Below are 106494 nucleotides of genomic sequence, written 5' to 3' on the forward strand. Positions count from 1 at the left end.
TCATTACGGTTTCCAGATCCTGTTTGCCTATCTGAATATCAACTGCTTCAAGACCAACCCGACCATTGATGCCAGTGTGAAGTTTCTGAAGAAGACCGATTGGGCGCGGGAGAAGGTGGAGGTGTTTTACCTGTACCGTTTCAAGAACCTGCCAAATCCGTCGTCCGAGCAGTTTAAACTGCCGCCGCGTGATCGCATCGTGCCGGCGCATCACCAACCGCGAGAGCCGCAGGTGTTGACCCTGGAAGAGGCCGCGGAAGAGCAGGAAAAACGCGAACGCAAGGCCGCGTCCCATAACAAACGTCCGGGTCAGGGCCGTGGTTTTGGTGATCGTCAGGGCAGTCGTAACAGCCGTGATGGCAATGGTTATGGTCGCAGCAGCAACCGGGATAACAACAGCAGCCGTGATGGCAACGGTTATGGCCGCAGCAGTACTAGCAACCGTGATGACAGCCGTTATGCGCGCTCTGATCGTAATGAGTCTGAAGGTGACAATGGCCGGGCTGCCAATGGCTGGCCAAGCAAGGCGCCTCGCAAGGAATCTTCCCGTGATTCGTCATCCCGTGGCGGAGATCGTAAACCCTGGGAATCACACGCTGAGCGTGAAGTGAAAAATCCGCAGTACACCGCGGATGGCAAGATTGATCCGTGGGCAGCAGCCCGCAAAAAATCGGATAGTCAGGACAGCTGATCAGGACATACTTTTGGCCCGCAGGGTCTGGGCCTCTTTCGGAGTAAAACGAGCGCACACCGCTTGCCCACGCCCCTGCTTTTTGGCCATGTAGAGCTGGTCGTCCACAAAGGCTTGCAGTTCTTCAACACTGTTCAGCTCGGATGGACGAACCTCGGCCAACCCCACGCTGATGGATATCTGCAAGGCATCCGGCGGTACTACGCCGGATACCCGGATACCACTGACCTTCTGCAACAGGTTTTGCACCATAATCTCGGCTTGCGCCAACGTCATACTGCCCCAGATCACTGCAAACTCATCGCCGCCAATCCGCGCGCACAAATCACCGGAACGACCGGTATAACTGCCAAGCAATCGGGCGACTTTCAACAAACTCTGATCACCGGCGATATGGCCAAAGTTGTCGTTAACCGGTTTGAAATGATCGATATCCACCAACATCAGGCACAAGGGGTCACCGGTACGCTGACAACGACGCCATTCCCGCTGCAGGAACTCATCAAAGGCGCGACGATTGCCAACCTGGGTCAGTGGGTCGATGGTGGCGAGTTTGAGCACTTCCTGTTCGGCCAGTTTACGCTGGGTAACATCACGATGAACGACCAGGAAAAAAGACTGGTTGGCCATTTCAAAGGCGGTTGCCCGCATGGTGAACCAGCGTTGCTGGTGAGGGTTGTGACAAGGGTAATCGATCTGGAATTCCGGAATAGTGCCGCGCAGCACATTCTGTATTCCCTGAATTACCTCATACGCCATGGGATCGCCGGACTGCACGGCTTTATCACACTCATCGAGATAATTAACCTTAGCCAGTTGGTTTCGGCACCATGATTGTCGCGGCCAAAGTTTTGCCAGCTACTGTTGACGTACAGGATGCGGCCATCGTTTTCGATGACAACAATCTGCTCAGGCAAGGCATCGAGAATCCGGTCAAGATATCCAACAATGGCATCCATGTCATCGTTACTTTGTTAAAACAGTATTGAAAAGATAATTACAAACTGACGTTCAACTTTACAAGCGCCAGAAGGCAGCTTTTTGTAACTTACGATTGATTAAAGAATGTTCAACATTGGAGTGAACTGGCTATTGCCCGTCAAAGCTTACAGACTTGCCAATCATCGTTACCAAGATCCCCAAATGACTCCAACAGGAACGTTTTATGCTCGACGAATACTGCGAACGACTTGGGCCCGGCCTGTGGGCCGAACCTGTTAACGCGCTTACCAATCTGGTGTTTATCCTCGCCGCCCTGCTGTTATGGCGTTTGCTGCAGCAACAGTATCCGCAGCGACGTCCGCTGTCGCTGCGGTGGCTGATTGTGCTGGTCGCCAGCATTGGTGTCGGCAGCGGCCTCTACCATACCTTCGCAACTCCGTGGGCAATGTGGATGGACGTGATTCCGATCCTGATCTTCCAGATCAGCCTGCTCTGGACCTATCTGCGCCGTCTGGCCGGTTTGGGGGCTCTGGTCAGTAGCGGTTTGATGATGCTGTTTATGGCCGCCAACTATGCTTCCGGGCTGGTACCCGACTGGTTAAACGGTTCCATGATGTATGCACCGGCCATTGCTTCCGTGCTGTTATTGGGGCTTGACCATGCCCGCCGCCAGAGTTGTGAACGCTGGTTGTTGCTGGGGGCGTTTGCCGTGTTCTGTGTGTCGTTGTTCTTCCGCACACTGGATAACCAGTGGTGTGAAATCTGGCCGCTGGGTACCCATTTTGTCTGGCATGTTCTGAATGGTCTGGTGTTGTATCTGGCCACCCGTGCGCTGATCACAGTCCGCGGTGCATTCCAGTAAGTGACCGGCTGCCATCAATGTTATGATGCGGCCCTCTTTTTCCAGGTGATATTTATGTCCAAGAGTTTCGAAGTCCAGGGAGAGATCCACTCCATTGGCCCAACCCAGACCTTTGGTCAGAACGGTTTTACCAAGCGTGAGTTTGTGATCAAGCTGACCGGTGAAGGCGAAAACCCGTCCTACCCGAATTACGTGGCACTGGAAGCCATCAAGGATAAATGCGCACTGATGGATCAGTACCGTCAGGGTGACGAAGTGGTGGTGTCATTCAACCTGAATGGCCGTCTGTGGAACTCTCCGGGCAAGCCGGAAAAATGTTTCACCAGTCTGCAGGCATGGCGCGTGGAACTTGCCGGTGCGGGCAACAAGGCTGGCGGTCAGGATGAATATGGCAACAGCCCGTTCTCCCAGATGATGCCGGACTACGATAACGACGTGCCGTTCTGATCGGGCGAACGTTGAGTCAACAACGCCACGGTTAACCTTGCGGTTACCGTGGCGTTTTTATTGGGCACAACTTCAAATCCCGTCTCTGCCCCCGTCACTAAAAACCCTGTTACCAAAAACCCCATCACCGAAAACACCGTCACTGATAGCCAGACATCACCCGTCTGATCAAAAACTTCAATCAGCCGTGACTGAACCAACGCCTCACCGATCTATCCTTTTCTATTCAGGCCCTGTGTGGGGCACTGCCATAACCGAGCAAAGGATGTTCCGACATGAGCCAGATTCCGATTGATCCGCAAGTGTATGAGCTGTACGACGAGTTCTGTCATTCCACCATGAGTCGCCGCGAGTTCCTGTCGCGCGCCAGCCGTCTGGTGGTGATTGGCGGATCAGCCCTCGTCATGGCACAGGCGTTGTTACCTCACTATGCCGAAGCGGCGGTGATTTCCTTCACCGATGAACGCATCCACGCCAATTACATCGAGTACGACTCGCCCGCTGGCAACTCTGGCCGTATGCGCGGTTATCTGGTCAAACCCAAAGGTGACGGGCCATTTCCGGCAGTGGTGGTGATTCACGAAAACCGTGGTCTGAACCCGTATATCGAAGACGTAGCGCGCCGTCTGGCCGTCGAAGGCTTTCTCGCCCTGGCACCGGACGGTCTGTTCCCGGCGGGCGGTTATCCTGGCAATGATGAAGACGGCAAGGTGCTGCAAGCCAGTCTGGATCAGAACAAGCTGTTTGCTGATCTCCTCAACAGCGCCCGTTATGTTAAACAACACCCGCTTTCCAACGGCAAACTCGGAGCTACCGGTTTCTGCTTTGGCGGCGGTGTGGTGAACCAGTTGGCGGTGGTTCTGGGCAAGGATTTACAGGCTGGAGTACCGTTTTATGGCAAGTCTGCGGAAACCGTCGATGTGCCGAATATTCAGGCACCGCTGCTGATTCAATACGCCGAGGACGACCCGCGCATCAACGCCATGAAAGACGAGTACGAAAAGGCCCTGACCGCCGCAGGCAAATCATTCGAGATGTTCCAGTATCCCGGCACCCAGCACGGGTTCCACAACAACTCGACTCCCCGTTATAACGAACAGCAGGCAGATCTCGCCTGGAGCCGAACCCTCGCTTTCTTCCGCCAGCATCTGGCCTGAACGTTCGTGGCGGCGCCTGTGCTACACTGCCGCCCATTTTCCACGGCCCGTATCCTGCGGGCCCCTGCCGTTCGTGGTTGTTTATGAAAGTTGATCAGGTCAAAAAACTGCACCAGAAAAAATACCGTTCCGAACTGGGTTATTGCCTGGTGGAAGGTGAACATCTGCTGCTGGAACTGGAAAAAACCACCATCGAAGGCTGTCAGCTGTTTGTGACGGAAAGCCATGCTGACTGGAACAGCCGTTTCCGCAAAACCGTGATTGGTGAGCGCCAGATGGCGCAGATTTCCGACACCAAATCGCCGCAGGGAATGGTGGCAATTGTGCCGATGGATGCCCTGCTGGCCAGTCGCGGAGGGCAGGAACGTTGTCTGTATCTGCACGAAGTACAGGACCCTGGCAACCTCGGCACTATCCTGCGTACCCTCGCCTGGTTTGGCGGTTGGCGCTGCCTGTTAAGTCCGGGCAGTGTTGATCCGTTTAATCCGAAAGTCATTCGCAGCAGTATGGGTGCGATTTTCCATGTGCCTATCGAGCTGGATGTAGAACTCGACAGCCTGTCACAGCGATTTGAACGCATCGCCACGCTGGATATGCAGGGAGCGCCATTAGCCAACGCGGGTCAGTCGTCGCACGACTGTTTTGTGTTTGGTAACGAAGCGCGCGGAGTACCACGGGAGGCTCTGGCAGCTATGCAAGCAACGCCTTATACCATCGCGGGCTGCGGTGCGATTGAGTCGCTGAATCTGGCATCGGCCGTCAATATGTGTGTGTACGAACTGGCACGCGGTTAATCCGCTCTCGCCACCGTAGCTCCCGGACCAGTCCTTTTTCTTACAAGTGATTCTTACAGCTGGTTCTTACAGATGATTCTTGCAACTGGCCCGCTCAGAACGAACGGGTCAGCTCGCCCAGACTGTCGGTCACCCGCTGTAACTGCTCATCCAGCTGTAATCCGCCCTGGGCCATTTCCAGTGCCTCGTTGAGTTTGCGCTGGATAATGGCGCTGATGGCCTGCTCCTGCTGTTCGGTGAGATCAAGCCGCACAAACTCTTCCTCTACTTCCAGACTCAGCTGATTCATCAGCAACATGCTGTCGGATTTGTATTGCTTCTGGAATGCCTGAATTCCGGCCAGTGCATTCTGGGAGTCACGCAGGGCATCCAGCACCAGACACACACGCTGTTCCGATACGGAAAGGTCATCGCGGATTTTCTGGATCAGATCGTTGGCGTTTTCCCCCAGAATCGTCAGGTAATCACACAACTCCCCCGCCCGTTTGGGGTTATCACTGGGGTGGTTTTTGATCAGCAGGGTCACAAAGTCATAATTGATGATCAGACGTTTGCCTTGGGCAAACAGGCGGCGGTCCATAAAGCGTGAGCGACGCAACACCTCGGCCTCCAGCGCTCCGACCTGACCATTGGTCGACGCATTCCAGAACTGATCCCCCGAACGTACCTGCGCCAACCCCGCCAGCCCATAGTCCGCCAATGTACGAGTGATCTTGTGTACCAGCAGGGCCTGACTGCCCAGCTTGATGCCTTCGCGCACAAAATTCAGAACAATGCCGATGTCTGCTGCACTGCCAAGTGCAGCCATCGCCATACTGGAGACTTCCTGCTTTTCGCTTTGCAGCTGCGCCAGCTCGCGAGCCTGCTGCAAACAGAAACGCACCCGTTTGCGCAGCAGGTCAGGTTCGATGGGTTTGGTAACATAGTCCTGCCCACCAGCATCGTAACCCTTGAGAATCTCTTCTGTTCGGGCATTTACAGAAACAAAAATTACTGGCAAACCGGGAACCAGACTCTGGATCCGAGCACAGAGCTCGTAACCATCCATCGGCTCCATCACCGCATCCAGCAACACCAGATCAGGCCGACTCTTTTGCAATAGCGCCATAGCCTGTTCCCCGGAGGTCGCCCCCAATACAGCAAACTCATCTCGCAACACTTCCATGAGAATGCGGATTTCATTAGGAGAATCATCAATAATCAATACTTTGGCACGGTCAGTCATGATTTGAGGCCTCACGTAGATTGGCCGTGATCTGCTCCAGCAAAGACTCGGCATCTTCAATACAGAACTGGTTCAGCAGCTGATGCAGCTGCGATAAACCATCAAGCAAACAAGGTGGCAGGGGTTGTAACAGCAATTGACCCAGGATCTCATCAACCTGCACCAGATCTTCGTGCAACCAGATTTGCATTCGCTCGCAATCTTGCCGCGCCCGATCGAAATCGGGAGGTTCAATCTCAGGACTTGTCAACAGCTCCTGACGACAGTCATATGAGACCCGAGCCCCTGGTGCCAATAACAGAGTGCCATCAGCACTCTGGATAGCTGCCATAAGCTCTTGCCAGGCGGGCTCCAGATGGCTGTTAATATCTTCCGGTGCCATAAAGGGAGTTGCCGCCAGGCGGTTCTCGAGTAACAGGGCACAACGGGCCAAAGCTGCAGCACCGATATTAGCCGCACTGCCCGCTAGCGAATGCAGTCGTACCATTGCTGAATGGCGATCTCCTCGTTCCAAAGCCACCACTATGCGACGGGAATCCTGCTCATGCTCACGCACAAAAGTGCCCAGCAACTCCGCAAATAACAGGCGATTACCGCCCAGACGAGCAAGAGCCCTCTCTTCGTCCATCACCAGATATGACGATACCAGTTCAGGCTCAGAGGCATTAACCAACGCAACTGGAACGTGAATAAACCGGGCGAGTGTAGCCTGAAGATGCTTCACAATTATGGGTTTGGTGAGATGTTCATTCATGCCATTTTCGATACTTTCCAGGCGGTGTTCTTCAGAGGCGTGAGCGGTCATGGCAATAATCGGGGTTGAAGCAACCTCCCCCTCCATGGCACGAATACGACGGGTTGCTTCAAGACCATCCATCACCGGCATTTGCAGGTCCATCAGAATACAGGCGAATGGACGCTCAACAACGGCAGCCAGGGCTTCTTCACCATTACGGGCACAGGTCACATTCAGATTCAGTTTTTCCAGCAAATGGCGGGCAATCAGCTGGTTAACCTCGTTATCTTCAACCAGTAATACCGCCTCACCGTCAAATCGGACATTCTCGGCTTCGATGGTACTGGCTTTCCGGGCCTGTTCGGCATCAACAATCCACAGAGGCAAACGCACCCGGAAACAGGAACCATGATCAGGATGGCTGGTAACGGTCAGCTCCCCTTTCATCAACAGGGTCAGACGCTGGGTAATGGTCAACCCCAGCCCGGTACCACCAAAACGCCGGGTGATAGAACTGTCGCCCTGATCAAAAGCACTAAAGATCTGCTCGCATTGCTGCGCTGACATGCCAATACCGGAATCCTCGACCTCCAGCTCCCAGAAGTGCCCATCACGCCGCAGGCGCACCAGCACCCGTCCGGATGGTGTGAACTTGATCGCGTTGGACAGCAAGTTAAGCAAAATCTGGCGCAACCGCAGAGCATCACCGCGAATCAACGATGGGAATTCAGGCTCAATCTGCAGCACCAGCTGCAAGCGCTTGTTGCGGGCAACCACCTGCAAACTGGTGATACCTTGTTGTAACAGGTCGGGCAAGTCGACAGGACTGTCATCCAGCTGCATTTTGCCGGATTCAATTTTACTGAAGTCAAGGATGTCGTTGATGATCCCCAGCAGATGATGACCTGACTCGGAGGCAGTGTTGACCAGCCGCTGCTGGGCATCACTCAGCGGTGTTCCGGCTAACATACTGAGGATCCCCAATACGCCATTCAGCGGCGTACGGATCTCATGGCTCATATTGGCAATAAAATCGGATTTGGCCCGCGCCGCTTGCAAGGCCTGGTCGCGAGTTTCAGCCAGAGCCCGAGTGCGCTCTTGTACTTGCAGTTCCAGCTCGCAGGTCAGACGCGACAACTCCTGATTACGCTCAAACAGCTCGGCACTTTTTTGCTCGAGTATTGCCTCAGCGTGCAGACGTGCGAGTTTTTCACGCTCATAACGGCGCAGCAGGCTTTGGTAATCCGCATCTTCTGAACTGTTCATAAACGTGATCACAACACCTGCACGACCGATATCGATGCAACCATGCTCATCAGACTCCAAACGAGGACTTGATTGAGTATAGAAGAGCTGTCGTTAACCGTTAGTTGAAGCAATCCTGCTCTACCCGACAGATAGGACTAAAATCTGTAGTGCTGGCGATAATGATCATTGCCGCAGCAGGCTTGCTGAGCGAAAATGCCGCCCCTTTATAAACGCTGAACCGTAATCCGCGCTGCTCAGCCGAATTCCCTCATCCAGGAGTCGCAACATGACCTCTCGTTCCGAACTGGCCAATGCCATCCGCGCACTGAGCATGGACGCCGTGCAGAAAGCCAAATCAGGCCACCCAGGTGCCCCAATGGGCATGGCAGACATTGCCGAAGTGCTCTGGAACGATTACCTGAAACACAATCCGACCAACCCGCTGTGGGCTGATCGTGACCGTTTCATCCTGTCTAACGGCCATGGCTCCATGCTGATCTACAGCCTGCTGCACCTGAGCGGTTACGAGCTGTCTATCGACGACCTGAAAAACTTCCGACAGCTGCACTCCAAAACTCCGGGACACCCTGAGTACGGTTATGCCCCTGGCATCGAAACCACCACTGGCCCACTGGGTCAGGGTATTGCCAACGGCGTGGGTATGGCGATTGCGGAAAAAGTACTGGCTGGCCAGTTCAACCGCGACGGTCACGACATCGTTGACCACTACACCTACGTATTCCTGGGTGACGGCTGCATGATGGAAGGTATTTCCCATGAAGCCTGCTCTCTGGCCGGTACTCTGGGTCTGGGCAAACTGATTGCCTTCTACGATGACAACGGCATCTCCATCGACGGCGAAGTGGAAGGCTGGTTCACCGATGACACCGTAAAACGTTTTGAATCTTACGGCTGGCAGGTAATTCCTCGCGTTAACGGTCACGATCCTGTGGAAATCAAACAGGCCATCGAAACCGCTCGCGCCAACAGCGAACAGCCAACCCTGATCTGCTGCAAAACCATCATCGGCTTCGGTTCTCCAAACAAACAGGGCAAGGAAGAGTGCCACGGCGCGCCACTGGGTGACGACGAAATCGCCCTGACCCGTCAGGCTCTGAACTGGAACCATGGCCCATTCGAAGTTCCTGCTGACGTCTACGCCGGTTGGGATGCCAAGACCAAAGGCGCTGCCGCTGAACAAGCCTGGGCTGACAAGTTTGCCGCCTACGCTGCGGCTTACCCGGAACTGGCGGTTGAATTCGAACGTCGCGTAAAAGGCGAACTGCCAGCTGACTTCAGCGAAAAAGCCGCTGCTTACATCGCCGAATGTCAGGCCAAGGGTGAAGTGGTTGCTTCCCGTAAAGCTTCCCAGAACAGCCTGAACGCTTTTGGCCCTCTGCTGCCAGAATTCCTCGGCGGTTCTGCTGACCTGGCAGGCTCCAACCTGACCCTGTGGAAAGGCTGCAAGGGTGTGAGCGAACACGATGCCACTGGTAACTACCTGTTCTACGGTGTGCGTGAGTTCGGTATGAGCGCCATCATGAACGGTATCGCCCTGCACAAAGGCTTTATCCCTTACGGCGCGACGTTCCTGATGTTCATGGAATACGCCCGTAACGCCGTACGTATGGCGGCCCTGATGAAACAGCGCTCCATCTTCGTTTACACCCACGACTCCATCGGTCTGGGCGAAGACGGCCCGACTCACCAACCAGTGGAACAGGTTGCCAACCTGCGCAACACTCCAAACCTGGAAACCTGGCGTCCATGTGACACCGTGGAATCCGCAACGGCCTGGAAGTCTGCGATTGAACGCACCAGCGGCCCAAGCGCACTGATCTTCTCCCGTCAAAACCTGAAGCATCAGGACCGCTCTGCCGAGCAGGTTGCTGCGATTGCCAAGGGTGGTTACGTGCTGAAAGACTGTGACGGCACCCCGGAAGCCATCATCATTGCCACCGGTTCTGAAGTAGAACTGGCAACTGCCGCTGCCGAACAGCTGGCAGGCAAGAAAGTGCGCGTGGTTTCCATGCCGTGTGCCGAGCTGTTCTGCAAGCAGGACGCCGCCTACATCGAGTCAGTACTGCCAGCCGCCGTATCAGCCCGTGTTGCGGTTGAAGCCCTGCACAAGGACTACTGGTACAAGTTTGTTGGCCTGAACGGCAAGATCATTGGTATGGACACATTCGGTGAATCCGCCCCAGCCGGCGCCCTGTTCAAGGAATTCGGCATCACTGTCGAAGCCGTGGTTGAAGCTGTAAACAGCCTGGTGTAATGCAGGCATGCCTGCGGGGCCCTTGTCTGTTCAGGCAAGGGCCCCGTTGCTTTTGCAGTCCGGTATTTGTTATACCCCCTTCCCCGCACGTCAATTCGCAGTAGTCACCATGCTCAAAAAACACCAGCTCGAACTGTTAAGCCCCGCCCGCGATGTCAGCATCGCCAAAGAGGCAATCCTCCACGGCGCTGACGCGGTTTATATCGGCGGTCCCAGCTTTGGCGCGCGTCATAACGCCGCCAACTCGGTCGCTGACATTGCCGGACTGGTTGAGTTTGCGCGTCTGTTTCATGCGAAGGTGTTTGTCACCCTCAACACCATCCTCCACGACGATGAAGTGGAACCGGCCCGTGCTCTGATTCACGAGCTGTACAACGCCGGTGTGGATGCCCTGATCGTGCAGGACATGGGCGTGCTGGAAATGGACATTCCCCCCATCGAATTACACGCCAGTACCCAGTGTGATATCCGCCGCCTCGACAAGGCCAAATTCCTGTCGCAGGCCGGTTTCTCCCAGATTGTGCTGGCGCGCGAACTGAATCTGCAGGAAATCCGTACCATCGCCGATAACGTGGATGCAGCGGTTGAGTTCTTTATTCACGGCGCTCTGTGTGTGGCCTTCTCGGGCCAGTGCAATATCTCCCACGCCCAGACCGGCCGCAGTGCCAACCGTGGAGATTGCTCCCAGGCCTGCCGTCTGCCGTACACCCTGAAAGACGACAAGGGTCGTGTGGTGGCCTACGACAAGCACCTGCTGTCGATGAAAGACAATAACCAGACCGATAACCTCCATGCGCTGGTCGATGCCGGTGTCCGCTCCTTCAAGATTGAAGGTCGCTACAAGGACGTCAGTTACGTCAAGAACATCACCGCCCACTATCGCAAGCTGCTGGACGAAATCCTCACCGAACGTCCGGAACTGGCACGTGCCTCCAGTGGTTACACAGAGCATTTCTTTGCCCCGAACCCGGAAAAAACCTTCCATCGCGGTAGCACCGACTACTTCGTGACCAACCGCCAGATCGACATCGGCGCGTTCGACTCTCCGAAGTTTGTAGGCTTGCCTGTGGGGGAACTGATTGGCGTCGGCAAACAGGATCTCACCGTCCAGACCGATACCCAGCTGACCAACGGTGATGGCCTCAACGTGCTGGTGAAACGCGAAGTGGTGGGCTTCCGCGTCAACAACGTCTACCCGCTGTGTGACTTTGACTACGACGGCAAACACGTCTGGCAATACCGCGTAGTGCCGAATGAAATGCCGGCCGACCTCAACAAATTGCGCCTGCCGCTGGTACTGAACCGTAACCTCGACCACAACTGGCAGCAGGCACTGCTGAAAACTTCGGCCGAACGTCGGGTGCTGGTGAACTGGCAGATCGACTCCCGTCAGGAGCAGCTGACGGCAACCGTTACCAGTGAAGATGGCAGCAGCGTCAGCGCCTCCCTGCCCGGCCCATTTGAAGCCGCCAAGAACACTGAAAAATCCCTGCAACAGTTGCAGGATACCTTTGCCCAGCTTGGTAACACCATTTACCACGCCGAGCAGGTCAATATTGCGGGTGACGCCTGGTTTGTTCCGGGTTCGCTGCTCAAGACCCTGCGTCGTGATCTGATCGAACAGTTAACAGCAGCCCGTATTGCGGCCTACCCACGTGGTTTCCGCAAAGCGGTCAGCGACCCGGCACCGGTTTACCCGGATACCCAGCTGTCGTTCCTCGATAACGTTTACAACGAAAAAGCGCGCGAGTTTTACAAGCGTTTTGGTGTGCAGCTGATCGAAGCAGCATTTGAAGCGCATGAAGAAACCGGTGATGTTCCGGTGATGATCACCAAACACTGCCTGCGTTTTTCGTTCAATCTGTGCCCGAAACAGGCCAAAGGTGTTACCGGTGTGATCACCAAGGTCAGCGATATGCAGCTGGTTCACGGTGATGAGGTGTTAACCCTGAAGTTCGACTGCAAACCCTGTGAAATGCACGTGGTCGGCAAGATCAAGCCGCATATTTTCAATGGCCCACAACCAGGCAGTGTTGAAAGTGGTGTTGGCTTCTTTGATCCGGCCAACCTGATCATGAGCAGCCGTGACTGATCCACTCGTCGACTGACAATCTGACTAATTGCATCCAACAAATAACCATTATTTACGACAAGGGCTCCTCTGAATAACCAGGAGCCGCTCTGGCTTATCAGGACAGAAGCCGGTTTGATGGCATAGCGGGCTGTGTCAAAAACCGGCGACACCGAGTCATCGCCATACCCCAAGCCCCGAAGGGCGCGGACTACAGCGCATTTGAGCAGTCAAAAGGACTCGGCCGGACAGACGCTGCTTCTTTCGCCTTGCTCACTCGTCCTGCAACGCTCGCACAGTGCTGTGAATCGTTATTCAGAGTGCCCTTGGTGAGCGGATGCTTATTGCTTGCCTCATGCTATATCTAAATATTTTCCTGTTTGGCACGTTTTGTCCTATTCAATGTTCCATCGACCAGATTCTCTCTTGGCAATTCCTGACACACGGCATTAACGTCTAATTGTAGGATGGGTTACCATGCCGTCTCCCAACAATGAGTCAGTTCTCATTAAGGCTGGCACATAGTGGGCGTTTACAGGAGCAACCGGCTGCTATTGACATTGCAGCACATTATCCCGGACGAAACATGGAAAACAGGACAGCCTTTACCGACATGCAGTCAATGGATGAAGCTCTGGAAACAGAGCTTGGCAATCAACAGAAACTGTCGTTTACCGCTGAAACCTCGAAGAAAGAATTTCACTTTGAAACCTTTCGTATTCGTGGTGCAACCCATCTGGAAACCGTTTTGACGATTTACCGCGATGGTCGTTGGACCTCCAGTAGCCGAATCAAAACGGGAAATTCACCGTTCAAACCGCAAATTTCCCTGTCACTGGAGTTCTTCCGCAAATCAACTGGTATGCAAGTACCGGTCGGTAGTACTGAACTTGACTGGAGCCCCAAAGTGCTCTGGAGCAGTACCTTCGGAAAAAATGATGAAAAGGTTATAGAGAAAAAAGGCAGCAGTGATTTTGTGCGCCAGTTTTTTGATGTGCTGCATTCTGACGCTGAAGGCAAATTAAAAATGCGCCTACAGCGTCGCGATAGCTGGATCAGCCGTCTATTCTAAAAGCCTTTAGGAGATATCTATTTAATCCTGCACAACTCTCGGCTCTGATTCCTGCTTCGCCATGCAGTCGTGCGCGAGTGTTGCCGGTTCTCAGAGCAGTGTGGAGAACGCAGTGAAATGATGAACCAACCGGGCCGGGTCCTTTTAAAGTCGGGCCGTGCAGGTTCTCTAACGCAGCGATGATCGGCGGCAACCCACGTCCTTCGGGGCTACTGGATGATTCCGACTCTGTGCCGCCAGTTTTTGACTTGACCCGTCAGGCCTGCAAACTGGCTGCGTGATTCGTAATCATCCGGAAGCCCAGAGCGGGCACCGGATTAAATAGATGCCCCCTTTACTCTTGCCAGTCGTCAGACTCCATCGCATCAAAACGATTGGTCTGACGCTGGCGTTCTCGTAACAGCCGCTGCAACCAGGGTTCGGGTTCTCCCTCTAATTGCTGCTGTAATGCGGTGGTTAATTCTTCGATCTCGGGTCCTTCGCTGACCTGTCTTGGCGTCACTCCCAGAGATAACAACTGTCGAGTTGCTGAACCACCAATAGAGCCACAATACAGCAGATCAGCACCACGGAGCCAGGCAAGGCGCGGTTTGAGCTTGTCTTCGTTACCATCCTTCTTGCCATACTCAAACTGCTGTACCGCCACCAGTTCGGCATGCCCAACGCTGACAAGATACAGATAGAAAGCCTGAGCAGAACCAAAATGCTGATCAACAATGTCCCCTTCCTGTGAGGCAAAGGCAACCTTCAATGCCAATGGCGACGCTGCCAACTCAGCAACCGATTCAATTGATAAACAGGTATTCATGGCTAACTCCTGAAGCAGCATGGGAATATCCTTTGGATTCTGCAAGCAGCAGACCATACCTGTATCCGGGAGACCGAATTATTTTCATTTAGAATCAAGCACCTGGGTACCCAATATCATCTTTGACAGCCACTGACTGGCGTTCTTACGACAAACAGGATGAGGTTTGTCGTAAAAACTACACGACTCACAGCAGTGAGCAGGGGATGGGATATGAAATACTGACCTCTGGCCAGATGAGTGAGCAACCTCGAACGCCACCAGCGTTATCTGACAGGGCTGTATATCGGCGGCTTATTAACGGCCGGAGCCTTCGCCTTTGTACCGGGAAGGCTCTTGCACAGCTGGTTGTTCGGCTGACTTCAGGTAGCCGGACGCTGATAGGGTTGGACGGAATGGAACATGGCTTCCAGCGCCTGCAAATCCGGCAACGGCACCAGCTCCATTTTGGCAAATTGCTCCGGGGTAAACGGCGCAAAATCCCCTTCAGCGGCGGCCATCAGATCACCGTTGAGGTTGCGCATTTCGGCATGCAGCATCAGCTGGCGTTTGCTTTTTTCTTCCCCTACCCACGAAAACACTTCCAGCTGGTCGCCGATAAACACCGGTTTGCTGAAGCGTACCCGGATTTCACGGGTCAGCGGAAACTGCTCACGGAAGTAGATACAGGCCCAGGCCATGGCCTCGTCCAGAATCGTGGTGGTGACACCACCATGCGACAGACGACTCCAGCCTCGTACATGTTCCGGAATCTGCACCCGGGCACGAATACGTTCACCGTCGGTGGCAAAGGTCATTTTCAGACCTTCGTGGTTATGCGGGCCGCAAGCAAAACAGTCCGGCGAGACGTTCTTCAGTGGCATCCATTCAGACATCAGCATTGGCCTCTTCCAGCTCACCATGTTTCAGCACAATACGATAACGCGGGCTGCCGTTACGCAGATGCGCCAGCGCCTTGTTGACGTCTTTCATGGCAAACAGCTCGATCTGGGGCCGAATGTTATGGCGCACCGCAAAATCGAGCATGGTAGCAATGGTCGACGGGCTGCCGACCGGCGACGACGAAATCGAACGCTGAGCCGCCATCAGGCTGAAAATATTCACCTGCACCGGCTCCATCAAGGCACCCACAAAATGCAGGCGGCCACGTGGTTTCAGGCAGTTGATATAACGGTTCCATTCCAGACCGACGTTAACGGTCGACAGGATCAGGTCAAAACTGCCGGTGGCAGCCTTGAGGGCATCCTTGCTGCGTGAATCGAGGGTGGCATGCGCCCCCAGCGCCAACAGCTCATCGTGTTTGTCCGGTGAGGAGGTAAACGCGGTGACATGACAGCCCCAGGCACGCAGGAATTGCAGTGCCAGATGACCGAGACCACCAATACCGATCACCGCCACCCGCGAGGTCGGTGACAGGTTGTATTGCAGAATCGGGTTAAAGACCGTCACACCGCCACAAAACAGCGGCCCGGCAACGTCCATGGGCAGATCATCCGGCAGCTTCACCACGCTGGTAGCCTGGGCGCGGACGTGATCGGCAAACCCACCATGACGGCCAACAATGGTGCCTTCGGCATCACTGCAGAGGTTGTGATCGCCGGTCATACAGCAGGCACACTGGTTGCAGTAACCGGAGTTCCAGCCAAGGCCAACGCGGTCACCCACCTTGAAGGCGGTGACATGGCTGCCCACCTCCGAAATGCGCCCCGCCACCTCATGGCCCGGCACAAACGGGTAAGCGGTCATCCCCCACTGGTTATCCAGCATGCTCAGATCACTGTGACAGACGCCGCAATACTCAACGGCAATCTCGACCTGATCATGTCCCAGCTCGCCGGGGTTATATTCAAACGAGCGCAGCTCCGCCCCGGGCGCCAGTGCGGCATAAGCCTTGATCATGACAACTCCTGAAAAATCGAATTCCACTACACAGAGTACGCTGGCCAGAACGACCCTGCCAGTATCAGAACCTGATCAGGGCGTTCCGGCTATTGGACATTCGCCACAGACGTTATCGCTCGGAGTGTAGAAGTCCAACGTCAGGCGTCTGCTGTAACGGTCTCGAACTCTTCCACCAGCTGTTCAACCCAGCGCGCCAGACGGTCATCGGTGAGTTCAAACTGCTGGTCATCATCAATCGCCAGCCCACAGAATTGCGATTTATCGGCATTGGCGGCACGCGAAGCGGTGAAGTCATATCCCTCGGTCGACCAGGCACCAATCACCTGAGCCCCGGTGGCCAGAATGCGCTCGTTGAGCCAGCCCAAAGCATCGACAAAATAGTCACCGTAACCAAACTGATCGCCCAGGCCGTACATGGCCACCACAGTGTCACTGAGATTGGCTTGGCGCAGGGATTCGTCAAAATCCTCCCAGTCGCACTGGATGCCACCAAAATCCCAGGTCGGAATCCCCAGAATCAGCAGATCAAACGACTCCAACGCCGCCACGGTGGCATCAGTCACGTTAAATACATCCGCCACCACACCACGCTGTTCAAACAGGGTTGCAAGCCGATTGGCCATTTCCTCTGTATTGCCGGTATCAGTACCAAACACGATGCCAACCCGAGCAGAAGTGAAATCTGTCATAACAATCCGGTATCCCTGTAATCGATGGTTGAAGAAATTATTCTCAAATGATAATAATTATCACATACATTTCAACCCTGAAATTTGTCAGGAACATTCCGGATCAGGAGGCTGGTGATGTCGTCGGAAACTGCATTTGACCGATTTATGGAATTGCTGGAACTGCGTCAGAACGTGCGATACGGCCACCAGCCGCTCGCCAAACACCAGCTGCAGCGCTGGAGCCAACTCGAACAAAGCGGCTTTGCCAACCTCTGCAATTGCCAGAAGCGCAAAGTCTACCATCAGCAGTTTCGCCTCCTGATTGACACCATTGGCGACGAACTCGTGAATATCGAATGGCGAAGACTGTGCGTTCGTCAGATTTTGTATACCCTGCAAGGGCTGCAAAGCATCAGCCACTCTGCCCCCCATAAAGAGCGACTACTGACACTGGAAGACGAGCTCTACCAGATTTGTCAGTACGCATTGCCCACTATTGGCCAACAGGCGGACCCGGTATGAACACCCTTGGCACCACAAACCCTCGCTGCTTGCCCGGCAGCTGGCTGCAACGCGGCCAGCGCCTGCAACAAGGCGGCTGTTACGATCAGGCGATTTATTGTTACCAGCAAGGTCTGAACGACCTGTTCCAGCGTCCTGATGCCGATGCCGTGCGTCCGCATCTGGTGTTATTGCTGGGCCTTGCCGATTGTTATCTGGCCCTCAAACGTCCGGAAATGGCACTGGTAAAACTCGACCGCTGCTGCCGTTATCTGGCCGAATGCCAGACCAACTGCCCTGGCCAAACCCTGCAATCAGCGATCAAGCACCTGCTTGGTGTCTGGCCGGATTACCAGTACCGCATTGGCGCCCAACGTCCACAACTGGGCGAATGGATGGCACAGTTCAGTGGTGCCGACCGTTACCTGCCCAACGTGGCAGCCGCGGCAACACCTGCGATATCCACAACACCCCGGGTTTTACACTGAGGTGTCAGCGCTCAAGACGGTAAAAAGCGCCGGCAAAACGCGCTAGAATGTTGGACTGGCGCTGGTTTGACACCAGCCCCGGCAGTCCTGCTACGGACTGCACCCTGTCCACGTTTTGCCGGAACCCCGAATGAGCCATCATCCGCTGTTTAACGACACCGTGATTCCGTTGTCCGTTACCCTCGCCGCCACCATTGGCCTCGAGGACGCCCTGCTGCTGACCGTGATTCACGACGCCGCACGGGTGCAAGGACAATCACGGGTTTTCCTGCGCAGGGAATTCCTGCGCCAGCAGCTGGCCTTCTGGGATGACGTCAGTATTCGCCGTATTCTCGCCAGTCTGATCGACAAGGGTCTGCTGGCGTTGTACAGCCCCATGTATCCGGAAAGCCAGGAACTGGTGGTGGATCTCGATGTGCAGCAAAGCATGCCGCAGCCTCGGGTTGAAAATCCGCAGCCAGCCAATAGCCACCAGCGTTACCAACCAGCTCCGGCACGGGATTATTACTCGCCAGCGGCGGCAGCCATTACCCAGCCGCAAGCCGCTCATCCGGCCGGTAATCGGCATGCGCCCATTTCCAGCCAGTGGCAACCCTCACAGGACTGCCTGACGCGGCTGCAGCAGCACGGTATTCCGCTGAGTTTTATCTGGGCCCAGCTCGACGAGTTTCAGCTCAAGGGGCAAGAACAGGGTGCCAACCGCAACGACTGGAACACCCGTTTTTTCCGCTTTGTGAAAGCCCAGTGGACCTACGCCCAGAATGACGCCGGCCGTCAGCAGCGCCAGCTGGATGAAGAAAAAGAACGCACCGCGTTCCGGATTGCCGCTGACGAAGCGACGCCAATCAGCAGCGACTGGCGTCCGAGCGACGATGCCATCAGCATCCTGCAACGCTCCGGTATCGAAACCCTGTTTATCGAAGACGCCATTCCCGAGTTTGTACTCTACTGGGCCGAACGAGGTGATGCCGTCAAAACCTGGAATACCAAGTTTATCCAGCATATTCGCCAGCAATGGGCCCGTTACAGCTCAAGCCTGGAACACTCCAGCCTGCCACTGCCCATCACCAATAACTGGCAGCCATCGCAGGACTGTTACGACATTCTGGCACTGGCACACATTGATACCGAATTTGCCCGCCGCAAGGTGGCCGAATTTGTGTTGTACTGGCGGGATTCCGGTCAGGCCCACAACAGCTGGAACAGCCGCTTCCTGCAATATGTGAAGCAGGAATGGGCCAAACAACTGAACCGACCGATTGCCTCAGGAGGAAAGGATGGACAAGCAATTACTCGAGCGGGTGACACAACCGCTGGGGCATCCCTCGACCAGCTCCTCGACAACGACTGGTGATACCCCGGGCGTTAACGAACCGCGCCGCGACTATGAAACCGGTACGGGCCCGAGCCCACAGCAACGCGATGCCATCAACCAGATCTTTGCGTTGCTGCGCTACAACTATCACAACCAGTTCACCAAGGCCTTCCCCGATCTTGAAGCGGTCAAGACCGGCAAACGCCTGTGGCTGAATCTGCTGGCAGAATACCCAGCCGACGTGTTGTTAAAAGCCGCCGAACGGGCGGTCAAAGAATGCACCTGGTTACCCAACGTTCATGAAATCATTGTGCGTTGTGATCTCGCATCAAGCCTGGGTGTGCCAGACAGCTGGAATGCCTATCTGGAAGCCTGCCGTGCACCAACCCCCAAACGCGAGCAGCGCTGGAGCCATCCGATTGTGTATCTGGCCGGTAAAGCCAGTGACTGGTTTTTCCTCGCCAACAATATCGAGGAAGTGGCCTACCCGGTGTACGAACGCAACTACGCCATCCTGCTGCGCCGCCTGCTGGCAGGTGAAGCACTCGACCTGCCGATGGAAAAAGGTCTGCCCGACCATGTTGAGCATCCGTTGCCACGTCAGGAACAACAGCAGCGCCTGCGTGACCTGATCGCCGATTTCGACCATCCCGGACGTTCCTGATCTGCCACTGCCCGCCAGCCGGGCAGTTATCCTCAACCGCTGGCCGCCGCCAGAGTCGCCAGCTGCTGCTTCAGACCTTGTGCCGCCAGCGCATAACCCCCCTTGTCACCATCCAGAAAGTGCACATGGTTGTTCACATAATCCGTGACCAGACAGGTCATCAGCGCCGCGTCACTGACATGCACACCGTAGACCAGACGACCGGCACTGTGTTGCTGCTGTAACCATTCGAGTAAACGCACGCGCTGCTCGCGGTCGACCGCAATCACCATCCGTAACTGATCATCACACTTCTGGAAATCGCTGTTGGCCAGCAAACGTTGCCGATACCCGCGCCAGCCATTTTCCGACTGGTCGGTTTTCATCAGATAACGCCCAGCCAATAACAACAGGAAAACCTGCCAGCGATAACACCAGCGTTGCCAGGTGCTGCTGTCGGGCAGCCGGATACGCGCCTCGGTTTCAATGTCTCGTGGGGTTGATACCAGTTTGAGCTGGCGTTCCTGCAGTGGGTGGTAATCGGCCTCACTGCCACAAATGGACTCCAGCACCTCCAGCACCTGGCGGTACAAAGCGCCCCGTGCCTGAGGTTCTGAACTGAGCGGCTGCACCAGCAAACTCAGGGTTTCATCACGATGACTGGGCACTGTTTGCCAGCGGCATTCGTAACCGCTGAAATCCGCTAACGGCTGATAGGCAAGCTCACTGATCCGGTAGATAGCAGGTAAATCCGGCTGTTTCAGCCATTGCTCGGCCAGCGCCAGACCACCGCCCTGAAACATAGCCTGGGCAAAATGTGGCGATGGCTGATAACGTGCCACGGTAACATCCGCTCCCTGCACCCGCACCGCCAGCACTGGAATCAGGGCAATCCGCAATTCCAGCCCGAAATCACGGCGGGCCAGTTCCTGCACCGCCAGCAAGGCATTCCCCACCGCCTGCTGACATTCCGGCGGACAGGCCACACTGATGCCATCACCACCAAAAGCATACGGAACTTCGCACGGCCGACAGGCATTCAGCACCGCCACCATAGCGGCAGCACTCACCGAGTTTACGTCCCGATAACGGCCATCGTTAATGGCCCTGGTCGATGCACGAATATCGGCAAGCACCAGCCACCAGTCATCTGGCAGCGGCTGGTACCAATCGCTGCGGGTCAGTTCGGCAAAATCGGTAAATACCGGCAAACGCTGATAAAACTGCATGGAAGAATGATAACTCATGACTTCCCTCTCTCAGCAAACTCACTGTTCAGTGTAAGCAGCACTGCTCGCCAATGACCAACCGCTTGCTGCACAATCGGAGAAAATAATCATGTCATGAGACAAGTGGCGGGAATTCTTTTGTTATTCACCACTCTCATGTCGCTGGTTTGCTTTTAACACCGTGACGTCCTGGAGGGACCATGAACAATCGAATGCTGAAATCTACCCTGGGCAAAATCGCCTGTCTGACCCTGGCCACTGCCGTGATTCCGGCCGCCTGGGCCTTCAAGGATGCTGATGAAGCCATCGAATACCGTCAGTCCGCGTTTGTACTGATCGGTGAGCAGGTCAGCCAGATGGGCGCCATGATCCGTAACGAAAAGCCGTTTGACGCCGCCGAATTCAAATACCGCGCTGACAGCGTCGCCGCCCTGTCACTGATGCCGCTGGAAGGCTTTATGTACCCAGGCTCCGACAAGGGTGAAACCAAGGCCAAACCGGAAATCTGGGAAAACACTGAAGACTTCAGCAAGCGTCTGAAAACCTTTCAGGACCAGGCCGCAGCACTGTCCAAAGCTGCCGCCGGTGGTGATCTGGCAGCCGCCAAACCGGCCTTTATGGACGTCATGAAAAACTGCAAAAGCTGCCACACCGATTACAAGAATCGCTGACAGCCAGGCCGGAAGCAGAGCTTCCGGCCTGCCCTAGCCTGATCGTCGATTGCCGAATTTGCCCAGCGCAGCTGGCTGCATCATGCCCATCTGGGCGAGCCGGTTTGAATCGCAACGGCCGACCCGGCCGGGGCATGGATGCCCCGCAAGGCCAGGTGGCACAGGGATGTGCCGTCTGGCCGGGGTCGATAAGCCGTTGTCGGTGAAAACCGGAAAAACGAGCCCAGTCGGGCAAAAGCAGGGGGAGGCCCGCCCGGCCGGGGGACAAGGTCCCCAAAGAGGGCATACGGTTGTGCCAATTAACAAGCTGTGCAGATCTTGCCCATCGGATGGGGAACGAAGCGTAAGCGCTTGATTGGTCGACATTCGCGCCTCAGGCGCTGCTCTCACCCTAACCTGATCAGCCGATCCAATAGTGCAGCCCGGCCGACGTCACACCAAACACCAGCCATGCAGGCCACACCGAACGCAGTTGTGGAGCCACCAGCCCCTGCAGATCCGGGCGTTTGCCGGTCACCATGGCAGGCACCAGACGTTCACCACGACGGGCATGAATCACCACCGCCAGCACATGTAATACCACCAGACCAAGCAGGATATTGAAGTTCAGATGGTGGTACTGACTCAGTAACTCTACGGTTTCATCCGACACATGCGCCACCAGCGGCCCTTCGGTAAAAATCTCGTCACTGCTGAACAGGCCAGATACAAACTGCAGACCAATGACCAGCAACAGCGCCAACACCATCAAGGCCCCCAGCGGGTTATGACCCACCGAATGGCCACTCTTGCCGGTTAACATGCCACGGGCAAACGCGGTAACCGCCGCCGGGCCTTTGACAAACGAGCAGAAACGCGCGGTTTCTGAACCAGCCACGCCCCAGAACAGACGACTCAGCCACAAGGCTCCCAGCACCGCCGCCAGACGCAGGTGCCATTCCATCTCACCCACCTCGGCGCTCCACCAGAGGCCACCCAACAATCCCACCTGCAACCAGTGGTATACCCGTATGTAACTGTCCCAGACTTTCATTCGTTCTCTCCGTTTGTCATCCCGACACAGACCCCGGGCAGGATCAGAAGTTGCCCGATGCCCACAGAGCAGACCTTACCCCTGACGGGCGGCTTTGTGAATCAGATGGGGATCTCGCAGAGTATCGGACGTAGAGTCCGATCTTGTGGGCATAAATTCCCACACTACAACAATCACCAACACCGCTTTCACCCAGCGCAGCTGGCTGCTAAATGCCCATCTGGGCGAGCCGGGATTCACCGCAACGGCCGACCCGGCCGGGGCATGGATGCCCCGCCAGACCCGTTGGCACAGGGATGTGCCATCGGGTCGGGGTCGAACTGCCGTTGTCGGGGAATATCGGAAAAACGAGCCCAGTCGGGCAAAAGCAGGGGGAGGCCCGCCCGGCCGGGGGACAAGGTCCCCCAAGAGGGCAAACAGCCGGGCCAATTAACAAACCGAGTCGCCGCAAAGCGCCAGACGCCAGATCCGATCGCGGCCCGGCCAGACGTCGATCAAGTACAAACCGCAGCATTCCCACGCGGAGCATGGGAACGAGAATAAATCATCACCGAGCTAACCCACCGAAGGTGGCTACCCAATGCCCATCTGGGCGAGCCGGGATTCACCGCAACGGCCGACCCGGCCGGGGCATGGATGCCCCGCCAGACCCGTTGGCACAGGGACGTGCCATCGGGCCGGGGTCGAACAGCCGTTGTCGGGGAATATCGGAAAAACGAGCCCAGTCGGGCAAAAGCAGGGGGAGGCCCGCCCGGCCGGGGGACAAGGTCCCCCAAGAGGGCAAACGGCCAAGCCAATTAGCCACAAAGCGCCAGACGTCAAATCCGATCGCGGCCCGGCCAGACACCAGACACCAGACACCAGACACCAGACACCAGACACCAGACGTCGGAGGTAAATCTAGCGCCGGAACCTCAGCACCATCTCATGCAGATTATCCGCCGTACGATCCAGCTCCCGAATACTGTCCGTCGCAGCTGCGGCCTTATCGAGGCTTTTCACCGCCAACTCATTCACCGCCATAATCTTGTGACGAATATCGTCCGACACATGCGCCTGCTCTTCCACCGCAGCCGCCATCTGGATCGACATCGAGGCAATACTGCCCACCGCATCACTGATGCCGTTGAGCATATCCTCGGTTTCGCGCACCCGTTTCACGCCCTCTTCGGCTCCGGCCTTGCCACTGTCGGCAACCGCGACCGATTGCTGCGCCTTGGTGGTGAGGCCACTGATAATCGAATGAATTTCTCGGGTCGATTCCTGGGTGCGTAGCGCCAGCTGGCGAACTTCATCGGCCACAACCGCAAAACCCCGTCCCTGTTCACCGGCGCGGGCGGCTTCAATGGCGGCGTTTAATGCCAGCAGGTTGGTCTGGTCGGCGATCTGCTCGATCATCTGGGCGGCACGGGCGATGTGCTGGGTTTGCCCCGACAGTTCCAGTACCGAGCTGCTGATGTTATCAACGGTGTCGCGTAACTGTTCGATGCTGGAACGTGCAGTTTCAGCCATATCACGGCCCGACAACGCCATCTTGCGGGCATCTTCGGCACGCTGGGCGGTGTTATGCACATGGCTGGACACTTCGGAAATGGCCGATGACATTTCCTGTACCGCCTGCGCCATGGGTTCAATCTGGCGTTGTTGCTGGTGCATGCCATCACTGCAGGCTTCAGCCTGAATCAGACCGGCATGAGCCGCACCGGAGGCTTTGGCGGCGGAGTCTTCGATACGGGTCATGATGGTATCGAGGTGTGAATGCATCCCCATAATGGCGACCTTGAGGCGCCCCTGATCGGGTTTGTCATCGGTATAGGCCATCACCGCCAGATCATCACCAACACCGTCTCCGAGCAACTCATTCAGCATTTGGGTCTGGCGCTTGCTGCGCAGTTTGCTGGCAATCATATGGCCGGCATAACCACCGGCCAGCAGCAGTCCGGCGAGTTCATGATGACCCGCCAGATACACACCACTGCCCCCCAGCCAGGCACCAACGGCCAGCAGGGTTTCTACCGATGGCCATTGCACCGTGCTGGCCTTGCCGGATTGGTTGATGCGTTGATACAGGCGTTCGGCGCGTTCTTTCTGGACGGCGGTCGGGCAAGAACGTACCGACTCGTACCCCACAATCTGGCCCTTGTCGGAGATGGGGGTAACGTAGGCATTCACCCAGTAATAGTCGCCGTTCTTGCAGCGGTTTTTCACCAGTCCCATCCAGGGTTCACCTTTTTTGAGGTGATCCCACATGTTGGCAAACGCGGCCACCGGCATCTCCGGATGACGAATCAGGTTGTGTGGCTGACCAATCAGTTCGTCGCGGGTAAAACCACTGATCTGCACAAAGTCATCATTGCAGTAGGTAATCCGGCCCTTGAGATCGGTGCCTGATATCAGTTTTTGCTGAGGTGTAAACGTCCGTTCGGTACGGGTAACCGGCTGGTTCTGGCGCATGGCGAATCAATCCTGAAGAAGATCCTTCGGTAAAGACTAGTTCAGCCCATCAGACCTGCCAGCCACCTTTGCCAGTCCAGTCACAGAATCCGACATTCAGCGCCAGTACCGCGCCAGCCAGTAATCCAGGCTGGTAAAACGGCCACCGCCGGTAAAAAACAGGCTCAGCAACATCACAAAATAGGTGGCAGCAAACTCAATGCCATTGTTCAGAATCACGATGGAACCACGACCGGTTAACCAGTCGTAATGACCGTGGGTCTGCAAAATCTCGCGGGCTTTCTGCAAACGATCCGCAGCTTCAAACACCCGTTCGTTGGCCAGCCAGCTGCTGCTGTCAGCAACCGCCAGCCAGCCATTGGGCCAGTGTACGGCGAATATGGCCACCAGCATGGTGATCATCAACGGCACACTGATCCAGCGCACCAGCAATCCCAGCACCAGCAGTCCCCCTCCCACCAGCTCGGCACTGGTGGCCAGTGTTGCCATCAAGGTTGGCAGGGGTAACCCCAGCCCCCAGTCAGCATTGCCAAACCATTCCACCGTGCTGTCAAAGTGCTGCCACTTGTTCCAGCCCGCTTGCAGCAGCACCGGAGCCAGATACAAACGCAGCAGCAAAGGAGCCAGACCGTCGGCAATACGGGTCCGGTCGAGCAAGGCCTGACAGTCGGCCGCCCGTTGATGAAGTATGTTCATGATGAAATTCCTGAACGCAGCTCTGACGCGATTGGCGCAGCGCAGCGTTAAAAGAAAGACGGGATGAGTAGAAGGATGATCAGGGCGGTGTGAACCGGTTACACACCGCGCCGGGGATCAGTCAGTGCTTATTTGTCGCTGCCACACTTGCCTTCGCCGCATTTGCCTTCGGCTTTTTTGTCGGCAGCGGCGGCCTGGTTGGTGCCCATATCGGAACCACAGGACCCATCGGCTTTTTTATCAGAACCACAAGAGCCATCGGCTTTTTTATCGGTGCTCATATCGGAACCACAGGAGCCATCACCTTTCTTGTCGGCGCCACAGCTGCCTTCGGCGGTTTTGCCGGCCTGGTTGTCGGCCAGTTGCTGATAACCACCTGCCAGCTCCTGCGATACAAACGGATTGCCAGCAGCCATGGCGGAAGCGCCCAGGCTCAGCAGCAGTGCAGTGGACAGGGTAGCGGCAACCGGTTTGATGGTGTTTTTCATGGAAAGTCTCTCTGACATTAAGCGGGTAGCCCCTTGCTACCCGTTACAGTCTATCAGTCGTTGGCCAGCGCGTTTTATTACAGCGGCGGGCAAATTATTTTTCCACGCCCGACGAACGGTCATCCGGCTTGCCAGAATCCACCGTGTCATCTTCATGGGCGTACATGCGCATCAGGTCACGCAGGCTGTCCATCTGACCATCAAAGTTACGGCAACCACTGCACATCCACAGATGTACCTTGAGGCTGGCTTTTTCCATCAGGTTGAGGCGGCGGTCACGGGCTTCCGACATCAGGCGGGTGGCTTCGCGGCAATTCATCATCGGCTTTTCCCCTGAGGTTCAGCGAACCAGTGATTTTCCAGACATTCACGCAACTGCAAACGGGCGCGATACAGCAGCACATTAAGGTTGCTGGTGGAAACTTCCGCCGCCGCACAAATCTCGGCGCTTTCCAGCTCCAGAAACTCTCGCATCATAAAGACCCGTGCCTGCGCTGCGGGCAGACGGTTGAGGCAGGCATCAAACACCGCCCAGAACTGGCGGTTATGCACCAGACTCTGCGGAGTACTCCAGTGCTGCGGGCGCTCGTCGGCTTGCCAGTGGCCACGCTCGTCAAACAGTTGGTCGTCGCCATCCTCGCCAATATTACAAGCCGAGTCATCAAAGACAGCCGCTTGCCGATATTGGCCACGCAGGCTGTCGGCTATCTTGTGTTTGAGAATGGCAAATACCCAGGTGCGCAAGGCAGAACGGCGGGCAAAGGCCTCGGCATTACGCAGGGCTCCGGCGAGGGCTTCCTGCACCACGTCTTCGGCCTGATGTTCGTCCTTTAACTGCAAACGGGCGAACTTCAGCATCTGATTGCGCAAATCCTGCAGAAACGCGGAATCATTCAAGGGAGATGAAGGCTGATCGGTCACGATGGTTTCCATCCGGGTTATGAGCCCAGCCTTCAACAGAAAGAAAGCCGGTAACGGCGCTCACCATACCAACAGTGTGGCACAGGCCGCAAAGCCAGTGCGGTGGTTATGGAAGCCAGTTACCAGCCATGACGCTCGCGTCCGCCGCCGGACCAGCGTTCAGATCAGCAGATTCGGGGCAGCTGCTCGCCATTAAGCCAATCGACCATACGACGGCCACCAAAGCGGGTGGTCATCTGCACGAAATGATGCGGGTCTTCGATGATCTCGCCGACAATGGCGGCATCACGACCTTTGGGATGTTCACGCAGCAGCGCCAGCAGGGTATCGGCTTCTTCCGGGGCGCAGATGGCAATCAGCTTGCCCTCGTTGGCCACGTACAGAGGGTCGAGCCCGAGAAACTCACAGGCCGACGCCACCACTGGTTTGACCGGAATTGCGGCCTCCTGCAGATGCACCCCTACCCCGGACTGCTGGGCGATTTCATTGAGGGTATTGGCCAGACCACCACGGGTCGGGTCGCGCAGGCAACGCAGGCCCGGCACCCGTCCAACAAAACTCAGTACCAGCTCCTGTAATGACTGGGTGTCGGACTGCAATTCCGATTCAAAGCCGAGGCTTTCCCGTAACGACAGAATCGTCACACCGTGATCACCCATTGAGCCGGAAACCAGCACCTTGTCGCCAGGACGGGCGTTAGCCCCGGATAACTCCACACCTTCCGAAACCGCACCAATGGCGGTGGTGGTGATAAACACACCGTCACCCTTGCCACGTTCCACCACCTTGGTGTCACCGGTGACAATTGGCACCCCGGCTTCACGCGCGGCCTGTGCCATCGACTGCACAATCCGTTTGAGGTCGGCCAGCGGGAAACCCTCTTCCAACACAAACGCCGCCGCCAGATACAAGGGCGCGGCACCATTCATGGCAACGTCGTTCAATGTGCCGTGTACACTCAGGCAACCAATATCACCGCCGGGGAAAAACAGCGGCGCAATCACATGGGCATCGGTGGCCATCACCAAACGGGCACCATCCGGTGAGCAGGGCAAATGCAGCGGCAGAATGGCGCCGTCGTTACCCTGATCGAGAAATTCGTTTTTGAATTCGGAGGCAAACAGCTCACGAATCAGCTGCTGCATGGCGCGACCACCGCTGCCATGCACCATTTCGACCTTGCCGTTTTGCCAATCAATACGGGCCATAACAGTTCTCCTGGCTCAGGCTTCGGTAACGGTGGGAGCAACCGTGACGGCAGGAATACGATCCTTTACCCGGCCGTACTGGTAATACGCAGCACAGGCACCTTCCGACGACACCATACAGGAACCGAGCGGATTGTCCGGGGTGCAAGGGTTATCAAAGAGTTTGCAGTCGCGCGGGTTCTTGAGGCCACGCAACACCTGCGGACACTCACAGGCCTTGTTGTCCTGCGGCAGACGGCTGAGCTGATCGGCATGTTGCTGCAACAGCCCGGCAAAGCGGTATTCGGCATCCAGCGCCCGGTACTGCTCACGAATCTGCAGGGCACTGTTGGGCATAAAACCGAGGCCACGCCATTCAAAGGTATCGCGCAGTTCGAACACCTGCTCTACCACTGCTTTGGCCTTGTGATTACCGCTGTGGGTAACCGCACGGGTGAATTCGTTTTCGACTTCGCAACGACCGTCGTTGAGCTGACGCACCAGCATCAGCACCGCCTGTAATACATCCAGCGGTTCAAATCCGGCAATCACCACCGGGGTGCCGTACTGCGCCGGGAACGGCTCATACGGGTCGGAGCCAATCACGGTACTGACGTAGGCCGGGCCAATAAAACCGTCAATCCGCACGGCTTCGCCGGAACTGCGAGTATCCAGAATGCCGTGCATGGCAGCCGGGGTCAGAACATGGTTGCAGAACACCGACAGGTTCGGCAGCTGCAATCTGGACGCCTGTTCGATCACCACCGCTGTGGGTGGTGTGGTGGTTTCAAAACCGATGGCAAAAAACACCACCTGCTTGTCCGGGTTCTGCTGAGCGATGCGGATACAGTCGGCCGGTGAATACACCATACGCACGTCGTTACCTTCGGCGCGGATTTTCAGCAGACTGGTACGGCCGGAACCCGGCACCCGCAACATATCGCCATAGGTGCAGAGAATCACATCCGGATGTTTGGCTAATGCCATCGCCATATCCAGACGGGCAATTGGCAATACACACACCGGGCAACCGGCGCCATGAATCAGACGAATGTTGGCAGGCAGCAAGTCCGGCAGGCCATAACGGAAAATGGCGTGGGTGTGGCCACCACAAAACTCCATCAGGTGATAGGTACGGCCCGGCTGTACTTCGGCCGCAATCGTGGCGGCCAGCAGACGAGCCAGTTCACCATCGCGGAATTCATCAACGTATTTCATGACACCACCTCACCAGTACCGGGCAGCTCGGCATCGGAGGCCAGTTCCGCTGGCACATCAATGCCCATTTCGGCAAACAGGGCGAGGGTTCGCAGCGCCTCTTCCTCATCCAGTTTTTTCAGGGCAAACCCGACGTGGAGAATGACGTAATCGCCGACTTGCAGGTCATCGACCAGTGCGATGTTGATTTCTTTTTTCAGGCCACCAATGTTGGCGATGGCACTGAACTCGTCGTGGATCTGTTCGATTTGCACCGGAATGGCGAGACACATGCTCATCTCCTCGGCTGTTGGTCACAGGTTGTGAGTGGTTATTGGATGTTGTTATGGGCTGCTGTTATGGATCGGACTGTTGGTTGCCGGATTCCTGCAGGCGCTGGCTGGCAACCCATAACTGGCCAATGGCCAGGCCGCCGTCATTCACCGGCAAGCGGCGTGGCAGCAGGGCTCGAATACCATGCTGCTCAAGCCAGTCGGCCAGCTGCTGGCGCAGCAGGCTGTTCTGGAAGCAGCCGCCCGCCAGCACCAGTGCTGGTGGTAATAACGGATCAAGGTCGAAGTGGCGTAACAGCCACTGCCCCAGCCAGCTCACCAGCTGCACATGGAACAGCGCCGCCACCTGCCCTGCAGGCATACCGGCCCAATATCGTTCGGCCAGTAATTGCAGTAACGGGTAGAGGTCGAGATTGGCACTCTGCGACTCCGGCAAATGCGGCAACAGCAGTGCCGGTTCGCCGTGCTCGCGCAGATAATCGCGGGCCAGGCTTTCCAGCCGCATGGCCGCTTCACCTTCGTAGGTCTGGCGAAAATGCTGGTCGGTACACATGCCGAGGATACCGGCCAACGCATCAAACCAGCGTCCGCCACTGGTGGTCTGTGGACAATTCAGTCCACGCTGCCACTGACGCTCCAGCATGGTCAGCGCCATATCCGATGGCACCTGCAGATGCTGGCGAATCTGTGCCGGTGCATAACCCAACGTCAGCAACAGGCCTGCGGCCATCCGCCAGGGTTCACGACTGGCGCTGTCGGCACCGGGTTGCGGCAGGCTCGCCAGTGAGCCCAGATGGCGGAACTCGGGCCCTTCCAACACCAGCAACTCACCACCACGGCTATGGCCATCCCAGCCCAGACCAAAACCGTCCAGCGCCAGCCCGGCGACGGCATCGTTAAATGGCCAGCCCTGATCGGCCAGCACCGCGGCAATATGAGCCTGATGATGGGGCACCTGAACCAGTGGCACCTGCCATTGCGCCGCCAGCTGCTGGGCGAGGTCGGCACCATAACCTTGCGGATGCAGATCGGTGGCCACCGCCGCCGGTTTGACGTTCAGCAAGGGCAACCAGTGCTGCCAGCTGTCGTCGAGGGCACGGCAGTTATCCGGATGATCAAGATCACCAATATGCTGGGACAAACAGGCCAGCTGCTGGTGATTAAGGGCAATGCTGTTTTTGAGATAACTGCCAAGCGCCAGTACCGACGGCAGGCTGGCCGGAGCCGCCAGATGGAGACTTAACGGTGCCAGCCCACGACCACAACGTTGCAACAGCGGCTGACTGGTCATGGCGTTGATCACGGCATCGTCGTTGCGCACCAGAATCTCGCGGTTGTGTAACAACCACAGGTCGGCAATATCGGCGAGCCCGTCCAGCGCCACCTGATTATCAATCATCAGCGGTTCGCCAGAGCGGTTGGCACTGGTCATCACCAGCGCCAGATCAGGGTCATCAAGCTGCTGTGCGGCCAGATCAAACAGCAGCCGGTGCAGCGGACTCTGCGGCAACATCAAGCCCAGCGCGTCCAGACCCGGTGCCAGCTGGTTAAGAGCATCGGTATGAAAAATCCGCGCCGCATGAGCCTGCGGCACCACCACCACCGGAGCCTGCGGCGACACCAGCCAGGCGCTGGCAGCGGCGTTAAAATGGCCCCAGCAACGCGCCTGATCAGCATCGGCAACCATCACCGCCAGCGGTTTGGTCGGCCGTTGTTTACGCTGGCGCAGACGCTGAATCGCCAGCGGCTGGCGGGCATCACAGGCCAGATGAAAACCACCCACACCCTTGATCGCCACCACCTTGCCTTCGCGTAACTGCTTCAGCACCCGAATCAGCAAGGCATCACTGCCACCGGCTTCGGGCTGGGCAAAGCGTTCCGTGCCGTCGCGTTCCACCAGGGTCAGTTGCGGACCACAAACCGGACAAGCGTTAGGCTGAGCATGGAAACGACGATCCGCCGGGTTGCTGTATTCGGCCAGACAGGCCGGACACTGGGCAAAGGCCGCCATTGAGGTATTGGGGCGATCGTAAGGTAACTGGCGGATCAGGGTGTAACGCGGGCCACACTGGGTGCAGTTGGTAAAGGGATAGTGATAACGGCGGTTGCTGACATCGCGAATGTCGGCAATACAGTCGACACAGGGCGCGGTATCCACCGTTACATCAATGCTGGCGCCAAGCGGATGGGGGCTTCCGGCAATCACAAATCCCGGTGCCAGAATATCCAGCAGCTCCGGTGCCTGCTGCGAGACGATGTCACGAATATTGGCCAGTGCCGGGGCCTGCCGTTGCAGATCCCGAATCAGCCCCGCCAACTGCGATTCCCGAATCAGGGTTTCCAACACCACGGTGCCAGCATCGTTAAACACCCGGCCGCTCAGCCCGGCCGCGGTCATCAGCCGGTACACAAACGGCCGGAATCCGACCCCTTGCACCTGGCCACTGATGCGTAACCGCCAGCCCTGCAGCGGCCCGAGGTGATCAGGCTGACAACGCTGGGGAGCCATCAGGCCAGCGGCTCCAGACCGTACCGTTCCAGTTTGGCGCGCAGCCCCACTCGTGACAGGCCCAGCTCGTCGGCGGCTCGGCTTTTGTTCCAGCGGTGGCGGATCATGGTTTCACGCAGCAGCTGTTTCTCCAGCAGCTCGGTTTTGTCCTTGAGGGTACTGCCTTCGCTCCAGCCTTCCTGACGACGTAACAAGGCTTCCAGAATCGGTTCCGGCTCGTCACTGTCGGGCAGGTTGCGCAACAAACGCGGGCTGATGAGTTCGGCACCAATCAGGTCCTGTTCGGCCAGCACCAGCATACGGCGGATTTCGTTCTGTAATTCACGGACGTTGCCGGGCCAATGCCAGTGTTTGAGCGCGGTCATGGCTTCTTCACTGAAACCACGCGCCGGTTTGGCAAAACTCTGGCTGGCCTGACGCAGGAAATGCCCGGCCAGCACCGGAATATCCATGCGCCGGGCCGCCAGTGGTGGCAGCGTCATGGTCATTTCGGCCAGACGGTAATACAGGTCTTCGCGGAAACGCCCGGCCGCCACTTCGGCTTCGAGGTCGCGGTTGGTGGCGGCAATAATACGCACATCCACCGCGCGGCGTTTTTCATCGCCAACCCGGCGCACTTCTTTTTCCTGCAGAACCCGCAGCAACATGACCTGGAACGCCGGTGAAATATCACCGATTTCATCCAGAAACAGGGTGCCGCCGTCGGCCTGTTCAAACAGACCGGCGTGATCATGCATGGCGCCGGTAAACGCGCCCTTGCGATGGCCAAACAGTTCCGAGGCCAGCAGGTCATCCGGCATGGCACCACAGTTTTCCACCACAAACGGCTGGTCGGCGCGCAGGCTGTTGTAATGCAGGGCACGGGCAAACAGTTCCTTGCCAGTACCGGACGGGCCATTGATCAGCACCGCAATGTCATAAGGGGCGATCCGTTTGACCCGTTCACAAATTCCCTGCAATGGGCTGTCGCTGGCACGCACAATTTCATCGAGGGCAAACTGCTGACGCAGGCGTGCCTTTTTCTCTTCAATACGGGATTCGGCCTGATTGGCGGTGAGGCGGATTTCGGTGGCCAGCAGGGTGTTTTCACTTTCCAGCGCCACCAGCCGACAGGCGTTTCGCAAGGCCAGCAGCAGGTGGTCCGGGTGCCAGGGTTTGGTGATGTACTGGAAAATCCCGGCCTCGTTCAGGCCACGAATAATATCTTCGGAATCGGTATAACCCGACAGGATCAGGCGTGCGGTATCCGGCCACTGCTGACGCACCCGGATCAGTAATTCGACCCCGCTCGTGCCGGGCATGCGCTGATCACACAACACCGCCGCCACGCGCTGCTGCTCCAGCAGCTGCAGTGCTTCACTGGCACTGCGCGCGCACACCACGTCGAACTCTTCATCGAGGGTCCGTTCGAGGGTTTCCAGCGAGCGCGGTTCATCATCCACACAGAGGATGGTATGGCGGCGGACGGCGTTCATATCAGAGCAGTGCCTCCAGCCGTTGCATATCGGCACGTAACTGGCTGATGTTGGCCTGAATACGGGTCGAGCGTTGTTCCGCCACCCACATCAGCCATTGCTCCATACCTTCGCCGGAACGCGCCGACAGCTCGATCACCAGAATGTCGGGGTTTACCCGACGGGCGTATTCGATACAGGCATCGACGTCAAAATCGAGGTACGGCAGCAGGTCGATCTTGTTGAGAATCATCAGGTCGGCGGCGTGAAACATATCCGGGTATTTGAGGGGTTTGTCTTCCCCTTCGGTCACCGACAGGATCGCCACCTTGTGGGCTTCACCCAGGTCAAACGCCGCCGGGCACACCAGGTTGCCAACGTTCTCGATAAACAGCACCCCGCCCTGAATATCTCCCAGACGATCAAAGGCATGGCCCACCATATGCGCATCAAGGTGGCAGCCCTTGCCGGTATTCACCTGCACCGCCGGTGCACCGGTGGCACGAATACGTTCGGCGTCGTGGCTGGTTTGCTGATCCCCTTCAATTACCGCCACCGGCCAACGATCGGCCATCAGCTTGATGGTTTCGGTCAACAAGGTGGTTTTGCCAGAGCCAGGGCTGGATACCAGATTCAGGGTTAACAGATTCTGCTGGGCAAAACGGGCACGGTTGACGGCTGCATACCGGTCGTTTTTACCGAGAATATCCTGCTCGATCTGCACCATACGGGCCTGACTCAGACCCGGTGCGTGAGCACGGGCCGGGCCCTGACCATAATCGAGATCCTGACCGGAGGCGCTGGCAACAAACACCGCTGCCTGCAAATCGGCTACCTCTGGTGCCGGACTTAATGGATTGCCATGAGCATGGGAGTGACCGTGAGAGTGATCATGCGAGTGACTGTGGCCGTGTGTATGACTGTGATCGTGGGCATGGCCGTGAGAGTGATCGTGCGCGTGATCGTGCGTATGATCATGGGCATGACCATGATGCTGATCCTGTCCTTCGATCCGGGTTTCACCACTACTGCATCCACACACCGTACACATCACACCACCTCCAGTTCTTTGATTCTGAGTTCGTCACCAGAGGTGACCTGTAACTGATAACTGCCACAGCGCGGACAGGCATCGTAACGCTGTTGTACGGCAACCGTCTGGCTGCAACCGAGGCACCAGGCGGCTCCCGGCAGATCGATAATTTCCAGGCGCGCACCTTCTGCCAGCGAATGTCGACACACCGCATCAAAACAGAAACGCAGCGACTCTTTTTCCACGGACGCCAGTGGCCCGATTTCCAGCCACACGGCATTCACCCGCTGATAACCCTGTAGCCGCGCCTGTTCTTCAATAACCTGAATAATGCCTTCGGCGATCGACATCTCATGCACGGTGGTTGCTCTCCGGTTGTGCCGGATCATCCCGGCCTGCGGTTAAATCCAGACATTCAATCTGGCAATCCAGGCACGGATCAATCGCCCGTACCAGCCAGCGGCAAACCTCCTCGGCCTGCGTGGCATCTGCCACCGCCATCCCCACTAACAGGGTGGCCAGCAGTTCACCGCCAAAATTCACATCGGTCGGCGCCTGAATCAACCAGTCGCGCCGGGATTCCGGCCCACTCACCTGATGCAACAACCAGCCCCGCGAAGTATGCACCCAGCCCTTGCGCACCATCGCCAGATCTTCGTAATAAGAACGCAGGGCCAGACCACTGGCGAGATCGGGCATATCCTGCTGGCTCCACTGCCACCATTGCCGACATTGCTCCAGCAAACGATGAGCGATGCGAGCCAACACCGTTAGCAGTGGCTGGCCGCGACCATACAACAAGGCCGCCGCGCCCATACCGGCATACAGCAACGGATGCTTATCTCCGGCTCCGAGCAGACGGTAATCCGGGGCAAAACAGCAGGTATCCACTGTACTGGTGGGAATAACCAGCCCTTCCAGTGGCAACCACTGTTGCTCTAACGAGGCCAGCCATTGCTCATCCAGACACAACCAGTGGGGCACAGGTTCGCCGCTGTTATCAACCGGATTCCGGGCATCCGCCCGATTCGGTTTTTCCGCCAGCTGTGCCAACTGACGCAACGCCGACTGTAAAGCACTGGTTCCCAGTGGATAACCCCAGTCACGACATAAACGGATCAGGCTTTCACGCAGATTCTCGCGCCACACCTGCCGCAACAGTGAATGCAGTTGCGCCTGTTCATCCGGATGGTGAACACGGATCAGCCCCGAGGCCAGTTGCCCGGCCAACAGATGGGAGTGCCCACACACCGAAAATAACATCGGCAGTAGCTGGCAGGCCTGCGCCGCTGGCTGTTTGACCAACAGCTGCCCGACCGATTCTAACGGCCGCTTCAGGTTGCATTGCAGCGCACCGATACGACCCTGTTCCCACACCAGTTTTACCTGCAGCTGGCCAGTGGCAGCGGTCGTCATCGATTGTTCCCCAACCATTGCGACGGTGAAAACAGACCACGACGGCTGATACCGGCTGGTGCCGCTGGCGGATTATTCGTCAGCAAGTATGGCGCTGCGGTTTCCGCACGTTTTACATCGGCCAACACCAGCGCCAGCACTTCGCGGGCAAACTGGCGTGCCGAGTCCATATCGACAAAACGGCTCATCAGTGATTCCAGCGCACTGCTGGCGTAACGCCCGAGCTGCAGGTGATGGGCCATGGTCAGGCGATATTCAAAATCACCGATGCTCACGACCCAGTCGCTGCCCAATGGCGGGCAGGTCTGATCCCCAAGATCACCGACCCACAGGTTCATACACCAGGGCGTAATCAGTACCCCCAGCGAAAACGCGACACCCGAGTCACCAACACAGGGCTGCCAGCCCACCAGCTCGATGGTTAACGCCGGGTTGTAGAGTGGCAAGTCGGCCATACGTTCGCCGATGCTGCGATAACAGGCTTCGATATCCGCAGCCGTCAGACTGGCTGCTGGATGGCCGACAGCACCCGCCAGGGTCATTTGTCGACCACCATAAACTGGTCCTTGTCGCCATCACATTGCGGGCAACGCCAGTGTTCCGGCAAACGGCTGAACGGGGTGCCCGCTTCGATCTGCCAGACATCGTCGCCCTGATCCGGATGGTACTGATACCAGCAGATCTTGCATTCCAGCACGCTGTGATCAGCCAGCAGGTTGTTGTCGCCGAGATAACTGCCTTCAAATGTCTGCATCAGGAGTCTCCGTGGTTCTGTGTCAGCGGCTGAACATCAGGCCTGTAACGCCGCGTGGATTTCACGCAGACGCTCGGCCGAGTCTTCAAGGTCTTCACGGGCGGCGCAGGCCACTTGTGGCACCTTTACCACTTCGAGGGTGTCGAGAATCAGCTGGTCGGTGCTGTTGAAGTACTGCACCCGCCAGATACCGGCCACACCGGTGCTGGTGATACGGCAGTTGCCGTAACCCCGCGACAGGATCACCACATGGCCAACGCGCAGGCGTTGATTCAACCAGCGATGGTCTTCATCCGAAAACGGCAGCAGCGACAGGTTAACCACATAGGGCTCAGACAGCGGCGCCGCCGCATGACAACGGGCCTGATCCAGCAGCTCGACCATCACCGAGGCACCGTTTAACAGGTCAGCCGGGCGTGGGCCCAGTTCAAAACTGTCGGAATGAAGGGCCGGGAACGCATGGCGGCTTACGGCAGTCGGGATCGCGCCAACTTCCAGCCACTGCTGTTGTAATTGTTGGTCGGCATTTACCTGCTGGATCCACCAGACACCGGCCAGCACGGTTTCCTGAACCCGCAGATGGTAGTCCGGTGCCTGCACCATCAGGGCCACCTCCCCTTCTCCCAGAGTCTGGTACAGCAGCGCACAGGCATCGGCATCAATACCCGCCAATGGCACAACCTGACTGCTGTTCAGTGCCTGCTCACCAGAGGCAAAGGCGTCGAGTACGGTTTGTAACTGATCCAGCAATCGTCCGGCCTGCGGATGCGCCGCCAGCTCTTCCACTTCCGGTAATACCGGAATTTCAAAGGTGGTCATTTCTTTGGGCATCTGCAGGTAGCTCAGGGCTTCGTCTTCACGATGGGCACCCGGCCCTAACAACCCGGCAGCGGTTGCCGGATTGGCAAACGGGCTGGCACCTACGTTAATCCCCAGTGCAACGGCTTCGCTGTTGAGGCTGGAGAGGTCAAACAGTGGAATATCACCTTTCATACGTGTCTCCCTGCTCAGACGTCGGCCGTAACCGGTTGTGGGGTACGGGCCAGAATTTCCGGGATCTGCTGCAAATAGTCGTCCCAGTTCTGGATGCGAATAATGGTGCCGAGGAAATCACCGCGACGCAGAAACACCAGCGCCGGCCAGGTCACAAAGTGATAACGGCCCTGCAGTGCCGTTTCGCTGCCACGATCCACCACGGCCGCCTTCAATTGCGGAAAGGCACGCAACAGCTCTGGCAACACCACGGCGACATCCAGCGACTCTTTGACCTTCGACGGGTCGTCGCTGAAAAACAGCACGCTGAATTCATGCTCGCGCACAAAGGCATCGTGGTTATCCACATCCAGCAGCGGGTAATGACAGTCATCCAGCAAACGCTGGATCAGGGGATGAGCAGACATCAGGAGTTTTCCTTGGCTGAAGCCTGGGCGCGCAAATGCTCCGGCAGGCTGGGTTCACGGTCGAGGTCAGCGAACAGGTGATCAAATCCGGACAGGGCACCGTCCTGGATCTGTTGTAAGGCCAGCAGCGCCTGACCGGTCTGACGAGCGCGTTCGGAATCGAGGCATTCACGGGCAGCGCCGAGAAACACCAGTACCCACTGGCCAACCGGCAATGGGCCAAGCAGGCTGAGATCCACGATCTGTGGGCCATCCTGTTGCAGTACCAACCCCGGCCAGGCCTCACAGCTGGCGCGCAAGCTGGCGAGATCCAGAGCGCGGATCTGCATCGGAATACCAATACACATCAGACCGCATCCTCACTGGAACGAATCGGGGTAATAAAGCGGGCATCACCGTAACGATACGCCTGATCTTCGGCCGGACGACCGGCTTCATACGCGGCCATGGCCAGTTGTGATGGTGACAGCGCAACCCGGTTGCGCTCGTCACGCAGAGAAGCCAGCACACCGCGGTCGGCCATAAAATCGAGGGCAATCTGCACCGCTGGCGCAATCTGCTGACGCACCGACTCACGCAGACTGCCACCAAAATCTTCCAGCGCCTCCGGTTGCACCCCGACCAGCAACAGCTCATCGGGATAACCACCCGCAAATTCGGCGGTGGCCAACACTTCCTGAAAACCGGTCTGGTGCAGGCTCATTTTCTTGGCGCCCATAAACTTCGGCACCTCGTCATCACGGACGATTTTCAGGGTGCCGGGCTCAAGACCGTAATCAACGGCATCAAACACAATGAGCACATCCGTTTCCTGAACGTGTTGCACCAGATACAGCCCCTGGGTGCCACCATCCAGCAGTTCAACGTTGTCGGGAAAATCGTAATGTTCGTTCAGGTATTCCACGCAACGCACACCAAAGCCTTCATCGGCCCACAGCAGGTTGCCAATACCCAGAATAAGAAAACGCTGACTCACGGAGACTCTCCCCACAGACATTGCCCGGTGCCGCCGGGTTCTGTCCCGCCGTTTACCGTACTAAACGGAGCCCTGTACCCGATTGGGCCAGCGGCATCGTTGTTGTTGTTGCGAGAGTCTTATCAAGAGTTATGCCAGCCCGGCAGATGCCCGCGAGGCCGCATGTAACGGCAGGGGTTACAGGTCCACACCCGGCAAGCCCGAAAATAGATCTTCCATAAAATCAAAAACAGGAAAGTTACTTTCCACCATAAAAATCACCATCTACCGATCTGCCGTTCTACAACATCTGACCAAACCAACAACCAAACCAACAACCAAACCAGCGTTTTCGCCCAATGATCGAATCCACGCTCACCTCGGGCTATCATGCCGCCCGATATTTACGATCTGAATCAATTCTGACCAGGGAGTCCGCGTGAGCCTGCAACCCCGTATCCAAGCCCTGATTGAACACATCAGCAATGGCATGTTCGAGCGTGAAGAGGTTATTTCCGTCGCCCTCCTCAGTGCCCTCTGTGGCCAGAACTGTTTTCTGTTTGGCCCACCGGGCACCGCCAAGAGTCTGATCTCGCGCCGTATTGCCGCCGCCTTCGACCAGCCAGGGTATTTTGAATACCTGATGAACCGCTTTTCGACCCCGGAAGAAGTATTCGGGCCGGTGTCGATCAAGGCGCTGAAAGAAGACCGTTACCTGCGCAAGACCGATCATTACCTGCCAAAAGCAGAGTTCGCGTTTCTCGATGAAATCTGGAAATCCAGCCCGGCGATTCTCAACACCCTGCTGACGCTGATGAACGAGCGTATGTTCCGCAATGGCGAAACCCTTGAGCACGCGCCGTTAAAAGCCCTGATCGCCGCTTCCAACGAAACCCCGCAGCCGGATCAGGGCCTTGATGCCCTGTACGACCGTTTCATTACCCGACTGCTAGTGCAGCCGATCCTGCATAACCACCACTTTGACCAGCTGCTCAACAGCGCGCCGTCGAGTGAACAGGTACAACTGCCAGACGGGCTGGCGGTGAAATCAGAGGAATGGAACCGCTGGCAGGGCGAGATTGATCAGGTGCAGATCAGCAGCGACTGCTTCACCATCATTCACCTGATCCGCGCCCAGCTCGAACAGCAACACGAAGCACTGGGTGTGTATGTGTCTGACCGCCGCTGGCAACGCGCCGCACGCCTGATGAAAGCCTCGGCATTTTTCCATGGCCGCAGCCACACCAACCACAGCGATGCCCTGTTGCTGCGCCACTGCCTGTGGACTCATGGCAGCAACCGTGAGGCGGTCGCCATGATTGTGCTGGAAGCTGTGCAATCGGTTGGTTTTGAGGCCGGTATGCAGCTGTCGACCCTCGATCAGGCCAAGGACACCCTCGACCGTGAAATCAACGACGAGCTGTTTTATTCACAGGACGTCTACGACACCGTGCGTTGGGACGACCGCGAGTTATTCCGGGTTGATGCCCACTTTGAGATGGTGAACTACCGCGATATCAAGGAAGTCGAGCTGTATATCCCGGTGGAAAAACTGCGCAGCCACGATGTGTTTTCACCACTGGACGATCGTGGCAACGAAATCAGCCAGATCCGCGCCCAGTTTGAAGGCCAGGGCAGCTGCCGCCTGCAATACAGCGACTACACCTATCGCTACGAAGACCTGATTTTCCAGCCACAGGTGATGTTCTATCGCGGCGACCGCAAGCCGGATGTTAACCGCCGTCTGGTTGGCTCGCTGGCCGAGTCCGTACGCGAGTTAAAAGCCGAGCTGCAACAGTTGGTTGATCGCGCCGAAACCAAACGCGCCGATTACCGTATCAGCCTGCGGTCACTGTTTGTGCCCGACGAACTGACCGAACAGACCCTGGTGGGGGTTGAACAGCAGATGAACAGCCTGCGCCTGCGCATCAAGGACTGTGAGCGTCTGGAGGCCCTGTGTCGCTAGACCTCAGCCGTCTGCAAATCAGCAGCCGGGCCGCCGCCGCCCAGGAAATGCTGGTCGAAGGCAATGGCGACCGCGTCAGTCGCGCGGGTCAGAGCCTCAAGCAGCAGCTCAACCAGCGTCACGACTACTGGTTGCGCTCCAACCAGCAGGCCGAAGACCTGATCAAACGCAAGCTCGAACGCTGGAGTGAAGAAACCCGTGTCATCCTGATGCGCGAGTTTCCGTACCTGCCACAACAGCGCCGCCTGCGCCGTTGGGAAGGCCGGGTATTTGGCCTCAACAGCCAGCAGCTGCAAGACAAACCGGCACTGCGCACCCTGTTCGAACAGCTGTTCAAGGAGTTCCGCCAGTTCTGCGGTGTACTCAGCAAACCGGTTGATGACGATTACTGGCTGAATCTGGATACCGATATCCGGGTCGATTCCGGTGAGGTGGTTGAAGCGGAGGAAAACCCGCGTTTCCACCTCGAAATGCTGCTGGCCGAATGGCAAAAAGTGCTCGATCACGCCCGCAGCGACTGGGAGTTACAACGCCTGAGTGATTGCCGTCAGCAGTTTCTGGATGACATTGAAGAAGTGTTAAACCTGCTGGAGCAACTGCACCAGCAGCTGCTGCCGCTGGGCCTTGGCACCGGCACCCTGTTCGACCTGTCGGCCAGTGATGTGCGCGCCGAAGACCTGCGTGAACTACAAAGCTGGACCCAATACCTCAGCAACGATCAGGGCGCCGTGGCCATCAGTGAATTGCTCGGCAAGCTGCGCCAATTGGAGCTGTCGCGCCATCTGGAACAGGTTAACGCCCGCGATCTCAACACCGCCAACTGGCACGACAACTACGCCCGCGACGAACTGATCGGCCTGCGTCTGGGGCGCGACCTCGAACACGTGCTGCCCAGTGAACTGGCGCTGCTGTCCGACCCGGATACCGCGATCCTGTTTGACCTCAAGTTTATCGAGTCACGACTGCTGTGTTTTGACGTGCAGAGTCTGGATAACGAACCGGATGAAGACGACAACAGTGATCCCCAGGCGGCCAGCCAGTCGAATCGTGGGCCGATGATTATCTGTGTGGATACCAGTGGCTCCATGAGTGGCCCACCCATGACCGTCGCCAAGGCCGTCACCCTGTATCTGGCTGGTCAGGCCCGCGAAGAAAAACGCCCCTGTTACCTGATCAGTTACGCCACCGCGGTCGAGGAGCTGGAGATTTCCAGCCAGGATAATACCGAGCAGAATCGCCAGAACCTGATGGCATTCCTGACCCGCAGTTTTGAAGGGGGCACCGACCTCAACCCGGCGCTGCTACACTCGCTGGAGTTAATGAACCAGCATCAGTACCGGCGCGCCGACCTGCTGATTATCTCCGACTTCCTGATGGCGGAATTACCGGAAAGCCTGCTGGAACGCATCGAGCCGTTAAAACAGCGAGGCAACCGTTTTCATTCGCTGGTGATTGGTGAAACCTGGATGGTGGATCGAATGAAACACCTGTTCGATCAGGAGTGGATCTACGATCCACACCGCAGTGAAATCCGTGAACTGCTGACCTTCAAAAACCGAGTGAGCGACTAATACGTTCCGAACTTCCAGTTACACTACAATTTTTGCATCCAGATAATTTTAAGGTAGTCTTGGCTGAGTATATGGGAGATATGCATATGTCAATTTCTGAGCTCACAAAGAAAGTGCAAGCCTCAGCGCACTTCAGAAGTACTGATGCGAAGCGTCAGTTGCTACGTAATGCTGGTATTTTGAACAAAAGTGGCCATTTGAGTAGCAAGTTCTCCACAGCAGCCAAGCCGACCGGCACTAGTAAAGTATGATATGTACTCTTCAAAGCCATCCGTAGTTTATGGATTTCATGGATTAGATAGAAAAGCTGCCTTTCGGATTCTCAACGGAGAGTCCGAATTCAAACACAGTACCAATGATTACGACTGGCTAGGAACCGGCGTCTACTTCTGGGAAAACAATCTGGAGCGGGCGCGCCAATATGCTATTGAAAACCAGCAACGAAAAGGATCAAAGATTGCGGAGCCATTTGTTCTTGGTGCAATTCTGGAGCTTGGCAACTGTCTGGATTTACTAGATCAAAAATATAATGACTTCCTGAAAACCGTCTACACCCAGCTCAAAGAAGATTTGGATGCTCTTGGCGAACCTCTACCCGTGAACAGCGGCTTTGGCGCTAGTGACTTTGACTTCAAAAAACGCCAACTAGACTGCGCCGTCATACGCTACGCCTGTGAGTTGGCAAAAAATGAGGGAGAGGACTTCGATTCAGTGCGAGCCCCTTTTATTGAAGGTGAGCCCCTCTATCCTGGAGCCAAATTTCATACGAATAATCATATTCAAATTGCGGTGATCAATCCTGATTGCATCAAAGGAATTTTTATTCCCAGAGAGAAGAGTCGCTAGCAACAACCTTTCCAGCCAGCAAACCCGGATATTCACCCAGCAGGCGGGTTTTCCACTCGGCCACATCCAAATCAGAGCGCGGGCGCGGTAATTCCACCGGCTGATCCAGAATCAGAGACCCAGGTGCCGCCGACAGAAACAGCACTCGATCCGCCAGGCGAATGGCCTCGTCAAAATCATGGGTAACAAACAGCACCGTCGGCTGGTGTTCCAGCCACAAGGCTTCGAGCATGCCGCGCAGATGTTCAGCGGTTGGCAGGTCCAGCGACACAAACGGCTCATCCAGCAACAACAGCTCGGGTTGGGCCAGAAAAGCCCGGGCGATACTCACCCGCTTCTGCATCCCGCCTGACAAGGTACGGGGATACTGCTCACCCTTGCCGTGCAGACCAACACGCTCCAGCATCCGCTCAATTTCACCAGCGGAACGCTCGGGTGCCGTCAGCTGCAGGTTGTTGAATACGGTCAGCCACGGCAACAGGCGAGGCTGCTGGAAGATATACCCAAGACGGCAATCGGGCTGACGGCCGATCACAGGCTGGTCATTCACCGAAATACTGCCCGCCACACTGGCTTCCAGCCCGGCGATCATATTCAGCAAAGTGGTTTTGCCGGTGCCGGATGGCCCGACCAGAGCCACAAACTGACCCGCGGGAATCTGGGCACGAATCGTCCCCAACACCGTCTGCTGGCTGTTGGCATAACGTTTTTCAGCAAGCGCCAGCTCAAGCCTGACCATAACCACCTCGGGCGATATAACGATCCAGCGGGCGCATGATAATGGCCTCGATCAGCAGGATCACCACGGCAAACGCCAGGGTATACGCCAGGATGCTGGCAATATCGAAGAACTGGAAAAAGGTGCCAAGCTGGAAACCAACCCCGTCACTGCGCCCCAGCAACTCGACCACCAGCACAATCTTCCAGATCAGTGACAAGCCGGACCGGGCCGCCGCCATCATAAAGGGATACAACTGCGGTAAATACACGCGGAAGAAATACACGGCGGGCGACACGCGGTACACCTGTGCCACTTCCAGCAACTGGCGATCCACAATACGCGCACCTTCACGCACCATCACCACCACGGTCGGAATCTTGTTGATGGCCACCGCCGCCACTGCAGCCGCTTCGGTCAGACCAAACCAGATATAACAGAGCAGAATGGTCACCAGCGCTGGCACGTTCAAGGCAATCACCAGCAGGGCGTCACCGGCCAGATTCACACGCCGGAACGCGCCCATCAGAATACCAATCACCACTCCCAGCAGCATGGCCATGGCAAAACTGACCAGCACCCGTAGCAGGGTTACGCCCAGATGGTGCAGCAGATTGCCGTGACTCAGATGCCCATACAGGCTGTCAAGCACGGCCAGAAATCCCGGCAGGTTACTGCTGTTGAGCACCCATGCCGTGATTTCCCATGCCGTCAGCACCAGCAACAGCGGAATAACACTCCACAAAACCCGTTGCAGAGACGTTTCAGCCGTTACGGTCATTGAGCATCCTTCAACACACCAGCCTTCACCAACCCCGAGCCCGATGCCATCAGGAACATGGATGTATCCAGGGTTTGCGCACCACCGGTCAGCTCCTGACCACCTTCCGCAGCAAAGATACTGTACAGCTGCTGCAGAGCGGCAACCTGTTCAGCCCCAAACGCGGCCTGCACACTCGCGCGGTATTCATCGCGCAGGGCAACAAAAATTCCGTCGTTTTCGGCCTGGGTCAGGGGTTTGATACGAAGCCACTCGTCATCCGAGGTTTGCAGAATCTGGCGAGCTTCAGCGGATGCCAGCAGGAAGCGGTTAAGCACATCGCCCTGGCTCTGGGCGTAACGGTCGGCGAAGACCCACCCCAGTAATGGCACCTGGGTGTGGATACCGAGCCCGGCCAGAGCGTCATGAATCGACACCAGAGGTTTGAATCCCGCCGCTTTCAAACGCGCGCCAAAGTGCCAGAAGTTGAGAGTTGCTGGCAGCTTGCCGTCTTCCATCATCTTGTTGAGCAGTGGTGGCGCGGCATAAACCGGCTCAACGGTTTTGGCCAGATCCAGACCGGCGGATTTTTTGCTCCAGGCCTGCAACATCAGCCAGCTTTTATCCACAGGGCCACCCGCCACCCCCAGTTGTTTACCCTTGAGATCGGCCAGTGACGTTGCGCTGGCATCCGGCTGGACATAAAGAGCACCAGCAGCGGCGGAGACCGGCGAAAAACCGTACATACGCTGGTCATGACGCTGGCGGTTAACCCATACCCAGTCACTGTAGATCAGATCCACCGCACCACTTTGCAACGCCACCGGCGCGGCGTTATTGGCAGCAACTGGCGTTACCTGCAATTCAAACTGGTACTTTTTATCCAGCCCATGCTGCTGGATCACATCCATTTCCCAGTTCACCGTACCAAACTGCAGAACCGCCACCCGCACCACAGGTGTTTCGGCTGCGACCACACCACTCACCAGCAGCAAGGACCACAGGCACACAGAAAAGAGAGTTTTGAAACGCTTCATATTGTTATCGTTCTTGTTGGTTGGGCAGACAAGGCCAATCAACAGCTGCCGCAGACACCATCCCGGATGCCGTTGTTGTTCGTATAGTTTGTATATATGCCCGGCCCTCAAACAACAATGCGAGCGACTACTTCTTTGGATGGATAACCCTACGCCTTAGGGACAGTGACGCTTAAACCGCAGCCGAAAACCGGCAAATCCGAAGGCAAAACCCTGCTGTAAACAGTATTTCTTTTGCAGCAACAAACATTTCAATGACACTTTAAAGACACTTCTTTTAAATTTTCATTAACCTCGGTTAGTATCGCGCGGCTTGAACGGGCGCTGTACATATTCCATCCAACCAGCCCGTTAAACGTGGAAATTGTATGCCGCATCACCTCAGCTCACGCCTGCTGTCGTTACTGAAACACCTGCTGATTGCCACCCTGTGTGCTGCAGCGCTGTTCACTCTCGACTATCTGTATATCCAGCTGGTGCGCCCGGACCTGATCGATCGTTTTACCGGCTGGAAAGCCACCGACGCGTTCTGGTTTGTGTTTGGCCTGATGCTGGCCGCGACCTACGCTCCCAAACGCCTGGTGCTGATCCTGTTTGGTTCGCTGGCACTGATTCACACCTCCGAGTTTGGTTACCTGAGTTATTTCGGGGTGTTTTTTGGCCCCTACGACATCTGGGCGCTGTTTTTTGAGCTGGAAGATACTTTCAAGGTGGTGGTCGCCGAACCGGCTCGTATCCTGCCATTTGCTCTGGCCACCGGCGTGTTATGGGGGCTGGTGTTATACCTGTTGGGATTACCCAAACGCCCGGCCAATGGCTGGGTCTCAGGCATTATCATGACCCTGCTGTTTTCGGTGCCGGCGATCCAGCTGTACGGCACCAACAAGGATTATTTCCGCCCGAGTTACAGCTATCACTCGCTGCATAACTCGCTGTTCACGCTGAATTATTTTCTCGCAGGCGTGCTGCCGGAGCAGCTGATCAAAAAGAAAGGCAAGGAGTACGCCCCGTACGAGCTGCTGTCGAGCAACATCGATCCAGTCAACACCGTGGTGCTGATTGTGGGTGAAAGTGTCAATCCGGCGCAGCTGCAGATTACCGGCGCCGAGGTCGAAACCACACCATACCTGCAAGTGATGAAAGACCGTGGTGAAATCGAAACCGGTTACGCGGTGTCATCTGCCACTACCACCCAGATTGCCAGCGGTATGCTGCTGAACGTGATTTACGAACCGGATAACCCGGCGCAGTACATTTCACGCGAAACCAACCTGTTCCGCCTAGCCCATCAGCAGGGTTACCGCACCCATTACATCACCACCCAGAAAACCCAGAGCATGTCGTATTACTACTACGACAGCAGCATCGATACCTATCTGGATTACGACTCGATGCAGGAGCGTAAAACCCATGGTGATCGCCGGATTCTGGAAACCATCAAGGCCCTGAAACTGGACTACCACCAGAAGAACTTCCTGGTGCTGCAGCATCGCAACGCACACATTCCTTATGTGGATAACTACCCGGCCGAGTACGAACGTTTCAAACCGGCCAACAGCAGCTTCCGCGAAACCAGCCTGGCCCAGTACCGCAACAGCCTGCTGTATTTCGATTACACCATGGCCGAACTGATCAACTACCTGAAAGATCAGGTGCCGGGTCAGGTGGCGCTGTTTTATGTGTCGGACCACAGTGAGCTGATGGGCGAAGACGGCCTGTATGGCCACCGTACCCTGACACCCGCAATTGCCCGCGTGCCTTTTATCTCCTACACCAAGGGAATCGACGACGAGGTCAAACAGCAGCTGTATTACCGCAGCGAGTGCCTGCCGACCCACTTCAACGTAGCGCGTTCAGTCGCCCAGCTGTTGGGGATCAACATTCACGACCCCAACTATCAGGCCGGTATCACTTACACCAACAGTCTGGATATCAATGGCAGTCAGGGCTTCCTGACCCTGAACCTCGCCAAGGACCTGAAAGACTACGGTTGTGTACCCAATAACGTCGCCCAGCAACCTGCAGATGTGGAACCGAAACAATAGGGTTATCGAATAATCTTCACCGCTTCTGTGCTGCGGGTCATCGTCATCCTCTGCCAGAAACGGCACACTGCGCGTTTTTTCGGATACGGACATCCTGATGCCAGCAAACCACCGCTTTTGCATAACCCAGCGCCAGCCGGAACCAAAACCTATCAAACCAACAGGTTCGTCTCACCCCCGAACCAACGGCTGGCGCGCCCGCATCAATCGTAATGACGGGCGCTGGTTACAGGTCGATAACCGCGATCTGAAACGCACTGAAGCACTGGGGCTCGGACTGCTGCCGATAGGCGTGGTGTTATTGCCAGGTGTGATTCCCGCCCTGCATCTGCCGCTGGCACTGCCCATGCTGATCCTGCTGGGCAGCGCAGCCTTGTTGCTGTGGAATCTTTATCGACGCTAATTCGACGCGAAGGCGTGATTAATCCACGACGGATTCAGGCGCAGCTACTGTTGAATGCAACGCCCGATACAACTCCCACAGCTGCTGTTTTTCCAGCCAGAACATGGGCGTGGTATTAAACTGCGCCGCCAGTTTGAGAGCGGTGTCGGCGCTGATGGCCCGTTGGCCGTTAACGATTTCATTCACTCGCCGACGAGAGATACCAAGGATTCGGGACAGGTCACTCTGGGAAATATTGAGCGGCACCAGATAACAGCGCTGCAGGAAGACACCCGGATGTTCGGGCTTGCGCATGGCGTGAGAGAAGGTCCGGCGTAATGGCGAAACCGGCGCGGTCGGAAGGGGCTGTGGGTTAGCGGTTACCAAGGGTTTGGCCCTGTGTTTTGAATCCCTGTGTTTTGAATCCGTGTGAAACCTGCGTTGTGCATCCCTGTTTTGCTCCTGTTATACACACCATGGGTTCAAAACGGGCCTGTGGAAAAACACCTACAGACCCGCGCCAGACGTTAATCCGGCTTGTCATCCTTGAACATACGCCAGCCACCCACCATGGTGGAGATCAACGATTGCCGCGACATGATGTCTTCGCGGATCGCTACGTACACGTGGATCATCACAAACGTGATGATGTACCACATGCCGAGGTGGTGCCAGGTATGCACGTCCTGGCTCTGGCCCATCATGGGAATCACCCAGCCAAACCAGTTATTGGCCCAGCTGCCCGCACCGGTGCCTTCGCCGTAGAGGGCAAAGCCGGTCACAATCATGAAAATAATGCCCACCACAAAAATACCGAACATCGCCAGTTGCCCCAGCGGGTTATGGCCAATGTATTTTTTCGGCACCTTTTCCAGAAACAGATACCAGCGCAGCTCGTGATACGCCTCCTGCCACCAGCGTTTTTTATGCAATGGCACCAGGAACAGTTCACGGGCGTGGTGGTTACCCACAATCGCCCAATAAATGCGTCCAACAAACGCAATCGCCAGCACGTAACCGGCGGCAAAATGGGCAAAGCGGATATACCCCATCAGAAAGTGATCACTGGCCTCACCCGGCATGGTGGGCAGTGGCGATCCGATAAAATAGCCGCTGATACACAGGGTGATCACACACAACACGGTCACCCAGTGCCACAAACGTAACGGCGCTTCATACACGTACACCGCGGTCTGGCGGCGCACTTGCTCGCCCGGCTGGGCAAGCGTTTGCGAAACCTGTTCAGTCATAGCTGTCCTCCGGCCGACAGCCACCACTCAGGGCGGTAGCTGCCGTTTTGATTAGCGGATTTTCACCCGGGTCATTTCCTGGCCATCTGGCGACATCACGTGTGTGGAACAAGCCAGACACGGGTCGAAGCTGTGCAGGGTACGGAGAATTTCCACCGGCTCTTCCGGGCGCTCCATCGGCGTGTTGAGCAGGGATGCCTCAAACGCACCAATGTTGCCGTCGGCATCACGCGGAGAACCGTTCCAGGTGGTTGGCACAATCGCCTGGTAGTTCTCGATCTTGCCGTCCTTGATACGAATCCAGTGACCCAGCGCCCCACGCGGTGCTTCGTTGGTGCCGACACCCTTGGCTTCTTTTGGCCAGGTGGATGGATCCCACTTCTCAACGTTGGCGGTCGCACGATCACCGGCCTTGATGTTGGCGATCAGGGCGTTCCAGTCGTCGAGCATGGTGTCGACACACAGCTCACATTCCAGCGCCCGCGCCAGGGTACGACCGAGGGTCGATGGCAGGAACTGCTTGATGCCGAGGTCGAGGCCGGTGTTCTGGTTAAAGGCCGACAGCGAACGGTTGACCTGTTCCTGTACGTATTCCTTACCGGACGCGTACGCGATGATGTATCGGGCCAGCGGGCCGACTTCCATCGCATGACCACGCCAGCGCGGAGCCTTGATCCAGCTGTACTTGTGGCCTTCGTCGAGTTCCTTGATATCGGTTTTGGTGCCTTTGGTTTTTGGCCCCAGCTCGAAGCTCGGGTTGGTATCACCATCCCACGGGTGCAGGCCCTTGATACCATCGGCATAGCGATACCAGGAGTGATCCACATACTCCTGGATCTGCTCAGGGTCACGTACGTCCACCGGCAGCACTTCATCCCAGTTGCCATTCACGATGGCACCGGCCGGCAGCAGGTCGGTGGACTTGTCGTATGGCACCTGGGTATAGGTGCCGTACGACAGCAGGTTCTGGCTGGCCAGACCGCCGCCGTACAACCAGTCCTTGTACAGACCGGCAATCGCCAGCACGTCGGGCAGATAGACGTTTTTGGTGAACTCCTGGGCTTCACGAATACGCTGCAGCACAAAGTTGAGGCTGGTCATATTCACCGGCGCACCGGCGGCCCCCACATCATCGAGGTTAATAGCACAGGCCACACCACCGACCAGATAGTTCGGGTGCGGGTTCTTGCCACCAAAGATGGTGTGGATCTTGACGATTTCTTTCTGCAGGTCGAGAGCTTCGAGGTAATGCGCTACCGCCATCAGATCGGCTTCCGGCGGCAGTTTGTAGGCCGGGTTATCCCAATAACCGTTGGCGAACAGACCCAGCTGGCCACTTTCCACAAACTTCTTCAGACGGTTTTGCACATCACGGAAATAACCGGGGCTCGACATCGGATGCGCCGGTGACACCATTTTCTGCAGCTCGGACGTGGCTTTAGGATCAGCTTTCAGAGCGTTGACCGGGTTCACCCAGTCCAGCGCGTGCAGATGATAGAAGTGCACGATGTGATCGTGTACTTGCAGGGTCTTATCCATCAGATGACGGATCAGGTGAGCGTTGAGTGGAATCTGGATACCCAGCGCATCTTCTACCGCACGGCAGGACGTCAGGGCGTGAGTACCGGTGCAAACACCACAGATACGTTCCACAAATGCCCAGGCGTCACGCGGGTCGCGGCCTTTCAGAATCACTTCCAGACCACGCCACATGGTGCCGGTGGACACCGCGTTGCGGATAATACCCTGATCATCAACGTTCACTTCGCAGCGCATGTGACCTTCGATACGGGTAACCGGATCGACCACCACCCGGCGGCCGCTGTTATCCAGCTGACTGGCGTTCAGTGGGATGTTCATGCCTGTTCCTCTTTTTCATCTTTGCGAGTAGCCTGACGAATGGCGCTGACCGCCGCATGCGCGGCAATTGCTGCACCCACACCACCGGCCACGGCGGTGCCAATCTCGTCGGCGTTTTGTTCAATACCAAACTGGTGAATATCGGTCAGGCGGTTGTAGAAGGACCCCTTGTCCCAGAAACCGTCTTCCGAACAACCGATACAGCCATGACCGGCCTGAATCGGGAAGGAAGTGCCTTCGTTCCAGCGCACCGTCGAACAGGCGTTATAGGTGGTTGGGCCCTTGCAGCCGACCTTGTACAGGCAGTAACCCTTGCGGGCGGCATCGTCATCCCAGGATTCCACAAACTGGCCAGCATCGAAGTGCGGACGGCGATAACACTTGTCGTGAATACGCTGGCCATAAAACATCTTCGGACGGCCCTGACGGTCGAGTTCCGGCAGCTTGCCGAAGGTCAGCATGTAGGTGATCACACCGGTCATCACCTCGGCGATTGGCGGGCAGCCCGGCACCTTGATAATCGGCTTGTCGGTGATGACCTTGTGAATCGGCACCGCCTGGGTCGGGTTCGGACGTGCGGCCTGCACACAGCCCCAGCTGGCACAGGAGCCCCAGGCAATCACAGCCTTGGCGTTTTTGGAGGCGCGCTTGAGCTGATCGAGGAAGGGTTTGCCACCAACAATACAGAACATGCCGTCTTCGTTCAGAGGCGGGTTACCTTCCACCGCCAGAATGTATTCACCCTTGTACTTCTCCATGGTCTCTTCGAGGATGGCTTCGGCATGATGTCCGGCGGAAGCCATCAGGGTGTCGTCGTAGTCGAGGGAAATCATCGACAACACCACGTCCTTCACCAGCGGGTGAGCGGAGCGGATAAACGACTCCGAACAGCAGGTGCACTCCAGGCCATGCAACCACAACACCGGTGTACGTGGTTTGGTTTCCATGGCGTTGGCAATCTGGGGTGCGAAGGTTGGGCCAAGGCCCAGAGCAGCGGCGGTGAGACTGCAGAATTTGAGGAAGCTGCGACGGGTAATCCCCTGACGCCGCATCACCTCATAAAAGGTTTCGATATCTGACATGCTGGATCCTCTGGCGGTACAAACCACTCACGGCGCAGAAAAGATGGCAAGCCACTTTCCAGCGAGGCTTTTATAGTTCTAGGTGGTATGACAGCCCACTCAGCAAGAACCGAACCAGATAAGAAACCGTAGGAAAATCAATAAACAACGAAAGTATTCAGACAAATAACAAGGAAGTAATCTGGCAGTTGTGAGATGAACTGGAAAGATGGTTTGCAGAGCAAATATGCCATCAGCCGGATATCATCGTTCAGATCTCGAAGAACAAGACAAACCTTCCCTATAAGACCCCAGGACAACCGATGCACATCACGGATCTGATCAACAACATCGCCCCCGATACCCAACAACGGGTAGAAAAAGCCAAAAACACCTACAACCGTTTGATTCGCGACGCCATCCGCTTTGAATCCCGGCTATCACTTAACCCTGGTCGTGGCGACAGCATCACCGATGAAATGGGGATCAAAATCCCGATCAGGCTGGAAGCAGGTTATCCGGACTGCCTGCGTGATTTTTTCGTCCCTGAGGAATTCCGCATTGCCGCACTGCTATCCGAAATTCGGCCGCAGCTGGTTCAGGTCAGAGACTCATCCAGCGTCGTTGGCCAGTTTCTCGCTGACTACCAGCAAGAACCGACGCTTGAATACTTTGTGGGAGGCTCTATCTGCCATGCCGAACGGGAAGCGGAACAACTCCTGAAGCTTCTTGACGTCTACGATCTGGTACGTGAACTGCTGAACACCCGTCAGGATATTCTCGGGCTCTACCGTCCTACCCATCAAAGCCTGCATCGTATGAATCACCCGCACTGGTACAACGACGAATACCGGACAACACTGGATGCAGGAGAAGTGATTATTTACTGGAGCGTGATCGGCATCATCGCCCCGCGTCTGGGCGTCAGTATCGAAGCTCTCACGTGCGTGGTACTCGCCCACGAACTGGCACATGCCTATACCCAGGCAGGTTTTGATATCGATGGCCAGAACTGGCCACTGGAAAGTTTTTTTGGCTCTGATGTGTACCTGATCGAAGGTCTGGCCCAGTACTACACCGAACGCCTCGCCGAGAAACTCGATAGTCGCATTCCAGGCCTACAGCATGCCTACAAACAGTTATTGGAAAAGCAGACTGGTCCCTACCGGCACCACACATTCTGGATAGATGACCTCAAGGCCAGCCCGGAACAAATCCGCCATGCCATGCTAAAGGTACGACGTCCCGATTCAATCCCGGTACAGGAATTCGAACACCACCTGAAACACTGATACCGCAGCAAGCAAATTGCTGCCCGCTCCAATAGACAGCCTTACCAGCTTTCAAACTCGTGCGTGGTTACAGGATCGTCACTCCAATAAGATTCGAGCAACACGCCACAAAAGACACATTTAAGACGCTATTTTTGGTAAAAAAAACCAAATTTTTAATTTTGATTGAAATTCAATCACTGTAGACTAGTCTGAACATGTAAGTTCTCTGGAGCAAGGAGCGGTTTATGCTCATCGAATTTCGCGTCACCAATTTCCGGTCGTTCAAAGATGAACAAAAGTTCAGTCTGGTTCGAGGTACAGGCGATGAACTCTTAGCTAGCAACAGCTTCACTGCTAACGACGCCAATCAGATGCCACTACTGCGTTCAGCGGCCATTTACGGCCCTAATGCCAGCGGTAAATCCAACTTCCTCAAAGCGCTACGAGCGATGAAAAAAATCGTGATGGAATCTGCTTTGAAAGGCCAGCGCGGCGACCGCTTATCAGTAGAGCCGTATCGCCTGAGTAGAGCCACCAAAGACAAGCCAAGCGAATTTGAGGCCACCTTTATTGCTGAAGGTATTCGCTACCAGTATGGATTTTCTGTTACCTCTCAACGAGTAGAAGACGAATGGCTATTCGCTTTCCCCAAAAAACGGCAACAAGTCTGGTTTCAGCGAGCCTGGAACTCCGAGACTGATAGCTATGAGTGGGATATCGGCAATCAGCTTATTGGCAAAAAACAGGTCTGGCAGACATCCACTCGCTCTAATGCCCTGTTTTTATCGACTGCTGTACAACTCAATAGTGAGCAGCTAAAACCAGTATTTGACTGGTTCAGAAAAACCTTGCGCCTGGCTCAGGTTGGTGGTTGGGATTCTGGCTATACCGCTGATTTATGTGAAAATGAAGAAAGTAAAAGCAGGGTCATGGAGTTCTTACGTGCAGCTGATATTGCAATTGACGATATCTCAATTGAGCGCACGCCGTTTAATCCTGCGGATCATTTGCCCAATGATATGCCAGATCCACTAAAAGAGATGATTGCAGAAGAATTAAAAGATAAACAATTGGCCAGAATTCAGACCATTCATCTGGATGAAGATGACAACCCCGTTATTTTCGATATGAAAAAAGATGAATCCGATGGTACTCAAAAGCTGTTTGGTTTTGCCGGCCCCTGGCTGGATGCTCTAGAGAATGGTTATGTGCTTTTTATCGATGAATTACACGGCAACCTCCACCCAGAGTTAGTACGTTTTCTGGTGGGGCTATTTAATAACTCAGAAACCAACCCCAATAATGCGCAACTGGTATTTAGCACCCATGAAACCTCGATTCTGAGCCAGAAATGCTTCCGTCGGGATCAAATTTGGTTTTGTGAAAAATCGACCGAAACAGGTAGTCAGCTATATTCTTTGTTTGATATCCGAGGCGTTATAAAAGATCGTAGTAACCTTGCACTAGCTTATTTATCAGGCCGCTATGGCGCATTACCCTTTGTACGCGATCTAAATCTGCAATAAAAATCAGGGATAGAGAAATGGGAACGGATGACATACACCACAATAAACCGACGAACAAAAAAAATAGGAAAGCAAGAAAAGTTAATGAGCTAAAGCGAGGTCCTGAAACCAGGGGGCGTAATCCAAGAGTTTTAATTGTTTGCGAAGGTAGTAAAACCGAACCTAAATATTTCGAGGACTTACGTGATAGCCTTGGGATTCATAAAAACAATGTCATAATCTGCGGTGAGGAGTGCGGCTCAGCACCGTCCAGTATTTTTAAATATGCTGAGAAACTCTATACCGAAGACAAAAAGACAGGTCACCATTTTGACCGAGTGTATTGTGTATTTGATAAAGATACCCATACAAGCTACCAGCCGACATTAGAAGCCATCGCCCGCAAGCGCGAAAAAGATATATGGCATGCAACAACATCTATACCTTGTTTTGAATACTGGATATTGCTGCACTTTTCTCCAACATCAAAGCCATTTCACCCTTCAGGGAACAGAAGCGCGTCGCAAAATGTTAAAGCCGAAATTCGCAATCGCCACTATATCTCGGAATATTCAGAAGGTATGAAAGGCGTCTTCACCTTACTGCTACCTCGACTTGAGTCTGCCAAGAAGAATGCAACTCGGCTACTCGCGGCGGCTGAAGCAAGTGGCACGGATAATCCGAGCACCAAGGTTCATGAGCTGGTTGGGTACTTGCAAAACCTGAAACAGTAAATGCAGAAAAGACAAACAGGAATTTGACCACTGGGTTACACCGACGTGCGCTCTCTGATGGCCTTCTCTGGCTCAGTCCCGGCGCCGGATTTTCCAGACAAGCGCTGAACCGAAATCGGTATGAACGGCGGCATCAAGGAAAGTGAATTACCGGAACGCTTCGACAGCGATGATTTTCAGGTGCTGTTGGTCGCCGAGAAATACCAGACCGGTTTTGATCAGCCACTGTTGCACACAATGTACGTGGATAAAAAGCTGTCAGGGATTCAGGCGGTACAAATACTGTCGCGCCTGAACCGTACCTGCACCGGCAAGGAAGACACCTTTGTTCTGGACTTCCGTAATACCGAAGAAGAAATCTACGAAGCCTTCAAACCCTACTACGATCAGACCGAAGCCGATGACCTGAGCGACCTGCAACATTTTTATCGATTACAGCACCAGATTGAAGAACCCTACGTACTCGGTGACGACGAAATAATGAATATTCACTATCCGAGAATACCGGAAATTGTGCGAGAGCACGGCCTGCCTTCCGCAAGCCTGCCCTCTACGTGGTCGATCTGGGAGGTGATGAGTATCTGCTGGCGGCAAAAGATGGTGAGACGCCAGACCTTATTTATCTGAAGTAACAAGCCACACGACTATCCGATAACCGTAAGCAAGCCTCGTCTGAATAACACCGTTGCTATCGATCAGCCCGCCGGTGCCCATCTCGCATCGGCCAATTGACAATGCTTACATGAATGCCAGCCCTACCCCATCCAGCCGACATCTGGTGACCGTACAGGCCGTAAAATCCCCAACTTCCAATCGAAGTCTCAATATCGGACATCCGTTTCAGAACTGTCGATTCCTTCGTTAACGATCCGGACTTGATCGTTTAGACTGCTGCCATAAGTGTCAACAAGCGTCATGCCAATTACCTGGCTACGTGCGCAGGCCCAATAAATCAGGGACGATTATCCAAGATGCTGAACCTTACCCCCGAACAGGCGGAAAGCCTGGCTCCCGACGCTGGCACCTTGAGCCGCGCCCGTTCCATCGCCAAGCCCGCCAACTATCGCAATATCGGTTATAGCGAGCGTGCGATCTGGGGTGTTGCCCGTGGCTCCAGCGATTACGACAGCTTTGTTGATCTCACGGGCCCGGCCTTCAAGTGTTCCTGTCCGGTGAAAAAGCTGCCGTGCAAACACATCATGGGGTTGTTGTTGCTGATCAGCCGTCAGCCAGAGCTGGCGACTCACTGCGATACGCCGCCTGATGGTCTGGAAGAGTGGTTAAAAAAACGCGACGCCACCACTGAGGCCAAAATCACCAAGGCCCAGAACAAAAACGCCGAGGTCAAGGACACCGCTGCCCAGGCCAAACGGGCCGAGCAGCGCGAGAGTTATGTCCAGCAGGGTGTGGAAGAACTCAAACGTTTTCTCGAAGACATTTTTAACGCCGGTTTGCTGGAAGCCAGCAAACGTTCCGGCGACAGCTGGGAGCAGATGTCGCGCCGTCTGATTGATGCCCAGGCCAAGGGGCTGGCCAACCAGCTCAATACGATTCACCGCAAGCTGGGTGTTGGCCCGGACTGGGTTGCCGATTGCCTGACGGATATTGGTAATCTGTACATCCTGATTCGCGCCTGGGAAAACCGCGAGCAGCTGCCGCCGGAACTGGTGGAAGACATCCGCGCCCGGATTGGCTGGACTCGCAGCAAGGACGACGTTCTGCTACTCGGTGCAAAACAGAACGATCACTGGCTGGTGCTGAACCAGTTTATGTCGTACGAGAGTGATATCTACAGCCAGAACATCTGGATGATTGGCCGCGACAGCGGTCAATTCGCGCAGATTCTCGGTTTTGGCAGCGATCACAATACCGACGGCCTGACCCGTGGCCTCACCAACGGCTATCAGATCAGTGGTGAACTGGCCTATTACTCACGCTGGCACCAACAGCGTGCCGAACTGGCGACTTCCTCCCTGCTGGCCAACAACATCCTCGCGGATCACAGCTGGTTACACCAACACGCGCACTCCTGCATCCGCACGGCGGTGAGCGATCTGCAAACCCGCCGTCTGCGCCTGCCATGGGCAAGCGAATGGCCACTGCTGCTGCGGGATGTACGGCTGGTGATGAAAGAAGACCGGCTGGCGCTGGTCGACCAGCACCAGCAGCTGATGCTGCTGGATACCAACGAGGTCAGCGCCTGGCAGTTGTTGGCCAGCATGGGCAAACAACCGGCCACCCTGTTTGGTATCAGCCACGACGGCGAAACCCTGGTGCCATGGGGATGCTTGCAGAACCAGCACTGGACCGCCTTTACCTTTAACCGGGAGGCCCAGCTGTGAATACCTCTTCTGTTGCCGCCACTGATCTGCCAGAAAACGCACAAGCCAGTCAGGCAGCTCGTAAAGCGCTGCAGGAACTGCAGAAAACCGCCATTATCGGTCTTGGCCACAGCCCCGACCTGCAGCAGATCGAACGCCATCTGGCGGCGATTCCGGGTGGCGCACAGATTCTGCAGCAATCGGCGGCCGACTCCCGCGACAAGGGCCAGCAGTTTATGGAAAACCTGCTGCTGGCTCAGGGCGCCTGCCAGTTCAGCCGTTTGCCAGTGGCCGACCGTTACGACGAACTGCCCGATGTACCGGCTGAAATCACCGCGCCTCTAACAGCGCAGCAGCTGCAGCAATTCGACGACATCGGCCGTGGCTGTGAAGCCGACGACTATCTCGAAGTCATCACCCGTCTGCTGGCGGGCCATCAGCGCGCCATTCCGGATACCAAACTGATGCCACTGGTGCAGCGTTACCAGTCGCAGCCAGCGCCACTGCGTCAGGTGTTAACCCTGTTATCCCAGCGCGGTGAATGGCTGTTGCGACTCGACCACCAGCTGATCTCCGATACCAACGCCCTGCCCAACCCGCAGCTGCCACATCCGGTCAATTTTGTGGATTGGCTACAGCAGGCCAACGAGACTGACTGGCAAACCCTCTGGCAACACTGGCCGAATCTCAATCGTCAGTGGCAAGAGCGCTATATTCTGACCCTGAATCGGGCCAACCATGAGCTGGTGCTGCGGTTTGTCACAGGCTGCTGGAGTGTGGTGGCGGTGGATGGTCGCGAACGCCTGATTCCACTGGTCGCACGTCTGTGTGAGCTGGCACGGCCACCAGCGCCCAGCGCCACCGGCATCCTCAGCAGCCTCAAGAAACGGGTTCTCGGTGAGAGCGAGGTCATCCCACACCTGTTATCAGAGGCGAATACCCTCATCGTGGCTGAGCTCTGGAACTGGATACTGGAAACCCGCCGCGATCGTTCGGCAAAGATCCGCCAACTGATGCTGCCACTTATGTACCAGCTGGCGCAGGAACTGCCGGAAAACCTTCAGGATGACAACAGCCGAGCGCTGGTCAGTGCCCTCGAACAACAGTTGCAGTGTTATTTGCCACGCCAAGGCGCGCATGACACCGAACCGCTGGCACCGGAAGAGCTGACGCCAGAGCTGGAAGCGCTGGGTATCCAGAACAGTCGCCAATATGCCAAATCGATCGCCGCCGGACGACTGGTGCAGCTGGTCGAACTGGCCGGTGTCGACCTGATTGCCCGTTACTTGCAATGCACCGCCGCCATGGTGGTAACCACCCTGGCCAAATCGGCGTTTGGCGAAGAACTGTCACCGGCGCTGCTGGCCAGCTGTCTGCGTAACCGCGATCCGGCTGCGCTGCAGAGCTGGTGCAAACACTACACCCAGGACAACTATCAACAGTCCAATATCGTCGGCACCTATGTCAGCCACTACGGCACCGCCGAGATGGCCTCTCGGCTGGTGATCCTCTGTGACAGTGGCCTCACCAATATGGCCTGCTCACGGCAGATGGCTTCGACCCTGAGCAATCTTGGCCTGGAACTGTCGGCCGACCATTCAGCGGTGTTTATCCAGCAACTGCTGAAAGAGCGTCATCTGTATGGCCTGCCGCTGTGGGGTAATGTCCTTAACCTCAACAGTAACGGCCAGAAACTGATCGACCAGTACCAGCAGAATGCCATCAACAAAGGCAACACAGTGCCACCGCAGCTGTCTGCTTTTACCACCCTTTTCGCCTTACGTGCCTCACTGCACTCGTAAACACCACGGAGACTCACCATGAAGGAACAGATCAAGCCGCTGGCCGAACAGCGCTTTGAAGATGAAATCCGGCTCCTGCAAGCCTGGGACGAAGCCAACCAGCACCCGAAACCACCACGCTGGCAGCTGTCTCCCAAGGCCGTTGTGCGCTTTATCTGTGGCGGCGAAGTGAATGGCCAGCCGATCCAGTGCAAATATTTTGGTGCCGACCGTCAGGTTGAAGTGGCCGTGGCGACCCTCACCACCGACCGCGCCCTGCTGCTGTACGGACCACCAGGAACCGGCAAATCCACCCTGTCGGAACTGCTGGCCGCCGGTATTTCCGGCAACAGCCAGCTGATCGTGCAGGGCACCGCCGGTATCAGTGAAGAAAAGGTGCTGTACGAGTGGGACTACGCTCATCGTCTCAGCAAGGGCACTGACATCAACGCGCTGGTGAAAACCCCGATTTTCCGCGCCATGGAAGACGGTGCTATCGCCCGCGTCGAAGAGCTGACCCGTATTCCCTCCGACGTTCAGGACGCCCTGATCACCATCCTGTCGGAAAAGATGATGCCGATTCCGGAGCTCAACGAAGTGGTGATGGCCAACCGTGGCTTCAACATCATTGCCACCGCCAACGACAAGGATAAAGGTGTAAACGACCTGTCGAAGGCACTGTCACGGCGCTTCAACACGGTGCGTCTGGAACTGCCAACCGATGCTGAAACCGAAACACAGATCGTCCGCAGCAACATCGACAAACTTTGCCGTGGCCAGTCGCTGCCAGTGCCAACCAATACCGATGCCGAAATTCGCCGCGTGGTGAAGATTTTCCGCGAGCTGCGTGAAGGTCAGGCTGGCACTGAAAAACTCGAAAAACCATCTGCCACCATGAGCCCGGCCGAAGCTATTTCTGTGGTCAGCCAGGCCATCAACATGGCGGCTTATCTGGGGGATAACCCACAGATTGATGCCTCCCATATCGCCAACGGCCTTGAAGGTGTGGTGGTGAAAGAAGCCGAGGACCGTCAGGTATTCCGCAACTATCTGGATCGGGTATTAAAAACCCGGGCCGCCGACCGTGATCTCGAAGCCGCCCTGCGCGCCATCGTATGACAGGAGCCCGACATGGATGATCAGGTAGCCCTGCTGGGCATTCGTCACCACGGGCCTGGTTGTGCCCATGCCCTGCGTCTGGCGCTGCAACAGCTGCAACCGGACGTGATTCTGCTGGAAGGTGCCGAGGAGCTGGACAGCAGCTGGCCATTAATGGCCAGTGCCGGTATGAAACCACCGGTGGCGCAACTGGTGTACGACCCCAAACAACCGCAGCGCTGCGTGATTTATCCGTGGGCGGAGTTTTCCCCGGAATGGCAGGCCATGCGTTATGCCAGCGAACAGGGCATTCCCCTGCGTATGATCGACCTTCCCGCCGGTATTCGCCTGGCGGCGGAAGATAATCCTGAGAAGGCCGACGCGGACGCCAATTCCGAGCCAGATACACAAGCAGACGCTCAGGCAGCAGCAACATCCGAGCCTGTATCTGCGGATGTATCAGAGGCAGAAGAAGAACTGGCCGAAGAAGAACTGGCCGAAGAAGAACAGGCTGATGAATACGCAGAACCGTTACCCAACTCCAGCCAGATGCTCGACCGTATTTCCGCCAGTGCCGGTTTTGCCGACCACGAAGTCTGGTGGGATGCCTCTATCGAGCGCCACTCCGGCAATCTGGCCATGTTTGAAGCCCTGCAGGAACTGATGACGGAAGCCCGTAACCAGTACGAACAGGAACTTCAGCAACGAGAACATTTCACTCCGGCCCAGCAGCAGCACCTGCAGCTGGAACAACAGCGCGAAGCCTGGATGCGCACCCAGTTACGCAAGGCGCGCAAGGAGTTCCAGCGCATTGTGGTGATCTGTGGAGCCTGGCACGTCCCCGCGCTGGCCGCCAAAGTCGCAGTAAAAGACGACAACGCCGTACTCAAGGGGCTGAAAAAGCAGAAACTCGAGGTCGCCTGGGTGCCGTATAACTTCCAGCGCCTGAGTCAGGACTCCGGTTACGGAGCCGGGGTGGAATCACCGGCCTGGTATCAGCACCTGTTCAGCCACCACCAAAGTGGCAGCGATGCCGAACAAACCAGTATCCAGTGGCTGATTCGCACCGCCGGTATTTTGCGCCAGCACGGTTTTGACTGCTCCAGCGCCCACGTGATTGAAGCCGTACGACTGGCCATGAACCTCGCCGCGTTACGGGGTCAGGCCACACCGGGGCTGCAGGAAATGCTGGATGCTACCCGCAGCGTGATGACCGAAGGGCGTCAGGGCCCACTCGACCAGATTTTCGACCGACTGGTGATTGGTGATTGTCTGGGGGAATTACCAGCCGAGATTCCCTCCCTGCCCATCGAACAGGACCTCGACGCCGAAATCCGCCGTCTGCGCCTGAAAAAGCTCAGCACCCAGGAACTGCTGTCCCTCGACCTGCGTAAAGACAGCGGTCTGGAACGTTCACAACTGCTGCATCGTCTGCAGGTTCTGGATATTCCATGGGGCAAACATCGCCACAGCTCCGGCACCGGCACCTTCAAGGAAGACTGGCTGCTGCAATGGCAGCCTGAGTTTGCCATCAGCCTGCTGGACGCCAGCCTGCTCGGCAATACCGTCTTGCTCGCCAGCCAGAAACGTCTGGTCGAACAGCTGGCCGACAGCCAGCAGGTCGCCGATGTGGTCGAACTGATCAACCGTATGCTGCTGTGCCACCTGCCGGATGCCGTCCACAGTGCGGTCGAGCATCTGCAATCCATCGCTGCCGTGTCGGCCGACCTGCAGGACATGATGTCGGCGCTGTTACCACTGGTGCAGCTGATGCGTTACGGCAGCGTCCGCAAGCTGGATGCCGATGCCCTCGACCATGTGGTCGACAGCATGATTATCCGTATCTGCAACGGCCTGACCTCGGCCAGTGCCTGCCTCGACCGCGACAGCAGTTACCGGATGCTCGAAGCAATGGAAGCGTTGCACAGCGCCATCAAACTGCTCGATTCACCGGACTACAACCAGCGCTGGATTCAGGCTCTGGCCGACGTCAGTGTGTTTGATGGCGTCCACGCCGTCTTGCGCGGCCGCAGCAGCCGTATGCTGCACGACCAGCAAGGCATCAGCGATGAAACGCTGAACCAGCGTTTCCGCCTCAACGTATCGGCCTGCGCCGATCCGGAACAGGCCGCCGCCTGGGTCGAAGGACTATTGTTAAACGCCGCAGCGGCGGTGTTGTACGACGACGTGTTGTTCAGCCTGCTGGACGACTGGTTGATGCAACTGGCCGATGACGATTACCTGCGGGTATTGCCAATGCTGCGGCGCTCGCTCAGCGAGTTCAGCTCGACCGAACTGCAGCAGATTGGTGATCGGGTCTTACAGGGCAGCCACAGCAGCCACGACCTGCTGGCCTGTGACTACTCCGACGAACTGGCCCAGCAGGCCATTGCCACCCTGTCGCGCCTGTTAGGGCTTGGCAGCACGCCGATTTCCGCGGCAACCACAGGAGTGACGCCATGAGCATCCAGAACGATCAATATGAAAAGCGCCAGCGCCGCTGGCGTTTGCTGCTCGGCAAGGATGCCGATCAGCTGCCTGCGCCGGAAGGTCAGGACAAACAACTCGACCAGCTGCTGCAGAAACTCTATCGCAGCGAAGAGGGTTATAACGGCGGCAACGGCCAGTCGATGCCCAACGCCGCCAAATGGCTGGCCGATGTCAAAACCCTGTTTCCCGCCAGCGCCGTGACCATCATCCAGAAGGACGCCATCCAGCGTCTGAACATCGCCGCTCTGCTGCAGGACGAAGGTTTTATGGCCGAGGTCAAAGCCGACGTCCATCTGGTGGCGCAGCTGATGATGCTGAAAGACCATATTCCCGATCAGGCCCGCGAGAATGCCCGCAAGCTGGTGAACCAGCTGGTGCAGGAACTGCTGAAACGTTATCAGGCACCGATGGAGCAATCCCTGCGTGGTGCGCTTAACCGCGCCAGCCGTAATAACCGCCCACGTGCCGGTGAAATCAACTGGAATGCCACGGTGCGCAAAAACCTCGCCACCTGGCAGCCGGAACAGAAAATCATATTCCCCGAACGCCTGATCGGTTACGGCCGTCGCCAGCGGCGCTGCAAGGAAGTCATCCTCTGCGTTGACCAGTCCGGCTCGATGGCCAACAGCGTGATTTTCAGCACTATCTTTGCGGCGGTAATGGCGTCCATGCCCGCCATCAAGCTCAAACTGGTGGTGTTTGATACCGCCGTGGTTGACCTCACCGAACAACTGCAAGACCCGGTCGAGTTACTGTTTGGCGTACAGCTCGGCGGCGGCACCGACATCAACAAGGCCATGCAATATTGTGAAAGCCTGATCCAGACCCCGTCGGAAACCCATCTGGTGTTAATCAGCGACCTCTACGAAGGCGGCAACGCCCAGCAGCTGTTACAAACCGCCCAACGAATGGTCGGCAGTGGCGTCAACCTGATTACCCTGCTGGCCCTCGCCAACGACGGCGCGCCCTACTTCGACAAACGTATGGCCGCCGACTTCGCCGCATTAGGCTCACCAGCGTTTGCCTGCACCCCGGACCTGTTCCCGGAATTGATGGCCGCCGCACTGGAGCGCAAAGACATGCACCAGTTCGCCTCCCAGCGGGGAATACCGGTCACACCAGCCAGCAAACCGGATTAAGCGGGCGTAGGGCCGGGCCGCGTTCGGATCAGGCGTCGGGCATCGGGCGTCGGGCGTCGGGCGTCGGGCGTCGGGCGTCGGGCGTCGGGCGTCGGGCCAGATCTTGTGGGCATAAATGCCCACACTACAACAATCATCAACACCGTTTTCACCCAGCGCAGCTGGCCACTGTTAATTGCCCATCTGGGCGAGCCGGGATTCCCCGCAACGGCAGACCCGGCCGGGGCATGGATGCCCCGCAAGGCCCTATTTTTACCGATAGACAGGGCACAGGGATGTGCCGTCTGAGCGGGGTCGAAACGCCGTTGTCGGGGAATACCGGAAAAACGAGCCCAGTCGGGCAAAAGCAGGGGGAGGCCCGCCCGGCCGGGGGACAAGGTCCCCCAAGAGGGCAAGCAGCCAGGCATCAGACGCCGGAGTTAACGAAATAAAAACCGCAGCATTACCACGAGGGAACGAGAATGACGGCCAGACGCCAGATCCGATCGCGACCCGGCCAGACGCCAGACGCCAGACGCCAGATCCGATCGCGACCCGGCCAGACGCCAGACGCCAGACGCCAGACGCCAGACGCCAGACGCCAGACGCCAGACGCCAGACGCCAGACGCCAGACGCCAGATCCGATCGCGGCCCGACCAGACGCCAGACGCCAGACGCCAGACGACAGACGTTAAAACCGTTAATGCACCGTACACACCATACAAGGATCAAAACTGCGAACGATATGCTGAACCGCTATCGGGTCCTGTTCACCTTCCTGCACCGGCGCTCCCTGCAGGGCCTGCTCCAGCGCACCGGGTTGGCCCTGTTCATCACGCGGGGAGAAATTCCAGGTGGTTGGGGCGATGATCTGATAATGGCTGATACGGCCTTTGTGCAGACGAATCCAGTGGCCTAACGAGCCTCGTGCCGCTTCGATCAGGCCAACACCTTCGCCATCCGTCAAACGCTCCTTGCGCTGACAGAAGGATTCTTGCGGGTCCAGCTGCAACGCCCATTGCTGCATCTGCGGAATAATCCAGGCCAGTTCCAGCACCCGCACCAGCATGCGGCTGTATACCGTCGCGCCCTGCTCTTGCATCAAAGCGGTAGCTAACGGCCGTCCGGAGATTACCGCACGTGCCAGTGCACCGGTTTCCACCACATGGCCATTCAGGCGCGGGGCCTTGCACCAGCTGTAGGCGTGTTCCTTTTCCGAAGAGTGCAACGACACTTCGGTAATCCCCTGCTGCGGATGCAGGCTGCCTGTGGGTCCGTCGATCCAGCTATGGCTGATGTCTTCGCGAATACCGGCCAGATCCACCGGTGTTGTGCCAACACCCGGCATCCAGTGCCCGGCCTGCACCAGCAGATTGCCATCGGCATCCGGGTGATTGCCAACACTCAGCAGCTGGTCGGTGGCCCGCCCCAGCCGGGCAAACCCGAGATCATCAGCAACGCTCAGAAACGTGCGCAGATCACTCTGTTGCCAGTCCTGCTGCTGTTGCCATTGCTGCAGCTGTTGTGGAGTTTCGAGGCTGTTGATGACATCCAGATCATCACCAAACAGGGTACGTTCCAGAAAGCGCCGGAACTCGGCCAGAATGCTGATCAGCCGCAGGCGCTCCTGTCGGGTAACCGCCTTGCTGCTGCCTCCCGGCTGCAAGGCCAGACTGTGTGGCCAGTGCCCGGCCATCAGGCCCATCAGATGCAGGAAGCCAGCACGTGCCGGTAACACCTCACGGCTGGCATCCCCCCGAATGGCCTGAAATCTGGGCTGCACATGGGCAAACCAGGCTTTGTCCTGATACTGCGGGCGCGCCAGATCGGGCATAAAAAACAGATAAAAATGGGTCAACAGATCCGTCAGGGATTCATTGGCCAGCAACAGGTTCTGACTGAGCACGCCATTCGGTGTGATCGCGACCCCGCCAGCACTGGCCAATGCCCGCGCACAAGCCACCGATTGCGCCAACGAACAAATGCCACAAATCCGCGGGGTGTACACCAGCGCATCCATGGCTGGTTTGCCCACCAAAATCTGTTCAAAACCGCGATAAAGTGTGGAGTTCACACGGGCACTGCGCACCTGGCCCTGATCAATATCAAGGCTGATGTCGAGATCACCTTCGACCCGGTTAAACGGCCCGACCTGAATCCGGCGTGGAGCGCCACTACTGTTCTGTTCACTCATTTATGGTTTTTCTTGTGCAGGGTCGGTGGGTAGATCAGGTGTTCGGAACGGGCATTTTCGCGCAGCCGCACCGGCGTGGCCGCTTTCGACAACGATGCCAGCGCCACAAACCAGGCTTTGGGCATATCGGTTGGCAAGCCGACCGGAATACCGGCGATTTTCGGGGTTTCCACAAACGAATGGCGAGGCTCTTCAAACTCCGGCGCGGTGCAGTTGATACAGGCATAACCGCCACGAGTACAGGAACCGCTGCCGTTCCATAACCGGGTATTACAGTCGGCATGGGCCTGGGTGCCCAGACAGCCCATGTGTTCCATCATACAACCGAGATCGCCCGGCTGTTCGGCGCTGGCCTTGTATTCGTAATACTCGTTACGGGTGCAGCCATGGTGCACGAGCTGGTCGGCGTATAAACGCGGACGATGAAAATCGTCAAAATCGGCGCGCTGCGGCTGATCCAGCACCAGTGACATCAGGGTTTCGGTTACCCAGTCCGGATGTGTCGGGCAACCGGCGACGTTAATCACCGGCAAACCGGCACCACCACGATAATCACTGCCCAGCAGACCACCGCGCAACTCCCCTTCAAACTGCAAACCGGTCGCATCGGTGATGTTATCAGCGGCACTGCTGATGCCTCCAAACGCCGCGCAGGAGCCAATTGCCAGGGTAAAACGCGCCTTGGCTGCCAGCTGCTCGACCCAATGAATCATGGCAATACCGGTGCCACCAAGCAGATGAAAACGGCCAGTACCGGCCGGGCCGCGTAATAACGAACCTTCGATACACAACAGGTCGAGAGGAATCTCATCGGCCAGAATCGCCTGCAGCAACGCCTGCACTTCCGAACCGGTCTGTTCACTGAGGGACGGGTGCCAGAGCAGGTTGATGCCAGCGTTATCGAGAGTCGACAACAGGTCGGGATGTTCGGCGTTTAACAACGACATCGAACAACCGCCGCAACCACCGGATTGCAGCCATAACAGATTAGCCCTGCTCATCGTTTTCTCCTGTGCTGGCGACGGCCACCGGTGGATGTACCGGCAACGCCAGACGCGCCAGCGCACCGCCCCGTTCAGAGTTGGTAATGGTCAGGCTGCCACCGTGTTCTCCAACAATGCCGTAACTGATCGATAACCCCAGCCCGGTGCCCTGCCCAGGTGGTTTGGTGGTAAAAAACGGTTCAAACAGATGTGGCAAATCCTGTGGGCTGATACCGGGGCCGTTGTCTTCCACTTCCAGCCACAACACGCCGTTACGGTGATCGCCCTGAATCCCGGCCCGCAGGGTCAGGCACGGTTCCGACTGCTGACGAATGGCATCGACCGCATTCTGGATCAGGTTCACCACCACCTGGTGAATCTGCCCGGCATGGCCAAGCCCGGCCAGGCTGACCGGTAGTTCACGCACGACCTGAACCCGCGGATGTTCTTTCAGAATCCAGTGCAGGGCCGACTGCGCCACGTGCACCAGATCGTATGGCAATTTTTCGCTGCGTTGGGTCGAGGAGAACTGGCGCAGGTCGTTGACGATTTCACGTACGCGGTCTGCCCCTTCCAGCGTGCCTTCCACCAGTGAATCAAGATCGGCGATGGCCTTGTCGAGACGCAAGCGGGCACGTAATTCCTGCAAGGCTTCACGGCTGGCACCACTCTGGACCGCTTCGAAATACTCCACCAGACGGGTGGTGTAACGCTGCAGGGCGTGCATGTTGCCGTACACAAAACTGATGGGGTTATTCAGCTCATGGGCGACACCGGCCACCAGCCGTCCGAGGGATGCCATCTTTTCCGATTGCACCAGACGATCCTGCGCCAGCTTGAGTTCGGCGTGGGCGGCGTTGAGTTCCTTGAAGGCGGTCTGCAACTCACCTAACAGACGTCCAGCCACAACAACACCAATCAGACGCCCACGCTGGTTAAATCGTGGCGAGCAGTTGAGTGCCAGCGGCACCGGGCCGCTGACTCCGAGAATGGTAATTTCCTGATCCCGTACCGGCTCATGGCGCACCCGGCTCAGGCAGGATCGTAAGATCTGCTGACTGCGTTGTTCACACAGCTGGATTAACGACAGTCCCAGCAGCTCGGACGCTGGACGACCGATCAGTTCTTCACAGGCACGGTTAACCTGCTGGATTCGCCCTTCATGGTCACACGCAATCAGCACGTCACTCATGGCAGCCAGTACACTGTCGAAGAAGGTACGGGCTTCTTCGAGCTGGGCGTTCTGTTCTTCCACCTGCACCTGATAGTCCACCAGGTCAGCGTAGGCCTCATCCATTTTCTGGATCACACTCAGCCAGGCTTCATCACCGCTGCGCGGTGCTGGCAAGTGGTTATCCGGTTGTTCCGTTGGGGTCATACAAAGGGCCTGCATGAAAAGTCTGACCGGCCAACATGCTAGCCTGAACGCGGTTTTTTCCACAACCTTGGCCATAGCCGCCACAGTGGCTGGCCAGCATCCCAAAAGAACAGAAGCAATCACCCGGCTGCAAAGTCACTATCCGAACAGCCCCATTGACTGATCACTCACTTTGCACCCATGCCAGCAAGGCAGCACTTATGAGCGCTGATCAACCGCGATAGCCGCTGCCTTGAGGCAAAAAATCGGCACCATTTACAGCGTGGCACTGCTTTTGCTTTTTCCTGCGCTATACGGTCTTCGGGACCACTGCAAATCAGAACAACAAGAGGATTTTTCATGTCACGTCGTTCCTTGCTGGCCATTGGATTGCTGCTGGCCTCCCCTCTGACCATGGCGCACCCGGCCTCAGAACATGCCGGAATCAGTGCCGGATTGCTGCATGCCTTCACCGGTTTTGATCACCTGCTGGCCATGCTGGCGCTGGGGATCTGGAGTGCCGCCCTGCCCGCACAAACCCAACGTCAGATTCACTTTGGCATGCCGCTGGTACTGATCGCTGCTTTTCTGACAGGTGTTCTGTTTGCGCCACAGAGTGTCGCACTGGCGGATCTGGGCATTGCCCTGTCGCTGGTGATGACCGGTGTATTGATAGCCAACCGTACACTGCCAATCAGTGCTCATGCGGCGCTGCTGATCAGCGGCCTGTGTGTGGCCTTGCACGGATTTGCTCACAGTGAAGCCCTGACCGGTGCGGTTGGAGGCTTTGCGGCCGGACTGGTGATCTCCAGTTCCCTGCTGTTGCAGGCTGGCCGCTGGATTGGTCAGGGCTTGCGGTCATACCGTCCACAAGCCCTGATTCTTGCTGGCACCCTGGTTTCCGGTGCCGGTGTTGGTTTGGCGCTGGCCTGATCAGCCAGGCCATTCTTCGACCTGCCTCGCCAGACTCGTTTCTGGCATTTCTCCCGGCCTGCTGGTTTTATCCCTGTAACCAGCAGGCCGGTTTTTTAGATCGACAATGGCGTGCTCAAGCGAGTTCGCATCAAACGCGATCGGTGGCCAGACGGCTGTACAACACCTGATCAATCCAGCGTTCGTCAAACTCCATCTGTGCAGGCAGGCAGCCTTCGTACTGATAACCCAGCGCTTCAGCATTGGCTCGCTGCTCTGCCGCTTCCGGCACCATACGCAGTTCCAGACGGTGCAGTTGCAGCTCATCAAAGCAGAAGGATTCCACTGCGCTGATCATTTCCGCCAGCTCTTCACGTTTGACATCGTCTGCCAGTTCCCACTGCAAACGCGCTGACGACAACATCCAGTTGATGTTTTGCAGAGTGATACGAGCCTGAAAAGCGGCCAGATCATCAACGTTGTCGGAACGACGCAACACCAGCCAGGTGGCGGCTTCACGCGCCTGGAAACGCATGGTGGCACGGCGCAGTTCATCCAACGACTGCACCGAAACAAACATCGGCAGACGTGGCAGGTGTGCACCGACTTGTGGATTTTTCAGCAGACCAAACAGGGCATCACCGTCCTGATCGGCCAGCGGCAGGCGAATCACAAAGTGTTCGGTTTCAAGATTCCAGTTCACAGTAAATTCCCCCTTATTCCCCGGCCCGGGCCGTTGGGTCCGGTACATCCTGATCAAGCAGACGGTGGTACAGCTCAACGTCCACAAAGGTTTGCTCGGCGGTACGCCAGCCATCACGCTGACGGGCGCTGAGGCTGAAACCAATTCTGGTCAGCATGTCGCGATAGGCCGGGTTCTGGCCATCTACCCACTGGAACGCAAAATTGCGCAGGTGATATTTGCTGGAGAGGAATCCGATACAGGTTTCCAGCGCAGCGGCGCGCAGGTCACAGCCCAGCTCTGGCAGGCCATCAATGCGCAGGGTGATACGTAACATCGACGGTTGCCAGTCAAACGCCCCCACCACACCCAGCAGCTCATAGTTGCCTTCAGAACCAACTTCCAGTGCCCACATCATGCCGCGCTGGGTGGCAGCCATCTGCACACTCAGTTCGATCATACGATCCAGCTGTGCCGGGTCTTGCAGCGGGCGCTGGCCCGGCAGCTCCGGTTGCTGGTAAACGCGGAACAGGGCGTCTCGATCTTCAGCTGCCAGTGGCCGCACACGACCACCGTCAAAGTTCAGTTCGGGAGTAAATTGCATTACGTGCTCCAGTCAGACAACAGCCTTATTCGTCAAAGCTGTCTTCGTAGCCGTGCGCCAGATTTTCAAAGCGCGTGTATTTGCCGATAAAAGCCAGACGGTCAGTACCAATCGGGCCGTTACGGTGTTTACCGGTGATGATTTCGGCAACGCCCTTGTCCGGGGAGTCTTCGTTATAAACCTCATCACGGTAGATAAACTGGATGATGTCGGCGTCCTGCTCGATGGCGCCGGATTCACGCAGGTCGGACGCCACCGGACGTTTGTTGGGACGTTGTTCCAGCGAGCGGTTCAGCTGCGACAGGGCAATTACCGGGCAGTTGAATTCCTTGGCCATGGCTTTCAGGGAACGGGAAATCTCGGAAATTTCCTGGGTACGACCTTCGGATTTACCACTGACCCGCATCAGCTGCAGGTAGTCGACCATGATCAGCGCGAGGTCACCGGCATCGCGGTAAACCTTGCGGGCACGGGCGCGCATTTCCTGCGGCGTCAGGGCGGCGGTATCGTCGATAAACAGCGGCAGGTCTTTCAGCAGGGTTACAGCCGTCGACAGCTTCGGCCAGTCTTCGTCGATCAGCTTGCCAGAACGGATACGGCTCTGGTCGATTCGGCCCAGTGACGACAGCATACGCATCACGATGGATTCGGATGGCATTTCCATACTGAACACCAGACACGGGCGTTTGGTCGCCAGCAGGGCGTTTTCCACCAGGTTCATCGAATAGGTGGTTTTACCCATGGAAGGACGCGCTGCCACAATCACCAGATCGGCCTTTTGCCAGCCCGAGGTACGGTTGTCGATGTTGTTAAAGCCCGACGTGACCCCGGTGAGGCCTTCCGGCTGGTTGAACATCTGGTCGAGCTGATCGAGGGTCGCGCGCAGAATCGGCGCAACCCGCTGCGGGCCGCCGTCTTTGCGGCTGCCTTCGGCAATTTCGGCGATGGCTTTTTCAGCATCGGAGACCAGCGTCAGGGAATCGGCCCCGGCGGGTTCGTAGGCTTTCTGGATGATATCGGAAGCGGCTTCGATCAGGCGTCGCTGCTGTGAGCGTTCACGCACAATCAGGGCATAGGCGGCGCAGTTGTCGATGGACGGAGTCATGTCCACCAGGTGCGCCAGATAGGCACCACCACCAGCGCCTTCCAGCTGGCCACGCTCTTCCAGCTCTTCCGCCACGGTCACCACGTCAATGGCCTGATCGACCGACGACAGGTGGCTGATGGCGCGGAAGATCATGCGATGATCGTGGCGGTAAAAATCGGTGTCTTGCAGGAGTTCACTGACGGATTCCCAGGCACGCTCGTCGAGCATCAGGGCACCCAATACCGACTGTTCGGCTTCAACCGAATGCGGCGGAGTGCGGCGTGACTCGGCGGAGCCGGTATCATCCGGAATGTAGTCGTCGCTCATGATCTGTCTGCCGTGCTGTTACAGGAATAACGCCAAATAAAAAAGGCACCCGAGTATACCTCATGGTGCCTTTTTTAGGGGTTTGAAAACCCCGGTTGTGCCACTGGCTTGCCTGCCGTTACACCGCAGGCAGGACAGAATTACTCGGCAACAACGTGCAGCTTCAGGATAGCTTCCACTTCTGGGTGCAGGTGGATAACAACATCCACTTCACCAACAGCGCGGATTGGGCCGTTTGGCAGACGCACTTCGGACTTGGCCAGGGTAACACCAGCCTGGGAAGCCAGTTCAGCGATGTCACGGTTGCCCAGAGAACCGAACAGTTTGCCTTCGTCGCCAGCTTTAACAGCAACAGACAGTTCGATTTCTTCGATTTTCTCTTTGCGGTCCTGAGCTTCGGCCAGCTTGGCAACAGCCTGAGCTTCCAGTTCAGCGCGACGAGCTTCGAAGTGCTCGATGTTGGCTTTGGTAGCAGGAACTGCTTTGCCTTGTGGGATCAGGAAGTTACGAGCGTAACCAGCACGTACAGAAACCTGTTCACCCAGAGTGCCCAGGTTAGCTACTTTTTCCAGCAGAATGATGTTCATAATAATTCCTCATTACAGGGCAGCTGCGTTAATCGTCAGTGCCTGCCGTGTCTTTTAGTCGCGCGCGGATGTTCAGAATACTGTCCAGCGCCGCCACGAAAATTAGTAATGTATACATGTAGGGTCCGAAGACGAACAAACCTACATAAACAGGTAATAACCAGCCAGGACTGGCAACAGTCAGGTGCACAACACCATGAACCATTGCGATGCCTGCCAGCACCAGAGGTACTGTCAGAATGGGAACCATACCGGCCAGCTCGGGTTGTAGCTCACCAGCGGAGAACACCAGCAACAACGCCGGTAATGCATAAGCCGACGGCAAACGAAGCATCCGGAACTCGGCTGCAAATCCACCGGGGTTATACAAACGGGCCTGCCAGTGCCGCGCCAGAATCAGGCACAACACCATCATTACGCTATGGATAGCAGCCAGGCCACCAACCACAACGGCATCAACGTAGGGTAACAGTTCAGCCAGAAAAACCGGTTGTTCTGCCAGCGCTGCGCTGACTGACTGGCGGGTCGCCTCAATAACTTTCGGCAACAACTCCGGCATCAGAGCCGGAAACAACCAGTACAAAAAAATGCCCGGAACCAGAACTGCCATAACAGCAAGCTCAAGCCGGACACTGGAACGCAGGATTACGGCCAACAGGCTGGTGCCTATGACCATAACCAGAGGCGTTGGATCACCCGCAGCCACCCAGCCAATCGCTGGCAGGCTGGCCCACAGGGCAACCGGGAACGCCTCCCGGAATCCCTGACGCAGGATAACCAGGGCGATAATGGCGGCGCCCAGCCAGAACAGGATGGGAATCGCCAGTAAAAGTGCCGCAACCAGGGTAGCCCGATTACGGCTGCCCATGGCCCACTGTGCCAGGGCTACCATTCAGCAACGATCAGTTGAAGTGACCGTCGGTGTATGGCAGCAGCGCAACGTAGCGAGCGCGCTTGATAGCAGTAGCCAGCTGACGCTGGTACTTGGCGCGGGTGCCAGTGATGCGGCTTGGAACGATCTTGCCAGTTTCAGTGATGTAGCCTTTCAGAGTTTCCAGATCTTTGTAATCGATCTCAACTACGTTTTCGGCAGTGAAACGGCAGAACTTGCGACGACGGAAAAAACGTGCCATGACTCAGTACCCCTTATTCTTCGTCTTCAGAGATTTCGTCTTCAGAATCTTCTACTTCGTCTTCAGCAACCACTTGGGAGCGGTTGTCGTCACGAGATTCGGAGCGACGACGATCTTCACGGCTTTCAGCAGCCTTGATCGGAGAAATTTCGGTAACGGCTTCATCACGACGGATCACCAGGTTACGCAGAATGGCATCGTTGTAACGGAAGTTGGTGGTCAGTTCGTCCAGGGCTTCCTGAGTGCACTCTACGTTCATCAGAATGTAGTGAGCCTTGTGCAGGTCGTTGATTGGGTAAGCCAGGTGACGACGGCCCCAATCTTCAAAACGGTGGATCTTGCCGTTGGTGGCTTCGATGGTAGAGGTGTAACGCTCAACCATTGCAGGCACCTGTTCGCTCTGGTCCGGGTGAACCAGGAATACGATTTCGTAGTGACGCATTGTCAGCTCCTTGTGGGTTTTAAGCCTTCCGGCCCATCCGGTAAGGCAAGGAGTCCGTTTTTCAACAACTGCACCAACAAGAGCGCAGCAGAACCAGTGTACGGATAAAAGGACGGCGGAGACTATCAGATGGTTGCTCACTTTGCAACCAGACTGATTGCAAACAAGCGGGCGCCCAATAGCCATTCACCATCGCTTTTATTTCCGCACCATCGCTGCGGCATCCGGTCGCATTGGTAGAAACCGGCGGCAATGTCAGGATAAACAGCAATGGGGCATGAGGGTGCCCCAGTCTACATCCCCGCTACCACGGATTCCGGTAGCGGCCTGAGCGCCGGACCCACCGTCGGCGCATTTCTTTTTTCTCTTCGGCTTAACGCCTTTGTTTGCCCTGTCGTTCTGATTCAGCTGCTCTACTTGCCTGCCGCATCAACATGCCTGCCGACATCCTGCTGTTTTTCCGACGGCTACTCGGCTTGTTGATTGGCCAGTCCGCTTGCCCTCCTGGGGGACATTGTCCCCCGGCCGGGCAGGCCGTTGTGGTTCAAACCGGCTCGCCCAATGGACATTTGGCAGCCAGCTGAGCTGGGAGAAATCGGTGTGAATCGATGCTCAGTTGTAGCGTGGGCATTGATGCCCACAACAATCGCGCCAGACGCCAGCAGTCTGTAGCCGCTTTGCTAGACTGAATGGGTTAACCGAGGAAACCCGTCATGTCCCGGATTCGTACCCTTTATTGGCGTTTGCTTGATCGCAGCGGTACCCCCCGCCAGCACATGGCTATTTTTACCAGCGGTACCCTGCTGTTTTTTATCGGTATGGGGATTCTCTATTTTGCCAACAGTCGCCTGACGCCTTCGCTGGGGCAGGAACTGGTTGCCTTGCTGGCATTGGCGATTGCGGGAATGGGCGCTTTACTGGCAGCGATCGGGTATATTGCGCTCAGTCTGTTACGCATCCTGAGGCTTGTAAGTAACCATGAGCAACCCGTCCCCATCCGATCTCGAAATCTATGTGCTGAAAGCACCCGCCGATAACGTCCGGCAGTGGCTGGAATCCGAACTTGGCAGCGTAGAGGTGGTGAAGTCCGGCAGTGGCGGCCATCACTGGCGTGTGGCCGATATGGATGTGTTTTATAACGAGCAGGTCGAAGCCAATTTCAGCTGCCTGTGGTTCAAACAGAACAACACCCCATGGACCACCGACCTGGATTGTGCCCGCAGTGCCTATAAAGCGCTGGAAACTGAAATCCGTTGCGCCGCCGTACAGTGGGCCGAAAGTGAAAATGACGATCAGCCTGGCTGGGTCAAGATCACCCGAGGTCAGGAAAAGCCATTCGACTGGAATTGAGTGCTGCCTCACAGGGATCGCATGTCTGACGATCCCTGACACCTCCCCATCTTGCAAATGATAATGATTATCACTAGAGTGTACTCAGTCACGACGACACCGAGGCACTTGTCATGGTCGATTCCGTTCCCGAAGCTCTGTACAGCCACCACGGTAATGAACGCCAACACCGGCTGGAACAACTGGAAAGCCTGATCCGCTCGGCGGGTGGGCAACAACTGGAAAGCTGGCTCAACGAATATCTCGATCTGGGCCTGGAACTGGCCGCCGCTGCTGGCGCACGCCGCTTGCCTGCGCTGCAGGAAAGCTGGCTACGACGTATCTACACCCATATTCGCAACACCGCCATTTGTGATCACTGCAACGATGGCCAGCGCCAGCGTTGCCTCGAGTGTCTGTATCAGCCCTACTTCGCCCTGCGCCATCTGTATTCCGGCAGCCGCGATGGGCAGATGCACCTGCGCCGCCTGAGCCAGGACCTGTCGACCGTTTCGCGTTATCTGTTGTGAACAGCTGACGCCTACCCTGTTCATGGATTGAGGGGAACGCATGGATGCGATTTATCATCCCCACCTGACCGGAAATACCAACATGACCGCTATTGCCGTGCTTTACGACAGCAGCTGCCCCTGTTCGGCTGCCATGAGCTGGCTACTGGAAGAACAGATCCAGTGGGCCACCCTGATTCCCTGTGATCTGCTGACCTGCCAGGCCGAAGATATCCAGCCGTGGAAACACCTGATCATGGCGCTGCCTATCCATGCCATGGGTCACCCGGATGATCCCTGGGGCGATGCCTGGCCAGTGCTGGAACAAGTCAGTTTTGCCGATAAACAGGTGGCCCTGTGGGCGTTGGGGAGTGATTTCTGTTTTGATGAGGATCGCCTGCAGACCCTGAGTTGTCTGCGCCAGCGTCTGTTATTTCGGGGAGCACGTCTGCTGGGCGACGCACCGGAGTTACAGTGGCGGCCACCGGTCAGTCACAATCTGACCAGTAGCCGTCTGATTCATTGCAGCAGTGGCCGCATTTGCCAGCAGGGCATCAGCCAGCCATTACTGGAGCAATGGCTGGACTGTCTGCGACTGGCCACCGACCAGCGTGCACTTATTCCAGTGCTACCACGATAATCGACTGGTAACTCTTCCACTTGGTGGGAATCACTACACAACGGGTGTTATCCGGCAGATGAATGCGCTCGGGTTCACCCTGGATTACCACCGGTACCGAAATCATAAAATCAGCACCAAACTCCTTGCGAGCGTTACCGGCGATGGTATTGGCAATCTCGCCGACCAGATCACACAGATGTTCGCTGGAGTTATCGCGCTCTCCCATTGACGTCAGAATGTAACTCAGCATGGCTTTCGGGCAGCTGAAATAGACACAACCACGACGTTTGCCAGATACTCCGATAATCCCGGTAAAGTCAGACACCATCGGTGTTCTGGAATCCAGCAAATACGGCACTCCGACCTGAACCTCACCGACGCCAACCTGACGATAGAAGTGCGCCAGACTGTCGATAAATACCTCAATTGACTCTTTTTCCATTTCTCAGATATCTCCGTCCACAATCAGCGCGCAGGCAGGTCGGCCGCCAGCTCACTGAGGGCATCATGCAATTCATCATCGGTAAAGGGTTTGCACACAAAGCCATGAGCACCACGGCTGAGGGCGGTAATCGCCGTTGCCTTGTCGGCCAGTGCCGATACCACCAGGATGCGGGCATCCGGGCAGATAGACGCCAGCAACGGAATCGCTTCGATACCATCCATATGCGGCATGGTCAGGTCGATGGTAATCAGGTCCGGCGCGGTCTGGCGCGCCAGCGCTACGGCTTCTTCACCATTGCTGGCGGTTCCCACCACGCTGAATTCATCCAGTCCGTGTGCACGCTTGATACGACGGCGAATAATCAGGGAATCATCAACAATCATCAGGCGTTTCATACTGCCTCCGCTACCGGGTAAGCATCCGCTTCGCCGGGAATAACAAACGAGATTTCACAGTAACGCGATGGGCGGTTGGCCACCCGGATACGACCATTCAGTTGCTGAATCGCCGCTTTCACCATGTCCATTCCCACACCGCGGCCAGAATGCTCATCGGCCTTGTCAGCGGTTGAGAAACCCGGTTCAAAAATCAGGCTGATAATGCGGGTTGGCTGCATGGAGTCGATGTCATCCTGGCTGTACATTCCACGCTGCACCGCACGTTCACGCACTTTGTCGATGCTGATGCCACGGCCGTCATCCCGCACGGATACCCGAATCTGGCCATTGTCCTGCTGCATGCTGATCCGGATTTCACCAGCACCTTCCTTGCCGTACAGAACCCGCTCATCGCGCGGCTCGATACCGTGCACGACGGAGTTGCGAACCAGCTGGACGATACAATCCTGTACTACCTTGCGCTGGCCGGTTGGAATCAGATCAAACGCCGGCGCATCAATCACCAGCTTCACTTCCTTGTCCTGTTCAACCGCAATCCTGGATGCCAGACGCTCCAGCATGGCCACATCCAGCTGCGCCGGGCCTGGCCTTTTTGCAGCTTCACGCAGATTGGCAACCGGCGAACTGAATGCATCCAGAATGTCTTTCATATCGCCGATCAGGCGGAAGAATTCGTTCAGAGCCAGGGTCAGTGGCAAGAAGTCACCACCACGCAGTTTCTCGACGCCTTCCAGAGCACGCAGCTGTTCTTCAAAACCATGCGCCGCCTGCACGATTTGAGGCAGATTCAGACCACTGGCATCCCCCTTGATGCGGTGCATGATGCGGAACGCACTGCGAATCTTGTCATGATAATCATGGGCACCTGTGGTGCGTTCCTTGAGGATGTCGTTGATCGCTGCCAGAGAGCTTTCGGATTCGCGTAGGAAAATCACCAACGCTTCCTTGTCGACATGCAGCAGCTCTTTCAGCGCACTGATCTGCATACCGGAGTTCTGGCTGGCGCGCTCCAGCTCGGCACGCAGGGCCACCAGTTCGGTAATATCCAGCACGGTAACCAGAATGTGGCGAATCTGGCCAGCGTCAATGGCGCGGTTAAACCGGAACGACAGGTGTTTGACCTGATAACCGCCTGAGCGGTCCGGCAGGCTGACTTCGATATCCGACAGTGGATTGAGGGATACCACCAGGTTTTCCTTCACAGAACCGTTCAGCAGCAGCTTGATGTACTCCTCGGCGGTTTTCATGTCGCTTTCCACCACCAGACTTTTCAGCAAGGTGCGGAACGACATACCGGCAAACTCCTGTTGACCGAAAATATCGCTGATAGAACCGGAATACTGGGAACCGATAATCATGTCACGGTCGAGCAGCAACAGACCTTCACGTACGGTACGCAGGATTTCTGCGGTTTCATTACGGGCTTGTTCAGTCTCGGCATCACTGCGACGCAGCTGACCAATGAAGTGGAACAGAATCAGCAAGAAGTTCAGCACCGCGAGGGTAATCGCACCGGCCTGAATCATACGCAGAGTTTCCGATTTCTGACGGGCAACCCCTTCCAGATCCACGGTCAAGTCGTTCATCAGAGTCAGTAAACTGAGGTTGAAGGAACGCTCCTCTCCCACCAGCTTCCTCAGTAAACGCTGGTGTTTTTCGGAGCCGACTTCACTGGCAAACAGGGCATCAAAGTCCTGCTTGAGTGGTTGCCAGATGGCCATACTCTTGTCGACGGCAGTGCGCGATGCTGGTGTGCTGACCGGCTTCAGGAACAGCTGTTCGCCAGAGGCACCCTTGATGTCGCCACCTTTGGCAAAGGCATTCAGGGTTGAGTCAAACAGGGCAACGGCTTTGCGGAGTTCTTCCAGCGACGCATCGGCCGATGCCTTGCTGCCATTGACCTCCAGGTCCTGATAGTCCAGCAGAGCCTTGGCGGTCTTCTGCGACAACATACGCTGGCGGCCTGCGAGGTTTACGTTACTGGCATCTTCGGCCAGCTGGGACGAGATGTAGAAGTTCAGAACCAGAACTCCAGCATCAAGAATAATGAACATGGCTATCGATATCACGACTGCGCGATATTTGCCTAACAGTCCGGAAAACATGGGGGCGATCTCCTTCGCACAAACAGAGGTTACCCGGTTATTACAAGTAACATGCCAGAATTCGGAAGCGTCCCTTATTGGTACATCTCTGACTTATTTGTTAGCAAAACGAGAGTTTTTCTCAGTATTCGCCCTACATACCAATTGTTCTACAAACCACCTTGTAAACTAACGAGCCAGAGCCAGCACCACCAGGGTGCAGGCTTTTTTGAAGCGCATCACGACAATGCAATACAGAACAACTTATCAACGTTTACCAATGCGCAAACCAACGATAACCGGATCGTGATCGGATGAACGCCAGGCATCCGGGCTGGCGTAATGATCGATGGATGGGTAGTCCTGACCATTGGCTTCCGTCTCGTATCCCATCAGATCACTTTCAGCAGCGTTGATATGCCAGGCACCGGCACTGACCACCAGCGCCGCCAGTTCTGGCGAGGCCAGTGCGTGATCCAGACTGCCAAGCATTCCGGCATGAATGTAGGTCCATGGGTGCTCTTCGGTGGCGGCCGCAGAATGTTTGAGATCCACCAGCCCACCACTCACCAGCGCCTTGACCGGGTCTTCCATACGATAGGCATTAAGGTCACCCAGCAACATCACCTTGTTGATGCCACGAGCACTGGCCTGATCTTGCAGGAAACGTGAAACTCCTTTGGCGCCGCGCAGGCGGGTCTGGTTACAGTTGCCCTGACCATCAGCACCTTCGTTCGGCTCGCCGCACGGTGAGCCTTTTGATTTGAAGTGGGCCACAGCCAATAACAGGGTTTCACCTTCGATTCGCACCGCCTGTGCCAGTACCGGCCGGTGTTTACCACTGTCGAATAACTTGCCACGGGCGTCGGTTGGCGACGAAGACGAATCCAGCACCGCAGCATCCCCGATCAGACTCACCCGCGCCGGGCGATACAACAGGCCACTGCGAATAGCGGCACGTTTAGAGGTTTCGACCTCGACCGCCTTGTACTGGCGATCAGCAGGCAAACCGCGATTCACTTCAGACAGTAAACGGGCCATGGCCGATTGCGGGCCAAAACCATCGTTCTCCAGCTCCATCAAGGCCACCACATCAGCATCCAGACCTTTGAGCGCGGCCACAATCTTGGCACTTTGCATCTCAAAACCGGCCTGGCTACGCGCACCTCGTTCTGTCGGGAAACCACCACCCTTGCCATCACCGTTGAAGTAATTCAGCACGTTCATGCTGGCAATACGAACGTTGGCGGTAGCCGCCACCGGCGGTTTGGCCGGGCGCGGATTGGTCTGGGCAAACTGGTAATCAATTGGCACCAGCTGATACCAGTCGTTGCTGGCATGCACCAGCGCCGTCAGACGGGTAACGGAATCGCCAATCCGCACCGGACGGTCAGCGGCAAAACCACGGGCATCCGGGAACGGGATATAAGCCGGATAAGTATCGGTACTGCCGTCATCCAGCAGAATACGGTCGAGCGCCATATCCGCCACCAGCTTGCGAGCCTGCGCCGAACCCGGCGCCATCGACTCGGCAGGCTGATAATGTAACTGCGACGACAAAACCAGCTGACCCTGATTGGCAAAGCTGTAGTTTGAGCCAAAGAAATCGGACACCAGCAGCGGTTTACTGATGGTTACTCGCATGCCCTCCAGTGCTTCCAGCTGTAACAGACTGCTGACCGGCAAACTCAGACTGGCAGCAGGCGGCAGCGGCTGATTGTGAGCACAAATCTGGCGATTGGTCACTTTGGACAGCTGGGTCGTACCCCGGAATTCCGACACCAGCCCCGTCAGACACACCTTGTCACCCACGGCGATACCAGCCTTGTCATCAAACACAAAAATGCCTTCCGAGGTCATTGGATTACCGTCTTCATCGGCCTTTTCTTCCTGCAGCCAGTAACCGCGGTATTGACGAGACTCGCTGCCATCCGGCAGCCGCGTGCCCTGGGCGCTGTAGGTCACAATGGCTTCGACAGTAACCTTCTGACCGGATAACGGGCTGTCACCCAGCTCCGCCTTACGAATTTCGCCCTGCACAGCACTGATCAGGGTCAGCCCCTTGTTATCACCACACTGGGCGGAGGTGCTGGCGGTTTCGTTACTGCCGGATTTACCGCTCACAGGTTTGGAGGATTCAGGTTTTCCAGACTCCCGACTGCCGGTGTCTGTTGAACCGGCTGTACCATCACAACGATTGGCCTGGCCAGGAGTTGGCAATCCCGGTTTGAAGCTGTCGGACGAACGTGCGGCAACGCCACAACGCTGCAGGGAATCACGACTGCTGTTGCCCGCACCGGCTTCATCCAGCCAGTTTTGGCCCTTGGCCAGAAGCGGTTGTAATGCATCGCCACCGGTTTTACCGGAGCGATATAACAACGCATCCACCAGACCGCTTGTGGATGGCTTGTCGAACTGGCGCAGAGGTGTTTTCGACTGATACAGCGCCACGGCATCCGGCCCGTTTTGCAGGAAACCGTCTGCCAGCGTCTGCCCACACTTGAGACCGGCGCTTTTGCCACACAACAGCCAGAGCCCTTGCTTGTCGAGTTTTTGCCCGGCCAGATCAACAATGCGGTACGGCTGACCATTGTTGCCGTTAAACAACACCAGCCACCAGCCATCCAGCGACTCCCCGGCCTGACCACTGAGTTCGATAAACTCGGCGCGGTCCTCACCATTGGTATCAGCATCCACTTCGGAAATCAGCGGCTGGGCATTAACTGTGGCCGTCAGCAACCACAGCAGAGAAGTCATCAGTAACGGGGTTTTGAACAACATGGGCAATCCTTGAATTCAGACCGGCGGATGGTGCCGAGCACAGCCATCATCGTCAACGCCCGTTTCACGGGCGTCAGAGCTTCGGTTCATCCGTGAATTACGGAGCAAGTGGAATTTCACAGGCCAATAACGCCTGCTCCAGCGCGTCGGCATCCACCGGGCTGTGCAGAATCAATTCCAGACGGCTTTCTCCGGCGGGATCACAGGCCACTTCCGACAACACCCCTTCACGGAGGTTGTAGATGCGGCTGCCTTCATCGGTATTCATCAGCGCCTTGCCACGCTCACAATCGAGATTGCCAAGCCAGTCGGCCAGCGCCAGCGCCCGGAAAGTGCGATTGCCAGCCAGCAACCAGCCCACCGAGGTCAGGCCATCGGCCTCTTTTTGTAGCCGTTTGCCGGTTTCACCAGCGGCCAGTGCCAACGGCATTTGCAGATCCACCAGCAGGGCCGGTGCTGACACAGTCTGCACACTCGCCCCGTTGTCCGACGCCACCGCCGACACCGGCTCAGGCAAGGCTTGTAACACATCAATCGATACCTGCCCCTGCTGTACCCGAGCGGAAGCCAGCAGCGGCTGGCTTTCAACCAGCTGATCAAAAGCCTGCAGGTCATCGGCACTGCAAAGATCAATCTTGTTGGCCACCAGCACATCGGCCACCGCCAGCTGATCGGCATAAATCTCATGCTGGCGATAACGCTGCTGGCTCAGATGACGCGGGTCCACCAGAGTTACCGTGGTGCCAATCTCCAGCGTGTTCTGATAGGTCGGCTGACGCAGAATCTGCAGAATCTGGCGTGGATGACCAAGACCGGTTGGTTCAATCAGCAACACATCCGGTTTTTCACGGGCAATCAGCATATTGAGGCCGATCTGGAACGGCAGCCCGGAGACACAACAGAGACAGCCACCTGCCACTTCGCGCACTGCCACGCCATCCCCCAGCTGTTTGAGAATGGCGCCATCCACCCCGACATCACCGAATTCATTAACCAGCACCGCCCACTTCTGATCCTGCGGGCGCTGCTGCAACCAGTGCAGAATGGTGGTGGTTTTGCCGGTACCCAGAAAGCCGGTAATCAGATGAACTCGGGGACGAACAGGCTGGCTCATGACAGACAGTCTCCAGAAAATACGCAGATATAAGCTCAACCGGGGATCAGCAGGCCCGGTTATTCTTGCGAAAAATACGAAAATAATTGCCCAATATTTGCGCTTTTATCGAAAGTTGCAATCGTTAAACTGGCCATCTACCCAGATTCAACGGAGATTCCATGGGCTTGTTAATCAACGGACAATGGCACGACCAGTGGTACGACACCAGTAAAACCGATGGTGCATTCCAGCGTGAGGATGCTGCCATCCGTCACTGGATTACCGCCGATGGCAGCGCTGGCCCCAGTGGTGATGCTGGCTTCAAAGCCGAATCTGGCCGTTATCACCTGTACGTATCGCTGGCGTGCCCATGGGCCCATCGCACCCTGATTTTCCGTGAGCTCAAGGGCCTGCAAGAGCATATCAGCGTGTCAGTGGTATCCCCCGACATGTTGTCACAGGGCTGGGAGTTCGATACCGAACATCCGGACCCACGCTTCCGCAGCAACGGTGATGAACTGTTCAACAGCCGTTATCTACACCAGATCTATACCCGTCACAAACCGGATTACAGTGGCCGTGTCACCGTGCCAGTACTGTGGGACAAGCAACGCAACTGCATCGTCAGTAACGAATCATCCGAGATTATCCGGATGTTCAACTCAGCGTTTGACCAGATTACCGGCAACAGCCTCGATTTTTATCCACAGGCATTGCGTGCCGATATTGATGCCATTAACGAGCGCATCTACCACCGGGTCAACAACGGTGTGTACAAGGCTGGTTTTGCCACCGCGGCCGACAAATACGAAGCCGCCGTTAGCACCCTGTTTGCCGAGCTGGATCAGCTGGATACCTTGCTCGCTGGCCAACGCTGGCTGGTCAACGATGCGCTTGGACAATCCCATCTGACCGAAGCCGACTGGCGTCTGTTTACCACGCTGGTGCGCTTTGATGCGGTCTATTTCGGCCACTTCAAGTGCAACCTGCAGCTGATTCGCGATTACCCGGCCCTCAGCCGCTGGATGAAACGCCTGCAAAAACTGCCAGGCGTCATGGATACGGTGAACCTCGATCACATCAAGCGTCACTACTATTTCAGCCACGACACCATCAATCCGACCCGTATTGTACCGGTCGGGCCTCGTGCGGGGTTTCTGCCGGGCGCACTCTGAGGTGATCCAGCCGATCTGGCCATGGTGATTGATAGCACCACGGCCAGCTTACGATTACTGACAATCCCGTTACCTTTCAGTTTCGATTCAGGATCAACCCGTATCGTCCTCTACAAATTTACGGAGAGACGATATGCCAACACTCCCTCACTCGTATGTCATCGGTGGCTGGATAACATCCAGTCTGCTGGTCAGCCTGCCGGCTTTTGCCGGGCCTGGTTTTACTGAATCCCTGGATGCCGCCTGGTTACACTCACCAGAAGCCAACGAACCACAACAACTGCAACACGCCCTGCAACAGCGTCCATCCGACTGGTTGGCAGCCCAACCGTCGGTGAATGTCGGTTATGCCACTGGTAATCAGGCCAGTGCCATCGCCAGTGAATGGCAGGCTGGAGTCAGTGCCAGTGTTTATCTGCCCGCTGCCGCCCGCACCAACCAGGCGCTTAACAGCCTCGAACAACAGCAGATCAGCCATAACATCAGCGCCCAGCGCTGGCAATGGAGCGGCCGCCTGCAAGACTGGTGGTGGCAGTGGCAAACCCTCAATGTGAACCAGCAACGCCTGCAGCAGCAGGCCAGCGCCCTCGATCAGCAACTGCAATGGCTGGAGGTAATGATTCGCCAGGGCGAACGCCCGGCAGCGGATCGCTTGCCATTACAGCAATCCCGCCAGGCCATCGAAACCAGCCTGCTGCAACTGGCCATGGAACGTCAGCAACAAGCCGCTCGCTTCCAGCAATGGACCGGTTTAACCGAGCTGCCCGATAACTGGAGCTTCCGTCAGAGCCCGGAACAGACCATCGACCAGCATCCGCTGCTGCAAATGGAGTCCGCCAACCGTGATTCCGCCCAACTGCAACAACAGCTGCAGCAACACAGCCGTATGACCCCGGAATTCAGCCTTGGCCTGCGCCATGTTGCGGCGGTTGATCAACTGCCATCGGCGGATCTGGTTGAAGCCGGTATCCGTGTGCCGTTTGGCTCCACCGGTTACCGCGAACGTCGTGATGCCATCCGCCAGATCACCAGCAGCGAACGCGCTCTGCTCGATCAACGCCAGACGCTGGAGCGTGAACGCTCAGCCCTTGCCGCTTACCTGCCCAATCTGCAGACCCAGGCCAGCCATCTGCAAGAACTCGGCAAACAGGCCAGCGCCCAGTACCAGAGCCAGTATCAGGCCTGGAAAAACGGCACCCTGCCCGGCCTGCAGTGGTTACAGGTGCAAGACAGCATCTGGCAACTGCAACAACAAGCCGACGAAGCCCAATTACGTTATTCCCGCGCCATCAGTGACTGGAACCAGCTGCAAGGAGTTATTCCGCAATGACTACCACCGCCATCAACACTGCAAACACCACCACCCACGACAACCGTCGTATTCTGCCGTTAGCAATCCTGTTGCTGACATCGGCTCTGACCGGTATGAGTCCGTGGCAAGCCGCGGAGGCGCAAGCGCTGCCGGTTGTGGATACCGAAGAACTGGTTCGTCTGGGTGTACGTTTTGAAGACTCACCATCACCGGAATCCCTGTTGCTGGCCAACGTGAATGGTTACACCGCCGTCAACAGTCGTGATGAGCGCCAGCTGATGATGCCATTCAGTGCCCGCGTCGAAAGCTGGAAGGTTAACCAGTCGACCCATATCAGCAAAGGCACACCACTGGTGAGCCTGCACAGCCACGATGCCCTGCAATTCCTGCAGCAACAGCGTCGTATGCAAGCCAGCGCCGGACTCTGTCACCAGCGCCTGAAAAACCTCAAGGAACGCCAGCAGAGTGGTATCAGCTCACGTCTGGACGTCGAAGAACAGACCATCAGCTGCCAGCAACTCGATGACGACATGCGCACCGGTCAGGAGGTGCTTGATCACCTGCCAGCCGCCTGGCGCAGCAGTAGCAGCGCCGAATTCAGCATGAATGCCGACACCAGCGGTTGGCTCATCAGCATCCTGCGCGGTAATGGCCAGCTGGCCGATGAAAATACCGGTCTGGCCACTTTCTGGCCTGACGATGCCCTGAAAATCCGTGCCGATATCAGTGTCCATCTGGCTGCGCGGCTGCAACCGGGTCAGACCATGCAGGTAATTGCCCACGACAATCCCCAACAGACTCTGAACGCCGAGATTCTGGAAGTGGGCAACGTCGCCAATCCACAAGGACTGGTGCCGGTATGGCTAAGTGTTGCTGATCAGCCACTGCGCCCAGGCCAGCGCTGGCAGATCGCCCTGCGCAGTGCTGATACCGGCACCGTGGTGCCAGCCAGCGCCCGCATTCGTCATCAGGGCAAATCCATGCTGTTTGTACGGCAGCCATCCGGAGCCATGGAAGCCGTGGCGGTCGAACCCATCGCCGAAGGTAATGGCCAGCTGCTGGTGAATGACCCGCGTCTGAATAACGTTGAAATTGCGGTTCAGGGCAGTGCTGCTCTGGCTGCACTGCTGGCAGAGGCGGAGTAATAGATATGCTCGATCGCTTCCTGCAGATAGTTCTGCAACAACGGATTCTGGTGCTGGTACTGAGTATCGGCCTGCTCGCCGCCGGTGCCATGACCTGGCAAAACCTGCGTATTGATGCCTTCCCCGAAATTTCACCAGTACAGGTAAAAATCATCCTCAAGGCACCGGGTTTACCACCGGAAGAACTGGAAACCCGCGTCACCCGCAAGATTGAAGTGGAACTGCTGGGGATTCCCAAACAGTCGATGCTGCGTTCGGTGATCAAATACGGCATCACCGACATTACCCTCAACTTCGAGGATGGCACTGATATCTACTGGGCTCGCCAGCAGGTGTCCGAGCGTCTGGCGGCGATCTGGCCGGATCTGCCGGAAGACCTCAGTGGTGGTATTGCTCCCATGAGCACACCGCTGGGTGAGCTGTTTATGTTCACCATCGATGGGCCACAGTCACTGGAAGAAAAACGCCGCATCCTCGACTGGCAGATTCGTCCACGTCTGCGCACCGTGGCCGGTGTTGCTGACGTTAACGCTCTGGGTGGGCGTGTCGAAAGCTGGCAGGTGACCCCGGATCTGCCCGCTCTGGCCGCCGCCGGTATGACCCTGTCGGACCTGCATCGTTTTATTCTGGAAAACAACCGTAACGACGGTGCCGGCCGCCTCGCCGATGGTGAAGAAAGCATTATTGTCACCACCACCGGTCGCCTGACCGGGCCTGAAGACCTCGCAACCCGTATTGTCGGTTACAGCAATGGTCAGCCAGTTCGCCTGGAAGACGTTGCCAGTATTGAACTGGGTAGCCTGACCCGTTACGGCGGCGTAACCGACAGCGGCAAGGGTGAAGCGGTGGAGGCTCTGATCATTGCCCTCAAGGACAGTGATGCCCAACAGCTGATCCGTGATGTTCGCAGCCAACTCGACCAGATCAGCCAAAGCCTGCCACAAGGCATGTCGATCAATGTTTTCTACGACCGCAGCAACCTGATCGATCGCGCCGTTGGCACAGTAACCGAAGCCCTGTGGGTCGCCGTGGTGTTGGTGATCCTGCTGCTCGGGTTGTTTATTGGTAACGTCCGCACGGCATTGGTGGTGGCGGTGAACCTGCCAATGTCAGCGCTGATGACCTTTATCCTGATGGACAGATTTGGCATGAGTGCCAACCTGATGAGCCTCGGCGGTCTGGCAATTGCCATTGGTATGCTGGTCGATGGCGCCGTGGTGGTGGTTGAAAACACCGTTACCCGTCTGCAGCAAGCCAATCGCAAACTGCCCCGCCTGCACGTGATTTTCCGCGCCGTGCGGGAAGTTACCATTCCGATTCTGTCGGGCACCCTGATTATCCTGCTGGTGTTTTCACCGCTGGTCACCTTGCAGGGACTGGAGGGCAAACTGTTTGCGCCGGTGGCTCTCACCATCATGTTTGCTCTGGCATCCAGCCTGGTGGTGTCGTTGACCCTGATCCCGGTGTTAACCACCCTGCTGATCAACGCAGACAAGGTGGCCACGCCAAACTGGGTGATCAAACTGCAGGAGCGTTATCGCGCCAGCCTGCAAAGCGTCATGAACCGTCCAATGCCACTGTTTATTGCTATTGCCGTCGGTCTGCTGCTGTCGGTGGCGGCCTTTATGAACACCGGCAAAGCCTTTATGCCGGAAATGGACGAAGGAGACCTGATCGTTCAGCTGGAGAAAATCCCGACCATTAATCTCGAAGCTTCATTGCAGCTGGATCAGCAGGTCGAACGGGCGTTACTGGCGGAAATTCCGGATATCAAACGTATTGTCGCCCGCGCCGGTTCAGACGACCTCGGTATGGACCCGATGGGCCTCAACGAAACCGATATGTTCCTGCAACTGAAACCACGCGAAGAATGGCAAGCGGCCGACAAGGCAGCCCTGCAAGAGCAGATTCGGACCGTGCTGGACCGCTTCCCGGGCCTGAACTATGGCTTTACCCAGCCGATTGATATGCGGGTATCGGAAATGATTTCCGGCTCCCGTGGTGACCTGGCCATCAAGGTATTTGGCCCGGAGCTTGGACAACTGCAATCACTGGCGGAAGCCATCGCCGCCAAAGTGGGTGAATTACCGGGAGCATCAGAAGTGTTGTTGTCGCAAGCCGACGGTATGCATTACCTGCGTCTGACACCGGATGACTACCAGATTCGCAAGGCTGGACTGAGCACTGCCGAGGTGCAGGAATCCTTGCGGGCTGCACTGGAAGGACTGCCTGCCGGTAACCTGATTTACACCGATCGCCAGATTCCAATCCAGCTGAAACAGCCAGCCGCAACTCAGGTCCAACAGCTGCTGAACAATCACTGGCTATCCACAGCCGATGGCCAGTCGGTGCCACTGTCAGTGCTGGTGACGGCAGAGGAACAGCCCGGCCCGGTATTGATTCGCCGTGAAGGTGGCCAGCGTTTTGCGGTGGTAACCATTAACGTTGATGGTATGGCGCTGAGCGATTTTGTTAACAATGCCCGCCAGGCGGTAGAAAACGATATCAAGGTGCCAGCCGGTTATAACCTCGCCTGGGGTGGTGAATTCGAGAACCAGCAACGCGCCAACGCTCGTCTGGCCCTGATGATCCCACTGGCCATTGCCATGGTACTGCTGGTGTTGTTCAGCACCTTCGGTAACCTGCGCGAATCCCTGCTGATCCTCTGCAACATTCCTTTTGCCATGATTGGTGGCGTGATTGCACTGGCGATCAGTGGTGAATACATGTCGGTACCGGCGTCCGTAGGTTTTATCGCTCTGCTGGGTGTGGCAGTGCTGAACGGTGTGGTATTGGTTGACCAGTTCCGCCATCTGGCCAGCATTGGCATCGAAGGCGCCCGTCAGGTCATGGATGGTGCCGTCAGCCGTTTACGCCCGGTTTTGATGACCGCCAGCACCGGTGCCATCGGCTTGTTGCCACTGCTGTTCGCCACCGGCCCTGGCAGTGAAATCCAGAAACCTCTGGCCATCGTGGTGATTGGTGGTCTGGCGACCTCAACTCTGCTGACCCTCTATGTACTGCCGATTCTTTACCGCCGTTTTATTCTGGAGGTGCGTGTATGAACCTGATCATGTTAACCGTTTCGGTTCCCCCTTCCCGTGCCGATCTGTTCACTGACTGGCTGTTAGGTCAGGGCTGGCCAGGATTCACCTCCTGGCAAGGTTGGGGTCATAGTGATCGCACCGATCATCTGAGCCTCGATGAGCAGATTCAGGGTAAACAGAAACGAACCCTGATCAGCCTGCATATGCCGAAAAACCACGGCGAACAACTGATCGCACAAATGCATCAGGAATTTGCAGGACAAGATATTCACTACTGGGAAACGGCGGTTTTATCCGCCGGCAGCCTGAATAAAAACCCTGACAATAAAAGCCACTAAAAGGGTCTGAATCCGATCGTTCGCGAGGGTATGACCATTCTTTACACCGCCAGTCACTATCTGACAGCGACTTGGAATACTGTAGCGGAGTAGCCCAGCTACATCATGATCGTCACTCATGGATGAGTACCTTCTTTGCCAGGCGAGTCCCCCGGACTCGCCTTTTTTTATGCCTGCAAAATGGTGGTAACGAACGAACCAATCACTCTGCAGCCAGCTCATACGAACGGTTGAACCCGGTAGCTGGGGATTAACCAAGCCAAGTGTGGAATAAAAAGCTGTGATTCTGCCAGCGCAGCTTTCTGAGTAATAAACAACCAATAGAGGGCAAATCGCTCGGGTAATATCAGGATTCACAAGCCATGGTGTGATAAGGGCTTAGGACAGGAAAAGGCGGAGAAGCAATGTGCTCAACGATTTCGGGCACAGGGTAGCAACAGGCTAGCCAAGACTAGGGTATATCAGCAGGCAAACACTGAGGTCTGACCAGACAGCGTCTTCATAAAGGGCTGAATAACAGGCATAAAAAAACCCGCTCGAGAGCGGGTTTCTTATGGTCGAAGCACTGATTACTCAGCAGCTTCGTCCTGTACTTCTACCACGTCGCTTTCTGCTACAACAACAGGGCGATCAACCAGTTCAACAAACGCCATAGGAGCGTTGTCACCGGCGCGGAAGCCGCACTTCAGGATACGGATGTAGCCGCCTGGACGGGTCTGGTAACGCGGACCCAGTTCAGTGAACAGCTTGCCAACCGCTTCTTTGCTGCGGGTACGGTCAAACGCCAGACGACGGTTTGCAACTGAATCTTCTTTAGCCAGAGTGATCAGTGGCTCAGCAACGCGGCGCAGTTCTTTTGCCTTAGGCAGAGTCGTCTTGATGATTTCATGCTCGAACAGGCTCACAGCCATGTTCTTCAACATGGCTTGACGGTGTGCGCTGGTACGATTGAAGTGACGACCACTTTTACGATGACGCATGGTTTAATTCCTTACTAACTGAACGCTCAGCTTACGCAAGCACTTTGTCGTCGTTACGGAGGCTGGCTGGCGGCCAGTTCTCCAGGTGCATACCCAACGACAGACCGCGAGAGGCCAGAACGTCTTTGATTTCAGTCAGAGACTTTTTACCCAGGTTAGGTGTCTTCAACAGCTCTACTTCAGTACGCTGGATCAGATCACCGATGTAGTAAATATTTTCTGCTTTCAAACAGTTGGCGGAGCGTACGGTGAGCTCCAGGTCATCAACAGGACGCAGCAGAATCGGATCAATTTCCTCTTCTTCACGAACCTGTTCAACCACTTCGTCATTTTCGAGATTAACGAAGATAGCCAACTGTTGTTGCAAGATGGTCGCGGAACGACGGATCGCTTCTTCTGGATCAATAGTACCGTTGGTTTCCAGATCAATAACCAGCTTGTCCAGGTCAGTACGCTGTTCCACACGAGCGCTATCTACGCTGTAAGAAACACGCTTGACCGGGCTGTAAGTAGCATCGAGCTGAAGTTTACCAATGGCCTTGGTTTCCTCGTCACCCTGGTAACGCGCTTCCACAGTTTCGTAACCGCGGCCTGAAGCAACCTTGAGGTTCATCTTCAGAGTAGCGCCTTCACCCAGGTGAGCGATGACATGGCCAGGGTTGGCAATGTCAACACCGTGATCCAGTTGGATATCGGCAGCTGTTACTGTGCCTGGACCAGTTTTGGTCAGGCTCAGATTGGCTTCATCGCGTTCGTGCAGTTTGACTGCAACGCCCTTCAGGTTCAGCAGGATTTCAATTACGTCTTCCTGCACGCCTTCGATAGCGCTGTACTCGTGCAACACGCCGTCGATCTCGCATTCGACAATCGCTGCACCAGGCATGGACGACAGCAGAATCCGGCGCAAGGCTGCGCCAAGAGTGTGGCCGAAGCCACGCTCCAGTGGCTCAAGAGTTACCTTGGCGTGGGTTCCGCTGACTTCTTCTACCTGGATGTTACGAGGTGTCAAAAATTCATTCACTGCACGCTGCATAGCTGCCCTTAAGCTCCTCTATTACTTGGAGTAAAGTTCCACGATCAGGTTTTCGTTGATCTCGGCTGGGAGATCAGCGCGTTCCGGAGCGTTGGTGTAAGTACCTTCCATCTTGCTGGAATCGACGTTGATCCACGGGCAATCAGCACGCTGACCAGCCAGTTCCAGAGCAGACTTGATACGATCCTGGTTTTTCGCCTTTTCGCGAATTGCAACCACGTCACCAGCTTGAACCTGGAAAGACGGAATGTTTACGGTACGACCGTTAACAGTTACAGCTTTGTGGGATACCAGCTGACGAGATTCGGCGCGAGTAGAACCGAAGCCCATGCGGTAAACCACGTTGTCCAGACGGGACTCCAGCAGTTGCAGCAGGTTTTCGCCAGTGGCGCCCTTACGACGAGCAGCTTCTTTGTAGTAGCTGCGGAACTGCTTTTCCAGGATGCCGTACAGACGACGGACTTTCTGCTTCTCACGCAGCTGCAGACCGTAGTCAGACAGACGGCCACGGCCAGCGCCGTGAACACCTGGTTTGGTTTCCAGTTTGCACTTGGAATCCAGTGCACGAATACCGCTCTTCAGGAACAGGTCAGTTCCTTCGCGACGAGACAGTTTACATTTTGGACCAATATAACGTGCCATTCTTCAGACTCCTTATACGCGACGCTTCTTAGGTGGACGACAGCCGTTATGAGGAATCGGAGTCACGTCTGTAATGTTGGAGATTTTGTAACCACAAGCATTCAGAGCGCGAACTGCAGACTCACGACCTGGGCCTGGACCTTTAACTTCAACGTCCAGATTCTTCAGGCCATACTCTTTTGCCGCTTCACCGGCACGTTCTGCTGCCACCTGAGCGGCAAAAGGAGTGCTCTTGCGGGAACCACGGAAACCAGAACCACCGGCGGTAGCCCAGGACAGGGCGTTACCTTGACGGTCGGTAATGGTTACGATGGTGTTGTTAAAAGAGGCGTGGATATGGGCAATCCCGTCCACCACCTGCTTTTTAACTTTTTTCTTCGTAGATTTTTGTGGCTTAGCCATTTTTAAATCCTGCTTTTAATATCAACACTGCAACAAGATGAATGCAGCTACACTAAAAGTCCGTTCCGGGTAATCAGGAGATTACTTACGAATCGGCTTGCGCGGACCCTTACGGGTACGAGCATTAGTTTTAGTACGCTGTCCGCGGAGTGGCAGGCTGCGACGATGACGGATACCGCGGTAGCAGCCCATGTCCATCAAACGTTTGATGCTCATTTGCAGCTCACGACGCAGGTCACCTTCAACGGTGTACTTGGCCACTTCGTTACGGATCAGATCCAGCTGTTCTTCAGACAGAGTACCAATTTTGGTGGTCTCTGCGATTCCGGTTACAGCACAGATCTGCTTGGCAGTGGTTTTACCAATCCCGAAAACATAGGTCAGGGAAATCACTGCATGCTTGTTGTCAGGAATATTGACACCGGCAATACGGGCCATGTCTAACTCCGTTACACTTTACTTGATGAAAGGGCGCGGAATACTACAGCCGCTTTGCGTAAATTGCAAGCAGCTCGAAGTTTCCACACCCGCCGCGTCAGAAATTAACCCTGACGTTGTTTGTGCTTCGGATCAGCACAGATCACGCGAACGGAACCGTTACGACGAATGATCTTGCACTGACGGCACATTTTTTTAACAGACGCACGTACTTTCATGACAGTCTCCTAAAATGGAATCAGCGCAGGGCTGACCCCATATTCTTCAAATTTGCTTTCTTCATCAGGGACTCGTACTGGTGCGACATCAGGTGTGACTGAACCTGGGCCATAAAGTCCATTACTACCACCACCACGATCAGCAGAGAGGTACCACCAAAATAGAATGGCACGTCAGCAGCCATCACAAGGAATTGAGGCAACAGACAAACAGCTGTGATGTACAGCGAACCAAACAGCGTCAGACGACCCAGAACACCATCAATGTAGTTGGCGGTCTGGATGCCAGGACGGATACCTGGAATAAAGGCACCTGACTTCTTCAGATTCTCGGCTACATCTTTCGGGCTGAACATCAGCGCGGTGTAGAAGTAGCAGAAAAAGATGATGCCAGCAGCAAACAAAACGATGTAAAGGGGCTGGCTTGGTGCCAGCGCCATGCTGACATCCTGGAGCCATTCCATACCCTCACCCTTGCCGAACCACTGACCCAGGGACGCTGGGAACAGCAGCAAGCTGGAGGCGAAGATCGCTGGAATAACACCGGCCATATTCAGTTTCAGAGGCAGATGACTGCTCTGTGCTGCCATCTGGCGGTTACCCACCTGACGCTTGGCATAGTTGATAGTGATACGACGCTGACCACGCTCGACGAATACGATAAACGCAATCACCGCCACAGCCAGAACTGCAATCACCAGCAACAGCAGGATGTTCAGGTCGCCTTGACGGGCAGACTCGAACGCCTGACCGACCGCTTTTGGCAGACCAGCAACGATACCGGAGAAAATCAGAATCGAAATCCCGTTACCGATACCACGCTCAGTCACCTGCTCACCGAGCCACATCATGAACACCGCACCGGCCACGAAGGACGGTACAGATGCGACGTAAAAATCGAAGCCTGAAGAGAAGGTAACGCCCTGGCCAGCCAGACCGGCGGACACGCCGACGGCCTGAATGCTGGCAAGGAGTACAGTCCCGTAACGGGTGTACTGGGTAATTTTGCGACGACCCGCTTCACCTTCTTTTTTCAGCTGCTCAAGCTGAGGGCTCACCGCCGTCAGCAGTTGCATAATGATAGAGGCGGAGATGTACGGCATGATCCCGAGCGCAAGAATACTCATGCGTTCGAGAGCACCACCGGAGAACATGTTGAACATCTCCAGGATTGTCCCCTGGTTCTGCTCGAACAGTCTCGCCAACGCTTCCGGGTTAATCCCTGGCACCGGGATATGGGTGCCAATCCGGTATACAACAATTGCCAGCAATACAAAACGGATACGGGCCCAGAGTTCTGCCAATCCTTTTTGCATGCCTTGTGGAAGTGAGCCTTGAGTAGCCATTAGTCTTCGACCTTACCGCCCGCTGCTTCAATGGCAGCCTTGGCGCCTTGAGTGACTTTCAGACCTTTTACGGTTACTGCCTTGGTGATTTCACCAGACAGAATCACACGGCCTTCCTTGATCTTTTCACCGATCACGTCAGCCGCTTTCAGCGCTGCCAGGTCAACAACATCACCCTCAACCAGAGTCAGTTCGTTCAGACGGATTTCCGCCACGTACTGAGCTTTGCGAGAGTAGAAGCCGAATTTAGGCAGACGACGATGCATTGGCATCTGGCCGCCTTCGAAACCGAAAGCAACACCACCGCCAGAGCGGGACTTCATACCTTTGTGACCGCGACCACAGGTCTTGCCCAGACCAGAGCCGATACCACGACCAACGCGCTTGCGAACTGGCTTGGAGCCAGGAGCTGGGCTCAATTCGTTGAGACGCATATTACTCCCCTTCTACCTTAACCATGTACTGAACCTGGTTGATCATACCGCGTACTGAAGGAGTATCTTCCAGTACAACAGTGTGACCGATGCGACGCAGACCCAGACCTTTCATGGTCTCACGGTGCTTAGGCAGCTTGCCGATGGTGCTGCGGATCTGGGTAACTTTTACAGTTTTCTTTTCCATAATGAATTACCCCAGGATCTCTTCAACAGTCTTGCCACGCTTTGCAGCCACCTGTTCAGGGGACTTCATTTTGGCCAGAGCGTTAAAAGTTGCACGCACAACGTTGTTCGGGTTGGTAGAACCGTAGCACTTGGCCAGTACGTTCTTCACGCCAACCATCTCCAGAACGGCACGCATTGCACCGCCGGCGATGATACCGGTACCTTCGGAGGCAGGCTGCATGTAGATCTGGGAACCAGAGTGACGAGCGCGTACTGGGTACTGCAGGGTGTTACCATCCAGCTGTACAGTGATCATGTTGCGCTTGGCCTGTTCCATTGCCTTCTGGATAGCCAGAGGAACTTCACGGGATTTGCCGCGGCCGAAGCCTACACGACCATTGCCATCGCCAACCACAGTCAGAGCGGTAAAGGCGAAAATACGACCACCTTTTACTACTTTGGCTACACGGTTAACCTGGACCAGTTTTTCCTGGAACTCGCTTTCGGTACGTTCAACGCGGTCGTTATTACGATCGTTGTTACGTTCGTTACGTTCGTTATTTGCCATGATCATTAACCCTTAGAATTCCAGGCCGTTTTCACGAGCCGCGTCAGCAAGAGCTTTAACACGACCATGGTATTTGAAACCGGAGCGATCAAACGCAACTTTGGTGATACCAGCAGCTTTCGCACGTTCGGCGATCAGCTGGCCAACCTTGGTAGCGGCAGATACGTTGCCGGTAGTTTCGCTACGCAGATCAGCTTCAACAGTGGAAGCAGCAGCCAGGACGCTAGCGCCGTTGGCAGAGATAATCTGAGCGTAGATGTGTCGTGGCGTACGGTGTACGCACAGACGGACCGCGCCTTTCTCACGGATGTGACTCCGTGTTTTAGCGGCACGGCGCAGACGAGCTTTTTTCTTCTCAATCATGGCCTAGCCCTTATTTTTTCTTGGCTTCTTTACGAAGTACGATTTCGTCAGCATAGCGAACACCCTTGCCTTTGTATGGCTCTGGTGGACGGTAGCCGCGGATCTCGGCAGCAACCTGACCTACTTGCTGTTTGTCGATACCTTTCAGTACAACTTCAGTCTGAGTAGGAGTCTCAGCGGTTACGCCTTCCGGCAATTCGTAATCGATCGGATGGGAGAAGCCCAGGACCAAATTCAGGGTTTTGCCGGATGCTTTGGCACGATAACCAACGCCCTGCAGAACCAGTTTCTTTTCAAAACCAACGCTAACACCGGTAACCATATTGTTTACCAGGGCACGGAAAGTACCGGCCAGAGCGTCAGATTGCTTTTCAGCATCTTTTGGAGCAAACAGCAGAACATTGTCTTCCTGCTTGATCTCAACAGCGTTGTGCACTGCGAGTTCCAGCTGGCCCTGCTTACCCTTTACAGAGATCTTTCCTGCTTCCAGAGTGACTTCAACGCCAGCTGGAATTGCTACAGGAGACTTGGCAACACGAGACATGGTATCCCCCTTAGAATACGGTCGCGATAACCTCACCGCCCACGCCCGCAGCACGGGCAGCGCGATCGGTCATAACGCCTTTAGAGGTGGACACAATGGCAACGCCCAGACCGGCTTCCACTTTTGGCAGCTCGGAAACGCCTTTGTACTGACGCAGACCAGGGCGGGAAACGCGCTGGATACGTTCAATAACTGGCTTGCCTTCGTAGTATTTCAGAACGATGGTCAGAGATGGCTTGGCAGCCTCATCGATTGAAAAACCAGTGATGTAACCTTCTGCTTCCAGAACCTGGGCAACAGACTTCTTCATTTTAGAAGACGGCATGCTCACAGTCGTATGACCAGCTTGCTGGGCATTACGAATGCGGGTGAACATATCCGCCAACGTATCTTGCATACTCATTTAGGATATACCTCGGTTGTGCAGCGTTCCCCCCACTTGCGCGGGGGGAGATTGCTTACCAACTAGCTTTCTTCAGGCCTGGCACGTTACCTTTCATGCCTTCTTCACGCAGTTTGATACGTGACAGCTTGAACTTGCGGTAAACGCCGTGCGGACGGCCAGTCATTTGACAACGACGCTGCAGACGGCTTGGTGACGAGTCACGTGGCAGCTTTTGCAGAGACTGTTGTGCATTCCAGCGATCTTCATCAGAAGAAGCTGGATTCTGAATGATAGCGCGCAGTTCTTCACGCTTTGCAGCGTACTTGGCTACCAGTTTTTCGCGCTTCAGTTCACGATTCTTCATGCTTACTTTAGCCATGAGTCAACTCCTTAGTTGCGGAACGGGAACTGCAGCGCTTTCAGCAGAGCGCGGCCTTCTTCGTTGGTTTTGGCTGTGGTGGTGATAGTCACATCCATACCACGGACTTTGTCTACTTTGTCGTATTCAATTTCCGGGAAAATGATCTGTTCTTTCACGCCCATGCTGTAGTTACCACGACCGTCGAAAGACTTGCCGTTGATGCCGCGGAAGTCGCGAACACGTGGCAGAGCGATGTCGATCAGACGATCCATGAATTCCCACATACGATCGCGACGCAGGGTAACTTTACAGCCGATTGGCCAGCCTTCACGAACTTTGAAGCTCGCTACGGACTTACGTGCCTTGGTAACAACAACTTTCTGGCCAGCGATCGCTTGCAGTTCAGCAACGGCGTTGTCCAGCAGTTTCTTGTCGCCCAGTGCTTCACCAACACCCATGTTCAGGGTGATTTTGGTGATGCGTGGCACTTCCATGATGTTCTTGTAACCAAACTCTTGTTGCAGCTTGGCTACTACTTCTTCTTTGTACAGGTTTTCTAAACGTGACATAGCAGTATCCCAGCCCCTATCAAGCGTCGATTACGTCGCCAGTGGATTTGAAAATACGTACCTTGCTGTCACCTTCAACCTTAAAGCCAACGCGGTCGGCTTTCTGGGTTTTCGGGTTCCAGATGGCAACGTTGGAAGCCTGGATACCAGTTTCTTTCTCAACGATACCGCCTGGTTGCTGCAGGTACGGGTTTGGCTTCTGGTGTTTTTTCACCATGTTTACGCCGGTAACAATCAGGCGGCCATCGGTCAGAACTTTCTGAACGGTGCCACGCTTGCCTTTGTCACGGCCGGCGATGACGACTACTTCGTCTTTGCTACGGATTTTCAACATAACCATTCCCTCCCTTACAGCACTTCTGGTGCCAGGGAAATGATCTTCATGAACTGCTCAGAACGCAGTTCACGAGTCACTGGGCCAAAGATACGGGTACCGATTGGCGACAAAGAGTTGTTCAGCAGAACAGCAGAGTTGACGTCAAAGCGGATGATTGAACCATCTGGACGACGTACGCCTTTACGGGTACGTACAACCACAGCGTTCATTACCTGGCCTTTTCTTACTTTACCGCGTGGAATTGCTTCCTTCACGGATACCTTGATCAGATCACCGATGCCGGCATAGCGACGATGTGAACCGCCCAGTACTTTAATGCACTGTACGCGCTTCGCGCCGCTGTTGTCGGCAACGTCAAGCATGGTTTGAGTTTGGATCATGCCTCTCGCTCCTAACTACATGCGCCCGGTCGTTAGACCTTGGCGGCGCGCTCGTCGATGGTTACCAGCGCCCAGGTCTTACGCTTGGACAGCGGGCGTGACTCTTGCACGGTTACCAGATCACCGATCTGGCACTCGTTGTTGGCATCGTGTGCCATAACTTTGGTAGAACGCTTAACGAACTTCTTGTAAATCGGGTGTTTTACAAAACGTTCAACGACTACAGTGATGGACTTGTCCATCTTGTTGCTTACTACGCGACCGCTCAGAGTGCGAACAGCTTTGGTGTTCTCAGTCATGATTATTCACCTGCCTTCTGTGCCAGCACGGTTTTTACACGAGCGATATCACGACGGATCTGACCAATCAGGTGGTTTTGACCCAGCTGACCGGTAGCTTTTTGCATCCGCAGCTTGAATTGTTCGCCCAGCAGTTCGAGCAGCTGAGAGTTCAGCTCAGCTACTGACTTGTCTTTCAGTTCACTTGCTTTCATCACAGCACCGTCCGTTTAACGAATACAGTTTCGAAAGGCAGCTTGGCAGAAGCCAGCGCGAATGCTTCGCGAGCCAGCTCTTCAGGCACACCTTCGATCTCGTACAGGATACGACCTGGTTGGATCTGGCATACCCAGTATTCCACGTTACCCTTACCTTTACCCATACGAACTTCGAGGGGCTTTTCGGTAATCGGCTTGTCCGGGAACACACGGATCCAGATTTTACCACCACGCTTCACCTTACGGGTCAGCGCACGACGTGCAGATTCAATTTGACGCGAAGTCAGACGGCCACGGCCAGTTGCTTTCAGGGCGAACTCACCGAAGGAAACCTTGGAGCCACGAATGGCCAGGCCACGGTTACGACCGGTCTGTACTTTGCGGAATTTCGTACGTTTTGGTAACAACATAACTCAAATCCCCTTATGCGCGACCGGTTTTTTTCTTGCCCTGGTTCTTGGCACGTTCGCGGACTTCCTGGATGCCGCCGAGGATCTCACCTTTGAAGATCCACACTTTCACGCCAATAACACCGTAGGTGGTGTGTGCTTCGTAGGTTGCGTAGTCGATATCGGCACGCAGGGTGTGCAGAGGCACACGACCTTCACGGTACCATTCGCTACGAGCAATCTCAGCACCGCCAAGACGGCCGCTAACCTGGATCTTGATACCTTCGGCACCACCGCGCATGGCGTTCTGTACGGCACGCTTCATAGCGCGACGGAACATAACACGACGCTCCAGCTGGCTGGCAACGCTCTGGGCAACCAGTTTGGCATCCAGATCAGGCTTACGAACTTCTTCAATGTTGATGTGAACCGGGATACCCATCACATCGCTCAGGTCCTTACGCAGAACTTCAACGTCTTCACCCTTCTTGCCGATCACGATACCTGGACGGGCAGTGTGGATGGTTACTTTGGCGTTCTGAGCTGGACGCTCAATTACTACCTTGCTAACAGAAGCTTTTTCCAGACGCTTCTCAATCAGAGAGCGAACTGCGATATCAGTCAGCAGGTTGTCGGCATATTTGTCTTTACCAGCATACCAAACGGAGTTGTGGTCCTTGGTGATACCGAGACGGATACCTGTGGGATGTACTTTCTGACCCATCTGACCAACTCCTTATTCTGAAACTTTCACAGTGATGTGACAGGTACGCTTGCAGATGCGGTCAGCACGGCCTTTGGCACGTGGCTGAATACGCTTCATGGTCATACCTTCGTCAACGAAGATGGTGCTTACACGCAGCTCATCAACGTCAGCGCCATCATTGTGTTCGGCGTTGGCGATAGCAGACTCCAGAGCCTTCTTGACCAGATCAGCACCTTTTTTAGGGCTGAAAGCCAGAATGTTCAGAGCCTCATCCACTTTCTTGCCACGGATTTGATCCGCAACCAGGCGCGCTTTCTGCGCGGACAAGCGAGCACCACGTAATACGGCGGCTACTTCAGACATGATTCACCCCTTCTTAGCGTTTGGCTTTCTTATCCGCTACGTGACCCTTGTAAGTACGGGTCAGAGCGAATTCGCCGAGTTTGTGACCAACCATGTCTTCAGTTACGAAAACAGGCACGTGGGTTTTGCCGTTGTGTACGGCCAGAGTCAGGCCCACAAAATCCGGGAAGATTGTGGAGCGGCGAGACCAGGTCTTGATCGGACGCTTGTCGTTCTTCTCAAGAGCGGCCTCTACCTTCTTCATCAAGTGATGGTCGATAAACGGACCTTTTTTCAATGAACGTGGCACAGTTCAATCCTCTCTAATTATTTCGCAGAACGACGGCGTACGATCAGATTATTGGTACGCTTATTCTTACGAGTCTTGTAGCCCTTGGTTGGAACGCCCCATGGAGATACAGGGTGCTTACCAAAGGTGCGACCTTCACCACCACCGTGTGGGTGGTCAACCGGGTTCATGGCAGTACCACGTACGGTTGGGCGAATACCGCGCCAACGCTTGGCACCAGCTTTACCGAGCTCACGAAGACCATGTTCGGAGTTACCAACTTCACCGAGGGTAGCGCGGCAATCGGCCAGTACTTTACGCATTTCACCGGAACGCAGACGCAGAGTGCAGTAAGCACCTTCACGAGCAACCAGCTGAGCAGAAGTACCAGCGGAGCGAGCCAGCTGGCCGCCTTTACCTGGCTTCAGTTCGATGTTGTGGATAACGCTACCTACAGGGATGTTACGCAGAGACATAGCGCTACCGGCTTTGATCGGTGCGTCTTCTCCGGAAATCACTGCATCACCAGCAGCCATACCTTTGGCAGCCAGAATGTAACGGCGTTCACCGTCTGCGTACTTCAGCAGAGCGATGTGGGCGCTACGGTTTGGATCGTATTCCAGGCGCTCAACAACAGCTGGAACGCCGTCTTTGTCACGCTTGAAGTCAACCAGACGGTAGTGCTGCTTGTGACCACCACCCTGATGACGAACGGTAATACGACCGTTGTTGTTACGACCGCTGTGTTTGGACTTCTTTTCAACCAGAGCTGCAAAAGGAGCACCTTTGTGCAGATCGTTGTTTACGACTTTAACAACGTGGCGACGGCCAGCTGAAGTCGGTTTAGTTTTCACCAATGCCATGACTTAGCTCTCCTTATTCCGCGTCAGTAAAATCGATGTCCTGACCGGCAGCCAGAGTAACGTATGCTTTACGCACGTCGTTACGCTTGCCCACACCACGGACAGTACGCTTGGTTTTACCCTTGATGTTAACAACACGTACGGAGTCAACTTTGACTTCGAACAGTGCTTCAACAGCTTCTTTGATCTCTGGTTTGGTAGCATCCGGAGCAACACGGAAAACGTATTGGCCGTATTTTTCAGCTACCCAGGTTGCTTTTTCAGAAATCTGTGGAGCAACCAGTACCTTGTAAATGCGCTCACGAATCATGCGTATGCCTCCTCGAGTTGTTTCAAGGCTGGCACAGTCACCAATACTTTTTCGAACGCAATCAGGCTAACCGGATCAATAGCAGCTGCTTCGGTAACACCCACGTGCGGAACATTGCGAGCAGCCAGGTACAGCTTCTCGTCAACTTCGTCAGAAATAATCAGTACGTTGTTCAGTTCCAGCTCTTTCAGCTTGGCTACAAATTCTTTGGTCTTGTGGCTTTCAACGCCAAAAGAATCAGCAACCACCAGACGACCCTGACGAACCAGTTCAGACAGAATGACCTGCATTGCTGCACGGAACATCTTCTTGTTAACTTTCTGTTCGTAGCTGCGTGGCTTGGCAGCGAAGGTCACACCACCGGAACGCCAGATAGGGCTGTTTGAAGTACCGGAGCGAGCGCGGCCAGTACCCTTCTGACGCCATGGTTTGATACCACCACCAGTGACTTCAGAACGAGTCTTCTGGGCTTTGGTGCCCTGACGACCGCCAGCCATATAGGCGGTAACGATCTGGTGAACCAGAGATTCGTTGTATTCACGACCGAAGGTAGCGTCAGAAACCGCTACCGCAGTACCTGCGTTAGTTTTCAGTTCCATCGCTTACCCCTTTGCCTTTACTGCTGGCTTCACAATGATGTCAGAACCAGTAGCACCAGGAACGGCACCCTTAACCAGAATCAGGTTGTTTTCAACATCAACCCGAACGATTTCGAGGCTCTGGGTGGTTACTTGTTCAGCGCCCATGTGACCGGCCATTTTCTTGCCTTTCCACACGCGACCTGGGGTCTGACACTGACCGATAGAACCAGGAGCACGGTGAGATACAGAGTTACCGTGAGTAGCGTCCTGGGTACGGAAGTTCCAGCGCTTAACGCCACCCTGGAAGCCTTTACCTTTGGAAACACCAGTAACGTCTACTTTCTGGCCAGCTTCAAACTGGGCAACAGTCAGTTCATCACCTGAGCTGAAGGATTCTTCAGTACGGAATTCCAGCACGCCACGGCCAGCTTCAACATTCGCCTTGGCGAAGTGACCTGCTTCCGGCTTGGAAACGCGGGATGCTTTTTTAACGCCATAAGTAATCTGAATAGCGCTGTAACCATCGGTGTCAACAGTTTTAACCTGAGACACACGGTTCGGAGTTGCCTCCAGAACGGTCACAGCAATAGATTGACCTGCTTCGGTAAAGATACGGGTCATACCCGCCTTTTTACCGACAATACCAATTGCCATTTAATATACCTCTCGTGTACGGGGCTTTTACCCACTATGGCCGCCCGTTATGGGCGTTACACAGAGCACTGTGTAAGGTCAAGAAGGGAGGGTTTCTTAACCAAGACTGATCTGAACTTCCACACCGGCAGCCAGATCCAGTTTCATCAGCGCGTCAACAGTTTTTTCAGTTGGCTCAACGATGTCGAGCATGCGCTTGTGAGTACGGATTTCGTACTGATCACGCGCGTCTTTGTTAACGTGCGGAGAGATCAGAACGGTAAAACGCTCTTTACGGGTCGGCAGCGGGATTGGGCCGCGTACCTGAGCGCCCGTACGTTTAGCGGTATCGACAATTTCCTGAGTCGAAGTATCGATCAGGCGATGGTCGAACGCCTTTAAACGAATACGGATACGTTGGTTCATTACCAAACTCCAAATTTATGTGCCAGAGCTCGCTTCCCCCCAGTTCAAGGGGACGCGAATTGTATGCGGCTGTACAAAAAGTGTCAACTGAATAAATTAAAATTCAGTCAGACAACCTGGAGGTGATAAAAAGAGCGGGGAAAAAGAACAGAAGATGAAAAAAGCCACCACAGGGCAGCGGCTTTTTTGAGCGAGAGAACATCGGGCGATGTCCTCTCAGAGTGCAGTTATCACTCGATAACTTTGGCTACCACGCCAGCACCAACAGTACGGCCGCCTTCACGGATCGCGAAGCGCAGACCTTCATCCATCGCAACTGGGTGGATCAGGGTAACAGTCAGACCAA

General features: G+C 55.9%; 118 protein-coding genes (1 of these 118 cut by a window edge). 37 read left to right on the forward strand and 81 right to left on the reverse strand.

Annotated elements, in window-relative coordinates; translation table 11 throughout:
- Positions 1-691, forward strand: partial view of a VF530 family protein gene (locus tag OUO13_RS06350; protein WP_283173021.1) — the 3' portion only. The gene continues 83 nt to the left of window position 1, outside the view; 691 of the gene's 774 nt are visible here — the last part of the coding sequence; its start codon lies off the left edge, out of view; the stop codon is at positions 689-691.
- On the opposite strand, the gene OUO13_RS06355 is transcribed toward OUO13_RS06350, so the two are convergent.
- Together OUO13_RS06355 and OUO13_RS06360 are read right to left on the reverse strand one after the other, a co-directional pair.
- Positions 692-1450 carry a GGDEF domain-containing protein gene (locus OUO13_RS06355; protein ID WP_283173022.1) on the reverse strand — a complete coding sequence of 253 codons (759 nt, stop codon included), beginning with the start codon at positions 1448-1450 and terminating at the stop codon, positions 692-694. It lies immediately after the preceding gene.
- Positions 1435-1650, reverse strand: coding sequence for a hypothetical protein (locus OUO13_RS06360; protein WP_283173023.1), 216 nt, complete (start codon positions 1648-1650; stop codon positions 1435-1437). Before OUO13_RS06360 ends, OUO13_RS06355 begins: the two co-directional genes overlap by 16 nt.
- Positions 1651-1856: 206 nt before the next feature.
- Here OUO13_RS06360 and OUO13_RS06365 point away from each other — a divergent pair, with 206 nt between their 5' ends.
- The 4 genes from OUO13_RS06365 to OUO13_RS06380 all read left to right on the forward strand — a co-directional run bounded on the left by OUO13_RS06365 (position 1857) and on the right by OUO13_RS06380 (position 4893).
- Complete coding sequence (locus OUO13_RS06365) at positions 1857-2495, forward strand: ceramidase domain-containing protein (protein WP_283173024.1); 639 nt, start codon at positions 1857-1859, stop codon at positions 2493-2495.
- Between the two features lie 54 nt (positions 2496-2549).
- Complete coding sequence (locus tag OUO13_RS06370; protein WP_283173025.1) at positions 2550-2942, forward strand: DUF3127 domain-containing protein; 393 nt, start codon at positions 2550-2552, stop codon at positions 2940-2942.
- A 275-nt stretch (positions 2943-3217) separates the two neighbouring features.
- A complete protein-coding gene (locus OUO13_RS06375; RefSeq protein ID WP_283173026.1) occupies positions 3218-4099 on the forward strand; it encodes a dienelactone hydrolase family protein in 882 nt (293 codons plus the stop codon).
- Positions 4100-4182: 83 nt separating this feature from the next.
- Entirely contained in the window at positions 4183-4893 is a 711-nt protein-coding gene (locus OUO13_RS06380) for a TrmH family RNA methyltransferase (RefSeq protein WP_283173027.1), read from the forward strand.
- 94 nt (positions 4894-4987) lie between these two features.
- Here OUO13_RS06380 and OUO13_RS06385 read toward each other — a convergent pair whose 3' ends face one another.
- Together OUO13_RS06385 and OUO13_RS06390 are read right to left on the reverse strand one after the other, a co-directional pair.
- On the reverse strand, positions 4988-6118 hold the full coding sequence (locus OUO13_RS06385) for a response regulator (protein ID WP_283173028.1): 1131 nt from the start codon (positions 6116-6118) through the stop codon (positions 4988-4990).
- Complete coding sequence (locus OUO13_RS06390; protein WP_283173029.1) at positions 6111-8120, reverse strand: ATP-binding protein; 2010 nt, start codon at positions 8118-8120, stop codon at positions 6111-6113. Before OUO13_RS06390 ends, OUO13_RS06385 begins: the two co-directional genes overlap by 8 nt.
- A gap of 268 nt (positions 8121-8388) precedes the next feature.
- On the opposite strand from OUO13_RS06390, the gene tkt reads away from it, so the two are divergent.
- From tkt to OUO13_RS06405, 3 genes are all read left to right on the forward strand, one after another.
- Entirely contained in the window at positions 8389-10377 is a 1989-nt protein-coding gene (gene tkt, locus OUO13_RS06395) for a transketolase (protein ID WP_283173030.1), read from the forward strand.
- A 109-nt stretch (positions 10378-10486) separates the two neighbouring features.
- Positions 10487-12469, forward strand: a complete 1983-nt coding sequence (locus tag OUO13_RS06400; protein ID WP_283173031.1) for a peptidase U32 family protein — start codon at positions 10487-10489, stop codon at positions 12467-12469.
- Between the two features lie 472 nt (positions 12470-12941).
- Positions 12942-13520, forward strand: a complete 579-nt coding sequence (locus tag OUO13_RS06405) for a hypothetical protein (RefSeq protein WP_283173032.1) — start codon at positions 12942-12944, stop codon at positions 13518-13520.
- A gap of 334 nt (positions 13521-13854) precedes the next feature.
- Here OUO13_RS06405 and OUO13_RS06410 read toward each other — a convergent pair whose 3' ends face one another.
- The 4 genes from OUO13_RS06410 to OUO13_RS06425 form a co-directional block, all read right to left on the reverse strand.
- The gene (locus OUO13_RS06410; RefSeq protein ID WP_283173033.1) at positions 13855-14328 is read right to left on the reverse strand and encodes a NifB/NifX family molybdenum-iron cluster-binding protein; all 474 of its coding nucleotides are present in this window, start codon (positions 14326-14328) and stop codon (positions 13855-13857) included.
- Between the two features lie 362 nt (positions 14329-14690).
- Positions 14691-15209, reverse strand: coding sequence for a PaaI family thioesterase (locus OUO13_RS06415; protein ID WP_283173034.1), 519 nt, complete (start codon positions 15207-15209; stop codon positions 14691-14693).
- Entirely contained in the window at positions 15196-16227 is a 1032-nt protein-coding gene (gene ahr, locus OUO13_RS06420; protein WP_283173035.1) for an NADPH-dependent aldehyde reductase Ahr, read from the reverse strand. Before ahr ends, OUO13_RS06415 begins: the two co-directional genes overlap by 14 nt.
- 140 nt (positions 16228-16367) lie before the next feature.
- Entirely contained in the window at positions 16368-16919 is a 552-nt protein-coding gene (locus tag OUO13_RS06425) for a flavodoxin (RefSeq protein ID WP_283173036.1), read from the reverse strand.
- A gap of 117 nt (positions 16920-17036) precedes the next feature.
- Here OUO13_RS06425 and OUO13_RS06430 point away from each other — a divergent pair, with 117 nt between their 5' ends.
- The 4 genes from OUO13_RS06430 (at position 17037) to OUO13_RS06445 (ending at position 19869) form a co-directional block, all read left to right on the forward strand.
- On the forward strand, positions 17037-17423 hold the full coding sequence (locus OUO13_RS06430) for a hypothetical protein (protein WP_283173037.1): 387 nt from the start codon (positions 17037-17039) through the stop codon (positions 17421-17423).
- Complete coding sequence (locus OUO13_RS06435; RefSeq protein WP_283173038.1) at positions 17420-17890, forward strand: tetratricopeptide repeat protein; 471 nt, start codon at positions 17420-17422, stop codon at positions 17888-17890. The genes OUO13_RS06430 and OUO13_RS06435 overlap by 4 nt, the downstream gene beginning before the upstream one ends.
- 130 nt (positions 17891-18020) lie before the next feature.
- Positions 18021-19244: a DnaT-like ssDNA-binding domain-containing protein gene (locus OUO13_RS06440; protein WP_283173039.1), complete on the forward strand. Its 1224-nt coding sequence runs from the start codon at positions 18021-18023 to the stop codon at positions 19242-19244.
- On the forward strand, positions 19168-19869 hold the full coding sequence (locus tag OUO13_RS06445) for a replicative helicase loader/inhibitor (protein ID WP_283173040.1): 702 nt from the start codon (positions 19168-19170) through the stop codon (positions 19867-19869). Before OUO13_RS06440 ends, OUO13_RS06445 begins: the two co-directional genes overlap by 77 nt.
- A 32-nt stretch (positions 19870-19901) precedes the next feature.
- Here the strand turns inward: OUO13_RS06445 and OUO13_RS06450 are convergent, their stop codons facing one another.
- Positions 19902-21095: a DUF3095 domain-containing protein gene (locus OUO13_RS06450; protein ID WP_283173041.1), complete on the reverse strand. Its 1194-nt coding sequence runs from the start codon at positions 21093-21095 to the stop codon at positions 19902-19904.
- Between the two features lie 182 nt (positions 21096-21277).
- Between OUO13_RS06450 and OUO13_RS06455 the strand changes: the two genes are divergently transcribed.
- The gene (locus OUO13_RS06455; protein WP_283173042.1) at positions 21278-21748 is read left to right on the forward strand and encodes a c-type cytochrome; all 471 of its coding nucleotides are present in this window, start codon (positions 21278-21280) and stop codon (positions 21746-21748) included.
- Between the two features lie 400 nt (positions 21749-22148).
- Here OUO13_RS06455 and OUO13_RS06460 read toward each other — a convergent pair whose 3' ends face one another.
- From OUO13_RS06460 to OUO13_RS06555, 20 genes are all read right to left on the reverse strand, one after another.
- On the reverse strand, positions 22149-22781 hold the full coding sequence (locus tag OUO13_RS06460) for a cytochrome b/b6 domain-containing protein (RefSeq protein ID WP_283173043.1): 633 nt from the start codon (positions 22779-22781) through the stop codon (positions 22149-22151).
- 900 nt (positions 22782-23681) lie between these two features.
- Positions 23682-25235 carry a methyl-accepting chemotaxis protein gene (locus tag OUO13_RS06465; protein ID WP_283173044.1) on the reverse strand — a complete coding sequence of 518 codons (1554 nt, stop codon included), beginning with the start codon at positions 25233-25235 and terminating at the stop codon, positions 23682-23684.
- A 96-nt stretch (positions 25236-25331) separates the two neighbouring features.
- On the reverse strand, positions 25332-25931 hold the full coding sequence (locus OUO13_RS06470; RefSeq protein WP_283173045.1) for an HvfX family Cu-binding RiPP maturation protein: 600 nt from the start codon (positions 25929-25931) through the stop codon (positions 25332-25334).
- 128 nt (positions 25932-26059) lie between these two features.
- The gene (locus tag OUO13_RS06475) at positions 26060-26419 is read right to left on the reverse strand and encodes an HvfA family oxazolone/thioamide-modified RiPP metallophore (protein WP_283173046.1); all 360 of its coding nucleotides are present in this window, start codon (positions 26417-26419) and stop codon (positions 26060-26062) included.
- A 94-nt stretch (positions 26420-26513) separates the two neighbouring features.
- Positions 26514-26741, reverse strand: coding sequence for a zf-HC2 domain-containing protein (locus OUO13_RS06480; RefSeq protein ID WP_283173047.1), 228 nt, complete (start codon positions 26739-26741; stop codon positions 26514-26516).
- On the reverse strand, positions 26738-27340 hold the full coding sequence (locus tag OUO13_RS06485; RefSeq protein WP_283173048.1) for a sigma-70 family RNA polymerase sigma factor: 603 nt from the start codon (positions 27338-27340) through the stop codon (positions 26738-26740). The genes OUO13_RS06480 and OUO13_RS06485 overlap by 4 nt, the downstream gene beginning before the upstream one ends.
- 164 nt (positions 27341-27504) lie before the next feature.
- Positions 27505-28548, reverse strand: coding sequence for a hydrogenase expression/formation protein HypE (gene hypE / locus OUO13_RS06490; protein ID WP_283173049.1), 1044 nt, complete (start codon positions 28546-28548; stop codon positions 27505-27507).
- Positions 28549-28563: 15 nt separating this feature from the next.
- Positions 28564-29745 carry a hydrogenase formation protein HypD gene (gene hypD / locus OUO13_RS06495; RefSeq protein ID WP_283173050.1) on the reverse strand — a complete coding sequence of 394 codons (1182 nt, stop codon included), beginning with the start codon at positions 29743-29745 and terminating at the stop codon, positions 28564-28566.
- Positions 29742-30017: a HypC/HybG/HupF family hydrogenase formation chaperone gene (locus OUO13_RS06500; protein WP_283173051.1), complete on the reverse strand. Its 276-nt coding sequence runs from the start codon at positions 30015-30017 to the stop codon at positions 29742-29744. The genes hypD and OUO13_RS06500 overlap by 4 nt, the downstream gene beginning before the upstream one ends.
- 64 nt (positions 30018-30081) lie before the next feature.
- Complete coding sequence (gene hypF / locus OUO13_RS06505) at positions 30082-32526, reverse strand: carbamoyltransferase HypF (RefSeq protein ID WP_283173052.1); 2445 nt, start codon at positions 32524-32526, stop codon at positions 30082-30084.
- Positions 32526-34001 (reverse strand): sigma-54-dependent transcriptional regulator, encoded by a 1476-nt coding sequence (locus tag OUO13_RS06510; RefSeq protein ID WP_283173053.1) that lies wholly within the window; start codon positions 33999-34001, stop codon positions 32526-32528. The genes hypF and OUO13_RS06510 overlap by 1 nt, the downstream gene beginning before the upstream one ends.
- 1 nt (position 34002) lies before the next feature.
- Positions 34003-35031: a hydrogenase nickel incorporation protein HypB gene (gene hypB, locus OUO13_RS06515; RefSeq protein WP_283173054.1), complete on the reverse strand. Its 1029-nt coding sequence runs from the start codon at positions 35029-35031 to the stop codon at positions 34003-34005.
- Positions 35031-35363, reverse strand: coding sequence for a hydrogenase maturation nickel metallochaperone HypA (gene hypA / locus OUO13_RS06520; RefSeq protein WP_283173139.1), 333 nt, complete (start codon positions 35361-35363; stop codon positions 35031-35033). The genes hypB and hypA overlap by 1 nt, the downstream gene beginning before the upstream one ends.
- Position 35364: 1 nt before the next feature.
- Positions 35365-36429, reverse strand: a complete 1065-nt coding sequence (locus OUO13_RS06525) for a hypothetical protein (RefSeq protein ID WP_283173055.1) — start codon at positions 36427-36429, stop codon at positions 35365-35367.
- Positions 36426-36971, reverse strand: coding sequence for a [NiFe]-hydrogenase assembly chaperone HybE (gene hybE, locus OUO13_RS06530; protein ID WP_283173056.1), 546 nt, complete (start codon positions 36969-36971; stop codon positions 36426-36428). The genes OUO13_RS06525 and hybE overlap by 4 nt, the downstream gene beginning before the upstream one ends.
- The gene (locus OUO13_RS06535; RefSeq protein ID WP_283173057.1) at positions 36968-37183 is read right to left on the reverse strand and encodes a rubredoxin; all 216 of its coding nucleotides are present in this window, start codon (positions 37181-37183) and stop codon (positions 36968-36970) included. Before OUO13_RS06535 ends, hybE begins: the two co-directional genes overlap by 4 nt.
- 36 nt (positions 37184-37219) lie before the next feature.
- The gene (locus OUO13_RS06540; protein WP_283173058.1) at positions 37220-38176 is read right to left on the reverse strand and encodes a hydrogenase expression/formation protein; all 957 of its coding nucleotides are present in this window, start codon (positions 38174-38176) and stop codon (positions 37220-37222) included.
- Between the two features lie 14 nt (positions 38177-38190).
- Entirely contained in the window at positions 38191-38583 is a 393-nt protein-coding gene (locus tag OUO13_RS06545) for a thioredoxin domain-containing protein (protein WP_283173059.1), read from the reverse strand.
- Complete coding sequence (locus OUO13_RS06550; RefSeq protein WP_283173060.1) at positions 38583-38930, reverse strand: HypC/HybG/HupF family hydrogenase formation chaperone; 348 nt, start codon at positions 38928-38930, stop codon at positions 38583-38585. Before OUO13_RS06550 ends, OUO13_RS06545 begins: the two co-directional genes overlap by 1 nt.
- Entirely contained in the window at positions 38930-39559 is a 630-nt protein-coding gene (locus OUO13_RS06555) for a HyaD/HybD family hydrogenase maturation endopeptidase (RefSeq protein WP_283173061.1), read from the reverse strand. The genes OUO13_RS06550 and OUO13_RS06555 overlap by 1 nt, the downstream gene beginning before the upstream one ends.
- Before the next feature lie 418 nt (positions 39560-39977).
- Between OUO13_RS06555 and OUO13_RS06560 the strand changes: the two genes are divergently transcribed.
- From OUO13_RS06560 to OUO13_RS06570, 3 genes are all read left to right on the forward strand, one after another.
- Entirely contained in the window at positions 39978-41504 is a 1527-nt protein-coding gene (locus OUO13_RS06560; RefSeq protein WP_283173062.1) for an AAA family ATPase, read from the forward strand.
- Positions 41495-43075, forward strand: coding sequence for a VWA domain-containing protein (locus OUO13_RS06565; protein WP_283173063.1), 1581 nt, complete (start codon positions 41495-41497; stop codon positions 43073-43075). Before OUO13_RS06560 ends, OUO13_RS06565 begins: the two co-directional genes overlap by 10 nt.
- Before the next feature lie 252 nt (positions 43076-43327).
- Positions 43328-43921 carry a hypothetical protein gene (locus OUO13_RS06570; RefSeq protein ID WP_283173064.1) on the forward strand — a complete coding sequence of 198 codons (594 nt, stop codon included), beginning with the start codon at positions 43328-43330 and terminating at the stop codon, positions 43919-43921.
- Here the strand turns inward: OUO13_RS06570 and OUO13_RS06575 are convergent.
- From OUO13_RS06575 to OUO13_RS06585, 3 genes are read right to left on the reverse strand one after another with little or no spacing between them, the layout of a single operon-like run.
- The gene (locus OUO13_RS06575) at positions 43896-44660 is read right to left on the reverse strand and encodes an ABC transporter ATP-binding protein (RefSeq protein WP_283173065.1); all 765 of its coding nucleotides are present in this window, start codon (positions 44658-44660) and stop codon (positions 43896-43898) included. The genes OUO13_RS06570 and OUO13_RS06575 overlap by 26 nt on opposite strands.
- The gene (locus OUO13_RS06580; RefSeq protein WP_283173066.1) at positions 44647-45420 is read right to left on the reverse strand and encodes an ABC transporter permease; all 774 of its coding nucleotides are present in this window, start codon (positions 45418-45420) and stop codon (positions 44647-44649) included. The genes OUO13_RS06575 and OUO13_RS06580 overlap by 14 nt, the downstream gene beginning before the upstream one ends.
- The gene (locus OUO13_RS06585; protein ID WP_283173067.1) at positions 45417-46436 is read right to left on the reverse strand and encodes an ABC transporter substrate-binding protein; all 1020 of its coding nucleotides are present in this window, start codon (positions 46434-46436) and stop codon (positions 45417-45419) included. The genes OUO13_RS06580 and OUO13_RS06585 overlap by 4 nt, the downstream gene beginning before the upstream one ends.
- A gap of 368 nt (positions 46437-46804) precedes the next feature.
- On the opposite strand from OUO13_RS06585, the gene OUO13_RS06590 reads away from it, so the two are divergent.
- Positions 46805-48481, forward strand: a complete 1677-nt coding sequence (locus OUO13_RS06590; RefSeq protein ID WP_283173068.1) for a sulfatase-like hydrolase/transferase — start codon at positions 46805-46807, stop codon at positions 48479-48481.
- Positions 48482-48578: 97 nt separating this feature from the next.
- Positions 48579-48884, forward strand: coding sequence for a hypothetical protein (locus OUO13_RS06595; protein ID WP_283173069.1), 306 nt, complete (start codon positions 48579-48581; stop codon positions 48882-48884).
- 18 nt (positions 48885-48902) lie between these two features.
- Here OUO13_RS06595 and OUO13_RS06600 read toward each other — a convergent pair whose 3' ends face one another.
- The 4 genes from OUO13_RS06600 to OUO13_RS06615 all read right to left on the reverse strand — a co-directional run bounded on the left by OUO13_RS06600 (position 48903) and on the right by OUO13_RS06615 (position 53055).
- The gene (locus tag OUO13_RS06600) at positions 48903-49178 is read right to left on the reverse strand and encodes a HigA family addiction module antitoxin (RefSeq protein WP_283173070.1); all 276 of its coding nucleotides are present in this window, start codon (positions 49176-49178) and stop codon (positions 48903-48905) included.
- A 212-nt stretch (positions 49179-49390) separates the two neighbouring features.
- Positions 49391-50113, reverse strand: coding sequence for a Ni/Fe-hydrogenase, b-type cytochrome subunit (gene cybH / locus OUO13_RS06605; protein WP_283173071.1), 723 nt, complete (start codon positions 50111-50113; stop codon positions 49391-49393).
- A 51-nt stretch (positions 50114-50164) separates the two neighbouring features.
- The gene (locus OUO13_RS06610) at positions 50165-51973 is read right to left on the reverse strand and encodes a nickel-dependent hydrogenase large subunit (protein ID WP_283173072.1); all 1809 of its coding nucleotides are present in this window, start codon (positions 51971-51973) and stop codon (positions 50165-50167) included.
- Positions 51970-53055 carry a hydrogenase small subunit gene (locus tag OUO13_RS06615; protein ID WP_283173073.1) on the reverse strand — a complete coding sequence of 362 codons (1086 nt, stop codon included), beginning with the start codon at positions 53053-53055 and terminating at the stop codon, positions 51970-51972. The genes OUO13_RS06610 and OUO13_RS06615 overlap by 4 nt, the downstream gene beginning before the upstream one ends.
- A gap of 302 nt (positions 53056-53357) precedes the next feature.
- Between OUO13_RS06615 and OUO13_RS06620 the strand changes: the two genes are divergently transcribed.
- From OUO13_RS06620 to OUO13_RS06660, 9 genes are all read left to right on the forward strand, one after another.
- The gene (locus OUO13_RS06620) at positions 53358-54326 is read left to right on the forward strand and encodes a hypothetical protein (protein ID WP_283173074.1); all 969 of its coding nucleotides are present in this window, start codon (positions 53358-53360) and stop codon (positions 54324-54326) included.
- 227 nt (positions 54327-54553) lie between these two features.
- The gene (locus OUO13_RS06625) at positions 54554-55834 is read left to right on the forward strand and encodes an AAA family ATPase (RefSeq protein ID WP_283173075.1); all 1281 of its coding nucleotides are present in this window, start codon (positions 54554-54556) and stop codon (positions 55832-55834) included.
- A 17-nt stretch (positions 55835-55851) separates the two neighbouring features.
- On the forward strand, positions 55852-56547 hold the full coding sequence (locus tag OUO13_RS06630; RefSeq protein ID WP_283173076.1) for an RloB family protein: 696 nt from the start codon (positions 55852-55854) through the stop codon (positions 56545-56547).
- 120 nt (positions 56548-56667) lie between these two features.
- A complete protein-coding gene (locus OUO13_RS06635; RefSeq protein ID WP_283173077.1) occupies positions 56668-57174 on the forward strand; it encodes a type I restriction enzyme subunit R domain-containing protein in 507 nt (168 codons plus the stop codon).
- Positions 57175-57518: 344 nt separating this feature from the next.
- On the forward strand, positions 57519-58889 hold the full coding sequence (locus OUO13_RS06640; protein WP_283173078.1) for an SWIM zinc finger family protein: 1371 nt from the start codon (positions 57519-57521) through the stop codon (positions 58887-58889).
- Complete coding sequence (locus tag OUO13_RS06645; RefSeq protein WP_283173079.1) at positions 58886-60670, forward strand: DUF5691 domain-containing protein; 1785 nt, start codon at positions 58886-58888, stop codon at positions 60668-60670. Before OUO13_RS06640 ends, OUO13_RS06645 begins: the two co-directional genes overlap by 4 nt.
- A gap of 18 nt (positions 60671-60688) precedes the next feature.
- Positions 60689-61768: an ATP-binding protein gene (locus tag OUO13_RS06650; RefSeq protein ID WP_283173080.1), complete on the forward strand. Its 1080-nt coding sequence runs from the start codon at positions 60689-60691 to the stop codon at positions 61766-61768.
- A gap of 12 nt (positions 61769-61780) precedes the next feature.
- Complete coding sequence (locus OUO13_RS06655; RefSeq protein WP_283173081.1) at positions 61781-64210, forward strand: DUF5682 family protein; 2430 nt, start codon at positions 61781-61783, stop codon at positions 64208-64210.
- Positions 64207-65376: a VWA domain-containing protein gene (locus tag OUO13_RS06660; protein WP_283173082.1), complete on the forward strand. Its 1170-nt coding sequence runs from the start codon at positions 64207-64209 to the stop codon at positions 65374-65376. The genes OUO13_RS06655 and OUO13_RS06660 overlap by 4 nt, the downstream gene beginning before the upstream one ends.
- Before the next feature lie 442 nt (positions 65377-65818).
- Here OUO13_RS06660 and OUO13_RS06665 read toward each other — a convergent pair whose 3' ends face one another.
- The 4 genes from OUO13_RS06665 to OUO13_RS06680 are packed head-to-tail and all read right to left on the reverse strand — an operon-like array spanning position 65819 to position 69911.
- Positions 65819-66088 (reverse strand): hypothetical protein, encoded by a 270-nt coding sequence (locus OUO13_RS06665; RefSeq protein ID WP_283173083.1) that lies wholly within the window; start codon positions 66086-66088, stop codon positions 65819-65821.
- Positions 66057-67550: a nickel-dependent hydrogenase large subunit gene (locus OUO13_RS06670; RefSeq protein WP_283173084.1), complete on the reverse strand. Its 1494-nt coding sequence runs from the start codon at positions 67548-67550 to the stop codon at positions 66057-66059. Before OUO13_RS06670 ends, OUO13_RS06665 begins: the two co-directional genes overlap by 32 nt.
- Entirely contained in the window at positions 67547-68551 is a 1005-nt protein-coding gene (locus OUO13_RS06675; RefSeq protein ID WP_283173085.1) for an NADH-quinone oxidoreductase subunit B family protein, read from the reverse strand. The genes OUO13_RS06670 and OUO13_RS06675 overlap by 4 nt, the downstream gene beginning before the upstream one ends.
- Complete coding sequence (locus tag OUO13_RS06680; RefSeq protein WP_283173086.1) at positions 68538-69911, reverse strand: sensor histidine kinase; 1374 nt, start codon at positions 69909-69911, stop codon at positions 68538-68540. The genes OUO13_RS06675 and OUO13_RS06680 overlap by 14 nt, the downstream gene beginning before the upstream one ends.
- Before the next feature lie 339 nt (positions 69912-70250).
- Between OUO13_RS06680 and OUO13_RS06685 the strand changes: the two genes are divergently transcribed.
- On the forward strand, positions 70251-70823 hold the full coding sequence (locus OUO13_RS06685; protein WP_283173087.1) for a HupE/UreJ family protein: 573 nt from the start codon (positions 70251-70253) through the stop codon (positions 70821-70823).
- Between the two features lie 130 nt (positions 70824-70953).
- On the opposite strand, the gene OUO13_RS06690 is transcribed toward OUO13_RS06685, so the two are convergent.
- The 7 genes from OUO13_RS06690 to rpsF all read right to left on the reverse strand — a co-directional run bounded on the left by OUO13_RS06690 (position 70954) and on the right by rpsF (position 75664).
- Positions 70954-71505: a GNAT family N-acetyltransferase gene (locus OUO13_RS06690; RefSeq protein WP_283173088.1), complete on the reverse strand. Its 552-nt coding sequence runs from the start codon at positions 71503-71505 to the stop codon at positions 70954-70956.
- 13 nt (positions 71506-71518) lie between these two features.
- Positions 71519-72088 (reverse strand): GNAT family N-acetyltransferase, encoded by a 570-nt coding sequence (locus tag OUO13_RS06695; protein ID WP_283173089.1) that lies wholly within the window; start codon positions 72086-72088, stop codon positions 71519-71521.
- A gap of 25 nt (positions 72089-72113) precedes the next feature.
- Positions 72114-73502 (reverse strand): replicative DNA helicase, encoded by a 1389-nt coding sequence (gene dnaB, locus OUO13_RS06700; protein ID WP_283173090.1) that lies wholly within the window; start codon positions 73500-73502, stop codon positions 72114-72116.
- 140 nt (positions 73503-73642) lie between these two features.
- Positions 73643-74089 (reverse strand): 50S ribosomal protein L9, encoded by a 447-nt coding sequence (gene rplI / locus OUO13_RS06705; protein WP_283173091.1) that lies wholly within the window; start codon positions 74087-74089, stop codon positions 73643-73645.
- Between the two features lie 28 nt (positions 74090-74117).
- Entirely contained in the window at positions 74118-74981 is an 864-nt protein-coding gene (locus OUO13_RS06710) for a hypothetical protein (RefSeq protein ID WP_283173092.1), read from the reverse strand.
- A gap of 10 nt (positions 74982-74991) precedes the next feature.
- Entirely contained in the window at positions 74992-75222 is a 231-nt protein-coding gene (gene rpsR / locus OUO13_RS06715) for a 30S ribosomal protein S18 (protein WP_283173093.1), read from the reverse strand.
- A 13-nt stretch (positions 75223-75235) separates the two neighbouring features.
- Positions 75236-75664, reverse strand: coding sequence for a 30S ribosomal protein S6 (rpsF, locus tag OUO13_RS06720; protein WP_283173094.1), 429 nt, complete (start codon positions 75662-75664; stop codon positions 75236-75238).
- 713 nt (positions 75665-76377) lie between these two features.
- Between rpsF and OUO13_RS06725 the strand changes: the two genes are divergently transcribed.
- The 4 genes from OUO13_RS06725 (at position 76378) to OUO13_RS06740 (ending at position 78142) form a co-directional block, all read left to right on the forward strand.
- Entirely contained in the window at positions 76378-76701 is a 324-nt protein-coding gene (locus OUO13_RS06725) for a hypothetical protein (protein ID WP_283173095.1), read from the forward strand.
- The gene (locus OUO13_RS06730) at positions 76643-77014 is read left to right on the forward strand and encodes a hypothetical protein (protein WP_283173096.1); all 372 of its coding nucleotides are present in this window, start codon (positions 76643-76645) and stop codon (positions 77012-77014) included. Before OUO13_RS06725 ends, OUO13_RS06730 begins: the two co-directional genes overlap by 59 nt.
- 113 nt (positions 77015-77127) lie before the next feature.
- Positions 77128-77523 carry a hypothetical protein gene (locus tag OUO13_RS06735; RefSeq protein WP_283173097.1) on the forward strand — a complete coding sequence of 132 codons (396 nt, stop codon included), beginning with the start codon at positions 77128-77130 and terminating at the stop codon, positions 77521-77523.
- A gap of 40 nt (positions 77524-77563) precedes the next feature.
- Positions 77564-78142 (forward strand): NADPH-dependent FMN reductase family protein, encoded by a 579-nt coding sequence (locus OUO13_RS06740; RefSeq protein WP_283173098.1) that lies wholly within the window; start codon positions 77564-77566, stop codon positions 78140-78142.
- On the opposite strand, the gene OUO13_RS06745 is transcribed toward OUO13_RS06740, so the two are convergent.
- From OUO13_RS06745 to OUO13_RS06765, 5 genes are all read right to left on the reverse strand, one after another.
- Entirely contained in the window at positions 78120-78566 is a 447-nt protein-coding gene (locus OUO13_RS06745; RefSeq protein WP_283173099.1) for a chemotaxis protein CheX, read from the reverse strand. The two genes, OUO13_RS06740 and OUO13_RS06745, sit on opposite strands and share 23 nt — an antisense overlap.
- A gap of 23 nt (positions 78567-78589) precedes the next feature.
- Positions 78590-78964, reverse strand: a complete 375-nt coding sequence (locus tag OUO13_RS06750) for a response regulator transcription factor (protein WP_283173100.1) — start codon at positions 78962-78964, stop codon at positions 78590-78592.
- Positions 78961-81072, reverse strand: a complete 2112-nt coding sequence (locus OUO13_RS06755; protein ID WP_283173101.1) for an ATP-binding protein — start codon at positions 81070-81072, stop codon at positions 78961-78963. The genes OUO13_RS06750 and OUO13_RS06755 overlap by 4 nt, the downstream gene beginning before the upstream one ends.
- Positions 81073-81318: 246 nt before the next feature.
- On the reverse strand, positions 81319-83832 hold the full coding sequence (locus tag OUO13_RS06760) for an ExeM/NucH family extracellular endonuclease (RefSeq protein WP_283173102.1): 2514 nt from the start codon (positions 83830-83832) through the stop codon (positions 81319-81321).
- 97 nt (positions 83833-83929) lie between these two features.
- Positions 83930-84946 carry a CobW family GTP-binding protein gene (locus tag OUO13_RS06765; protein ID WP_283173103.1) on the reverse strand — a complete coding sequence of 339 codons (1017 nt, stop codon included), beginning with the start codon at positions 84944-84946 and terminating at the stop codon, positions 83930-83932.
- A gap of 161 nt (positions 84947-85107) precedes the next feature.
- Here OUO13_RS06765 and OUO13_RS06770 point away from each other — a divergent pair, with 161 nt between their 5' ends.
- From OUO13_RS06770 to OUO13_RS06790, 5 genes are all read left to right on the forward strand, one after another.
- Positions 85108-86103, forward strand: coding sequence for a glutathione S-transferase family protein (locus OUO13_RS06770; protein WP_283173104.1), 996 nt, complete (start codon positions 85108-85110; stop codon positions 86101-86103).
- Positions 86104-86236: 133 nt separating this feature from the next.
- A complete protein-coding gene (locus tag OUO13_RS06775) occupies positions 86237-87433 on the forward strand; it encodes a TolC family protein (RefSeq protein WP_283173105.1) in 1197 nt (398 codons plus the stop codon).
- Positions 87430-88560 carry an efflux RND transporter periplasmic adaptor subunit gene (locus OUO13_RS06780; protein WP_283173106.1) on the forward strand — a complete coding sequence of 377 codons (1131 nt, stop codon included), beginning with the start codon at positions 87430-87432 and terminating at the stop codon, positions 88558-88560. The genes OUO13_RS06775 and OUO13_RS06780 overlap by 4 nt, the downstream gene beginning before the upstream one ends.
- 5 nt (positions 88561-88565) lie before the next feature.
- Entirely contained in the window at positions 88566-91625 is a 3060-nt protein-coding gene (locus tag OUO13_RS06785) for an efflux RND transporter permease subunit (protein ID WP_283173107.1), read from the forward strand.
- A complete protein-coding gene (locus OUO13_RS06790; RefSeq protein ID WP_283173108.1) occupies positions 91622-91945 on the forward strand; it encodes a DUF3240 family protein in 324 nt (107 codons plus the stop codon). Before OUO13_RS06785 ends, OUO13_RS06790 begins: the two co-directional genes overlap by 4 nt.
- Before the next feature lie 569 nt (positions 91946-92514).
- Here the strand turns inward: OUO13_RS06790 and rplQ are convergent.
- The 29 genes from rplQ to OUO13_RS06935 all read right to left on the reverse strand — a co-directional run.
- Complete coding sequence (gene rplQ, locus OUO13_RS06795) at positions 92515-92925, reverse strand: 50S ribosomal protein L17 (RefSeq protein WP_283173109.1); 411 nt, start codon at positions 92923-92925, stop codon at positions 92515-92517.
- Between the two features lie 31 nt (positions 92926-92956).
- Positions 92957-93958: a DNA-directed RNA polymerase subunit alpha gene (locus tag OUO13_RS06800; RefSeq protein ID WP_283173110.1), complete on the reverse strand. Its 1002-nt coding sequence runs from the start codon at positions 93956-93958 to the stop codon at positions 92957-92959.
- A gap of 21 nt (positions 93959-93979) precedes the next feature.
- A complete protein-coding gene (rpsD, locus tag OUO13_RS06805; protein WP_283173111.1) occupies positions 93980-94600 on the reverse strand; it encodes a 30S ribosomal protein S4 in 621 nt (206 codons plus the stop codon).
- 12 nt (positions 94601-94612) lie between these two features.
- The gene (rpsK, locus tag OUO13_RS06810) at positions 94613-95002 is read right to left on the reverse strand and encodes a 30S ribosomal protein S11 (protein WP_283173112.1); all 390 of its coding nucleotides are present in this window, start codon (positions 95000-95002) and stop codon (positions 94613-94615) included.
- An 81-nt stretch (positions 95003-95083) separates the two neighbouring features.
- Entirely contained in the window at positions 95084-95440 is a 357-nt protein-coding gene (gene rpsM / locus OUO13_RS06815; RefSeq protein WP_283173113.1) for a 30S ribosomal protein S13, read from the reverse strand.
- A 104-nt stretch (positions 95441-95544) separates the two neighbouring features.
- Entirely contained in the window at positions 95545-95658 is a 114-nt protein-coding gene (rpmJ, locus tag OUO13_RS06820) for a 50S ribosomal protein L36 (protein WP_283173114.1), read from the reverse strand.
- Positions 95659-95678: 20 nt separating this feature from the next.
- Positions 95679-97004 carry a preprotein translocase subunit SecY gene (gene secY / locus OUO13_RS06825; RefSeq protein WP_283173115.1) on the reverse strand — a complete coding sequence of 442 codons (1326 nt, stop codon included), beginning with the start codon at positions 97002-97004 and terminating at the stop codon, positions 95679-95681.
- Entirely contained in the window at positions 97004-97438 is a 435-nt protein-coding gene (rplO, locus tag OUO13_RS06830; RefSeq protein ID WP_283173116.1) for a 50S ribosomal protein L15, read from the reverse strand. Before rplO ends, secY begins: the two co-directional genes overlap by 1 nt.
- A 1-nt stretch (position 97439) precedes the next feature.
- Positions 97440-97625, reverse strand: coding sequence for a 50S ribosomal protein L30 (gene rpmD, locus OUO13_RS06835; protein WP_283173117.1), 186 nt, complete (start codon positions 97623-97625; stop codon positions 97440-97442).
- Positions 97626-97631: 6 nt separating this feature from the next.
- Positions 97632-98174 carry a 30S ribosomal protein S5 gene (gene rpsE / locus OUO13_RS06840; RefSeq protein WP_283173118.1) on the reverse strand — a complete coding sequence of 181 codons (543 nt, stop codon included), beginning with the start codon at positions 98172-98174 and terminating at the stop codon, positions 97632-97634.
- A gap of 12 nt (positions 98175-98186) precedes the next feature.
- Positions 98187-98537 (reverse strand): 50S ribosomal protein L18, encoded by a 351-nt coding sequence (gene rplR / locus OUO13_RS06845; protein ID WP_283173119.1) that lies wholly within the window; start codon positions 98535-98537, stop codon positions 98187-98189.
- A 10-nt stretch (positions 98538-98547) separates the two neighbouring features.
- Complete coding sequence (rplF, locus tag OUO13_RS06850) at positions 98548-99081, reverse strand: 50S ribosomal protein L6 (protein ID WP_283173120.1); 534 nt, start codon at positions 99079-99081, stop codon at positions 98548-98550.
- A gap of 10 nt (positions 99082-99091) precedes the next feature.
- Positions 99092-99484, reverse strand: coding sequence for a 30S ribosomal protein S8 (rpsH, locus tag OUO13_RS06855; RefSeq protein ID WP_283173121.1), 393 nt, complete (start codon positions 99482-99484; stop codon positions 99092-99094).
- A gap of 55 nt (positions 99485-99539) precedes the next feature.
- Positions 99540-99845 (reverse strand): 30S ribosomal protein S14, encoded by a 306-nt coding sequence (rpsN, locus tag OUO13_RS06860; protein WP_283173122.1) that lies wholly within the window; start codon positions 99843-99845, stop codon positions 99540-99542.
- A gap of 11 nt (positions 99846-99856) precedes the next feature.
- On the reverse strand, positions 99857-100396 hold the full coding sequence (rplE, locus tag OUO13_RS06865) for a 50S ribosomal protein L5 (protein ID WP_283173123.1): 540 nt from the start codon (positions 100394-100396) through the stop codon (positions 99857-99859).
- A 19-nt stretch (positions 100397-100415) separates the two neighbouring features.
- Positions 100416-100730: a 50S ribosomal protein L24 gene (gene rplX / locus OUO13_RS06870; RefSeq protein WP_283173124.1), complete on the reverse strand. Its 315-nt coding sequence runs from the start codon at positions 100728-100730 to the stop codon at positions 100416-100418.
- 14 nt (positions 100731-100744) lie between these two features.
- Entirely contained in the window at positions 100745-101113 is a 369-nt protein-coding gene (gene rplN / locus OUO13_RS06875) for a 50S ribosomal protein L14 (RefSeq protein ID WP_283173125.1), read from the reverse strand.
- A gap of 32 nt (positions 101114-101145) precedes the next feature.
- Complete coding sequence (gene rpsQ, locus OUO13_RS06880) at positions 101146-101412, reverse strand: 30S ribosomal protein S17 (protein ID WP_283173126.1); 267 nt, start codon at positions 101410-101412, stop codon at positions 101146-101148.
- A 2-nt stretch (positions 101413-101414) separates the two neighbouring features.
- The gene (rpmC, locus tag OUO13_RS06885; protein ID WP_283173127.1) at positions 101415-101606 is read right to left on the reverse strand and encodes a 50S ribosomal protein L29; all 192 of its coding nucleotides are present in this window, start codon (positions 101604-101606) and stop codon (positions 101415-101417) included.
- Entirely contained in the window at positions 101606-102019 is a 414-nt protein-coding gene (gene rplP / locus OUO13_RS06890; protein WP_283173128.1) for a 50S ribosomal protein L16, read from the reverse strand. The genes rpmC and rplP overlap by 1 nt, the downstream gene beginning before the upstream one ends.
- A gap of 13 nt (positions 102020-102032) precedes the next feature.
- The gene (gene rpsC, locus OUO13_RS06895) at positions 102033-102722 is read right to left on the reverse strand and encodes a 30S ribosomal protein S3 (RefSeq protein ID WP_283173129.1); all 690 of its coding nucleotides are present in this window, start codon (positions 102720-102722) and stop codon (positions 102033-102035) included.
- Positions 102723-102734: 12 nt separating this feature from the next.
- Positions 102735-103067 carry a 50S ribosomal protein L22 gene (gene rplV, locus OUO13_RS06900; RefSeq protein ID WP_283173130.1) on the reverse strand — a complete coding sequence of 111 codons (333 nt, stop codon included), beginning with the start codon at positions 103065-103067 and terminating at the stop codon, positions 102735-102737.
- Positions 103068-103080: 13 nt separating this feature from the next.
- Entirely contained in the window at positions 103081-103356 is a 276-nt protein-coding gene (gene rpsS, locus OUO13_RS06905; RefSeq protein ID WP_283173131.1) for a 30S ribosomal protein S19, read from the reverse strand.
- Between the two features lie 17 nt (positions 103357-103373).
- A complete protein-coding gene (rplB, locus tag OUO13_RS06910) occupies positions 103374-104198 on the reverse strand; it encodes a 50S ribosomal protein L2 (protein ID WP_283173132.1) in 825 nt (274 codons plus the stop codon).
- Between the two features lie 13 nt (positions 104199-104211).
- Positions 104212-104508 (reverse strand): 50S ribosomal protein L23, encoded by a 297-nt coding sequence (gene rplW / locus OUO13_RS06915; RefSeq protein WP_283173133.1) that lies wholly within the window; start codon positions 104506-104508, stop codon positions 104212-104214.
- The gene (gene rplD / locus OUO13_RS06920) at positions 104505-105107 is read right to left on the reverse strand and encodes a 50S ribosomal protein L4 (protein ID WP_283173134.1); all 603 of its coding nucleotides are present in this window, start codon (positions 105105-105107) and stop codon (positions 104505-104507) included. The genes rplW and rplD overlap by 4 nt, the downstream gene beginning before the upstream one ends.
- Positions 105108-105110: 3 nt before the next feature.
- On the reverse strand, positions 105111-105743 hold the full coding sequence (rplC, locus tag OUO13_RS06925; protein ID WP_283173135.1) for a 50S ribosomal protein L3: 633 nt from the start codon (positions 105741-105743) through the stop codon (positions 105111-105113).
- A 96-nt stretch (positions 105744-105839) separates the two neighbouring features.
- Positions 105840-106148, reverse strand: a complete 309-nt coding sequence (rpsJ, locus tag OUO13_RS06930) for a 30S ribosomal protein S10 (protein WP_283173136.1) — start codon at positions 106146-106148, stop codon at positions 105840-105842.
- A gap of 230 nt (positions 106149-106378) precedes the next feature.
- On the reverse strand, positions 106379-106494 hold a 116-nt coding region (locus tag OUO13_RS06935), incomplete at its 5' end, for an EF-Tu C-terminal domain-related protein (protein ID WP_283173140.1).

Origin of the sequence: Parathalassolituus penaei, from assembly GCF_026626885.1 — a bacterium.
GTDB lineage: Bacteria > Pseudomonadota > Gammaproteobacteria > Pseudomonadales > Oceanobacteraceae > Oceanobacter > Oceanobacter penaei.

What these genes read in the sequence shown, in the direction of transcription:
- OUO13_RS06355 (WP_283173022.1), bottom strand. Translation starts at nt 1,450, where the DNA reads ATGGCGTATGAGGTAATTCAGGGAATACAGAATGTGCTGCGCGGCACT.
- OUO13_RS06360 (WP_283173023.1), bottom strand. Translation starts at nt 1,650, where the DNA reads ATGGATGCCATTGTTGGATATCTTGACCGGATTCTCGATGCCTTGCCT.
- OUO13_RS06365 (WP_283173024.1), top strand. Translation starts at nt 1,857, where the DNA reads ATGCTCGACGAATACTGCGAACGACTTGGGCCCGGCCTGTGGGCCGAA.
- OUO13_RS06370 (WP_283173025.1), top strand. Translation starts at nt 2,550, where the DNA reads ATGTCCAAGAGTTTCGAAGTCCAGGGAGAGATCCACTCCATTGGCCCA.
- OUO13_RS06375 (WP_283173026.1), top strand. Translation starts at nt 3,218, where the DNA reads ATGAGCCAGATTCCGATTGATCCGCAAGTGTATGAGCTGTACGACGAG.
- OUO13_RS06380 (WP_283173027.1), top strand. Translation starts at nt 4,183, where the DNA reads ATGAAAGTTGATCAGGTCAAAAAACTGCACCAGAAAAAATACCGTTCC.
- OUO13_RS06385 (WP_283173028.1), bottom strand. Translation starts at nt 6,118, where the DNA reads ATGACTGACCGTGCCAAAGTATTGATTATTGATGATTCTCCTAATGAA.
- OUO13_RS06390 (WP_283173029.1), bottom strand. Translation starts at nt 8,120, where the DNA reads ATGAACAGTTCAGAAGATGCGGATTACCAAAGCCTGCTGCGCCGTTAT.
- tkt (WP_283173030.1), top strand. Translation starts at nt 8,389, where the DNA reads ATGACCTCTCGTTCCGAACTGGCCAATGCCATCCGCGCACTGAGCATG.
- OUO13_RS06400 (WP_283173031.1), top strand. Translation starts at nt 10,487, where the DNA reads ATGCTCAAAAAACACCAGCTCGAACTGTTAAGCCCCGCCCGCGATGTC.
- OUO13_RS06405 (WP_283173032.1), top strand. Translation starts at nt 12,942, where the DNA reads ATGAGTCAGTTCTCATTAAGGCTGGCACATAGTGGGCGTTTACAGGAG.
- OUO13_RS06410 (WP_283173033.1), bottom strand. Translation starts at nt 14,328, where the DNA reads ATGAATACCTGTTTATCAATTGAATCGGTTGCTGAGTTGGCAGCGTCG.
- OUO13_RS06415 (WP_283173034.1), bottom strand. Translation starts at nt 15,209, where the DNA reads ATGCTGATGTCTGAATGGATGCCACTGAAGAACGTCTCGCCGGACTGT.
- ahr (WP_283173035.1), bottom strand. Translation starts at nt 16,227, where the DNA reads ATGATCAAGGCTTATGCCGCACTGGCGCCCGGGGCGGAGCTGCGCTCG.
- OUO13_RS06425 (WP_283173036.1), bottom strand. Translation starts at nt 16,919, where the DNA reads ATGACAGATTTCACTTCTGCTCGGGTTGGCATCGTGTTTGGTACTGAT.
- OUO13_RS06430 (WP_283173037.1), top strand. Translation starts at nt 17,037, where the DNA reads ATGTCGTCGGAAACTGCATTTGACCGATTTATGGAATTGCTGGAACTG.
- OUO13_RS06435 (WP_283173038.1), top strand. Translation starts at nt 17,420, where the DNA reads ATGAACACCCTTGGCACCACAAACCCTCGCTGCTTGCCCGGCAGCTGG.
- OUO13_RS06440 (WP_283173039.1), top strand. Translation starts at nt 18,021, where the DNA reads ATGAGCCATCATCCGCTGTTTAACGACACCGTGATTCCGTTGTCCGTT.
- OUO13_RS06445 (WP_283173040.1), top strand. Translation starts at nt 19,168, where the DNA reads ATGGACAAGCAATTACTCGAGCGGGTGACACAACCGCTGGGGCATCCC.
- OUO13_RS06450 (WP_283173041.1), bottom strand. Translation starts at nt 21,095, where the DNA reads ATGAGTTATCATTCTTCCATGCAGTTTTATCAGCGTTTGCCGGTATTT.
- OUO13_RS06455 (WP_283173042.1), top strand. Translation starts at nt 21,278, where the DNA reads ATGAACAATCGAATGCTGAAATCTACCCTGGGCAAAATCGCCTGTCTG.
- OUO13_RS06460 (WP_283173043.1), bottom strand. Translation starts at nt 22,781, where the DNA reads ATGAAAGTCTGGGACAGTTACATACGGGTATACCACTGGTTGCAGGTG.
- OUO13_RS06465 (WP_283173044.1), bottom strand. Translation starts at nt 25,235, where the DNA reads ATGCGCCAGAACCAGCCGGTTACCCGTACCGAACGGACGTTTACACCT.
- OUO13_RS06470 (WP_283173045.1), bottom strand. Translation starts at nt 25,931, where the DNA reads ATGAACATACTTCATCAACGGGCGGCCGACTGTCAGGCCTTGCTCGAC.
- OUO13_RS06475 (WP_283173046.1), bottom strand. Translation starts at nt 26,419, where the DNA reads ATGAAAAACACCATCAAACCGGTTGCCGCTACCCTGTCCACTGCACTG.
- OUO13_RS06480 (WP_283173047.1), bottom strand. Translation starts at nt 26,741, where the DNA reads ATGATGAATTGCCGCGAAGCCACCCGCCTGATGTCGGAAGCCCGTGAC.
- hypE (WP_283173049.1), bottom strand. Translation starts at nt 28,548, where the DNA reads ATGGCCCGTATTGATTGGCAAAACGGCAAGGTCGAAATGGTGCATGGC.
- hypD (WP_283173050.1), bottom strand. Translation starts at nt 29,745, where the DNA reads ATGAAATACGTTGATGAATTCCGCGATGGTGAACTGGCTCGTCTGCTG.
- OUO13_RS06500 (WP_283173051.1), bottom strand. Translation starts at nt 30,017, where the DNA reads ATGTGTCTCGCCATTCCGGTGCAAATCGAACAGATCCACGACGAGTTC.
- hypF (WP_283173052.1), bottom strand. Translation starts at nt 32,526, where the DNA reads ATGGCTCCCCAGCGTTGTCAGCCTGATCACCTCGGGCCGCTGCAGGGC.
- OUO13_RS06510 (WP_283173053.1), bottom strand. Translation starts at nt 34,001, where the DNA reads ATGAACGCCGTCCGCCGCCATACCATCCTCTGTGTGGATGATGAACCG.
- hypB (WP_283173054.1), bottom strand. Translation starts at nt 35,031, where the DNA reads ATGTGTACGGTGTGTGGATGCAGTAGTGGTGAAACCCGGATCGAAGGA.
- hypA (WP_283173139.1), bottom strand. Translation starts at nt 35,363, where the DNA reads ATGTCGATCGCCGAAGGCATTATTCAGGTTATTGAAGAACAGGCGCGG.
- OUO13_RS06525 (WP_283173055.1), bottom strand. Translation starts at nt 36,429, where the DNA reads ATGACGACCGCTGCCACTGGCCAGCTGCAGGTAAAACTGGTGTGGGAA.
- hybE (WP_283173056.1), bottom strand. Translation starts at nt 36,971, where the DNA reads ATGACCCTGGCGGGTGCTGTCGGCCATCCAGCAGCCAGTCTGACGGCT.
- OUO13_RS06535 (WP_283173057.1), bottom strand. Translation starts at nt 37,183, where the DNA reads ATGCAGACATTTGAAGGCAGTTATCTCGGCGACAACAACCTGCTGGCT.
- OUO13_RS06540 (WP_283173058.1), bottom strand. Translation starts at nt 38,176, where the DNA reads ATGAAAGGTGATATTCCACTGTTTGACCTCTCCAGCCTCAACAGCGAA.
- OUO13_RS06545 (WP_283173059.1), bottom strand. Translation starts at nt 38,583, where the DNA reads ATGTCTGCTCATCCCCTGATCCAGCGTTTGCTGGATGACTGTCATTAC.
- OUO13_RS06550 (WP_283173060.1), bottom strand. Translation starts at nt 38,930, where the DNA reads ATGTGTATTGGTATTCCGATGCAGATCCGCGCTCTGGATCTCGCCAGC.
- OUO13_RS06570 (WP_283173064.1), top strand. Translation starts at nt 43,328, where the DNA reads ATGTACTCTTCAAAGCCATCCGTAGTTTATGGATTTCATGGATTAGAT.
- OUO13_RS06575 (WP_283173065.1), bottom strand. Translation starts at nt 44,660, where the DNA reads ATGGTCAGGCTTGAGCTGGCGCTTGCTGAAAAACGTTATGCCAACAGC.
- OUO13_RS06580 (WP_283173066.1), bottom strand. Translation starts at nt 45,420, where the DNA reads ATGACCGTAACGGCTGAAACGTCTCTGCAACGGGTTTTGTGGAGTGTT.
- OUO13_RS06585 (WP_283173067.1), bottom strand. Translation starts at nt 46,436, where the DNA reads ATGAAGCGTTTCAAAACTCTCTTTTCTGTGTGCCTGTGGTCCTTGCTG.
- OUO13_RS06590 (WP_283173068.1), top strand. Translation starts at nt 46,805, where the DNA reads ATGCCGCATCACCTCAGCTCACGCCTGCTGTCGTTACTGAAACACCTG.
- OUO13_RS06595 (WP_283173069.1), top strand. Translation starts at nt 48,579, where the DNA reads ATGCCAGCAAACCACCGCTTTTGCATAACCCAGCGCCAGCCGGAACCA.
- OUO13_RS06600 (WP_283173070.1), bottom strand. Translation starts at nt 49,178, where the DNA reads ATGCGCAAGCCCGAACATCCGGGTGTCTTCCTGCAGCGCTGTTATCTG.
- cybH (WP_283173071.1), bottom strand. Translation starts at nt 50,113, where the DNA reads ATGACTGAACAGGTTTCGCAAACGCTTGCCCAGCCGGGCGAGCAAGTG.
- OUO13_RS06610 (WP_283173072.1), bottom strand. Translation starts at nt 51,973, where the DNA reads ATGAACATCCCACTGAACGCCAGTCAGCTGGATAACAGCGGCCGCCGG.
- OUO13_RS06615 (WP_283173073.1), bottom strand. Translation starts at nt 53,055, where the DNA reads ATGTCAGATATCGAAACCTTTTATGAGGTGATGCGGCGTCAGGGGATT.
- OUO13_RS06620 (WP_283173074.1), top strand. Translation starts at nt 53,358, where the DNA reads ATGCACATCACGGATCTGATCAACAACATCGCCCCCGATACCCAACAA.
- OUO13_RS06625 (WP_283173075.1), top strand. Translation starts at nt 54,554, where the DNA reads ATGCTCATCGAATTTCGCGTCACCAATTTCCGGTCGTTCAAAGATGAA.
- OUO13_RS06630 (WP_283173076.1), top strand. Translation starts at nt 55,852, where the DNA reads ATGGGAACGGATGACATACACCACAATAAACCGACGAACAAAAAAAAT.
- OUO13_RS06635 (WP_283173077.1), top strand. Translation starts at nt 56,668, where the DNA reads ATGAACGGCGGCATCAAGGAAAGTGAATTACCGGAACGCTTCGACAGC.
- OUO13_RS06640 (WP_283173078.1), top strand. Translation starts at nt 57,519, where the DNA reads ATGCTGAACCTTACCCCCGAACAGGCGGAAAGCCTGGCTCCCGACGCT.
- OUO13_RS06650 (WP_283173080.1), top strand. Translation starts at nt 60,689, where the DNA reads ATGAAGGAACAGATCAAGCCGCTGGCCGAACAGCGCTTTGAAGATGAA.
- OUO13_RS06655 (WP_283173081.1), top strand. Translation starts at nt 61,781, where the DNA reads ATGGATGATCAGGTAGCCCTGCTGGGCATTCGTCACCACGGGCCTGGT.
- OUO13_RS06660 (WP_283173082.1), top strand. Translation starts at nt 64,207, where the DNA reads ATGAGCATCCAGAACGATCAATATGAAAAGCGCCAGCGCCGCTGGCGT.
- OUO13_RS06670 (WP_283173084.1), bottom strand. Translation starts at nt 67,550, where the DNA reads ATGAGTGAACAGAACAGTAGTGGCGCTCCACGCCGGATTCAGGTCGGG.
- OUO13_RS06675 (WP_283173085.1), bottom strand. Translation starts at nt 68,551, where the DNA reads ATGAGCAGGGCTAATCTGTTATGGCTGCAATCCGGTGGTTGCGGCGGT.
- OUO13_RS06680 (WP_283173086.1), bottom strand. Translation starts at nt 69,911, where the DNA reads ATGACCCCAACGGAACAACCGGATAACCACTTGCCAGCACCGCGCAGC.
- OUO13_RS06685 (WP_283173087.1), top strand. Translation starts at nt 70,251, where the DNA reads ATGTCACGTCGTTCCTTGCTGGCCATTGGATTGCTGCTGGCCTCCCCT.
- OUO13_RS06695 (WP_283173089.1), bottom strand. Translation starts at nt 72,088, where the DNA reads ATGCAATTTACTCCCGAACTGAACTTTGACGGTGGTCGTGTGCGGCCA.
- dnaB (WP_283173090.1), bottom strand. Translation starts at nt 73,502, where the DNA reads ATGAGCGACGACTACATTCCGGATGATACCGGCTCCGCCGAGTCACGC.
- rplI (WP_283173091.1), bottom strand. Translation starts at nt 74,089, where the DNA reads ATGAACATCATTCTGCTGGAAAAAGTAGCTAACCTGGGCACTCTGGGT.
- OUO13_RS06710 (WP_283173092.1), bottom strand. Translation starts at nt 74,981, where the DNA reads ATGGTAGCCCTGGCACAGTGGGCCATGGGCAGCCGTAATCGGGCTACC.
- rpsR (WP_283173093.1), bottom strand. Translation starts at nt 75,222, where the DNA reads ATGGCACGTTTTTTCCGTCGTCGCAAGTTCTGCCGTTTCACTGCCGAA.
- rpsF (WP_283173094.1), bottom strand. Translation starts at nt 75,664, where the DNA reads ATGCGTCACTACGAAATCGTATTCCTGGTTCACCCGGACCAGAGCGAA.
- OUO13_RS06725 (WP_283173095.1), top strand. Translation starts at nt 76,378, where the DNA reads ATGTCCCGGATTCGTACCCTTTATTGGCGTTTGCTTGATCGCAGCGGT.
- OUO13_RS06730 (WP_283173096.1), top strand. Translation starts at nt 76,643, where the DNA reads ATGAGCAACCCGTCCCCATCCGATCTCGAAATCTATGTGCTGAAAGCA.
- OUO13_RS06735 (WP_283173097.1), top strand. Translation starts at nt 77,128, where the DNA reads ATGGTCGATTCCGTTCCCGAAGCTCTGTACAGCCACCACGGTAATGAA.
- OUO13_RS06740 (WP_283173098.1), top strand. Translation starts at nt 77,564, where the DNA reads ATGGATGCGATTTATCATCCCCACCTGACCGGAAATACCAACATGACC.
- OUO13_RS06745 (WP_283173099.1), bottom strand. Translation starts at nt 78,566, where the DNA reads ATGGAAAAAGAGTCAATTGAGGTATTTATCGACAGTCTGGCGCACTTC.
- OUO13_RS06750 (WP_283173100.1), bottom strand. Translation starts at nt 78,964, where the DNA reads ATGAAACGCCTGATGATTGTTGATGATTCCCTGATTATTCGCCGTCGT.
- OUO13_RS06755 (WP_283173101.1), bottom strand. Translation starts at nt 81,072, where the DNA reads ATGTTTTCCGGACTGTTAGGCAAATATCGCGCAGTCGTGATATCGATA.
- OUO13_RS06760 (WP_283173102.1), bottom strand. Translation starts at nt 83,832, where the DNA reads ATGTTGTTCAAAACCCCGTTACTGATGACTTCTCTGCTGTGGTTGCTG.
- OUO13_RS06765 (WP_283173103.1), bottom strand. Translation starts at nt 84,946, where the DNA reads ATGAGCCAGCCTGTTCGTCCCCGAGTTCATCTGATTACCGGCTTTCTG.
- OUO13_RS06770 (WP_283173104.1), top strand. Translation starts at nt 85,108, where the DNA reads ATGGGCTTGTTAATCAACGGACAATGGCACGACCAGTGGTACGACACC.
- OUO13_RS06775 (WP_283173105.1), top strand. Translation starts at nt 86,237, where the DNA reads ATGCCAACACTCCCTCACTCGTATGTCATCGGTGGCTGGATAACATCC.
- OUO13_RS06780 (WP_283173106.1), top strand. Translation starts at nt 87,430, where the DNA reads ATGACTACCACCGCCATCAACACTGCAAACACCACCACCCACGACAAC.
- OUO13_RS06785 (WP_283173107.1), top strand. Translation starts at nt 88,566, where the DNA reads ATGCTCGATCGCTTCCTGCAGATAGTTCTGCAACAACGGATTCTGGTG.
- OUO13_RS06790 (WP_283173108.1), top strand. Translation starts at nt 91,622, where the DNA reads ATGAACCTGATCATGTTAACCGTTTCGGTTCCCCCTTCCCGTGCCGAT.
- rplQ (WP_283173109.1), bottom strand. Translation starts at nt 92,925, where the DNA reads ATGCGTCATCGTAAAAGTGGTCGTCACTTCAATCGTACCAGCGCACAC.
- OUO13_RS06800 (WP_283173110.1), bottom strand. Translation starts at nt 93,958, where the DNA reads ATGCAGCGTGCAGTGAATGAATTTTTGACACCTCGTAACATCCAGGTA.
- rpsD (WP_283173111.1), bottom strand. Translation starts at nt 94,600, where the DNA reads ATGGCACGTTATATTGGTCCAAAATGTAAACTGTCTCGTCGCGAAGGA.
- rpsK (WP_283173112.1), bottom strand. Translation starts at nt 95,002, where the DNA reads ATGGCTAAGCCACAAAAATCTACGAAGAAAAAAGTTAAAAAGCAGGTG.
- rpsM (WP_283173113.1), bottom strand. Translation starts at nt 95,440, where the DNA reads ATGGCCCGTATTGCCGGTGTCAATATTCCTGACAACAAGCATGCAGTG.
- rpmJ (WP_283173114.1), bottom strand. Translation starts at nt 95,658, where the DNA reads ATGAAAGTACGTGCGTCTGTTAAAAAAATGTGCCGTCAGTGCAAGATC.
- secY (WP_283173115.1), bottom strand. Translation starts at nt 97,004, where the DNA reads ATGGCTACTCAAGGCTCACTTCCACAAGGCATGCAAAAAGGATTGGCA.
- rplO (WP_283173116.1), bottom strand. Translation starts at nt 97,438, where the DNA reads ATGCGTCTCAACGAATTGAGCCCAGCTCCTGGCTCCAAGCCAGTTCGC.
- rpmD (WP_283173117.1), bottom strand. Translation starts at nt 97,625, where the DNA reads ATGGAAAAGAAAACTGTAAAAGTTACCCAGATCCGCAGCACCATCGGC.
- rpsE (WP_283173118.1), bottom strand. Translation starts at nt 98,174, where the DNA reads ATGGCAAATAACGAACGTAACGAACGTAACAACGATCGTAATAACGAC.
- rplR (WP_283173119.1), bottom strand. Translation starts at nt 98,537, where the DNA reads ATGATTGAGAAGAAAAAAGCTCGTCTGCGCCGTGCCGCTAAAACACGG.
- rplF (WP_283173120.1), bottom strand. Translation starts at nt 99,081, where the DNA reads ATGTCTCGTGTTGCCAAGTCTCCTGTAGCAATTCCAGCTGGCGTTGAA.
- rpsH (WP_283173121.1), bottom strand. Translation starts at nt 99,484, where the DNA reads ATGAGTATGCAAGATACGTTGGCGGATATGTTCACCCGCATTCGTAAT.
- rpsN (WP_283173122.1), bottom strand. Translation starts at nt 99,845, where the DNA reads ATGGCTAAAGTAAGCATGAAGAATCGTGAACTGAAGCGCGAAAAACTG.
- rplE (WP_283173123.1), bottom strand. Translation starts at nt 100,396, where the DNA reads ATGTCACGTTTAGAAAACCTGTACAAAGAAGAAGTAGTAGCCAAGCTG.
- rplX (WP_283173124.1), bottom strand. Translation starts at nt 100,730, where the DNA reads ATGTTGAAAATCCGTAGCAAAGACGAAGTAGTCGTCATCGCCGGCCGT.
- rplN (WP_283173125.1), bottom strand. Translation starts at nt 101,113, where the DNA reads ATGATCCAAACTCAAACCATGCTTGACGTTGCCGACAACAGCGGCGCG.
- rpsQ (WP_283173126.1), bottom strand. Translation starts at nt 101,412, where the DNA reads ATGACTGAGAACACCAAAGCTGTTCGCACTCTGAGCGGTCGCGTAGTA.
- rpmC (WP_283173127.1), bottom strand. Translation starts at nt 101,606, where the DNA reads ATGAAAGCAAGTGAACTGAAAGACAAGTCAGTAGCTGAGCTGAACTCT.
- rplP (WP_283173128.1), bottom strand. Translation starts at nt 102,019, where the DNA reads ATGTTGTTACCAAAACGTACGAAATTCCGCAAAGTACAGACCGGTCGT.
- rpsC (WP_283173129.1), bottom strand. Translation starts at nt 102,722, where the DNA reads ATGGGTCAGAAAGTACATCCCACAGGTATCCGTCTCGGTATCACCAAG.
- rplV (WP_283173130.1), bottom strand. Translation starts at nt 103,067, where the DNA reads ATGTCTGAAGTAGCCGCCGTATTACGTGGTGCTCGCTTGTCCGCGCAG.
- rplB (WP_283173132.1), bottom strand. Translation starts at nt 104,198, where the DNA reads ATGGCATTGGTGAAAACTAAACCGACTTCAGCTGGCCGTCGCCACGTT.
- rplW (WP_283173133.1), bottom strand. Translation starts at nt 104,508, where the DNA reads ATGATTCGTGAGCGCATTTACAAGGTACTGGTTGCTCCACAGATTTCT.
- rplD (WP_283173134.1), bottom strand. Translation starts at nt 105,107, where the DNA reads ATGGAACTGAAAACTAACGCAGGTACTGCGGTAGCGGTTTCTGACGCT.
- rplC (WP_283173135.1), bottom strand. Translation starts at nt 105,743, where the DNA reads ATGGCAATTGGTATTGTCGGTAAAAAGGCGGGTATGACCCGTATCTTT.
- rpsJ (WP_283173136.1), bottom strand. Translation starts at nt 106,148, where the DNA reads ATGAACCAACGTATCCGTATTCGTTTAAAGGCGTTCGACCATCGCCTG.